Here is a 98,087-nt window from a genome sequence, read left to right as displayed (position 1 = left end):
AAAGGACGTGTTTCCGTGAGGCTCGGCTTGTTCTTGAGGCCTCCAGGACAAGGAATGCTTCGTCAGCAAATCTTTTGGCACGAAGAAAAAAGCGGTAGCTTTTTTTGAGGATAAACATCGCACGACCGAAAGCAGCAGCTTTTGGGAGGATGGGGGTCATGCAGATGTTGCCACAGGACGTGGCGCCTTAGTCTGCGTTCCTTCATGGTCAAGGCGCCTTGCGCTTTTCTGAATAAAATTATTATCCTGACTGGCCGAATGGATGTGCTTAAATTTGAATGAAAGCAGAAAACAGATCATTGTGAATGAGTTATTATTTTGGAAGAAAAGCCGAATGCTCCCTGATCAATATTGTGACTACCTATTAGCACTATACACGGAAGGGAATCAGCCGAAGGACACAAGAAAAGAGAAAAAAGGAAAGACCTTACTTTTTATAAATCTTTTTTTCTTGCTGCTTATTCCAGTTTCTGTGTTTTTAATTCATTTTACTGAATTGTCTATAATTTTGCAAACCGTCATTTTATTCCTTTTTGTTTTTGCTGGGATTTTTGCAGTTTTTTATTTTTCTGCAAAAAGATTATCGTACCATATTCCGATCATTTCAGCTGCTTTTATTTTGCTGAACGGATCAGTTGAATTTGTTTCGGTTAAATACGGAGATATACCGTTGATGCTTTTCTGTACTTTGATTATAAATAGTTTGCTATGGCTTGCTGCCGGATGGAAACTGAGGATACACTATTTTGCGGTTTCCAGTATTTTAGGCTTGATAGTCATTTTTATTTCTATATTCATATAATAAATTATTTTAAAAAGTTTTTAAATGTTGAGAAAACTTATACATCCCTTATATAATAGTTATGAAAGCGGATACAGAAACATTGAGGGGGATATCAATGAACTTTGATTTAACTGCAGAACAGAATATGATCTTGAAAACAATCAGGGAATTTGCTGAAGAAGAAGTTGCACCAGGAGCTCTTGAAAGAGACCGGACAAAAGAGTTTCCCTTAGAGGTCTTTAAAAAAATGGCTGATCTTGGTTTGATGGGACTTCCTTTTCCTGAGGAATACGGGGGAGCTGGAGCAGACACTGTAAGCTTTGCGATTGTTACTGAAGAGCTAAGCAGGGCTTGTGCATCAACAGGTATTACGTATTCAGCCCATATCTCACTTGGGGGTGCACCGCTTCATCTTTTTGGCACAGAGGAACAGAAGCAAAAATATCTTGTGCCAATTTGCACCGGGGAATCATTTGGCGCTTTCGGATTGACTGAACCAAATGCTGGCTCAGATGCTGGCGGCACAAGAACAACTGCTGCAGAGAAGGATGGAGAATTTATTATCAATGGGAATAAGTGCTTCATTACGAATGCCAGCTATGCTAAGCATTTGGCTTTAACGGCGGTTACGGGCGAGAAAGATGGCAAAAAAGAAATTAGTGCCATCATTGTTCCAACGGACTCAGAGGGATTTACTGTCATAGATAATTATGAAAAGATGGGGCTAAATGCTTCGAATACAACTGAACTTGTTCTAGAAGATGTGCGCGTTCCGACTGAGCACTTGCTCGGCAAAAAAAGTGAAGGATTTAAACAATTCCTTATCACCTTGGACGGGGGGCGCATTGGAATTGGTGCAATGGCTTTAGGAATTGCACAAGCTGCCTATGAAAAAGCCCTGCAATATGCTAAAGAGCGCCAGCAATTTGGCCGTTCTCTATCAAACTTCCAGGCGATCCAGTTTAAGCTTGCTGACATGGCAATGAAAATTGAATTAGCAAGAAATATGGTTTATAAAGCAGCATGGCTTAAAGATCAGGGCAGGCCTTTTGCAAAAGAAGCCTCAATGTGTAAGCTGTACGCTTCTGAGGTTTGTATGGAAATAGCCGATCAGGCAGTCCAAATTCACGGAGGATACGGGTATATGAAAGACTATCATGTGGAAAGATACATGAGAGATGGAAAGCTTACTGAGATTGGCGAAGGTACTTCTGAAGTGCAGAGGATGGTTATAGCGCGTCAAATTGGGTGTTAAAATTCGAAATCCAGTGGGAGACCCCACAGGACTTGCAACGCTGAGGAGGCTCCCGGAAGCCCGCGTTCGCTGAGTGCCTGAAGCGGAGATCAACACATACCTTCGACAGGTCCTTAAATAAAATATTAGTCCAATTTATAAAAAACTCCATCCCCAGGATGGAGTTTTTGTCCAATTTATGAACAAGATATGACAAAGTTTACTTTAGGGCTTTTCCTTCAGCCCTTTTTAAAGTAAAATAGAAATTGTTTGTATACTTACTTAAACTGAAATGTGCTTACATAAGGGAGGTTAAGTCATGAATCGCAATCCAATCATTCCATTTGTTTTAATTATGGTTTTTGGTGTAGTCGCAATGTTCCTTGTTTCTTTTAAAGGCCTAGGCGATATGGAAGACCTTGCAAAAGAACAGGAAGGCAGCGGTGCTGAAACTGAAGAAACTGCAGCTGCTACCCCTGAGGAAATTTACCAGAAGAGCTGTATTGGTTGTCACGGAGACCAATATCAAGGTGGAGTTGGACCATCACTTGTTGGTGTAGGTGAAAAATTATCACAAGACGAAATCGCTAATATTGTTGTGAATGGTAAAGGCTCTATGCCTCCAGGGTTAGTGCCGCAAGATAAGGCTGCAGAAATGGCAGAGTGGTTAGCTGGCCTTAAGTAAAACCAATAATGAAAGTCCTTTGCATATGTAAAGGACTTTTTTTATACTATAAGAAAGGCTGTCGTAAATGTACGATAGCTTTTTTATGATAAAAGAATTTAGATCCCTTTGAACTTAGAGAACTGTCTAGCTCCAGGCGCTTACTCCTTCGAGGTCACAAACTTGTTTGCGGCTCCTAGGGATTCGGGGTTATAAGCCAATCCCTTCCAGAAGGAATGAACACCTTCTTGCAGGGCTTGTCTTATGCCTGAGGCCCGCAGGACGAGGAAGGCTTCGTCAGCAAATCCTTTGGCACGAAGAAAAAAGCGGTAGCTTTTTTTGAGAATAAACATCGCACGACCGAAAGCGGCAGCTTTTGGGAAGATGGGGGTCATGCAGACGTTGCCACAGGACGTGGCATTCTTAGTCTTCGTTCCTTCGTGGTCAAGGTGCCCTGTGCATTTCTTAGCTATTCCGCTTCTAAAGCAGGACGCGGGGAGCTAAATGCTTTTTAATACATTGATAAGTGGTGAAAAAATGAATACGGAAAAATTATCAAATCGGCTTGAAGCTGTTACAAAATATATACCAATGGGCACACGCGTAGCTGACATCGGATCGGACCATGCGTATTTGCCATGCTATGCTGTAAAAAAAGGCATTGTCCCATTTGCTATTGCAGGTGAAGTGGTAGAAGGACCTTATCAATCGGCTAAAAAACAAGTGGAAATCGAAGGCCTTGAGAATCAGATATCGGTCCGCAAAGGAAATGGACTAGAAGTAATCAAACTGGGTGAAGTAGACTGCATTACAATAGCGGGTATGGGCGGCACTTTAATTGCAACCATCCTAGAAGAAGGAAAGAACAAGCTTGATACAGTTCAAAGGCTTATCCTGCAGCCAAATTTAAGTGCGGTTTCAATAAGGAACTGGCTTTTAAAACATGGCTGGGAGCTTATAGCAGAAGAAATTCTTGAAGAAGATGGGAAAATTTATGAAATTCTGGCTGCTGAAAAAGGGGAACCTTTAAAGCCTTATAAAAATGCAGATCAAGGTTTGCTAATGGGGCCATTTTTGATGGAGGAAAAATCAATTGTATTTCGGGATAAATGGCTGGGTGAATTGAAAAATTGGGAACGGATCCTAATGCAGCTTGAGAAGGCAGCCCAGACAGAAGAGACAGAAAAAAGAAAGCAGGAATTAAGGCAGAAAATAAAAATGGTAGAGGAGGTCCTGAACCAGTGAAAAAAAGGAATGGGCATGAAATCATCCAATTATTCGAGCAGTTCTCTCCCAAAGGATATGCGATGGAAGGAGACAAAATTGGCCTGCAAATCGGGAACTTAAATACCCCTGTTACTAATGTAATGATTGCCCTGGATGTACTGGAAGAAGTTGTGGATGAGGCAATTGAAAAAAATGTGCAGCTGATTATAGCGCATCATCCGCTTATCTACCGTCCATTGCAAAAAATTTCTACAGATACTCCATCAGGAAGGATCATTGAGAAGCTTATAAAGCATGATATTGCCGTTTATGCAGCGCATACTAATCTGGATGTAGCCAAAGGCGGGGTTAACGATATGCTTGCTGATGCTTTGCAGCTAACTAATCGAGAAGTTTTAGTTCCTACATATGAAACGATTTTGAAAAAGCTGGCTGTGTTTGTGCCTGAAGAAAACGCAGAGTCTTTAAAGCAGGCTCTTGGAAATGCGGGCGCAGGCTCCATCGGTAATTACAGCCATTGTACATTTGCTTCCACAGGGACCGGTCAGTTTAAGCCAAATGAAGAAGCAATTCCGCACATTGGCCAGCAAGGAAAGCTTGAATCAGTCAATGAAGTTCGGATTGAAACTATCTTTCCAGAACATTTGGAAAAAAGAGTACTCTCTGCCATGTTCAAGAACCATCCTTATGAGGAAGTAGCATACGATATATATAAGCTTGATAATAAAGGCGAGGTTTTAGGTCTTGGTAAAATAGGAGAAATCCCAGAGATGACTCTTGAAGAGTTTGCCAAACATGTAAAAACAACGTTAGCAGTAGATGGAGTCCGTGTCGTGGGTAATCTTGCCTCGAAAGTGAAGAAAGTGGCTGTTTTAGGCGGAGATGGAAATAAGTATTTTATGTCCGCTAAAATGAAGGGTGCAGATGTGTATGTAACTGGTGATATGTATTACCATGTTGCACAGGATGCTATGCTGTTGGGTCTTAATATTGTTGATCCAGGCCATAATGTGGAAAAGGTGATGAAAAGAGGAGTTGCAAAAAAAATGGAAATGCTCTGTGCGGAAAAGGGGGTTGATGTATTCGTTTTTCCATCAGAGATTCATACGGACCCTTTTAAATTTTTGTGATCTAGAAGAAAAGAACCGGCTGCCTTTTGGGACCGGTTCTTTATCATTATAACTTAGCAGGCTTTTTTACTTTAGGAAGTATCTTATTCAAAGGTACTTTTTTCTCGCGTGTCCATGTGGATTCATCGCTGTGATCAAATTGTTCAAGAAACGCAATGACTTCCTTTGTAATGGGTGTAGGTGTCGATGCACCTGCAGTGACCGCTGCTGTGGATGCGTCTTTTAGCCAATTGACATCAAGCTCAGTAATATCGGCAATCCTGTATGCCTTCGTCCCTGCTATTTCTTCAGAAACCTGAGCAAGACGGTTAGAGTTATTGCTCTTAGGATCCCCGACAACAATAAGGACATCTGCCTGGCCAGCTTGTTCTGCAACAGCTTCCTGACGTACTTGTGTTGCCATGCAAATCTCTTTATGAAACTCTGCATAAGGGTATTTTTCTTTTATTTGATCCATGACATGGAAAACATCCCACTGGCTCATCGTTGTCTGGTTTGTTACAAGAATTTTGTCGGCCTGGATATCAAGTTCATTAACATCTTCAGCCGTTTGCACCAAGTGTACAGCATGCGGAGCTACACCAACAGCCCCTTCAGGCTCTGGATGGCCTTTTTTGCCTATGTAAATGATCTGAAAACCTTCCTTTTCCTTTTCTCTAATCAAATCATGGGTCCTTGTAACGTCCGGGCATGTCGCATCGATTGTTACTAAGCCTTTTTGTTTGGCTGCTTCTCTGACTTGCGGAGAAATGCCATGGGCAGTAAAAATAACAGTCCCCTTATCAACTTTATCCAAAATTTCTTTCCGGTCTTTTCCATCAAGAGTGATAATGCCTTCTTCTTCAAAGGCATCTGTTACATGTTTATTGTGGACAATCATCCCCAAGATATATATCGGTCTCGGCAACGATGGATCGAGTGCAGCGTTTCTGGCAATCACCATCGCATCTACCACACCATAACAATATCCTCTAGGAGAGATCTTTATAACATTCATCCGCTAATCCTCCCTAAATACAGCTCATTTATCTTAATTTGTATAAGTTCTAGTTTACAAAACACCTGAGGAACTCCCCAGCATGCTTATTCTATTATATAAGAGATAGCTTGATAATACAAAAACCACTTATCATGGAGATAGAATAAAAAAACTCTATAAACGATAAAAAACAAAGAATGCTTTATGCATTCTTTGCAATTAAATATATAACTTTGGATTGGATTCACCGCTTCTTGAACGGTTTGTGACCAGCTGCTCTGGTTCAGCAATAGGTTTTGTTTTTTTATGAGGGGATGGGGATCTTTTAGCTTTGGATTCAGTTTTCGCCTTAACATCCGTGTTTGTTTTTACTTTGTCAGTTGAAGTTTCCTCTTCAGGAGCATCCTTCAAGCCTCTATAAAGCTTCCACATGGCTGGCAGATTTCTTACCAGCGGTCCATACTGCTGCACCAATGGTCCGATTTGCTGGGCTGTATTAAGTACCTTTTGGGTATTATTTAAAAATCCATTAATAGAAGAAGGATTGCTTATTGCCTGGAGAATATTGCCACCAGCAGGTGAACCTCCTGCTGCCCTTGCTCCTGCTGTTCTGGCAGCTCCTATTCCAGCTTGAGCCTGTGCATGTCCTTTACCCAATAGCTTAGAAAGCAATCCGCCTCCTCCATGGCGCCTTCCCGGAGCACCTCTCATCATCGGTCCCATAGGAGGTCTTCCTTGCATTGGATGCATAAAGGAAAGCGGCGGCATTCCTTTATGCATGGGAGGTCTTGGTCCTGGCATCATCATTCATTGCCTCCTTTCAAAAACTTATCACCTGCACGATAAATCGCAGGAGGGAATACACCCATATATTAAAGTATGCGTTTATCCCATTTTGGTTTAGGTATAATGCGGAAGATTCTTATTTAATTGTTAAAAATTATTCAAAAAGCCTATCATAAAAATATATACACCTGTATGAGTGGTTATTTGCTTGAAACTTTATTATAATAACAGGATGTAAGAAAGCTCGGAGCTGGACACAGTCAAAGTTGAATAACCTATTTTACTTTAAGCATGTTAAAGCTCAATGCTGATTTTCGCTCTCTGTCCATAGTTGCAGAAAGCGAGTGCCTTGAGAGGAAATCAGCAGTGCCTGTTTTTAAATAAATGAAAAAGATCCATTCTAAGCACTATTAGCCTTAGCAGGGATCTGAATCACTGAGGAGTTTATATATGAACGAAATGAAATTTGAACGATTTAATTTTAAGCCATTTATAATAGAAGCTGTGAAAGAATTCGGCTTTTACGAGCCAACAGAAATACAGGAAAGAATGATTCCTGCTGTGCTTAAAGGCGAAAGTGCCATTGGGCAGTCTCAGACTGGTACAGGAAAAACGCACTCCTATGTATTGCCGATCCTTCAAAAGATTGAACCTTCCCGCCAGGAGGTACAGGCAATTATTACCGCTCCAACAAGAGAGCTTGCTAACCAGATCTATCATGAAGTTCTTAAAGTGACAGATCACTGTTCAGAAGGTGAAGAAATAACAGCACGCTTGTTTATTGGCGGGACGGACAAGCAGAGGACAATCGAAAAGCTGAAAAAACAGCCTCAAGTGGTTGTTGGAACACCTGGAAGAATTAATGACCTTGTAAAGGAGCAGGCGCTGTTTGTTCATACGGCAGAAATCCTTGTAGTAGATGAAGCTGACCTGATGCTTGATATGGGATTCATCGAGGATGTTGACCAGGTTGCCGCAAGAATGCCTGAAAAACTTCAAATGCTTGTCTTTTCAGCAACGATTCCTGAAAAACTGAAGCCATTTTTAAAGAAGTATATGGAAAATCCAAAGTATGTGCATATTGAGCCAAAGCAGGCAACTGCCGCCAACATTGAACATTGGCTGCTTCCATCGAGGCATCGCAATAAAGTAAATCTGGTATATGAAGCACTGAGTTCTTTTAATCCGTATTTATCCATCGTTTTTACAAATACGAAGAAAAAAGCGGATGAAGTCGCAGATGGATTAATCAGCAAGGGTCTTAAAGTCGGTCGTATTCACGGGGACCTAAACCCGCGTGAACGGAAAAAAATGATGAAGCAAATATTGGATCTTGAGTTCCAGTACATCGTGGCGACTGATCTTGCAGCGAGAGGAATTGACATTAAGGGAATCAGCCATGTGATTAACTATGAGCTTCCGACTGATTTGGATTTTTATATTCACCGTGTAGGACGCACAGCTCGAGCAGGCTTTTCAGGAATTGCACTGACTGTGTATGAGACTTCCGATGAAGATTCCTTAAATAGGCTCGAAAAGATGGGGATTGAATTCCAGCATAAGGATTTGCAAAAAGGGGAATGGGCAAGTCTTGAAAACCGCAATAAGCGGAAGAACCGCCAAAGGCAAACAGATGATATAGATAAGAAAGCTTCATCTTTGGTGAAGAAGCCGAAAAAAGTGAAGCCTGGCTATAAAAAGAAAATGAAGTGGGAAATGGACAAAATTAAAAAGCGTGAAAGAAGAATAAAGCGTAAATAAATACAATAAGGGAGAGGAAGCACCATGCTGAAAATTGGCTCTCATGTTTCCATGAGCGGGAAGAAAATGCTGTTAGCAGCAAGTGAAGAGGCTGTATCATACGGCTCCAATACCTTTATGATTTATACAGGCGCACCGCAAAACACGAGAAGAAAAAAAATAGAGGATTTAAATATTATCGCAGGATTAAAACATATGGAAGAGAATGGAATCATGGATATTGTTGTCCATGCACCATATATTATCAACATTGGCAATACATCAAACCCGTCCACATTTGAATTGGGTGTTAATTTCCTCCGTTCTGAAATAGACCGGACCGAAGCGATAGGCGCTAGACAAATTGTTCTTCATCCAGGTGCCCATGTTGGAGCAGGTACGGAAGAAGGAGTAAAGAAAATTGTTGAAGGTCTTAATGAAGTTTTAAATGGGGAAGAAAAAGTGCAGATAGCACTTGAAACAATGGCAGGAAAAGGTTCAGAATGCGGAAAGTCCTTCGAAGAGCTTGCCATGATCATCGAGGGGGTTGCCTACAATAATCACTTATCTGTATGCTTTGATACTTGCCATACCCATGATGCTGGCTATGATATAGTCAACGATTTTGATGGGGTATTGAATCAATTCGATAAGATAATCGGTCTTGACCGCTTAAAGGTACTTCATATCAATGACAGTAAAAATGAGCGCGGAATGCGAAAAGACCGGCATGAAAACATTGGCTTTGGTCATATTGGCTTTAAAGCATTAAACTACATTGTCCACCACCCACAATTAAAGGATATCCCTAAAATCCTGGAGACTCCTTATGTAGGAGAAGATAAAAACAATAAAAAAGCGCCTTACAAGTATGAAATCAATATGCTTCGAAATCAGGAATTTGATGAAAACCTTTTAGACGCCATTAGGGTAGGGTAAATGAATGGCAAAAAGCTGTGTAGCGACTACACAGCTTTTTCTGTGAGATTAAGTATAAGTAATGCTGCTGAGTTCTATTTTGTAAATTGAAGAAAGAGACGGTTTACTTCTCGTGCTGTTTCTGGCCCGGCAATTTTGGCAATTTCCTTTATTACTTTTGTGCGTTCACGATCATTGAAGATATTGATCTGCTTTCCACGCAAATAGTCAGCAATCTTTAGTGCCTGAGGCTTTGTAATATTGATGTTGAATTGCTCACCGTACTTTAATAATTCATCAGCTGTAATATTGCTTAATTTGTGATTTATGATGTTTTCAAAAATTTTCATCCTCATCACTCCTCCAATGTACTCTATGAGGGATTATGGGAATTCGTGACAATTTGTTTTTCTAAGACAAATCCTATTCTCAGGAGCTTGCTTTCTTTACTTTAGGAGCTGGTTCCTGTATACTGTTCTAGTAAATCGGAATCATTCTTAAATTAAAGGTGAGATGAAATGACACAGCCAATTATTGAAATAAGGCATGTTTCTTATAGATATGAAAAAGAAAATGTACTTGAAGAGATAAATCTAACGATACATGAAGGGGATTTTTTGGGTATAGTTGGACCCAATGGTTCAGGTAAATCCACTTTGCTTAAACTGATGCTTGGATTACTGAAGATCCAAAAGGGGAGCATCAAATTATTTGGGCAGGAATTAACCCGATTCAAAGATTGGCAAAAAATTGGTTTTGTTTCTCAGAAGGCAAATTCATTCAATACAGGATTCCCGGCAACGGTCTTTGAAGTCGTCTCAAGCGGTCTTACAAAAAAGCTCGGGCTTTTTAAATTTATGGGAAAAGCGGACCATGAACAAGTAATGCAGGCAATTGGCTCGGTAGGCATGCAGGAGTTTGCAAAGCGGAATATAGGCGAACTATCTGGAGGACAGCAGCAGCGCATATTTATCGCGCGTGCATTGGTTAGTGACCCAAAGCTTCTTATCCTTGATGAACCGACAGTAGGGGTGGATGCGAAAAATGTCCAATCCTTTTATGAGATGCTGGATGATTTAAACAAGAGGCTCGGTATAACTCTTTTGCTGGTAACTCATGACATTGGAACGATTTCCGATAAAGTTACTCATGTTGCTTGCCTAAATAAGAATTTGCATTTCCATGGAAATACAGCAGAATTTGAAAGCATGAATATTAGTGAAATGTCTGAAATCTATGGCCATGATGTCCACGTCCTGACTCACAACCATGAACATCACCACCACGGAGGAGCAGGCCGATGATTGAAGCAATTTTAAATTACGAGTTTTTGCAGAACGCATTCTTTGCCGGTATCATAATTGGAATCATTGCACCATTGCTGGGTGTTTTTATTGTCGTTAGAAGGCTTTCTTTGATTGCTGATGCATTAAGCCATGTTACACTTGCAGGGATTGCTGCAAGCTTGCTCCTCGAGAAAAAATTCATTGGATTGAACGGCTTAAACCCAATGTATATGGGAATGGCATTTTCTGTAGCAGGCTCTTTATTTATTGAAAAATTAAGGGGCGTTTACAAGCATTATCAGGAGCTTGCGATTCCTATTATTTTATCTGGAGGAATCGGTCTCGGGGTAATATTCATTTCTCTCGCAGACGGATTTAATACGGATTTATTCAGCTATTTATTTGGAAGTGTCAGCGCAGTCAGCCGCATCGATTTATGGACCATATTAATAATAAGCTTATTGGTAATAGCACTAGTGTTTTTATTATATAAAGAATTGTTTCTGCTGTCTTTTGATGAAGAACATGCAAAAGCATCCGGCATTGCTGCAAAAAGTGTTCATTTTATATTTATTGTTATGGTGGCCCTTGTAATTGCTGCCTCAATGAGAATTGTCGGCATTCTTTTGGTTTCTTCCTTAATGACATTGCCAGTTGCTGCCAGTATCCGAATGGCAAAAGGATTTAAACAAACCATTTTCCTTTCCATGCTTTTTGGGGAGATTTCGGTATTGGGCGGTTTGACGATTTCTTATTATATTGATCTTGCCCCGGGTGGAACAATTGTCATGATGGCAGTTTCTATTCTGATCATAACTATATTGCTGAAGAAAATTTCAGGACTCCGTCCAGCCTAAATAGATTCTATTCGTGATTTAATCGAGCAAAAAGAGGTGAATGAAATGAATGTAAATGAAGCCATGCAGCTTTTAAAAGAAAAAGGCTATAAACACACGGATAAAAGGGAAGAGATGCTGCAGCTATTTTCCGATAGTGATAAATACTTAACTGCCAAAGATGTATTAGAAAAAATGAAAGATAATTATCCTGGTTTAAGCTTTGATACCATTTACAGAAATTTATCCTTGTTTGTGGATTTGGATATTTTTGAGATGACAGAGCTTTCAGGTGAAAAGCATTTCCGGTTTTCATGTTCAAATGACCATCACCACCACCATTTTATTTGTTTGGACTGCGGAAAGACGAAAGAAATTGAAGTTTGCCCTATGACAGAGGTTCAAGAGAATCTAAAGGGCTATGATGTCTCAGGCCACAAATTTGAAATATATGGGAAATGTCCTGAGTGTTTTTAATCAATAATTAAAAAGAGCATGGAAGCTAAGAAGCTCCATGCTTTTTCTATTTTAGCCAACTTGTAACCCATTGATTTGCTTCCTGCCAGTTTCTAACCCTGATGACCCCATCGGGAATAGGATCCTGATTATAGGGAGTGTCGAATAATATAACTGGGATTTGGCAAGCCTGATGAATCATGACAGCATTATCATGCTTATCTTCAAAGAAAATATCTACTTTAAATTTTTTAGCAGCTTCAACTTTATCATGAGTGCCAATCAGTTCTATATGATCAAAATCCAAAGCATTTTGCAAAAACCACTCTTCCGTAATTTGCTGAAGATGAGATCCTCGTGCACTTATAAAAAATATTTCATGATTATGTTTCCATTTTGTCAGGATTTCTTTTGCTCCATTTGCCAAGGGGGATTCTCTGTAAATGAGAGGCTCATTTTCCTTAAACCATGTGGCAAATTCCTCCTCAGAGATGTCAACCAGCGGAGTTAAATCATACTCCTTAATATCTCCCAGTGTTAAGTTTAGATTAAATGCACTATTTAAAAATGGAATCATGGATGTTGGACAAGTGACAGTCCCATCAATATCTATTCCAAAACGCTTCTTCATATAGCTGCTCTCCTTTAAATCGATATATCCCTTATCTTAACAAATGTCCTGATGGATGCAAACGAACAATCATTTGCCAGACAGTCAAACATTAACATCTTAAAAAGTACTCCTATCGCAAACACTATAAATGCTCCATTAACAATCTTTGCAAGAACAATGAGATGAAAGCGAGGGATCATGATGGCAGACCAAGAACGCAGCAATGAAGAGTATGATCTCCGGCATAGTGAGCGCATTGGTGAAGCTAACACAGACTATACAGAAGAAACCTCTGCTGAAATCGCAGCGCCCGGTGTCTACGATAGAAGGATAGATAGGGAAGAAGAAAGCGAAACAGTGGCTGCTGGCAGGGGAGTCGGCTATGCAGCACTGGCATTGTCCATTCTGTCACTGTTTGTATTGCCGGTTTTGTTTGGAGCAACAGGAATTGTCCTTGGGTTTATAGCACGCCGAAGAGGATCTGAAAGCCTTGGAGGCTGGGCTATAGGCATTGGGGCTATTTCAATAATTGTTGGCATGTTTGTGTTGCCTTTTTTTTAGAAAAAATAGAAAAGAGCCTGGCATAATTTTGCCAGGCTCTTTTCTATTTTTGAACACTTTCCGTTTTTGCTTTCTCTTCTTCCTGTTTTGCCAAAAATTCTTCAGCAATTTTATCAATTTCAATCTTTAATTCCTCTACCATCGTTTCCTCAGGAACTTTCCTTACAATTTGCCCTTTTCGGAAGAGGAGTCCTTCGCCGCGGGCACCTGCAATGCCAATATCAGCTTCTCGCGCTTCCCCTGGGCCATTTACAGCACAGCCAAGTACTGCAACTTTAATAGGTGCTTTGATTTTTTGGATGTATTCTTCAACTTCATTGGCAATGCTGATTAAATCAATTTCAATGCGTCCGCAGGTCGGGCAGGAAATTAGAGTGGCGGCATTGGATGATAGGCCAAATACTTTAAGAAGCTCTCTTGCTACCTTCACTTCTTCAACCGGATCTGCACTTAAGGAAATGCGCAAAGTATTTCCAATTCCTTTGCTTAAAATAGCACCTAAACCAGCGGCGCTCTTTACAGTGCCGGCAAAAAGTGTGCCTGATTCGGTAATTCCTAAATGCAGTGGATAATCAAAAGCTTTTGAAGCTTTTTCGTAAGCTTCAATTGCTAAATTAACATCAGAGGCTTTCATTGAAACGATGATGTCATGGAAATCTAGGTCCTCCAGGATTTTGATATGGTGAAGGGCACTCTCGACCATTCCATCTGCAGTTGGATATCCGTATTTTTCAAGGATGCGTTTTTCAAGGGAGCCGGCATTTACACCAATCCGAATAGGTATCCCTTTTTCTTTTGCAGCCTTTACAACAGCTTCTACTTTCTCGCGTTTCCCGATGTTGCCTGGATTGATCCTGATTTTGTCTGCACCGCCTTCAATTGCCTTTAGTGCAAGTTTGTAGTCAAAGTGGATATCGACTACAAGCGGTATATTAATTTGGCTTTTTATATCTGCAATGGCGTCAGCAGCCCTTTCGTCAGGACAGGCTACACGAACAATTTGGCAGCCTGCTTCCTCAAGCCGCTTTATCTCCGCTACAGTTGCTTTAACATCATGGGTTTTGGTCGTGGTCATGCTTTGAATAAACAGCTCATTGCTGCCTCCAATGGTTAATGGCCCGACTTTAACAGGCCTTGTTTTAGTACGATGTATAATTTCACTCAATGGAGATTCGCTCCTTTTTATCTATTCATATAACAGCTTGTGAAGGCTTGTAAAGAAGGTTCACTTTATTGTATCAATGAACCGCTGCAGTTGACAAGAATGATGATAAAGATTAGCTGCTCTTACTTATATTTGGGGAATTTATAGGTTTGGCCCGCTTGGATCTGTTCAGGCTTGATTCCGTTATTTAGTTCAGAGAAATTTGTTATAACCTCATCCATGCTTACAGGAATGGGGCCATCAAGATTGATTTCAACAATAGAAAGAACTGTTTCTCCCGGGTTTACCTTTTTTTCAAAATAAGGTACCCCGGCTGTTTCAGCAGGCTGGGTGCTTGCCTCTAAGACCTGTTCCTCCCCAGCCGGCAGTGTGCCATGATTCAAGTCATAGTAAATAACATATACAACAAGGACTGAAAGCAGTACTCCAGCAATTCGCTTCATATTTGGCCAACCTCTCTATAACGAGCATGTTTAACCAATATGTATGCTTGTCCCATTACTGATAGAACCTAAATAACTATCTTATTCTATTTATTATCCGTTTTTTTTTGATCTTTTTGAAGAACTTCCTTAATAGCCAGGAGAAGGATAATCAATGAAACGAACCAGTTGATGAATGCCCCATTTGGTACAGCACTCTGCAATGCGGCCATTATAGCAAAGAATACAGCCGGCAAAGTAATGCTATAGGCAGACATCCTCCATAAATGACGGTACTCAAGCTTTTTCCGCAGTGCATTTTTGAAGAGAAGCCCTACAAGTGCAAGGATGGATATTTCAATAAACCTCATTCCTGCTGAAAAAATAAAAATGACAGTCGCAATTAAGGGAATAATAGCCGGCACTAGGGATTCAGCAGAAGCCATGTACCCGACTAAATCCTCTTTTGTAAGCGTGCCGCTGGTCAACATGGAGTAGGGATAGGATTGTTTCTGTCCTGCAGCAATTATGTATACATCATTTTTCAAAAGAGCAATTGTATTGTCGCTGTTGGATAAGGCGGCAGGCTCTACTGTTCCTGTCGAGTCAATGATAACGGCAAAGCCATGTTTATTAACAGTTACGGGCGCTTTCTGATCTGTTTCAAGCTGTCCATCTTCAATCTTGAAATCCGGCATCTCGGTATCAATTGTTTCATCTATAGCATTTAAGCTATTCACAATAGCTGACCCGGAATAAAACACGGTTGGAATAATGGATAGAAGGGTAAGGAAGAAAACATACAAAATGGTTTTTCCAATCCCTTGCAGCCTGAATAAAGCGATATCTTTAGGAGAATATAAACTCTTATAAAATTGAAGAAAAATATTCATTTGGACACACCCTTATTAAGATTCACCCTATAGTTTAGCCGCATAAAGGGATCACTACAAGCAACTCAGCTTAATTAACAATAGCAAGAGTTTTATTATTTCGTAACATAATTGTAATATTTAAAAGAAATGTTAAGCTAATGTAAATTTAAATAATTTCATCTTTACTTTTTGCTTACTATTCATTAATAATTGTATGGGGTTTGATGAATTATGTCGAATAACACTTATAGGGGTTGAATAATTGTGGAACTAAACGTTCAGCAAATGCTTTTTGAGTTTCTTGGAGGCCTTGGTATTTTCTTATTTGGTATCAAATATATGGGGGATGGCCTGCAAAAGTCAGCCGGCGATAAGCTGAGAGATATTTTGGACAGGTTTACAACCAATCCGCTAATGGGGGTATTAGCTGGGATATTTGTAACTGTTTTGCTTCAAACAAGTACCGGTACTACAGTACTTACTATTGGATTAGTTAGCGCGGGATTTATGAACCTTAGACAAGCAATTGGTGTAATTATGGGGGCAAACATTGGTACCACTGTAACTGCATTTATTATTGGAATAAAAATTTCTGATTATGCATTGCCTATTATTGCTGTTGGTGCAATTTTACTTTTCTTTATAAAATCTAAAAAGATTCACAACCTGGGTCAAATTGTTTTTGGGTTTGGCGCATTATTCTATGGCTTGGAATTAATGGGAGATGGAATGAAGCCTTTAAGAGGGCTAGAAGCATTCCATGACTTAACAGTCAGCATGAGTTCCAATCCGGTTTTAGGAGTGGTTATTGGTACCCTCTTTACCGTTCTAGTTCAAAGTTCAAGTGCTACAATTGGTATTCTTCAGGAGCTTCATGCTCAAGAGCTTGTTAATATTTATGCAGCACTGCCAATCTTATTTGGCGATAATATTGGGACGACAATTACAGCAGTTCTTGCCTCAATCGGTGCTACGGTTGCAGCAAGAAGGGCAGCAGCAACACATGTTTTGTTTAACTTAATTGGTACAACTATATTCTTACTATTGCTCAAACCTTTTACTGCGTTGATTTTACAATTAAAAGGCACGCTAAGTCTTAATCCGGAAATGACAATCGCTTTTGCGCACGGAATTTTTAATATAACTAATACGATTATTCAATTGCCATTCATCGCATTGTTGGCTTTGATTGTGACAAAGTTAATTCCTGGTCAGGATTCAGTTGTAGAATATAAAGCTAAACATTTAGATCCAGTCTTTATAGAGCAATCTCCCTCTATTGCGCTAGGTCAGGCTAAGGAAGAAGTACTTCGGATGGGGAACCTGGCTACCACAGGCTTGGAGGAGACAAAAGAATATCTTAACAAAAAGCAAATGAAGAATTCACAAATGGCCTCTCAATTAGAGGATGCTATTAATAACCTTGACAGAAAGATAACTGATTATCTTGTTCAATTAGCCACAAGCTCATTATCCGAAAATGAGTCAAGTGAACATACAGTCCTTATGGATACTGTAAGGGATATTGAAAGAATCGGCGACCATTTTGAAAATATTATAGAGCTAGCTGAATATCAGCAGGCTAATAAAGTGAAAATTACTGAAAGTGCCATGAATGATTTAAACGAGATGTTTGACCTAACAATTTCAACAGTTAAAGAAGCTCTTTCATCTCTAGATCATAATGATAAAAAGCTTGCACACCTTGTTATTGAAAAAGAAGAAAAAATAGATAAAATGGAAAGAACACTTCGCAAGCAGCATATTTTACGATTGAATGAAGGTCTGTGTTCCGGACAAGCAGGGATTGTATATGTGGACATTGTCAGCAACCTCGAGCGTATCGGTGACCATGCGGTGAATATTGCCGAAGCTGTTTTAGGAGAAGAATAAGTGGTAAAATAAGCAAGGGATATCCCTTGCTTATTTTATTTTTATAAAAAGGATGCTGATTATGGAAACTATATATTGGACTTTAATAATTATTTTATTTGTCCTTGCCTTTGCAGGCCTTGTTTTTCCGATTATCCCCAGTGTATTGTTTTTATTGGGCGGCTTTATTCTATATGGAGCCCTCTTTTCCTTCGAGCCCTTTAATTGGCTGTTTTGGACGATTCAGGGGCTTTTTGTGCTGCTGCTATTTGGAGCTGACTATGCTGCTAATATGATAGGCGTTAAAAAGTATGGAGGTTCAAAAGCGGGTGTATGGGGAAGCACAATCGGCCTCCTATTAGGCCCATTTGTGATCCCTGTACTCGGGATTTTACTCGGGCCATTTCTTGGTGCGATCCTTGCCGAACTTGCGGTCAATAAAAAGAATCTAAATGATGCCATCAAAATAGGGTTTGGTTCAGTGATTGGCTTTATAAGCAGTGTCGCTGCCAAATCAGTTATTCAGGGATTCATGATTATTTATTTCTTGATTTTGGTGCTTTAACAATTCATGGATGGAACGATCATTTAGCAGCTGATCAAGAAAAAACTTGAATAATAAAAATATATAAGGCAATTGTAAATGTGTAGTGCTTTTTGTTTGAAACAAAAACCCAACTTTGGTAATCTTAAGCTAAATACCTTTAGAAACATTCTAATATCAGAATTTTATAAACGATTGGATGTTTCGAGGACTTAACTAATCAGATACATAGGGAGGAATTTTATTATGGCATTCGAATTACCGCAATTACCTTACGCTTATGATGCATTGGAGCCAAACATCGACAAAGAAACGATGAATATCCACCATACAAAGCATCACAATACTTATGTGACAAACCTAAACAACGCTTTGGAAGGAAACGCAGAGCTTCTTTCTAAAACTGTTGAGGAAGTAGTATCAAACCTTGATGCTGTTCCTGAAGCTGTTCGTACTGCTGTTCGCAATAACGGTGGCGGCCATGCCAACCACTCATTATTCTGGCAGGTTATTTCTCCGAATGGAGGAGGAGAGCCTACTGGTGAATTAGCTGATGCAATCAGCAGCAAATTCGGAAGCTATGACAGCTTCAAGGAAGAATTCGCAAAAGCAGCTACAACTCGTTTTGGCTCCGGCTGGGCATGGCTAGTAGTGAACAATGGCCAATTAGAAGTTACAAGCACTCCAAACCAGGATTCCCCATTAATGGAAGGCAAGACTCCTATTCTTGGACTTGATGTTTGGGAGCATGCTTACTACTTGAATTATCAAAACCGCCGTCCTGAATATATCAATTCTTTCTGGAATATTGTTAATTGGGATGAAGTTTCTAAGCGTTACAGCGCTGCAAAATAATAATGCAAATAACACAGCAGGATTTCCATCCTGCTGTGTTTTCTTGTTTTTTTCAATCTCTCAATCTTTGCATAAGCCCATTGACTTTGTAGGAAACTACCCTTACAACCAAAGGGGAGTTTTTTTATGAGCAGATTTAAAAAACTGATCGGAGATGTGGACTTAACAAGGGATTTAACATTGCTTCTTATTATTGGGGGGCTCTACTCCTTAAGTGCTGCCCTTTCAAACACGTTTGTAAATATTTATCTTTGGAAGCAATCTGGTGAGTTCAGCGATCTTGCGCTTTACAATTTGGCTATTGTGGTCATGCAGCCATTAACATTTATTTTAGCTGGCAGATGGGCGAAAAAAATTGACAGAGTCATTGTGTTGAGAATTGGAGTCATCTTTTTGGCATCCTTCTATTTGACTGTTCTATTCATCGGGACGAATGCTTCAAAATACCTATTGCTTCTTGGTGCTTTATTAGGAGTGGGATATGGCTTTTACTGGTTAGCTTTCAATGTACTCACTTTTGAGATAACGGAACCGGAAAATCGGGACTTTTTTAATGGCTTCCTTGGAATACTAACATCCGTTGGCGGAATGATTGGACCAATTGCAGCGGGTTTCATTATTTCAAGGATGGAGAAGTTCACTGGCTATTCCGTTATTTTTGGGATTTCCCTCACGCTTTTTTCAATAGGCGTCTTTTTAAGCTTCTTTCTTAAGAGGCGACCTGCCAATGGGAGATATTGGTTTGGCAGAATTCTTACTGAACGAAAAAACAATCCAAATTGGCGCATGATCACGAATGCCCATTTTTTTCAAGGGCTTAGAGAAGGAACATTTGTTTTTGTAGTGTCTGTGTATGTTTTCATTTCTACAGGCAGCGAATTGGCTCTAGGCACCTATGGACTGGTTAACTCAGGGATATCCTTTATGGGTTATTATCTTGTTTCAAGGCTGTTGAAAAAAGAATTTCGAAAAAGGGCGATATTGATCGGCGGATTATTGTTATATGCCGCGATATTTTTTATTATATTTGAAGTTACTTATCCAAAATTGCTTATGTATGCTGCCACCATCGCGATAGCTTATCCGTTATTGCTGGTTCCATATATCTCTTTAACATATGATGTTATTGGACGAGGCTGGAAGGCCGCGGAGATGAGAATAGAATATATCGTCGTTAGAGAGATTTTTTTAAATTCAGGTCGGATTGTATCCATACTGGGCTTTTTAGGTGCTGTTACCTTTTTCAATGATGAGAAAAGTATCCCCATATTGCTTGTAATCATAGGGGCTGGGCATTCTGTCATTTACTTTTTCGTTCGTAAAATACACTTTCAGTCGACATGAGGGGGGAATGGCCTCTCTTTTTTTAGGGCTGTATTCATTGCTTTGTTTCTTTTCAGCAACAAAGTTTCATTGGATGAGTTGATTGGAGCGGATGGCAATTGACTACAGCAGGAAGAGAGGGAAGCGGGAGACCCCACAGGTTCGCTGTATGCCCGCAGCGGAAAGCAACGGCTTAAATATATAATTAAAAACAACATTCTTTGCGAAAAGAGCCTCTTATAAAGAGTTGAAAGGATATTATTTCCAATATAATCTTCCTGTCTAAAGAAGGTTCTTTATAGAATTAATTGCCGATTTCTTTTAGAATGGTAATAGAGACTTTTTAAAGGAAGTGTGCGAAGCCTTGAATAGAAAGAAAAAAAAGAAGACCCATGTTCCTTTTCGCCTGAATATGCTCTTCTTTGCGGTTTTTTTATTGTTCTCCATGCTGATTCTCCGGCTTGGGATGGTTCAGATTGTTTATGGTGACGATTATAAGCGTGAAATAGAAAGAACGGAAGATGTTACTGTCAACAGCCCGGTGCCAAGGGGGAAAATGTTTGACAGGAACGGAAAAGTAATTGTTGACAATACCCCGCAAAACGCAATTACCTTTACAAATAACGGATATAAACAGGATGAAATGCTTGAGGTAGCAGAGAGATTAGCTCAGCTGATCGAAAAAGATACCGATAAAGTTCAGGAACGCGACAAGAAAGATTATTGGATTATGAAAAACTCTGAAGAAGCAGAAAAGAAGGTTTCTGAAAAAGAAATCGAAGGGCTAAAAAAGAAGTATGAAGGCAAGCAAAAGGAGCTGGATAAGAAAATATACCAGCTTACATTGGACCGGATTACCGAAGAGGAACTAAATGAACTGGATGATAGCGACCTGGAAATATTAGCCATCTATAGAGAGTTCATTAGCGGGTACGCTTTGACGCCGCAAATCGTGAAAAATAAAGAGGTTAGTCGTGAAGAGTTTGCAGTCGTCAGTGAAAATCTTCAGCTTCTTCCAGGAGTAGACACCACTACAGATTGGGAAAGATATTATGCTTTTGGTGATACACTGAAGTCCGTGCTTGGGAAAGTGACAAGCTCTGACGAGGGGATTCCGGCTGAACAGCTTGAGTACTACTTGGCACGGGATTATAGCCGGAATGATCGAGTAGGAAAAAGTTATATTGAGATGCAATATGAAGAAGTGCTTCACGGGCAAAAGGCTAAAGTGAAAAATATTACGGATAAAGCCGGTAATGTACTTGAAACAGTGCCGATTAACGATGGACAAAGAGGCAAAGATCTTGTTTTGAGCATTGATATGGATCTTCAGAAGGAAGTGGAAAAAATCATCGAAGAGGAACTGCGGTCTGCAAAAGCTTCTCCGGGTACAGCTTTGCTCGATCGTGCCTATGTAGTTTTAATGGATCCGCATACCGGTGAAATCATGTCAATGGCCGGTAAAAGGATTGTTAAAGATGAAAAGACAGGAATGTCTGAAATGCAGGATGATGCGCTTGGGAATATTACAACCACTTATAACGTTGGCTCTTCCGTAAAGGGAGCGACCATCCTAACAGGATACAGGGAAGGGGTTATCCAGCCTAATAGCGTCATATATGACCGCCCTCTTCAAATAAAAAATACACCTGTAAAAAAATCATGGAAGAATTTTGGGCCACTAAATGATATTAATGCCTTAAAATATTCTTCCAACGTTTATATGTTCGAAACAGCCATAAGGATCGGGAATGGAGAATATAAATTTGACCGCCCGCTTCCTTTGGATCCAGAAGGCTTTGATACGATCAGGGATTCTTTTGCGCAATTTGGACTTGGCGTCCGCACGGGCATTGATTTGCCAAATGAACAAACGGGTTTTAAAGGAATGAGCACCCTGCCTGGTTTTATGCTTGACCTTGTTATAGGCCAGTATGATACGTATTCCAATATGCAGCTTGCCCAATATGTTTCTGTTATTGCGAATGGCGGCAACAGAATGGAACCTCATATGGTAAAGGAAATCCGTGAACCGCTGATGGAAAACAGCGAGCTGGGGCCAATTGTAGAAGAAATTGAACCAAAGGTGCTAAATAGAATAGAGCTCAAAGATGGCTGGATGGATCGTGTTCAGGAAGGCTTCCGCAGGGTTATGCAGGAAAAGGGCGGAACGGCCTATACCTATTTCGGGGGCAAAGACTATAAACCGGCAGGCAAGACAGGTACTGCAGAAGCTTTTTATGATGGACCTGAACGAAGCAAATTTGGCAAGGAGCCTCCAGAGGTCATAAACCTTAGCCTTGTTGGCTATGCACCATCCAAAGACCCTGAGATTGCCATGGCTGTTATGGTTCCATGGGCATATCAAGGCGGCCGTGATCACGGAGCAAATAAGAAAATTGGTGAGCGTGTTCTTGATGCATACTTTGAGCTCAAGAAGTCCCGTCAGGAAAATGGCAAAGACAGCGAAGATTCTATTCAAAAAGTGGAGAACAAGAACATAGATGGAGTGCTTGAAGGGCAGGAAGAGGCTCGGCAAGAAAATGAATAGCTTGGAAGAACTGTTTCCCGTTATAAAAGGGAAACAGTTTTTTTATTTCTATTTAAGCTGTATTTGAAACCGGATATATTGGAAAGCTAAATTTAACGTTATACCTCTATTTCGACAGATTTACACATGAATCGATCGCATTTACAAAAGCTTTACAATCAGTTAAAACCGCGTTAACAGTAAACCCTTATTCTATTACTCGTAGGACAAAACAACTAAATCTCTAGGGGGAATAAAGAAATGATAAGCTTTAAGTACTTAGCACTATCAGCAATGATCGGGGCAGTGCTGGCATTCACGGCAGCTTGTGGAGCAGGAAACGGAGCGACAAATGGATCTGAAGGCAACACAGACCAAGCTGGTGAAGAAAATAAGCAACTCCAAGGTGAAGTGAAAATTGATGGTTCATCTACAGTATTTCCGATTATGGAAGCAGTTGTTGAAGAGTTCGGAATGGAACAGCCTGGAGTAAAAGTTTCTGTAGCATCCTCTGGTACTGGCGGCGGATTTAAAGCATTTATCGCAGGCAGTACTGACTTAAGTAATGCATCACGTCCAATAAAAGATGAAGAAAAACAAAAATTAGAAGAAGCAGGGATAGATTTTTCAGAATTCAAACTTGCAAATGATGGACTTTCTATTGTTGTAAATAACGAAAATGACTGGGTTGATCACCTGACTGTTGATGAATTAAAGAAAATGTGGGTAGAAGATGGCCAAGTTAAGAAGTGGTCAGATATTCGCGAAGGATGGCCAGATGAAGAAATCAAGTTTTATTCTCCTGGTACAGATTCCGGCACATATGATTATTTCAATGAAGTAATTCTTGAAGATACACCTATTGTTGAAAAAGCTACTTTATCTGAAGACGATAACATCCTTGTGCAAGGCGTAACTGGAGATAAAAATGCAATAGGCTATTTTGGATTTGCTTATTATGTAGAAAATAAAGATGCCTTAAAAATTGTTCCTATTGATGGAGGAAACGGTCCAGTTGAACCGACACATGAAACAGTTGAGAGTGGAGAATATGCACCATTATCCCGCCCGCTTTTCACATATGTTAAAAACGAGTCCTTGAAAAATGAAGAAGTATATGAATTTATAAAGTATACAATTGAAAATGCAGCTGTTCTTGCAGAGGATGTTGGATACGTAAAGTTAAAGGATGAAGAATACGAAAAAGCATTAGAAACACTTGAGGCTCTTAAGTAATTTTATATCATGAGAAGCGCACGGCGCGCTTCTCATCTTGCTATGCGGATGAAAGGGGTTTTAACTTTGGCTATACAAAACTCGCCTAAATCATTTTCTGTACAGGAAATGATTGCGGCAAAAAAGCAAAAGAAAGGACCGAGTTCTTCTATTGAAAAAATAGTACCTTTTCTTTTGCTCCTTACTGCTATTGTTTCAGTATTAACAACATTGGGCATTGTCTTTACATTAATCGTCGAAACATTTACTTTCTTTGGAAGGATTCCACTTCAAGAATTTTTAACTGCTCAAAAATGGTATCCTTTCTCTGAAACTCAGGGGTCGTACGGAATTTTACCACTTGTGTCAGGAACACTGAAAGTGACATTAATTGCAGCAATCGTAGCTGTTCCCATCGGTTTGGCATCTGCCATTTTTTTGAGTGAGTATGCATCCGATAGAACCAGAAGAATAATTAAACCTATTCTTGAGGTTTTAGCGGGTATACCAACAATAGTGTATGGATTCTTTGCCTTAACTTTTGTAACACCAATATTAAGAGAAATCATTCCTACCCTTGAAATATTTAATGCTTTAAGTCCAGGTATTGTCATTGGGATCATGATCACGCCTATGATTGCTTCCTTATCAGAAGATTCTATGTCTTCTGTACCAAACTCGATGCGTGAAGGTGCTCTTGCATTAGGATCAACTAAATTTGAAGTTTCTTTAAAAGTAGTCCTTCCTGCGGCAGTATCCGGAGTAGTGGCATCAATTGTATTAGCCATCTCCAGGGCCATCGGGGAAACAATGATCGTTGCCGTTGCGGGCGGATCTACACCTAACCTAAATTGGGATATAACCAGTTCAATACAGACAATGACAGCATATATTGTTCAGGTTAGCCAAGGTGATGCGGGATATGGAACAACTATTTACTACAGTATCTACGCTGTAGGCTTCACCCTATTTGTGTTTACTCTAATAATGAATCTGCTAGCGCAGTTTATTGCCCGCCGTTTTAGGGAGGAATACTAATGAGATTAATTGATCATGCAAAAGTTGTTAACAATATGAAACCCAGGATTCTTAAGAATATCTTTTTTAAAGGTGTTTTCTTTGCGGCAACTATGTTTGGGTTACTTGTTTTAGGAATTTTATTATATCGGATACTCACTCAAGGAATTGGATATCTGGATTTGCAATTTTTACAAAGCCTGCCTTCTCGTAAACCTGAAATGGCGGGAGTTAAAACAGCATTAATCGGTACAATTTGGCTTATGGTCGTAGTGGCTCCTGTATCCCTGCTACTAGGTGTTGGAACAGCAATTTATTTAGAAGAGTATGCAAGGAAGAATCAATTTACGAATTTCATTCAAATAAATATTTCCAATTTGGCAGGTGTTCCATCTATTGTATTTGGATTGTTGGGATTGACTGTATTTGTACGTGCCCTTGCACTAGGCACGAGTGTATTGGCAGCTGGGTTAACGATGAGCTTGCTGGTACTGCCAATTATCATCGTAGCTTCTCAGGAAGCCATCAGATCAGTACCCAATGACCTTAGACAAGCCTCTTTTGGGATGGGTGCGACAAAATGGCAAACAATTCTTCGGGTTGTTATGCCTGCAGCCATCCCCGGAATATTAACAGGCGGAATCCTTGCATTATCACGTGCAATCGGTGAAACAGCTCCTCTGGTCGTTCTTGGATTACCTTTATTTCTTGCATTCTTGCCAAAATCAGTATTTGATATGTTTACCGTTTTGCCCATGCAAATATATAACTGGACGGGCAGGCCTCAAGAGGAATTTCACGCGTTGGCAGCTGCTGGAATAATTGTTCTGCTCATTTTGCTGATTTTTATGAACTCAATTGCAGTTTTTATTCGAAATAAGTTTCAAAAAAGATACTAGGAGCTAAGGTTTCAATAGGATGAAGGAGGGGTCTTTTTATGACTGCCACAATTGAAAAGCAAAAAGTACTTGAAAAACAAGGGGATAACAAAAGCTCAAAACAGCCAAAAGATATTGTCTATAAAACAAGTGAGCTCAATCTTTGGTATGGAGAAATTCAGGCACTGAAGAACATTGATTTGGATATTTATGAAAAAGAAGTAACTGCTATTATTGGACCTTCAGGCTGCGGTAAGTCAACTTATATTAAAACGTTAAACAGAATGATTGAGTTAGTTCCAGGAGTAAAAACATCTGGTGAAATAGCATACCGCGGCAGAAATATCTTTGACAAGTCTTATGGTGTAGAAGAGTTGCGTACAAAAGTCGGCATGGTTTTCCAAAAACCAAATCCTTTTCCAAAGTCGATTTATGAAAATGTAGCTTATGGACCTAAAATTCATGGGATCCGCGCTAAGAAAATCCTTGATGAAATTGTTGAGAAGAGCTTAAGGGGAGCGGCCATCTGGGATGAAGTAAAGGACCGGTTAAATCAGAATGCATACGGCCTATCTGGCGGTCAGCAGCAGCGCCTTTGCATCGCACGCTGCCTGGCAATTGAACCTGATGTTATTTTAATGGATGAGCCGACGTCAGCCCTGGACCCAATCTCTACATTAAAGGTTGAGGAACTGGTACAGGAACTTAAAGAAGAATTCAGCATTATCATCGTTACTCACAATATGCAGCAGGCAGCCCGCATCTCTGACAAGACGGCGTTCTTTTTAAATGGTGAAGTGGTGGAATTTGCTGAAACAGATAAGATTTTCTCAACCCCTTCAGATAAGCGAACTGAAGATTATATTACTGGGCGTTTTGGCTAATGTTGAGGAACGAAATTTTCAAAGCTTAATTTAAAGGAAGAAGATTTGAAGGGGGACAAAAATCATGGCAGGACGCGAAAGATTTGAATATGATTTGCAGGAGCTTCAAAAGAGGCTCCTTGAAATCGGCAATTTTGCAGAAGAAGCATTGCATAAAGCGATTGAGGCGCTTGAAACGCAAAATATTGAGTTAGCGCTGGAGATTATGGATGACGATTCCAAGGCAGATCTTCTTTATGAGGAGATTAATGACATGGCGATTCTTTTGATTGCCAAACAGCAGCCGGTGGCGATTGACCTCCGCCGCATCATTGTTGCAATTAAAATTGCGACGGATATTGAAAGAATTGCGGATTTTGCCGTTAATGTGGCAAAGTCAACAATCAGGATAGGCTCTGAACCGCTAATTAAGCCCATTGAACATATAAAGAAAATGCATCAAATATCTACAGAAATGCTTCGGATGTCATTAGAAGCATTTAATGATGAAGATATAACAAAAGCGAAAAAAGTGGCGGATATGGATGATCAAGTTGATGATTTATATGGCGAGACAATCAAGGAGCTACTGCAGATCAATTTGCAAAAGCCTGAGTTTTTGCCGCAGATTACTCAGCTTTCATTTGTCTGCCGCTATTTAGAACGGGCTGCCGACCACGTAACTAATATTTCTGAACATATCTTTTATCTGGTTAAAGGACGTCAATATGATTTGAATAATTGAACAAAAAAAGCTAAAAGGAGCATACCTTTTAGCTTTTTGTAATGAGTTTGGCAATATCCTGATAGCTCATTTGGCTGCTTAATTCAAATGTACCCAACTGAATTTTTTTGCTGTAGCCGTATTCCTCCAGGTACCTTCCAAACTCTTCAGCATCATTTACAATATTTTTGTTTTTTAGTTGTTCTGCTATTTCTCCCGGTGTCATGCCGCTCACAATTTCAAGTTGATAGGAGGAAGAAGGTTCTTCCTGCGCTTTTCCGGTTTTCTGTTCTTTCTGTGCGGTCTCAGGTTTAGAGGCATTTTTAATCTTCTCTTGGAGATTTGCATACTCTTCTTGTGTCAAAACCATATATCCTTCCTGAATGACAAGCTGTTTTGCAGCCTCAACCCCCTTTTGCATATTCGGAGAAGCATCATCTCTATCAAAGAAATAGACGGTGCCCATAATCAAAACCGTTATAAGAATCCCAAAAGAAAATGCCCTTGTGTTTCTCTTATTCATAGTCTTGGCCTCTTAAATTCATTTCCGTTTGGATTGCATTAACCTCCTCAGGGGCGAGGGAGGATTGCCTTGCAATTTGGTCTATGGTTAGACCTTGCTGGGTAAGCAGAATAACCTGATTTTTAATGATTTCATGAATATCTTTTTTTTCTATCGCCGGTGAAGAACTTTTAAAAGATAATGGCGGCACCAGGCTATCTTCCCCTATTAGCAGCTCCTCTTCAAGGACCTTGAGTTTTTTCTTAATTTGGTACATTTCCTGAATGTGCTGAATCGACATTTGGTCTATTTCTTCCCGAATCTCTTTATAAGGGTCCTTTAAAAATAGAGAAAAAATGAATAAAGCAAAGGAAAAACCCAATAATACAAGCACAATATATTCCAAAATTGTCACCTCTTCTTCACTAGAACAGAAACATTTTATCATTATTGGCGACAAATTTCGATTGTTCCTCCAAAATCATATAAAAATTAAATTTTTTTGTCGTGAATCATGCTTTGTTTTTGTCGAAAGCCAGCCTTAAATCACACATGAAAAAAATTTCCTATCCTATATGCCTGCCAGTACAGCTATCGCAATAAGCGACAAATTCCGTTCATTGTAGCTCAACTGTTTCAATGCTAACATTAAGTTATAAAAATAGTCATAAAATTTTGATATTGACCATATATATCAAACTTTTGGAAGTTTGCATCGCATTTAAAATTTAATAATAAGAGGTGCCGTTATGATTGATGATATTATTAAGCTGCGCAGAAGAGGGCTTTCATTCCGCAAAATTGCCAGAGAACTTGATACTACGGTCGGCAAAGTGCAATATCAATGGACAAAGCTAATCCAGAATAAAGCGAAGCGGAGCATCGAAGAGCCCTCTCAAAAGATTATACCTGTTCAGAAAACAGATAAAGAAGCAGCTTATGCAGAGGAAGATAAAATCACTTTGACCCCAGTGTCAAATGATAAAGTCATAGCTGGATGGAAGCTATCGGTCTATAAAGAAAATATGGCCGCTCAGTTTTTTGACAGGCCTATTGACTCTTGGAGAAAGGCATTAAGAATCTATGATGTGACTGGTGTTATTTTTAACGGAGAAAATGCACAAAGCGATCACGAGGTGGCTCTATCTGAGCGAGATAAAGAATGGACCTTTAAAGGCCTGAAACCTGGAAGAGTCTATTGTATAGAGCTTGGCATAAAGCTTGAAGAGGATCAATTCTTTCCTTTGCTTCGTTCAAGTGCTTTACATTCATCTGATGCAGCAATTGAAAAGTTTCCTCCTCCAAAAGAGGGGATTCAAAAGGCTGCAGAATGGTCTGAAAATGTGAGTACCTATACTTATTATGAAAATATTGATGAAGGAGAGGACTAATGGATGCATGAGCCAATCACTGCAGAACCGAAAATGAAATTGCAGAATAATAGAATTAAGAAAATTCTTCTTCTAACATGGGAATACCCTCCAAATGTTGTAGGGGGACTGTCAAGGCATGTGCACGGAATTGCAGGCGGATTAAGCCAAATGCTTTATGAAGTTCATGTTTTGACGGCAAATCCCGGCCATCTCCCTGCCTATGAAAGTGACGAGGGAATTCACATCCATCGTGTACGGCCGCTTAAAGAGCATGACCGTAACTTTTTGCACTGGATACTGGGGCTTAATCTTTCCATGGAGCAAAGAGCAAGGGAGTTGGCTTCCAGCCATGTTTTTGAGCTTGTTCATGCCCATGACTGGCTGGTGGGCCCCTGTGGTTTAACTTTAAAGGAGAGCCTTAAGGTTCCGCTGGTTACAACCATTCATGCTACAGAACATGGCAGAAACAATGGGATTTACACAGAACTTCAAAAATTTATACATGAAAAAGAAAATCAGCTCGTTAAGGGTTCAGACCGTGTGATTGTTTGCAGCGAATATATGAAAGAGGAAGTAATGCACCAATTTGGGGTCAGTGATGAAAAACTGGCTGTAATTGCGAATGGGATAAACAAAGAAATACCAATGGAGAATCAAGATCGTGTTCTTGCAGGTCTTCCTGTAAGGAGGAGCGGCAGACTTATATTTTCTATTGGCCGCATGGTAAAAGAAAAAGGCTTTGATACTTTGATTGATTCTGTACCTAAGATCAAAGAGAATTTTCCGGATGTCTATTTTATTATAGCCGGGAAAGGGCCGATGCTTGAGGCATACAGAAAGAGAATTAAAGAGTTGAATTTGGATGATTTTATTTATTTCCCGGGTTTTATCAATGATATGCAGCGTTCTGCTCTTTTTAATAAATGTACATTTGCTGTTTTCCCAAGCTATTACGAGCCTTTTGGCATTGTTGCGCTGGAAGCAATGATATCAGGAAAACCTGCAATTGTCTCTAATACTGGCGGATTGAAAGGGATCGTGAAGCATGGATTTTCTGGGCTGTTCATGATTCCGGGGAATTCAGACAGTTTTGCTGAGCAAGCGTCTTATTTGCTTGGAAACACTGATTTCGGACGTACAATTGGATTAAATGGAAAAAAGGTGGCTGAGAGTTTGTTCAGCTGGAGCCGCATAGCAGAGGAAACCAAGAGAGTATTTGAAGAGACATTGATCAGCCAGAAACTAGAAGACCTGTTTTAAAATTTATTGGTTTAAAGCCATTTCTAATTGGATGCTGACTAGCCATTGTGATAAATGACGGACTTCAAAAAAACTAAAAGAAAAGGTGCAAAGAGATGAACACTTTAAACTGGATTCGGTCTGATATATATGATGAGATGGAGAATGCAGCCAAAGGCAAACTGAGAATGATTCCGGGTTTATGGATAGACGGCAAAACCTACTGGATGAAAAATGGCTTTAAAGAGCTATTTCCGGAGGACAAACTTTCTGTCTATATAAAAGAGGAGAACATTCATTCAAAAATCTCTTTTTTTAAATGTTTTATCACTAACCATGAGGATAAGCCGCGCAAAGTAAAGCTATTAATCCAGCATAAGCATGAATATTCTTCCCGTGAGCACCTCTCCTTTATTTCTCCGGCAGAAAATGTCATTTTTCATATGGCAGATTCAAAAGTATTTTTGGTGAACGGCCAGATGGATGGCAAGAAAATGACAGAATGCTCCATTCAGCCTTATTGGAACTTATACAGTGATCAAATTTGGAAATGCAGAAACAAAGGTATACTAAAATACCACCCGATGGCCAAGGGGAATGCATTAAGCATTTACGCTTTCAGTATTGGGTTTGGAGGTAAAGAAACGGCCGAAGCTGAATCATGGATCATCAGCGGAGATAGCAAAACAGAACTTCTTCAGTATAACCAGTTACTTTTAAAAAAACGTACTAGCATTTCGATTTAAATAATGATATTATAGAAAAGTCGTATGAACGAACTAGTATGAACATAGTTTGGAGGGAAATAACATGCGTGTAAACATTACATTAGCTTGCACAGAATGTGGAGATCGTAACTATATTTCTAAAAAAAATAAACGAAATAATCCAGATCGTCTTGAGCTTAAAAAATATTGCCCAAGAGATAAGCGTTCGACTACACATCGCGAAACAAAATAAGCGGTAGGATGATTCCTACTGCTTTTTTTGTTGTGTTTTTCATGGATATACTTCCCTTAAATGGGTAAATAGTGCGAAATTGTACATAAATTTTTTCCGCTGGAGGCAGGTAAAATGGAAGCAGAAAAGAAAATGATACGAAAAGAAATGCTCGCGAAATTAAAAGAATTGAACAAGCCGGAGTATGAACAGCGATCATATGATATAGCCCGCAGCCTTTATCAAACCCCTTTTTGGCTTCATGCCAAGACGATAGGGATGACTGTGTCAAATCCGCCCGAGCCTGAGACCTGGCAGATTATCAGAAAAGCATGGGAAGAAGGAAAGAGAGTAGTTGTCCCTAAGTGCGTTCCCAGCACAAAGCAAATGGTGTTCAGGGATTTGGAATGCTTCAGTCATCTTGAGTCCGTATACTATGGATTATGGGAGCCAATTGAGGCAAAGACAGCCGAAGTGTCAGGAGAAGAAATTGATCTTTTGATAGTGCCTGGGCTTGCTTACATGAAATGCGGCTATCGCTTAGGATTCGGAGGAGGGTATTATGATCGTTTTCTTAAGAATTACAAAGGCAGGACAGTATCTTTGGCTTTTTCTTTTCAAGTAATCGAAAGCCTTCCGATTGAACAACACGACCGTCCCGTCGACTTCATCATTACAGATGATCAGGTATGGAAAACAAACAATGCTTGAGTACACGTTCATCTTCATTTTTGTTTTGATCACTGCTATGGCGGGTGTTTATCTCAATTTGCTGTCATTTTCAGGCAGCCTGGCTTCATTTGTCATTGGCCTTGCTGTAGGCTATGGCTTTGGGGTTCAAGGACTGCTTGTATTAGGATTCTTTTTTGCCAGTTCCAGTCTCTGGTCCAAATATAAAAGCACACAAAAATTGAAAGTTGCAGACAAGCATGAAAAGGGCTCAAGACGGGATTGGAGGCAGGTAGCGGCTAATGGTGGCTTGGCTTGCTTTGCAAGTTTTTTTTACCTTGCCTATCCATCCGAGATTTGGCTGATGGGATTCCTAATCAGTCTGGCATCTGCCAATTCGGACACATGGGCATCAGAGATTGGTTCGCTGAGCAAAAAGCCTCCCATATCCATTCGCACTTTTAAGCCAATTGAGACAGGAACTTCAGGAGCTATAAGCACATTAGGAACATTTGCTGCTTTTTTGGGTTCATCAGCCATTGCGCTTTTGTCTCTGTTTTTATTTAAAATAACATTTTTTGATGCCTTCTTCATCTTCATTTTTGGATTTGCCGGCAATGCCATCGATTCTGTTTTGGGAGCTTTTTTGCAGGCAAAGTATAAATGCAATGTTTGCGGTGCAGCGGTGGAAAAATTGATTCATTGCGGACAAAAGACAAATTTAGCTAAAGGCAAACATTTCGCGGACAATGACTTTGTCAACTTTTTTTCGGGTTTGGCTTCAGCAGCTTTGGGTATGCTTCTGTATATATTACTGTGATAAGAAATGAAGGATTAACATTTCAATAGCCATCCCATAAGACATAGGGGGTGGAATTAATGAAGAATCGGGTAAACAGGGTCGTTTTAATCGGAACCGGCTTCATAGGCTCAAGCGACGCATTTGCGCTGTTAAATCAGGGCGTTACAGAGGAGAGAAGCTGGCTCTAGTCGATTTAAATAAAGAGAAATCTGAACGAAAGGGTGCAACTTACTATGGAATTGCCATGGGACTTGTCCGGCTCACTAAAGCAATCCTTCAAAATGAGAATTACTGACTGTTTCTGCCTATTTGGATGGGCAATACGGCCATGATGATATCTATATTGGCGTTCCTTCTATCGTAAATAGAACCGGTATACGTGATCTCATTGAGCTTAATTTATGCAGCAATGAACAGGATAAACTTCACCCATTCGGTAAATGTACTGAAAAAGACAATGGGATCTGTCTTTAAAGATTAAAATTGCAAAAAATGTTAAATTTGACATATATCCAATGTGGATAAAAGTGAATCCCTCTTCTCAAAATATAAAGAGGAGGGATTTTAAATGTCTCGATTATTTTCTATATTCATGATTGGACTTGGCGGATACTTTGCTTATCAGAACCGCTACCGGTTACTAAATGTCCTCTTCGGCAATGCCATACTGCGCAGAGTGGTTGTCAGCTCTGTTATGAATTTCCCTGGTATCCGGGACCGGATGATGAGCTCTGTTTTTTCATCGGGTACTTCGGATGGGCGGCAATAGGAGTAAAAAGACCGTAATAGGTCTTTTTATTTTGCTTTTTCATAGAGTCTTTTTCTTTTACAAATGGCAGTTTTTTTGCCTATAGTTAATTAAACATATTACAGAATTTGATGGTTCATTAATAGAGAGTGGGGGAAAAAGTGGGCTTTCAAGAGGATTATACATTTTGGAGTCTGGCACATTATTTTATTGCTGTCCAAGAGTACAGAATAATTCAGCTATCTAAAGAGCAGGATGAACTTTGGCTTGAAAAGCTTGAACACAAAGAAGCGAAGGTTATACGGCTGCTCAGATATAATCTGGATTGGAGCAGCTGGATGCAGCGCGACATTCAAGAAACTGCCCTAAAAGCGGAATCCATTAGAAGGCAGCTGGGCAGAAAGAATCTGCCAGCCTTAAATATATATGTTACCGCCTATCCGCCTGTTGATGACTATGAATTCCGTATTACTGAACCATATCTTCCTGAAAATGGGAAAGCATCTGTGCAAACGATGTTAATTGAATCCAGCAATCCTGGGAGTATAAAACAAATGGAATCAGTCTTTCATGATCCATTTACTTTCCCTGGCGGAGAGTATACGGAAACAGATGCTGATGAACTCAAACAGTCAGCTTTATCAAATGCTGTAAATAAGGCGAAGAAAGAAAAGGCACTATTTCATTTCGGAAAACCATTCTTCACCTATATTTTTGTATTTATTCAACTAGGTATGTTTTTGTTTTTGGAATGGAAGGGAGGCAGTACAGATACTGCTGCGTTAATTAAATATGGTGCTAAGTTCAACCCCCTTATATTAGATGGTGAATGGTGGCGATTTTTTACGCCCATTGTGCTTCATATCGGCCTTCTGCATTTATTAATGAACACACTTGCTCTTTATTATCTGGGTTCTGCAGTGGAAAGAGTATATGGGAATGTCAGGTTTGTATTTATCTATCTTTCAGCAGGCTTTTGCGGTACTTTGGCCAGTTTTATATTTAGCCCAACCTTATCAGCAGGTGCGAGTGGAGCTATTTTTGGCTGTTTCGGTGCACTTTTGTATTTTGGCCTAATTTATCCTAAGCTCTTCTTTCGAACAATGGGATTCAATATCCTTATTGTGCTGGGCATAAACCTGGCTTTTGGGTTTACTGTGCCCGGCATTGATAATGCCGGGCACATCGGCGGGCTGATTGGAGGCTTTCTTGCCACTGGGATTGTTCATTTTCCAAAGAAAAGGAAATCATGGCTTCAGATGCTGTTTTTAGTTTTTACAGCCGGCTTGATTGCCGGATTATTAAAATATGGTTTTAATGAACCTGGAAAGATGATTAATGACCAAACTGCCATGATAATGGCGCAAGAATATATAAAAACAGAGGAGTATGAAAAAGCACGTTTATTGCTTATCGATTTTATTCAAGAGGAGGAAGCCCCTTCTGAACTATATTTTCTGCTTTCCTATGCTGAAGTAAAGGAGGGGCGTCTTCAGGAAGCGAAGGAACATCTCGAGCATGTGATTAAAGATAACGCTGCCTTCCATGAAGCGCACTATAATCTAGCACTTTTATATTTAGATGAAGAAAATGCAGCCAAAGCCAAGCAGCATGCACAAAAGGCTGTCGATTTAAGCCCGGAACAGCAGGAATATCAGCAGCTATTGGAGCAAATATTAGAGAGGGAAACATCAGTCCGGCAATAGTGCACCATTGCCATTTGTTTCCTCTTATCTTTAAACCCAGGAAAAATACGTGCTTAACTGCAATTATTAAGAATCATGCCACTCGGTGGTATGATTTTTTTTTTGCATGTCTATGCTGATGAATAGTATGCAAGGAAAAGAATGGAACAGAAATGCTGAGGTGGGGATTTTGGAGAAGGTAAAACGGGAACCTGTAAAGGTATCGCTGAAAGAAAATATAGCCTACCTAAGGGAAGCTCTTGGTGTAGATAAAAGCTTTGATGTTATTCAGCTTGACGTGGAATATGCAGAGAGGGAAATGGCTCTCTATTTGGTAGACGGTTTTGTAAAAGATGATATACTACACTACTTGATGAAAATGCTGGCTGGCCTGGACAAAGATCAGCTGGAAGGGGACACCCTATCCAGGCTTATAAAAACATATATTCCTTATGTTGAGGTAGAAACAAGTGATGATCTAAATAATGTAGTGGATATGGTACTCGCTGGACCGACTGCCCTGATTGTAGACGGAGTGGATAAAGCTATTCTGATTGATGCACGAACCTATCCTGTTAGAGGCCCTCAGGAACCGGATATTGAGAGGGTTGTCCGCGGTTCAAGGGATGGTTTTGTTGAAACGCTCGTTTTTAATACAGCTTTAACCCGGAGAAGGATAAGGGACAGGACTCTTCGCATGGAATATATGCAAGTAGGCCGGCGTTCCAAAACAGATATTGTTGTCAGCTATATTGAAGACATAGCGGATCCGCATATGGTAGAGAAAATTAAAGAATCCCTTTCCAAGATTGATACGGATGGACTGCCCATGGCTGAAAAATCCATTGAGGAATTTATCTCAGGCCGGCACTGGAACCCCTATCCGATGGTCAGATATACAGAAAGGCCGGATACAGCAGCAACACACCTTTATGAAGGGCATGTGTGCATCATCGTGGATGGGTCGCCTAGTGTAATCATTACCCCAACTACATTTTGGCATCATCTGCAACATGCAGAGGAATACAGGAATAAACCCCTTGTAGGTGCCTATTTGCGGTTTGTCCGGTTTTTGGCAGTTTGGGCTTCAATATTTCTATTGCCATTGTGGTATCTATTTGCGGTTGATCAACAATTGCTGCCAGATGCTTTATCATACGTCGGCCCAAATGAAACCGGCCAGCTTCCATTAGTAGTACAATTTTTAATCATAGAAGTAGGGCTGGACATGCTGAGGATGGCTGCAATCCATACCCCAACCGCTCTTGCCACGGCTCTAGGGCTGGTGGCAGCCTTGATGATTGGCCAGGTTGCAGTTGAAGTTGGTTTATTCATTAATGAAGTGATTTTATATTTGGCAATAGCAGCCATCGGGACATTTTCGACGCCTAGTTACGAAATGAGCCTTGCCAATCGTCTGATAAGAATAGGTTTGCTGATTGCAACAAGTATTTTCCATACATACGGATATGTAATCGGAATCGTGCTGCTCATTATTATGCTGGCAAGGATGAAGTCTTTTGGGGTGCCGTACTTGTGGCCTTTTATTCCTTTTAATCTGAGGGCATTCAGGGATGTATTGATCCGATCCCCTATCCCGCTAAAAAATAGGCGTCCACGCTTCCTGCATCCAAAAGATCCCGATCGTTAGACTATTTTGGAAACCTTCCCTGTGTTCTGGGAGGGTTTCTTTTCATATATTAACAACTGTGATGGGATTATGAGGATGGATGCCCCTCCCTCTTGAGGAGGTGGGGAAGTTAGATTATACTTAAATGTGGCAAAAACTTATGAATAAGGTCGAGGTAAAGAATGAAAACCATTTATGACATACAGCAGTTTTTGAAGAAATTTGGGACGATTATTTACATAGGGGATAGGGTAGCTGATTTGGAGTTGATGGCATCTGAGATAAAAGAGCTTTATGATTCCCAGCTTATTGAGGTGAAAGACTACCAAAGTGCAGCGTTGATCCTGCGAACTGAACTTCAGCGTTTAAGGGAGAAAAAGTAGAGAAAAGGTGATCAATTTGGCAGAGAAGTGGCTAATTGGAGTAGATTTAGGCGGAACAACAACCAAACTTGCATTTATCAATTACTATGGGGAAATACTTTACAAATGGGAGATCCCAACTGATAACACAGAAGAAGGAAAAAATATAACAACTAATATTGCGAAAGCGATAGACAGAAAGCTTGAAGAGCTTGATTTGACGAAGGATAAGATCATAGGTATTGGCATGGGAGCGCCAGGACCAGTTAATTTGGCTACTGGTGTGGTGTATAATACAGTGAATCTGGGGTGGAAAGATAACTACCCATTAAAAGATTTGCTTGAAGTGGAAACCTCTCTTCCAGTGATCATCAATAATGATGCAAACTGTGCTGCTCTTGGCGAAATGTGGAAGGGAGCCGGTAACGGGGCAAAAGATCTTGTGTGCGTTACACTAGGAACAGGTGTCGGCGGCGGCGTTATTGCTAACGGAGATATTGTCCAGGGAACAAGCGGGGCAGCAGGTGAAATTGGACACATTACTTCGTTAGCTTCAGGAGGAGCACCTTGCAATTGCGGCAAGATTGGCTGCCTTGAAACAATCGCATCCGCTACCGGTATTGTACGTCAAGCTTTTGATAGGCTCCAAATGGGTACAACAGGTGACCTGGCTGGGTTATATAACGAGAAGGGCCATATCACAGCAAAGGATGTATTCGATACAGCAAGGGCTGGAGATGAAACTTCACTTTTAGTCATTAGCGAAACCGCATTGCATTTAGGAGTGGCTTTGGCTAATATTGCAAACACGCTAAACCCGGAAAAAATTGTGCTGGGCGGCGGAGTATCTAAAGCTGGAGATATATTATTAAAACCAGTTGTTGAAAACTTTGGCAAATTTGCTTTCTCAAGAGTGAAGGAATCTACTGTAATTGATATTGCTACTTTAGGAAATGATGCTGGAGTGATTGGAGCAGCCTGGTTGGCTAAAAACAAATAACGCTTTGAAAGCACCTGTAAGAGCAGGTGTTTTTTTCATGTGTGTGGATATCTGTTGTTTATGAATTTAAAAAATCAGTCACCAAATGATGTTTAAAACGTTTAATAATGAGGGTAAACACAGATCACCCCCTCTGTATATTGCATTTCGAGTAGCTAATACTAATAAAATTCAGATTATCAAGTATTAAGGTTTTAGAGGTGAAATATATTTTACTTATTATATGAAAAAATGGCTGATTGCTTTGTTTTTCTTCCAAAAGATTAGGGAGGTAGAAATCAATCATGAGGAAAAAGAAATGGCCAAACCTCTCACTGATTATCATTGCGACAGTACTGCTTTGGCTTAAAACATATATTGTCTATAAAACAAGCTTTGAAATCAAGATTGAAAATTGGAAACAGGAATTCATTTTGCTTCTTAATCCGTTAAGCTTTATACTGCTAACCCTTGGATTAGGGTTGTTTATGAAAAAAAATAAGCAAAGACGATATATCTTGATTTCCAGTTTTATTATTTCCGCAGTGTTATTTGCCAATGTGGTTTTTTACAGATTTTTTAATGACTTTTTAACGATTCCAGTGCTTTTCCAGGCGAGCAATATGAGTGATTTGGGAAGCAGTGTAAGCGAACTTTTAAATTGGAATGATTTTCTATATTTTACTGACTTTGCAGTCCTGGTTTTACTGATTTCCTTAAAACCTCGGTTGGCTCCTTATCGGCCTGCATCCAAAATATATCAGAGGGTATACTTTTTAGCTGCAATCGCCATTGGGTTCTTTAATCTTGCCTTAGCGGAAACCGAACGTCCTCAGCTGCTGACAAGAACATTTGACAGAGAAATGCTTGTTAAGAACATTGGAACCTATAATTATCATATCTATGATCTTTTCCTTCAAACTAAGTCATCAGCCCAAAGGGCATTTGCAGATGGAAGTGAACTTGCTGACATAAAAAATTATGTATCAACCAAATATAAAAAGCCGGATGAAAAGATGTTTGGAATTGCGGAAGGAAAAAACGTAATCCTGATATCCATGGAATCTACCCAGAATTTTGTCATCAATGAAATGGTAAATGAACAGGAAATTACCCCATTTTTGAATGATTTTATAAAGGAAAGCTATTATTTTGACAATTTTTATCATCAGACTGCTCAGGGAAAAACGTCAGACTCCGAATTTCTCCTGGATAATTCGCTGTATCCGCTAAGCCGTGGTGCTGTTTTCTTCACCCATTCAGGGAACGAATACCATGCCACACCGGAAATTCTAAAAGATAAAGGGTATTTCGCAGCATCCCTTCATGCAAATAACAAAAGTTTTTGGAATAGGGATCTTATGTATAAAGGTTTTGGATATGATCGTTTTTATTCATTGCCGGATTATCAGGTAAACAATGAAAATTCAGTCGGCTGGGGCTTAAAGGACATCCACTTCTTTGAGCAATCTGTTAAGCATTTAAGAGAAATGCCAAAGCCTTTTTATGCAAAATTCATTACCCTGACTAATCACTTTCCCTTTGAATTAGGGGAAGACGATCAGTTTATTGAGCCATATCATTCTGCAGACAAAACAGTAAATAATTATATTCCCACAGTTCGATATCAGGATGAAGCACTAAAAATTTTTATCGAGCGGTTAAAAGAAGAAGATTTATACGAAGGTTCAATTATCATTCTATACGGAGACCATTATGGAATTTCCGAAAACCATAATGAAGCGATGGGAGAGCTTCTCGGGAAAGACGTAACGCCGTTTGTCAGTGCTCAGCTTCAAAAAGTGCCGTTAATCATTCATATCCCGGGGCACAAAGGGAAAACGATTTCCAATGTTTCCGGTCAAATCGACCTTAAACCAACGATTCTACACCTTTTAGGAGTGGATACAAAAGGATCTATTGAATTTGGCACCGACTTATTTGCCAAAAATAAAATGGATCTAGCAGTATTGCGTGACGGAAGCTTTATAACGAAAAATCATGTTTATACAAAAGGGATCTGTTATGAAAAAGATACAGGACAGTCTGCAGATAAATCTTTATGTGAACCCTATATGGAGAAGGCAAAGAATGAGCTTGAATATTCAGATAAAATTATCTATGGAGATTTGCTGAGGTTCTATGAAGGAGCAGATCCGAAATCTGCAATGGATAATAGCCAATAGCCTGAAAGCCTGCGGTTTTGCAGGCTTTTTCTGCGGAAAAACAGTCATCTTTTCTCAATTATTTCATAAGATTGAAACGATGGAAAGGGGGAGAAAGATGAAAGTCAAAGTCCGGTCCGGAGATTCGTTATGGTATTACAGCCAGCTCTTCATGATACCGATTAGCCTTATAGTTGATTCAAATCCAAGTGTAAATCCCTCATCGCTGCAGATTGGACAGGAGGTTAACATTCCTGGCTTCACCCTGAAAAACTATACAGTAAAAAAGGGAGATACTCTTTGGAAGCTAAGCTCTTCCAGAAACCTGTCCATAGATGCTCTTCTGCTGATTAATCAAACCCTTAATCCAGATCGTCTTACTGTAGGGACAGTTGCAAAGCTTCCAAAGCGGGTCATTTCACCGATTGTGGAAGGCAGGAGAGATTATGACTATCAGGATTTAACAGCTGATCTATCCGCTTTGGCTGATATCTATCCTTTTATAAAGTTAAATCCGATTGGTAACAGTGTTCTTGGGAAGCCGATTCAGGAAGTTCGGCTGGGAAGGGGAAGTAAAAAAGTTCATATAAATGCTTCCTTCCATGCAAACGAGTGGATTACTACACCAATTTTAATGGCTTTATTAAATAGCTTCCTTTTATCCCTGACCAATGAAAGGCCAATTAGAGGCTTGGCAACGATGCCTCAATATAATTCTGTCGATCTTTCCATTGTGCCAATGGTTAACCCGGATGGCGTTGATCTTGTTATAAATGGGCCACCCCCAGAAGCAAGGGAACAGGTTATTGAAATTAATCGGGGCAGCACTGATTTTTCCGGCTGGAAGGCAAACATTAGAGGGGTTGATTTAAATAACCAATTCCCTGCCAAATGGGACTTTGAAAAAGAAAGGTCTGAACAAGATGCTCCTGCGCCTAGAGACTACCTTGGGGAGGCGCCGTTAACAGAAGCGGAAGCAATCGCTATGGCTGACCTTGCAAGAACCAGCCAATTCGATAGAATGCTTGCATTCCATACACAGGGATCTGAGTTCTATTGGGGTTATGAGGGAATGGAGCCCCCAGAATCGCAAGTGATTGCTGCTGAATTCGAACGGGTCAGCGGCTATAGAGCAGTACAGTATATAGACAGTTTTGCCGGCTATAAGGATTGGTTTATACAGGAGTTCAGAAAGCCGGGGTTCACGATCGAATTGGGAAGAGGAATCAACCCATTGCCTTTATCCCAGTATGATGAAATATATGAAGAGGTCCTTGGTATTTTCCTGGCTTCGCTCTATATGTAAAATATATTTACCAGGATGCCAGCTTCTGTATTGTAATTTAATTTCTTAGAGATTAAAATAACTATCATATTATTAGCGCATGAAGTTCAGCCGTTTTCCAGCTGATGCCGGAAAAACGGCTTTTTCCTATTAAAAAATCGTTTATATTTGAAACGTTTTTACGTTATTTACGTACTCATATATAGGTAGAGAAGGAGGTGCGGATTTGAAAAATTTAAAAATTACATATAAATGCAGGTTTCTTTTTTGGTTCCTGTTATTCATCGTAGTGATCACAGCCTGTGAACAAACAGAAAAGACCGAGATTCTTCGGGAATCAAAACAGGAGCAGCCAAGCCCTGATGAGTCCGCACCTCCTGCCGATGACCAGAAAGCCATGCTAGTGCCTATCAAAGATATTAATGGGGAGTTTCAGGGAGCAAATGGATGGCTCAGCAATGAAAAGATTGTTTACACTGTAAATGCGGGCACCGGATCAAGTGTGTATATATATGACCTGTTTTCTGGAAGCCAAAGCCTCTTTTATAAATCATCTGCTCCTATCGTAGCGGTTACAGTCAGCCCAAATGGAAAATATGTGCTGATCCGTTCATCCCCAGGGACATACGAAAGTAATTTGACCGTTGTTAAAGAGAATGGAGAAGCTGTCTTAGATAAAAGTCTTTCTGCATTTGATCTTGCAGTTGAATGGAATCCGTATAAAGAAGAATCCCTTTTTGTTTCCTCCTTTACAGAGGATTGGGATTTTACGTCCTACCATTTGGATATCAAGACAGGCAATCTTGAAGAAATTGAAATAAAGGAGCCATTTGCCAAATGGGCGGATGAAAACAATTTATTATATCTTGCATGGGACAGTGATAATCCGTCTTTATTCGCGCCTATGATAAAGCGGCAGATTAGTGGAGATAATGAAACAGAGATCCTGGAGAATATTTTCCAATTTGATTCTGAAAAAAATAGAGTAATGACTATAACCGTTTCCTCAGATGAACCGGACCAGGCTGTCTATACATTTATGGATAATCGCTTTCAAAAGCAATCGGTTTTGGCTGTGCCGCATTTAACAAGATTCTCTGATTGGCTTGTCCCTTATTATGACTGGGCAGGAGATCAATTCATCACATTTCAGCCTCTTTATAGTGCTGACAGTGATACGTATGCAGGAGACTTTCAGCTTATTTCCTTCAATACGAATGAAGGGGTTAAGGATATCTTGATAGAGGGAATGGAAAATACCCCCATTAGCTGCTCCCCAAATGGAAAAACATGCCTGGCAGGTTTTTATCTGGAGGAAGTCATCATGCTTGATAGCAAAGACAAGGTACCGCTTTTGGAAAATGAACAAATTTAACAAAACTCAAAAAGGAGTCTGAATATGGCAATCGCAGATGTGACAGTGATCCCAATAGGAACAAAAACGCCAAGTGTCAGCAGTCATGTTGCTGATATACAGCGAGTACTAAAGAAATATGAAGAAAGCGGAAAAATCCGTTTTCAATTAACACCCATGAACACGATTATTGAAGGAGAACTTCCTGTTTTATTTGAAGTGATTCAAGCGATGCATGAAGTCCCATTTGAAAATGGGCTAATGAGAGTGGCAACGAACATCCGAATTGATGATAGGCGGGATGTAAAAAGAAAAATGGAAGAAAAAGTTCAAAGCGTTGAAACCTATCTAAATAGCTAAAAAATAAAAGGGCTGCCCGTGAAGGGAGCCCTTTTATTTTTTAATGGACAGCTGGATATCCGCTATTGATTAAAGTCATTACAGAGAACCATCCGAAGACAGCTAGTGTTCCTACAGCAAAAACCAAACCTAGGAAGTTCTTGTTTTTAAGTGCACTAACTGCACCAAATGCTGCTAGAACTGCGACTAATGCAAAGATGATAGGTAGTCCCATTCATATAGCCCCCTTTATTTCGTGATCAGCAGGCAAACGCCAAATCAAAAATCATTTTTTAGGTTATATACCCTGTATGTAATGCACAAGTATACATTCATACTTATTTTATATTTTTTTTTTCTATTTGTCGAGGTCTAAAAATGACACTTGTATGTCATATGCATTTGCTATGCCAATAATCAATTCCTTTAGGTGAAGTTCTGCAAAATACATAGGCTTTACATTGTCTTCCTTTCCTGTAAAAACTAAATGTTCCTGGAACTGATATTTGGCCATTTGAATATTTTCTTTTACTCCGCCAGAGATCACGAAGGCGCAAAGCAGTTCTGAGAACAAATAGAATCCGCTTTTAGATTCTATCCCGAAGTCATCAAAAGTTTCTCCCTTTTCTCCATTTATTATGTAATAAAGCAATGAAAAATCTTCAAATAACGCAGCATCCATTAGAGCGCTTTGGGCAAATTGGGCATCCTCTTTTTTCTCGAATAAAAAAATGTTTTTTTGCAATTCGGACAAGCGGGTTTCATTTTTTATGAATTCAATGAACTCCGGTAATTCTTCAATAATATGGTTTGCTTCTACTCCAAAAACTTTCATTTTTTTTCTCCTTTATCAAAGGTATAATCATTCCATTTAATTTTATATCTATGTTAGTGTAGAATAAAAGGGAACTCATTCATCAAACGGAGGTGGCAGGATGGAATGGAATCAAATTCCGATAGGCCCGTTGCAAACGAACTGTTATGTACTATCGAATGAAAATAAAGCATGCTTAATTTTTGATCCAGGTGAAGAAAGCACGAAGCTAAGCAGTTTTATCAGACAAAAGGGGTTAAAGCCTCTTGCTGTAATTCTAACACATGCCCACTTTGACCATATTGGGGCGGTAGACGATATTAGAGGGGAATTCAGCATCCCTGTATACATACATGAAAAAGAGGCATCCTGGCTTACAGATCCAGCTTTGAACGGATCGCATCTTTTCAGGATCGGCAAGCTGATAAAAGCCAAGCCTGCCGATCATATTATAACAGCGGAACAAGAGTTGAGCATCGGTGAATTTACATTTTCGGTTTTTGAAACACCAGGACACTCTCCAGGGAGCATCTCTCTTTATTTTAGAGAAGCAGAGCTGGCATTTGCAGGTGATGCCTTATTTAATGGCAGCATTGGCCGTACTGACTTGCCGGGCGGGAACCATCAGCAGCTTCTGGATAGCATCCACAGCAAGCTTCTTGCTTTGCCTGAAGAAACGATTGTACTGCCTGGACATGGACCTCCTACGACCATTGGCCAGGAGATGGACTCGAATCCATTTCTAAATGGCTTTTAAGAAGATGTGAGGGATTCCTCAAAAGAATATTTGGCTATTTCATGCTTATTCAAATACCTGAAACACTGCCTGCTACGAAAGTTTGAAACACCTGTTTTTTTGCGGAAATCAAGGGAGGAAAAATAAATTAAAAAATATATAGAAAAGCCCTTCTCGAAAGTGAGAAGGGCTTTTCTAAGGGGATGTTTTATTCATATAATGGGAGGGAATATAGTAAGCTACTGCTTTAACAATATAATACCGAAAACACTATGTCAATAGTGGAAAGAGGATAAAACTTAGACTTTAACAGCAGTATATTTTTTACATATTACCACAGGGAAAAAGGAGTGAGTATGCTGGATTTTTTAATTGATTATATAAAGAATGCTCCCTTAAAAATGATTAGCTATGCAGAGTATATGGAGCAGGCCCTTTACCATCCCGAATATGGATACTATAAGAAAAATAAAACGAAAATCGGCCCTGAAGGAGATTTTATCACTTCAAGCAATATTTCAGATATTTATGGAAGGACCGTGGCAAAATGGTTCTACAAGGAAGCCTTAAACCATCGTCTTCCATATCAGGTCTGTGAAATAGGGGGGGGGAACGGCCGCTTTGCGAAGGCGTTTATTGAAGAGTGGAACTTGATATCAAGCGATAAGCTGCATTATTACATTTTAGAAACAAGCCCTTATCACCGCCAGCTCCAGAGGGAGCAGATTTCATTTTCTGAAAATATTAGGCAAATTGAAAGCTTGAATAAAATATCCCCGTTTAAAGGAATGATTTTCTTAAATGAATTATTTGATGCCCTTCCTGTACATGTGATTGAAAAGACGAGGGAAGGATTGTCTGAGATAATGGTAACTATTAATGAGGGACAGCTGACAGAAATTGCTGTGCCTTTAAAAGATAAGGCTATTAAGTTATATCTTGAAGAGAGCGGCTTAGTGTTAAGCGGCAGGCAAAGAATTGAAATTCCCCTGAATATGGAACCAATGATCAAAGATATAGCTGATACACTGGACCAAGGCATGGTGTTAACAGTGGATTATGGATATACCAATGAAGAGTGGGGAGAGCCAGCCAGAAGAGATGGAAGCCTCAGAGGATACTACAGGCATATGCAATTCAATAATATTCTGGAGCGTCCGGGGGAAATGGACATTACCAGCCATATCCATTTTGACTCATTAATCCGAATAGGTGAGAAACATGGCCTGCAATACGTTTTTAAAATGAGGCAGGATGAGTTCTTGCTTTCTGCAGGTATACTGGAAGATTTAGAAAGCCATAATGACCCTAATCCATTTTCAGAGAAAAGTAAAAGAAACAGGGCAATCAGAAGCCTTATTATGCCTTCCGGAATCAGTTCGGCATTTCATATCGCCCTACAATATAAAAGAATGAATGCAAAATAAAAAAGCGATGAAAATTCATCGCTTTTTTATTTTGTATTTTGTATTGATGCTTATTGTACGTGAGCTATTAGTGGCCGCCCGCGCCTGGTGTCATCATAAAAGTTGACCAGTAAGTGAAGCCTACGAAGAAAACTGTTAAGTACGCTCCAAAAACATAAATATACATACGTTCGGAAAGCTTTAAGTAGCTTAAAAGCAGGAAAAATCCTGTTTGACCGAAGAAAATTAGGGACGTTGTATACATGTCGCCTAGATAAAGCATGACGGCGAAAATTCCCGTCCAGAATCCTAATACTCTGTACATACGATCCATATGTATCCCTCCTTTTACCCTTACAAGTCCATCACTACAATATTATAAAGTAAATGCTTGTGAAAAGTAAATAATGGTTTCTAAATAGTGTTGAAAAGAGCTGGGAAAAGCAAGCCCATGCTATGATTTGCTTACATTTTCCCGGCATTTATGTCCAGATCGCCATTTAATTTCCAACAATTGCCTGGTAGGAGCATGCGTCGCAGCCTGTCAGCATATTTTGTTTTTCCACAAGCTGAATGGAATCAAACAGACTTTCAAACATTCCCTGTAAAAATTCGAAATGCATAGTGCAGACTGATTCTGCATGTTTGGTAGCTATCTCTTTGAATGGACAGTTGTAAATTTGGAAATAAACTTTCGTTTTTTCTTCGTTTGTGTCAAATTCCGGGTGAAAGCCGGACATGTTGGCAGCATGTTTTAAAATATTTAATTTCTGGTCAAAGGTAAGTTCTTCACAGCCGGAAAATCTTTTGAGCTCCTGGTCGATCAACTCACTGCCAAACTTTTTGCCTGTAGCATATAGGGCCTTTCTGCCTTCTTCTCCTAATTCGAGCATGGTTTCCATTGCAATTTTGGCAAGAAGCTGATAATCCCTATAAGGAAAATGCAGCTGGACTACATCATCAGATAAACGATAAAGCCGGCTTGGCCTTCCGCCCTTGCCAGTCTTTTTTGTTTGAGAAACGAGCATATTTACATCTTCCAGCTTAGACAAATGCAGTCTTGCAACGTTGGGATGGATGCTGAAGTTATCTGCGATTTCCTGAACCGTAACATCTTGATGCCTTTTTGTAATGTATTGATAAATATAATAGCGGGTTGGATCGGATAACACATTTGTAATTTTTAATGTCTGTTCCATTTTATTGTCACCCCAAAAGGTATTTTTAATGCTGTCTTGAAAGAAGCTTCCCTATTTTTAAAGATTTGTCAATTCATAAAGGGCATTAACGGAAGCTCTCGCTAATATCAGCTAAAATCCTGATTTGTGTTTGGCTGTTCACTTTCTCCCATTATAATACAGGCGAAGCAGGTTAACACTGTAATCACTATAAGTTTAGAAAATGTTCACATTTAATGTTTTAGCGAATATAGTTTATAACTGTGCAATTATTATACATATAATATATATTACTTGTAATGAATAAATCATTGTGAGTTGAAAGAGATGAGCCAACTGCAGAAAAGAGATGCCGATGCCTTCAATGTATGAGCAGAAAAGAGAAGCGAATGCAGACGAAATAAAAAAGAGGGAGCAAAATCGGCTCCCTCTCAGCAAAATAACTGGGCTAGCAGGATTCGAACCTACGCATGACGGAGTCAAAGTCCGTTGCCTTACCGCTTGGCTATAGCCCATCGAGCAAATATTTGGTTTTCTGCTTGTTACGGTAAATATTTTTAGTAAGCATGATCATTTTTATTCACAAATTCGTCAAATTTTTTTGCAGCAATATGCAGGAAAACCGAAAAAATTGCCGAATTTTATCCTTAACTAAAAAAAGGTGGTGTTAAAATTATTGAGCACAATAGAAAGAATGGCAGAGCGGATCATTAAAGATGCCGTTAGGAGCCATGCCTCAGACATTCATATTACTCCTCGCAAGAAAGACACGCTCATCCAATTAAGGTTTGGCAGCAAACTGATCCCGAGACTTTATCTTCCCAAAGAAGAATGTGACAGGCTCATATCCCATTTTAAGTTTTCGGCATCAATGGATATTGGAGAAAAGAGGCGGCCGCAAAGCGGAGCATATTCTCTTGAAGTCGATGGGCAATTGATAGGACTGCGTTTTTCCACTCTCCCATCCACCCACAATGAAAGCCTTGTAATTCGAATCCTCCCCCAGCAGGAACAAATTCCTTTCTTTCAAATCAGTCTATTTCCAAATATGACCAGAAAAATGCTGGCGCTGCTAAAACACGCTCATGGTCTAATTATATTCACCGGACCGACAGGCAGCGGTAAAACGACAACTTTATATTCCTTATTAAATGAAACCTCCCACATGTTTCATAGAAATGTAATTACACTCGAAGATCCAATCGAAAAAGAAAATGACATGGTGCTTCAAGTTCAAGTAAATGAGAAAGCAGGTGTATCGTATGCTGCTGGTTTAAAGGCAATCTTGCGTCATGACCCAGATATCATTATGGTTGGAGAAATCCGAGATGCAGAAACTGCGAAGATCGCTGTAAGGGCTGCTCTGACAGGCCACCTTGTATTGAGTACTATGCATACAAGAGATGCGAAAGGGGCTGTGTACCGATTGGCAGAGTTTGGGGTTAATATGCTGGAGATTGAGCAGACGCTTGTAGCCGTTACTGCCCAGCGGCTGGTTGAACTGAATTGTCCATACTGCAAGGGGGAATGTTCGCCATATTGTTACGGGTATGGGAGGTGGAAAAGGGCAAGTGTATTTGAACTCCTGGCTGGGCGTGCCCTGAATGCTTCGATAAAAGAAGCGAGGGGAGAGATGTGCGATGTTAAATACCGAACTTTAAAAGAAGTTATCACAAAGGGAATTGCACTTGGCTATATTAAGGAATCGGAATACAGCAGGTGGGTACATGACCATGAATCAATCTAAATGGACAATCCAGGAACAAGGCTGCTTTTTGAAAAAAACCGGAGAATTGCTGTCTAGGGGATATCCTCTTTCGGAAGCACTGGAATCTCTGGTGCACCAGCTCCCCAGCAAGAGAAAACAAGAGATAGCCCGATGCCTTTCCGAGTTGAAAGAGGGCTACCCATTTTATCAAATTCTTTCTAACATGAATTTTAATAAAAGCCTAATAGGATATGTGTTTTTTGCAGAGCAGCATGGAGGTCTGGCTTCCGCCTTCCTTGAAGGGAGTGAAATGATTTTAAAAAGAGGGAGAGATGCAGAAAAGCTGAAAAAGATGATGGCGTACCCTCTCTTCCTGATGATGATTACTTCTTTGCTTTTTCTCTTTGTGGATCATATATTATTGCCCCGTTTTTCTTCATTATTTGTTTCCATGAAACTGCAGCCTAACTTCTTTACAAGAATGGTTTACCTTTTTGGTGACATTCTCCCTATCTTTATCATGGTAATTTTTTTGATTATCATGGTTCTCCTGGTTTACTATATTTTCAGGTTTCGACAGCAGTCACATCTTGACCAGAAGCGGAAAATTGTCGGAATCCCTATAGCTGGCCCTTATTTTCGTTTGTATTATACTCATTTTTTTGCTGTCCAGCTTAGCTACCTATTATCCGGCGGACTCTCTGTTTATGAATCTTTAAGTTTATTTGAACAAAATGATAAACAGCCATTCTACAAAGGAATAGGACAAGTCATTAAGATTCATTTGCGCAAGGGAGATAAGCTGGAAGACATTTTAAGGGATTTTCCATTTTTTGAAAAAGAATTACCGAACATCATCCGGCATGGCCAGAAAAATGGACGGCTTGATCAGGAGTTAATCTTTTTTAGCCGGCATTGCCTTAGCCTGCTTGAGGAAAAAACAGAGAAACTCCTCAAAGTGATTCAGCCGCTTTTGTACTTGTTTATTGGCTTTTTAATAGTTTCTATGTATTTGGCAGTATTGCTGCCCATGTTTCATCTATTGGAGGGATTTTAATGAAAATAAAAAAAATCAAGAATGAAAAAGGGTTTACGCTAATCGAAATGATGATTGTACTGCTGGTTATTTCGGTGCTTTTAATCATAACGATACCTAATGTGACCAAGCATAATTCGAAAATTAACAGCAAGGGCTGTGAGGCTTTTATGCAAATGGTCCAAGCACAGGTGCAGGCTTATGAAATTGATAAAAAAGAGCATCCGACCACTATACAGCAGTTAGTTGAAGAGGAATACCTTAATTCTGATGCCACCTCATGTCCGAATGGGGATGAAATTAAGATTAGAGACGGAAAAGTAGATCTTGCAGCTTCTGCTGTTAATCCAATAACAGAATCGCTAGAATCATGATAAAAAACCAAAAAGGCTTTACCCTTCTTGAATCCCTTTTTGTCCTCAGCATATTCCTCATCATTGCCACTATTACAGCTGTTTTGATCAAACCTCATTTCATCTACTTTGAAAAACAGATGTTCTTTACACAATTAAAAGCTGACCTTTTATTTGCCCAACAGTATGCCATTACCCATCAGACAGAAGTGATTGTCCAATTTGCACCAGACCAGCAAATGTATAGCGCACATACAAAGATAGGTTCCCGTCCGGTTGTTATCCGCGAATACTCGAAAATATTTGAGGTCAAGAAAGGAACAATGCCTTTGTATTTTCAGTACGGGCCAGGGGGTAATACGAATAAATTCGGCAGCTTCTATATCAGTGCTGGGGAGGAGCGGTATCAGATTACTTTTTTAATTGGGCAGGGGAGATTTTATGTGGCGAAGGAATGATGGTTTCTTTATGGCTGAACTGCTGCTTTCATTATCAGCCTGGCTGATTGTAGCGGGGGTCTTTTTTCCCCTTATTTTAGGTGCAATTATGCACTCTTTAGAGATAAAACAGGATTTTGAAAGCACGCAGCTTCTCTATGAAACCCTACAGCAATCTGTGGTCAGCGAACCCATCTCTACGGCTAAAAATGTGGAGATAAATAAATCTGAATATCAGCTGATAATAAAAGAAGGCTCAGGAATGACGGAGGTTTGTGTAAGGTATGAAGATGTTCTTCATAAAGCCAAAGAAAAATGTGATGTTCTTCAATAACAAAGGTTTTACCATGCTTGAGATGCTTTTTGCTTTTTCAATCTTTTTAATCCTAGCATCTTTTTTGCCGCTAAGTTTCCGCTTTCTCTTCCATGATTGGGGTTTGGATGAGAGAACCCAGCGACTTGAGTGGGCTGTGTTTATCAATCAGATGAAAAAAGAAGTCAGGCTTGCTGATGACGCTGAAGTTTTCGAAAGCAGAGTCACATTGAAAGTCGCAGGGCAGAATGTTTCCTATGAAAAATATGGTTCTAATTTACGCAGGCGAGTGGATTTGAAAGGCCATGAAGTTGTTTTGCAGAAGATTGATTCTGTCTCTTTTACTAGAATAAACGGAGGTTTGAAAATGGTTGTGAAAGATATATTTGGGGAGGAATATTCCGCTTCCCTTTATCACTATGCGGATTGGGACATTTCAGATGTGCCGTAACGAAAATGGTTTTGTCTATCCCCTTACTTTTATTATCATTCTTGCTGTTTTATTTTTGCTGACAATTCAACTTGAACAATATCTTTCTGAAAAAAGACTGTTCGGTGAAGCAGAAACAATCTTGAAGCAGGAATATTACTTGTTAAGCTCAGTCAAGAAAACAGAAAACGTCTTAAACAAGCAGAAAGAATATGATATTTCTGGGTCCTATTATTACAAACATGGGCATGTTTCATACAGTACATCGCCTCTGGCGACAACTTTATATCAAATCACTTTTAAAGCGAAGATCGGCTCTAATTCCGTAATCACTGCTTATGCTTACTATGACACCGATTTGAAAAAAGTGATAAAATGGATTGAAAAAAACTGATTGGGGAAATAAAATGAAATCAATTTACTTAATCGGCTTCATGGGTGCAGGAAAGACCACGATAGGCAGGGAACTGGCAGCTTTTTTGAATAAGGAAGTAATTGATACGGATGAGGAAATCGTTAAACAGGAGAATAAGAGCATTAATGACATTTTTGCCGAACAAGGCGAAGAATATTTCAGAAGGCTCGAAACAAAGATGCTGCGAGACCTAAGTGAAAGGGATGCAATTATTACAACAGGGGGCGGGATTGTGGTTAAGTCTGAAAACAGGGAAGCCCTAAAAGAAAATGGGAATGTGTTTTTTCTATATGCAACGCCTGAGGAAATATTTAAGCGGCTGGAAAATGACCGATCCAGGCCATTGTTGGAAGGCGATAAGATGACGCTTATCCATGAGCTTTATAATGATCGAATGCCTTTATACAGAGAGGCAGCGAACGTGATGATCGATACGACAAATAAGGAAAACACAGACATTATTAAAGAAATTATTAAATGTTTAGATTAATTTCGCCTGGACATACTTGTAAAAGAAAGGTCATCATACACATTGAGGACCCAGCGGAAAAAGGCAGGTGTGTCTAGATGAAATCGAATGAATATATAAAATATATTACACAGACAGTAGTTAAATACATTGATCAGCCTAAGGATGAAAGAAAAAGGCACCGGATGGAGAAAAAAGACTTGAAAGGGCCTTTTTTATTCAGGTGGTTTGGCGTCCTTCCTTACATTTTTTACTTTGGGCTGAGAAATAAAAAGCATAAATAGCAAAAAACCGGCAGAGAACACCGGTTTTTTGCCTTCTATTAGACAGCGCTATCAGTGAGATAAAAGAGGCCGCCATTTATAATGGAAATATTTATTTTAGGTTCATACTGCTCTTTAAGGGCAGTTTTTTCCGTTTCATAGCTTTCGCCTTTCTCTTCAGCATCCTCATAAAAATGCTCCAGCAAATTAAGATCTTTTTGCCAGCGCATACGGGCATCATCAGCCCACGTGTGCTCTTCTTGCTCAATCCCCATCTTTAATATATTCGCTACTCTTGATACTCCGCTTTTCGGCATAATAAGCGGAGACAGTGTAAATGAATAATCAGGAATCTTAGGTGTTAAATTCATTCCAAGGAGCTTGTCATGGAAGTCTTCCACCATTTGCCCGTTGATTAATTGCAGGCCAATCGATTTGAAAACATCCCTTTTCCGGTCGCATTGGTATGAAATGCGGACATTCATTCCCAGCCAAGGCCTCAATGGCGTTTGCTGGCCGCGAGGACTAGAGTGATTCTCGTAAAGTCTGATATATCCAGCAAGATTTCGGGCCGACTCGAATATCTGATGCAGGCGAGGGGAGCCGAAATGAATGACTTCTCCTTTAATATGGTCAGGCGCTGCTTGCTGATTGGTAATAAGAGTCAGCTGCATAGGGTTGGGGATGCCGCCTGTCTTCTCAAGATAATGCCAATAAAATGGCCGGTTCATGAGCTCCTTGTCCAGTTCAATTGTAAGCTGGACTGTCATATATCCAGAGCCTTTATCGACAATTTCGCATCCATTTGCGTGAAAATATCTCTCAAGAAACTTATGAATTTCCTGTTGCTGCATTCAGTCCACCCTCTTTCATATCCTCTGCAAATTGAATCATACTTGTTAAATTTTCCATTTTAATTCTCATTTCGCCTTCTGATGAAGATTTTCCGAAAATGTCCACCAGGTGATCGTCAATGCTGCCAAATTCAAGCCTTGTTAAAATATCATCTAAATCCCCAATCACTTTCTCAAAAAGGTGAATTTTTTCATATAGGAGTTTTAAAACATGCTCTTCGACTGTATCTTTCGTGGCGAAATTATAAATCATGACATCCTTTTCCTGGCCGAGACGATGGATACGGCCGATCCTTTGCTCGAGTCGCATTGGGTTCCATGGTAGGTCAAAATTAATGATATGATTGCAAAATTGGAGGTTTATTCCCTCCCCGCCTGCTTCTGTTGCTATGAGAACCTGTGCATTCTTTTGGAAAAGCTCTCTCATCCAATCTTTCTTGCCGCGTTTAAATCCGCCTCTAAAAGGAACAGAGGTGATGCTATGCTGTTTTAAAAACCATTGCAGATACATTTGGGTTGCGCGGTATTCTGTAAAAATAATAACTTTATCATTTATTTTTTGAATTAACTCAAGCGCTTTTTGTGCTTTTGAATTTTGCTGAACGGCTTCTACCTTTGAAACAAGGTATTGGATTTGCTCCTTGAAAGCTTGAGAAGGCTCTTCCTTTCTCTTGAGCATGTTCTGCAGGGTAAAGTAAACAGCTTCCCTGCTGCTGCAGGCTTCCCTCTGCAGAGTCATCACTGAAAACTGGCTGGAACTCACCCAATCGCCTTCTCCACGCAATTCAGTTACAGCTTCATATAACTCCCGCTCAGCCTGTGAAAATTCAATTGGAATTGTATCCACATGTCTTTTGGTCCACTCAATTCCTGTGTCTGCCCTGCGGTTCCGAATCATCACTTTATTGACGAGCTCCTTTAAATGTTCGTCACCATTCAATGAGCGCGAATCTTTTTTATAGCTTTCATAAAAAGCTGTCTCATTGCCAAGATGTCCAGGTTTAAGCAGAGACACCAGATTGAATATCTCACTGATCCGGTTTTGGATAGGGGTTGCCGTCAGCAATAGGCAAAATTTCTTTTTTAAATTTTGCACAAACTCATAGTTTTTTGTTTTATTATTTTTAAGCTTGTGAGCTTCATCAATAATGATTAAGTCGTAATCCAGGCTGTAGATAATGTCGCGATGGGGATTGCGTTTGGCGGTATCAATGGATGAAACGACAACGTCACATTGCTCCCAAACATAACTTTTCCGCTGGGCGACAGCAGGAATGAAAAATTTGCTGTTCAGCTCCATGGCCCATTGAGATACAAGAGAAGCCGGCACTAGAATCAGAACTTTCTTTACCAAGCCTCTGATCATATATTCTTTTAATATTAATCCTGCCTCAATAGTCTTTCCAAGACCAACCTCATCAGCCAGGATAGCTTTTCCGTTCATGCTTTCAACCACCTGTTTGGCTACTTCAAGCTGATGGGGGAGCGGAGTAAGATTAGGCAGGTGTTTTGGAGCCTGCAGACCTTCAAACTCAGGAATGATTGTATGATTTTCCACCTCAAGAGCCAATTTATAAAGCTCCCAATTTCCCCAGGGACCATCATCTTCTATTCTCTTTAAAAATTCATCCTGCCAGGAAGAATCAAAGTCAATATGCACCGTCATAAAAACAGCTCCTTTTATCTATATAAAGATATTGCCCAAACCGGGTTTAGGTGGTAGGATGATAATAGCTTTGAAAGTTTAGAAAGTTAACACATTACATTTAGTTAACCGAAATAATGGAGTCACTATTTTCTGTTTGGTATAAGTATGACCAACTTGGAAAATTTTATAAATGCGAATGATTACAAGGGGAGAGACTACATTTGTAGCGCCGAAGGAGCAAGCAAAACCTGTGAATCTCTCAGGCAAAAGAACTCTTGTTTGACGCAGCTCTGGAGAGTGCTCACTAGTGGAGCCACCCAAGGGGAAAGCCGGTTTCGGTAAACTTTCAGGTGCAAGGACAGAGATCTTCTCAAAAACGAGGAGAACTCTGTCCTTTTTTATGTTCCTAGACCAATTAAAAAGAATATAAGGGGGACGAGTAAATGTCACAGTTAAAACGCACACCTTTATATGAGGTGTACAAAGATTATGGAGCAAAAACCATCGATTTTGGAGGCTGGGACCTTCCTGTACATTTTTCAAGCATCAAAGAAGAACATGAAGCAGTCCGTACGAAAGCTGGCCTTTTTGATGTATCCCATATGGGGGAAATCGAAGTGAAAGGGACAGACAGCCTTGCTTACCTTCAAAAAATGATGACAAATGATGTTTCAAAATTAAAGAGCTCAGGTGCTCAATACACAGCCATGTGTTATGAAAATGGCGGAACTGTTGATGATTTACTTGTCTATAAAATAGAAGATGACCATTACCTGCTGGTTGTAAATGCATCCAATATTGAAAAGGACTTCAACTGGCTTCAAGATCATGTTAAAGGCAATGTAGAATTAAAAAATCTATCTGAAGATATGGCACAGCTTGCCCTTCAGGGTCCGCTTGCAGAAAAGGTGCTTCAAAAACTTGCTAAAAGCATAGACCTGGCGGAAATCGGCTTCTTCAAATTCCAGCAGAATGTTGAGCTGAACGGCAAGAATGCCCTTGTTTCCAGAACAGGCTATACGGGAGAAGATGGCTTTGAAGTATATTGTGATGCCAAGGATGCAGTGGCATTGTGGAAGGGAATTCTTGAAGCCGGCAAAGAAGATGGTGTACTTCCATGCGGTCTTGGCTCCAGGGATACACTTCGATTTGAAGCAAATCTTGCTCTATATGGCCAGGAATTATCCCCTGATATTTCACCGCTTGAAGCAGGAGTCGGGTTTGCTGTCAAAGTGAATAAAGAAGCTGATTTTATTGGCAAAGAAGTGCTGAAGCAGCAAAAGGAAAATGGCGTACCTCGAAAACTGGTAGGCATTGAAATGATTGACCGTGGAATTCCGCGTCATGGCTACCCTGTTTATAAAGGAGAAGAGCTTATCGGGGAAGTGACGACAGGCACCCAATCTCCAACATTAAAGAAAAATATTGGCCTTGCACTGCTTAAAAAAGAACATGCTGAGCTTGGTGCAGAAGTGGAAGTGGAAATCCGCGGCAAACGTTTAAAAGCTAGTATTGCAGCAACACCTTTCTATAAAAAAGAAAAAAATTAAGCGGGGGGAGAAAACGATGAAACATCGCTATTTACCGATGACAGAGTCTGATCAGAAATCAATGCTGGAAACAATCGGGGTTAATTCTGTTGAAGAACTCTTCAGTGATATTCCTGAAAACGTAAGGTTTAAAGGCGAATATAAAATTAAGCCGGCGAAATCTGAAACAGCCCTAATGAAAGAGCTTACTCGAATGGCTCAGAAAAATGCCGATCTGCGTTCAAATACATCTTTCCTTGGAGCAGGAGTATATGATCATTACATGCCTGTCATTGTTGATCATGTATTGTCCCGTTCAGAATTTTATACTGCCTACACCCCATATCAGCCTGAAATCTCACAGGGGGAACTTCAGGCGATCTTTGAATTCCAGACGATGATCTGTGAATTAACGGGAATGGATGTAGCCAATTCCTCCATGTATGATGGCGGAACAGCTCTTGCTGAAGCTGCAATGCTTAGTGCTGGGAGCACACGCCGTAAGAAAGTCCTGGTCTCAAGTGCGGTTCATCCTGAATCCAAGGAAGTTGTTAAAACTTACGCGAAGGGCCAATACATCGAGGTAGTGGAAATATCTCAAAAAGATGGTGTAACAGATCTTGAAGCTTTGAAAGAAATGATTGGCGATGATATAGCAGCTGTAATTGTCCAGTACCCTAACTTTTTCGGAAGGGTGGAACCTTTAAAAGAGCTTGAAGAAATCGTCCATGCTCATAAATCCATGTTTGTTGTCTCAAGCAATCCGCTGTCCCTAGGTGCCTTAACGCCTCCTGGGAAATTTGGTGCAGACATTGTTGTAGGAGATGCACAGCCTTTCGGAATTCCGACAGCTTTTGGCGGTCCGCATTGCGGGTATTTTGCTGTAACATCGAAATTGATGAGAAAAGTGCCTGGCCGCCTAGTTGGCCAAACAGTAGATGATCAGGGCCGCCGCGGTTTTGTTCTGACGCTTCAAGCCCGTGAACAGCATATCCGCCGTGATAAAGCAACATCCAATATTTGTTCCAATCAGGCATTAAATGCTCTTGCAGCCTCAGTTGCCATGACCGCTCTTGGAAAAAAAGGCGTTAAGGAAATGGCCATTTCCAATGTGCAAAAGGCCCATTATGCCAAACAGCAATTTAAGGCAAATGGTTTTGAAATTGCATTTGAAGGCCCTTCTTTCAATGAGTTTGTCATCAAGCTGAATAAGCCGGTGAAAGAAGTTAACCAGAACCTTCTTGAAAAAGACATTATTGGCGGATATGACTTGGGCAGAGATTTTGCTGATCTGGAAAACCATATGCTTGTTGTTGTAACCGAGTTAAGAACAAAAGAAGAAATAGATGCATTTGTTAAAGAAATGGGGGATTACCATGCATAAGGAAGATCAGCCACTCATCTTTGAATTAAGCACGAAAGGCCGTATCGGTTATAGTCTGCCTGAAATGGATGTTCCTGAAACAGATTTAAGCGAGCTTCTTCCTGAAGGCTACTTAAGAGAAAAAGAGCCTGAGCTGCCGGAAGTATCCGAGCTTGATATCATGCGCCACTATACGGCTCTCTCTAAACGTAACCATGGAGTTGATTCCGGATTCTATCCATTAGGATCATGTACGATGAAGTACAACCCTAAGATCAATGAGAATGTTGCCCGCTTTAACGGTTTTGCTCATATCCACCCTCTTCAGGATGAAAGTTCTGTCCAAGGTGCATTGGAATTATTGTATGATTTGCAGGAGCATTTAATTGAAATTACGGGGATGGATGAAGTAACGCTGCAGCCGGCTGCAGGTGCTCACGGAGAGTGGACTGGATTAATGATGATCCGTGCTTACCATGAAGCAAATGGCGATACTAAGCGTACGAAAGTCATTGTTCCTGACTCTGCCCATGGAACAAACCCAGCGTCTGCAACGGTTGCAGGCTTCGAAACAGTAACAGTTAAATCGAATGAAAATGGATTAGTAGATATAGATGATCTTAGAAGAGTGGTTGGCGAAGATACGGCTGCCCTTATGCTCACAAACCCGAATACATTGGGCCTATTTGAAGAAAATATCCTTGAAATGGCTGAGATTGTCCACGGTGCTGGAGGTAAGCTTTACTATGACGGTGCGAATCTGAATGCTGTACTATCAAAAGCGCGACCTGGAGATATGGGATTTGACGTCGTTCACCTTAACCTTCATAAGACCTTTACAGGCCCGCATGGCGGAGGCGGACCGGGATCCGGTCCTGTAGGTGTTAAAGAAGATCTTATTCCATACCTTCCAAAGCCTGTGTTAGTTAAAAAAGGTGATCAGTATGAATTTGATTATGACCGTCCGCAATCAATCGGCCGTGTGAAGCCTTATTACGGAAACTTTGGTATCAATGTGCGTGCATACACATATATCCGCACAATGGGCCCAGATGGACTTAAGGCTGTAACAGAGTATGCCGTATTGAATGCAAACTATATGATGAGAAGGCTTGCACCATTCTTTGACCTTCCATTTGACAGACATTGCAAGCATGAATTCGTCTTGAGCGGAAAGCGCCAGAAGAAGCTGGGTGTCCGTACACTCGATATTGCCAAACGTCTTCTTGACTTTGGCTATCATCCGCCAACCATCTACTTCCCGCTAAATGTAGAAGAGTGTATCATGATCGAACCGACTGAGACAGAATCAAAGGAAACATTGGATGCCTTCGTTGATGCCATGATCCAAATTGCAAAAGAAGCCGAGGAAAACCCTGAAATCGTGCAGGAAGCTCCTCATACAACAGTAATCGGCCGCCTTGACGAAACAATGGCAGCACGCAAGCCTGTGCTTTGCTATCAAAGGCAATAATATGTAAAAGAGTGTCCTAATGGGCACTCTTTTTTGTGTCTTAAACGCTTTATTATGAATTATGGGAAGAAATTAAAAGATTCGGGATTAAAGTAGGGGATTTGGGGAATGAACGCGAAAAACTCGGGAATAGAAAAAATTGGGGAAATAAGCAGAAAAATGAGGGAATAGATGTCTAATATGAAGGAAAAAGGACCTTTGCAGCAGTTTTTTTGATTCTAAATAATCAAGAGACCCTGCCAAGAGTGGAAGGGCCTAAAATATTGCTATTATTTTTTCGCTTTCACTTTGCCGGACCATTTTTTAAATCCGCCCTGCAGGTGTGAAAGGTCTTTATAGCCTCTTCGATGCAAAAACTGGGCAGCCCTCGCACTTCTCATCCCGCTCTGGCAATATATATAGACAGGCTTGTCCGAACGCAGTTCTTTCATGCGCATCTTCATTTGTGAAAGCGGGATATTTCGCGCACCTAGGATGTGGCCGTTTTCAAATTCATTAGGTTCACGGACATCAATTAATTGTGCTTTTCTATAACCTTCACGAAACTGGTTTTCAGTAAGCGTTTTAACAATCCTGCGCTGATAAAGCCAGGTAACGACAGAATAGGTAATAATTGCACCTAAAATGATCAGAATGAAATAAAGTGTTTCCAATATGTCTTTCTCCTTTCACACTTAGCTAAGCCAACTTTATTATATAAGCCATTCGTTATGGGAGTAAAGGGAATCTGTTAAATTTATTTTGGAAATTCAACTTGCTTTGAATTTTGCATGAATTTTGGTAGACTATTAACCGCATGTAAGTGGTTAAAGAATCTGAAAATGAGGGTTACATATGACTAAAGAAGTTTGGCGTTTTATTGATTCAGGAGAGGGATCTCCCTCTTTTAATATGGCTTTGGATGAAGCCCTTCTCGATTGGAACAGTGAGGGCAAAATGCCTCCGGTCATTCGATTTTATGGCTGGAATCCTGCTACCCTTTCAATCGGTTACTTCCAAAAGGTTGAGAAAGAAATAGATATGGAGGCTGTAAAGAAGCATGGCTTGGGATTTGTACGCCGGCCTACAGGAGGCAGGGGTGTTCTGCATGAACATGAACTTACATACAGTGTAATTGTTCCTGAAGCGCACTCTAATATGCCGAAGACGGTAACAGAGGCTTACAGAGTCATTTCAGAAGGAATACTGAAAGGTTTTCATGCCCTTGAAATGGAGGCTTATTTTGCTGTTCCTAAAACAGCTGAGGAAAGGGATTCTCTAAAAAATCCGCGCTCCGCTGTTTGTTTTGATGCCCCGAGCTGGTATGAGCTTGTTGTAGAGGGGCGAAAGGTAGCTGGAAGTGCCCAAACGAGGCAAAAAGGGGTAATCCTGCAGCATGGCTCCATTTTGCTTGATTTGGATGAAGACAAGCTTTTTAGCTTATTTAAGTATCCTAACGAAAGAGTAAAAGAGAGGATGCAGAAAGCGTTTAAAAATAAAGCTGTTGCCATGAATGAACTGACAACTGAAAAAATTACGCTAGCCCAAGCTAAGAAAGCATTCAAAAAAGGTTTTGAAGAAGGCCTGAATATTGAACTGGAACCATATGAGCTGACAGCTGAAGAAATGGATTACGTTGAAAAAATTGCTAAAGAGCGGTATGAAAATGATGATTGGAATTATAAGAGATAAAAGCGGCCCTGTCGCTTTTTTCTTTTATAATGAATATTTTGCCAATTTAAATATACAAAAAGTGCAAGTCTCGAAATTTATGAAAATTTATCGTTATTTGTCTTAAACCTGTCATTCCCTCTTGTTTTCTTTAAAATCTAGTATTTTTTAAGTTTGACAAAAACAAATCCACTTCACTTCAACCACAATATGTAGTGGTGTCGAAAATAATTTAAACACTATATGTTGATTTTGGGGTTTGAGGTATGGTAACTTTAGGGTAATCTTGAAACACAGCTAGAGTTGAACTATCTATAAAAGTGATTACACAACATAAAGAATTATTGCAAGAATTTAAATCGAAGGAGTTGTAACAATGTCTGTTGCGCTAGGACAAAAAATGAAATTGAACATTGATCGTTTAAACAAGGACATCCGTATATTCCCTCAGGTTCACCCTGTAACCCCGGATATGAAAATGACCCACAAAGGTGTTTCACGTTTAGTCATGCTTGACAGATACACTTTCAAAGATACTGAGAAAGTTACTCTGACAAACGGTGATTTCGTTGTCCTCACTATCAAAGAAGATCCGAAATTCCCTGCACGCGGTCTCGGCTTTATCCTGGATATTGACTGGGAAAACAAAACAGCAAAAGTTTTAATTGAAGAAGATTACAGAGGAGTCCTCAATGATCCCGAAGAAGCAAAGACAGGAATCATTACAAAGCCGCTGGATGTTATCGAAAAACCGCTTGAAATCTATTACGAGCAAATTGCCAAGCGTAATGCCCAAGGCCTTGCATCCGTAGAAAAGACAGAAGAAAAGAGAAAAGAATGGTTTGAAAAATTCTATCAGGAATTAAAGAACCTTAACTTTATTCCAGCAGGCCGTGTTTTATACGGAGCAGGTGCAGACACAGATGTAACGTATTTCAATTGCTATGTAATGCCTTTTGTACAGGATTCCCGCGAAGGAATCTCTGAACACCGCAAACAGGTAATGGAAATCATGAGCCGAGGAGGCGGAGTTGGAACAAACGGTTCTACGCTAAGACCTCGCAACACACTGGCGAAAGGGGTCAACGGAAAATCTTCCGGCTCGGTTTCCTGGCTGGATGATATAGCGAAACTGACGCATCTTGTAGAGCAGGGAGGGTCACGCAGGGGTGCCCAGATGATTATGCTATCTGACTGGCATCCTGACATTATCGAGTTCATCATCTCGAAAATGCAAAATCCGAGAATCCTAAAATTCCTTCTTGAAAATACAAACGATGAAACAATTAAAAAATATGCAAAAGAAAAATTAAATTTTACTCCATTCACTGAACAGGAAATCGCCATGTACCAGGGAATTGTGAATTACATGAGCATTCCAGGCTTCGGCGGATTCAGCGAGAAAATCATTAAAGATGCAGAAGAAAAGCTGGCAACTGGCGGAACTTACAATGTCCATAATTCTGAATTTCTGACAGGCGCAAACATTTCAGTTTGCCTGACAAAAGAATTTATGAATGCAGTTGAAAATGATGCAGAGTATGAGCTTCGTTTCCCAGATGTAGAATCTTACGATGCCGAGATGATGAAGGTTTATAATGAAGAATGGCACAATGTCGGCGACGTCAGAGAATGGGAAAAGCTTGGCTATAAAGTTCGCGTTCACCGCAAAATTAAAGCGAAAGAACTTTGGAACCTGATTAATATCTGTGCAACATACTCAGCAGAGCCTGGGATTTTCTTTATCGATAATGCTAATGACATGACAAATGCACAGGCTTATGGACAAAAGGTTGTAGCAACTAACCCATGTGGGGAACAGCCTCTCGCACCATATTCTGTCTGTAACCTTGCAGCAGTAAACCTGGCAGAAATGGCAGACAAGGAAAATAAAACAGTAAACTTTGATAAGCTTAAGCGTACTGTTGAAGTGGGCATTCGCATGCAGGATAATGTAATAGATGCAACACCGTATTTTCTTGAAGAGAACAAAAAGCAGGCATTGGGTGAGCGCCGTGTTGGACTTGGCGTTATGGGACTTCATGACTTGCTGATCTATTGTGAAACTGAGTACGGTTCAGAAGAAGGAAATGAACTGATTGATAAGGTGTTTGAAACGATTGCAACGACAGCATACAGAGCCTCTGTTGAGCTTGCGAAGGAAAAAGGAAGCTTCCCTTTCTTTACAGGAGAGAATGCAGAAGAGACAAATCGATTGCGAAGAGCTTTTACAGAAACAGGCTTTATGCAGAAAATGCCTGAAGATATTCGTGAATCCATTTTAGAAAACGGGATCCGAAATTCCCATCTATTAACAGTTGCTCCAACTGGATCCACAGGTACCATGGTTGGAGTCTCTACTGGCCTTGAGCCTTACTTCTCATTCTCTTACTACAGAAGCGGCCGCTTAGGCAAGTTTATTGAAGTGAAAGCTGATATCGTTCAAGAGTATTTGGACCGCAATCCGGATGCTGATCCAAATAATCTGCCTGAATGGTTTGTGGCAGCGATGGATTTGGCCCCTGAAGCACATGCAGATGTACAATGTGTGATTCAGCGCTGGATTGACAGCTCGATAAGCAAGACGGTAAATGCACCGAAGGGCTATAGTGTTGAACAGGTAGAAAAAGTATATGAACGACTTTACCGCGGAGGTGCCAAGGGCGGAACTGTCTATGTTGACGGATCACGCGATTCACAAGTATTGACACTGAAAGCGGAAGAAAATAGCTTTGACGATGCCGAAACGGTTAAGAAAGAGAAAACAAAGCAGCATGTGGTACTGGTTGATACCATCAGTGATCTGCGTTCAACAGATGTAACGATCGGTTCAGAAGTTGGCAATACATGCCCGGTATGCCGTAAAGGAAAAGTCAAAGAAATCGGCGGATGCAATACATGCACAAACTGTAATGCACAGCTAAAATGCGGCTTATAAATTAGGCTTTCGATCCTTTTTCTAATGCGCCGGCTTTTTAATTAGGAGATCGAGTGCATCGATTAAAGCATAGAATTTATTAATGACAAATTGTTTAAACAAGAAGATGGAAGAAATTGTTCCATCTTCTTTTTTTTGCTGTTGTGGGATTTGGCTCATACTACTGTCATAAGGCATAGGCAATTGTTCAAAAGCATAAGGCTAAGCAATCGACTAACTATAAAGCGAGGTTACACAATTGAAGCCTTTTATCCCACAGCTAGTATATATAGAACCACAAGCACTGGAATATCCTTTAGGAAGAGAGCTAAAAGAAAAGTTTGAAAAAATGAATATTGAAATCAGGGAAACCACTTCGCATAATCAGGTAAGAAATATTCCTGGCGATAATGAGGTGCAGAAATATCGCAATGCAAAATCGACATTAGTTGTAGGAATTCGGCGAACACTTAAGTTTGACACTTCCAAACCTTCAGCAGAATACGCCATACCGCTTGCAACTGGCTGTATGGGCCATTGCCATTATTGCTATTTGCAAACAACACTTGGCAGCAAACCATATATTCGCACCTACGTGAACCTTGAAGAAATCTTTGAGCAGGCTTCAAAATATATGGAAGAGCGAAGGCCTGAGCTAACGCGTTTTGAGGCTGCATGTACATCTGATATAGTCGGAATAGATCATTTAACGCATTCTTTGAAGAAAACCATTGAATTTATCGGACAAACTGAATATGGGCAGCTTCGTTTTGTAACCAAGTATCATCATGTCGACCATCTGCTCGACGCTAAACATAATGGGAAAACCCGTTTTCGTTTTAGTGTCAATTCCCGCTATGTTATTAAAAACTTTGAACCCGGGACTTCTTCCTTTGATGATCGGCTTAAAGCCGCCCGGAAAGTGGCGAAAGCCGGTTACCCGCTTGGATTTATTGTTGCGCCGATTTATATGCATGAGGGATGGCGTGAGGGCTATCATGAACTTTTCCAAAGGTTAAGCAAATCGCTTGAAGGAATTAACCTCGAAGGACTGACCTTTGAATTAATTCAGCATAGATTTACAAAGCCGGCCAAGAAGGTAATTGAAAAACGCTATCCTAAGTCAAAGCTTGAAATGGATGAAGAGAAGCGCAAATACAAATGGGGAAGATATGGAATCGGTAAATATGTGTATCTGACTGAAGAAGCAAAAGACTTGGAGACCACAATAAGAGAATATATTAACTCCCATTTTCCTGAATCTGAAGTGCAATATTTCACCTGAACAATAAATTTTGCTTGTCAGCCGTACTATTTTAAAAAGCTCCTGATTAAAGATGTATAAGTAAGAGTTCCTCTAAGCGTGTACATCGATAGGAGTGGCTTACATGTATATAGACGGTGTTTTTTCAGGTGGAGGCATCAAGGGGTTTGCGCTAATTGGAGCTTATGAAGCAGTCCAAAACCGGGGATTCCAATTCAAGCGGGTAGCTGGTACGAGTGCTGGATCCATCGTTGCTGCATTAATTGCCGCCAGATATACAAGTGAAGAAATATATCAGCTGGTAAATGAATTGGATGTAAAAAAGTTTCTTGATGAAAGAAAAACATTTATACCATTCTCAGTCACAAAATGGCTGCTGCTCTATTGGCGTTTGGGCCTATATAAAGGGTTGGAGCTGGAAAACTGGATGGCTGAAAAGCTTGCTTCAAGAGGGATAAATACATTTGCAGACCTGCCTCCCCAATCATTACGGGTAATAGCATCTGACCTGACAAACGGGAGGCTGGTTGTTTTGCCTGATGACCTTGGACATTATGGGATTGATCCTTGCTCATTCCCAGTGTCCAGGGCAATACGGATGAGCTGCAGCCTGCCCTACTTTTTTGAACCTGTAAAACTCCAGACACACAGCCATTCAAGTGTAATTGTGGATGGTGGAGTTTTAAGCAATTTCCCAATGTGGCTTTTTGATAAGGAAAATGTGATAAAGACGAGGCCGGTCCTGGGAGTGAAACTGAGTCATAATCTTAGTGAGCGGCCGCCAAACAAGATTTCCAATGCCATACAAATGTATGAAGCGCTTTTTGCCACAATGAAGGATGCACATGATGCACGATATATTTCAAGAAAACATGCGCAAAATATCATTTTCATTCCAACAGATGGAGTATTGACTGCAGAATTTAATCTGACGGATCAAAAAAAAATGGATCTTCTTGAGCATGGGAGGCAATGTGCGGAACAATTTTTTGGGAAATGGAGTTACTAATGGAAAAAGCGCAGGGCGCCTTGCCAAAAGGAACGCATAATAAGAACGCTATATCCTCCCAAAAGCTGCCGCTTTCAGTTGTGTGATTAAGCTGTCGAAGCGTTCTTAGTGGAGGTAGACAGTTATCTAAGTTCAAAATTCACCTTACCTATTTTTTGAGGAAAAAAATCGAGCTCTCCTTTAAAGGGATGCTCGATTTTTCTTTTTACCTTTTTTTCCTTCTATGACAGTCAGATGTGGTGAAGTCTTTTTCTTCGATTTTTTAATCGAAGTAAGTGAGCTGATGGAAGCCTTTTTTCCGTTGGCTGAACCTGCTTCTTTATGGTTAAAGCGTTTTTTTGATTTTTTGGCTGCCCGTATGAAAGCCCGCTGGTCTCGCTTAGAGGGATTAGCTCTATTGAATCGCTGGAATAAAAAGTATATTGCAGCCCCTATGATGACAATGACAGCTATTCTCTGCAAAAAACCGGCAGGATCTGAGATCAGGCTGACGGTGACTCCAAGGGCAGCAAGAATAACAAGCCCGGAGACAATATAGAATGAAATCCGATTTTTCAAGAAAGCCACCTCCCTAAAAGCATGATGAGCAAATTTATAAGCTTTTAAACTATATATACCAAAGTTTCGATAATTTTCTTTTTTAAAATTAGTCTTCAGTTTTTTTCTTTTCCTATTTGTTTACATTTTAAACGAAACTGTGACAACTTTAAGGTGTTTAACAGGCAGTTTTCTTTAATATTAAAGCGGAATAATGGGCTTGCACTCTTCTGCTGCTGTTATATTCCTTACTTAAATTTATGCCTTAATTACCAGTCCCGGTACATCATTTTAGAGAAAATGGTCCGATCTTCTTGAAAGTTTAAATTTATTTTCACATACTAATTTTATTCGCCCTAAAACCCCCTAAAACCTCCATCAGATAGGAAATATGTTAAAAAATATCTCCAAACTCCCCAGGGGGAATGCCAATTTGCATAAAATTTTCTTTATGATGCAAAGGAATAATATCGTGTGGACATAATAGAAATGGAGGTGGCACAAATGGCAGAAGAAAAAGAGCATTTGGAACAAAATCAGAGAGAAAAACCAATGTCATTTATGGCTATGGTGGTGATTACCGGTTTGATTGGCGGCATCCTGTGGAGTGGGCTCGCCTATTTGGCCTATGTGTTCAATTTTACGGAAGTGCACCCGAATGTCATTCTTGAACCTTGGACAATAGGAGCCTGGAAAGAGGGTTGGCTAGGAACCGTAATTTCTATTCTCTTAATTGGAGGCTTATCAATAATTGCTGCCCTTATTTATTATGCAGCATTAAAAAAATTTCAAAGCATGTTTGTGGGAGCGGGTTATGGCATTGCCCTTTTCTTGATTGTATTTTTTATCCTTAATCCCATCTTTCCAGGGATAAGCCCTTTCTGGGAGCTTGAGCGGAATACGATGATCACCTCTATTTGTTTCTATATTTTATATGGGGTGTTTGTCGGGTATTCCATATCCTATGAAGCCCATGAAATTCGCGGGAAGAGTGAAGATGAAAAGAAGGCCCGTACCGACCCGGAATTCCATTAGTTTTATGAGTATGCAGCGTCATGGAGGAAATTTGATGCTGCTTCACGATATTAGAAGAGCGAAGAATTGTCAAAGAGCATAAATGAAGCAGCCTCACATTACAAAGCAGAGTGGCATTAAAGATTCTCCAAAAAATGAGGTTACTAGTAAGGTGTGCCAAACCGTCTCTAGGTATGTTAAGAAGCCTAGCCGGGGATAGGCATTGGCCTTCCCGCCGTTATCTAGTCTTTGCCCAGCTATTAAAAAGAAGTGAATACATCTCAACTGTATAGAGTTAGCACTTATGTTAGAATGTTCTTAGTGGACGTTCTTTTTCCCGGAATACGGAATGAATCGAAAGATAATTCGGTAAAAGAAGCCCATTAGCAATAAAGAAAGAGGGGTTGATTATGGGGAAAATACTCCTGTTAAATGGGCCAAATTTAAACTTGCTTGGGAAGCGGGAACCAGGTGTTTATGGGACTAAAACACTTAAGCATTTGGAAGCTGAAATAATTGAATTGGGCAGTGCTCATAATACAGAAGTGTGCTGCTGCCAATCAAACCATGAAGGCGAATTAATAGACAGGCTTCATCTAGCCAATGAAGATGATACGAAAGGCATTATTTTTAATCCCGGAGCATTCACACATTATAGCTATGCTATAAGGGATGCTATAGCAGGAATCCAGGTTCCTGTGATCGAAGTACATATATCGAATGTTCATGCCCGAGAAGAATTCCGGCATACCTCTGTCATTGCGCCTGTTGCCCATGGACAGATTGTTGGACTTGGACTAAAAGGGTATGAGCTGGCTTTCTTTGCTTTAATCGATCTTATCACAGTCTAACGGGCAGTAAGACTCGGAATCGAAGGAGGAAAAGCGGGAGTCCAAATAGCCCGTAAAGGCCAGATTGCTTCAACTAATAATCAGTGGGGGATGTAGGCACAAACTGATTGAAGTTTCACTTTATTAAGGGGAGAGGGTACTATGGAAAAAATTCAAAAGCTTCGCGCAAGCTTTGAACAATCAGGTATAGATGGAATGCTGATCACAAGCAGTTTTAACCGCCGTTATATGACTGGATTTACTGGTTCAGCAGGTGTAGTGTTACTAAGTGCAGAAAAAGCCTTATTTATAACAGACTTCCGCTACACTGAGCAAGCTGCTAAGCAATGCCAAGGTTATGAGATTGTCAAGCATACTGGAGCGATCCCTGAGGAAGTGGCAAAACAGGTAAAACAGCTTGGGATTAAAAAGCTCGGTTTTGAAGAAGATCATTTAACATTCTCTGCTAATAAAGCCTATGAAAAAGCGGTTGAAGCAGACTTAGTGCCTGTTTCCGGCACAATTGAAAAGTTACGCTTGATTAAGACTGAATCAGAGATTAAGATAATAAAGGTGGCAGCTGACATAGCGGATGCTGCATTCAAACATATTCTGGATATCATTCGTCCAGGGATTACTGAACTGGATGTATCGAATGAATTAGAATTCTTTATGAGAAAAGCGGGTGCAGTTTCATCATCGTTTGATATTATCGTGGCATCTGGACACCGTTCTGCCCTTCCGCATGGAGTGGCTAGCGATAAGATTATCGATAAGGGCGATTTTGTTACTCTGGACTTTGGCGCTTATTACCAGGGATATGTTTCAGATATCACCCGTACAGTAGCTGTTGGGGAACCGAAAGACAAGCTGAAAGACATTTATAATATCGTGCTTGAGGCTCAGGAGCGGGGAATGGAAGGCATAAAACCTGGAATAAGCGGCAAAGAGGCAGATGCCCTAACACGAGATTACATAACCGAGAAAGGCTATGGCGAATATTTTGGCCACTCTACTGGTCATGGAATCGGGCTTGAAGTGCATGAAGGCCCTGGATTGTCACTTAAGTCTGATGTTATTCTTGAACCTGGCATGGTTGTAACAGTAGAGCCTGGCATTTACATACCTGGCCTTGGCGGAGTCCGTATTGAGGATGATACAGTAATTACAAAGGATCACAATGAAACGCTTACTCATTCTACAAAAGAATTAATTATTCTTTAATTGAACACTTATAGGAGGACATACCATGATTTCAGTAAATGATTTTCGTACGGGATTAACGATTGAAGTTGATAACGGCATTTGGCGTGTAATGGATTTCCAGCACGTTAAACCAGGAAAGGGTGCGGCATTTGTCCGCTCCAAGCTTCGTAATCTTCGTACTGGTGCGATCCAGGAAAAAACTTTCCGTGCTGGTGAAAAAGTTGCCAAGGCTCAAATTGATAACCGTAAAATGCAATATCTCTATGCAAATGGAGAACAGCACGTATTTATGGATAACGAATCTTACGAGCAGATTGAACTGCCTGCATCTACAATCGAGTATGAATTAAAGTTTTTAAAAGAAAATATGGAAGTTGCTATTATGCTTTACCAAGGTGACTCACTTGGAATTGAACTTCCTAACTCAGTCGAGCTGACTGTAACAGAAACTGAGCCTGGAATCAAAGGAGATACAGCTTCAGGCGGAACGAAGCCAGCTACTCTGGAAACTGGCCTAACTGTTCAGGTTCCTTTCTTCATTAATGAAGGGGATAAGCTGATCATCAATACTACAGACGCTTCTTATGTATCACGCGCATAATAAACGAAAAAATCCCGAGCAAACCTCGGGATTTTTTTATCCTTTAAATTTCCTTCCCTCAGCACCAGGTGAAATATCGGTGTCATTCCGGTTATTATAATCTGGATCTGACGTCGGAGGTTTTTTATTATCCTGCGTTCCATCCAAATAAGTCCTATCTCCCATTTTCTGGTTTTTTAGGAATTCCCCTAAATTTTCATTCAATATGAGCACCTCTCCTTCTGCACATTATTATTATTAATATCTTTCTGCTCAATTTTAGTATCCGCTAACTCAAGAGAATTATTAGCCATAGTACATGAATTCCGCAGTAATGCGGCTCTCAATCATAATTGTGCCTGGCTGGATAGGTGTGCTTTCCGCACTTTTAACAAAAGCGGAAGACTGAAATGCTACAGATTTAGCCAAGCTGTCTTCAGTGATAGAAAGCGGCGGCTTGATTACCTGGACATTTAAAGAAGCAGCGATTGTTTCTGCCTTTTTATACGCATCTGCAACAGCAAGTGTTAAGGCTTGCTGATACAGTAGGGATCCATTTTCAATCTCAAAATTAATTCCTCTCACGATATTAGCACCGCTGCGGGCAGCTGTATCTGCAGTAAGGCCGGTATTTTCAATTTGGTCTACGGTTATGTTCAGAATATGTTCCACTTTATAACCGCGAAAAATTTGACTGCCATCCACGAAATCATATTGAGGAAAAATAGAATAGTCAGCTGTTTGAATGTGCTTATCGGCTATGCCGATGCCATTTAAAGCGTTTTTTATACTGGCGATGGCTTTTGAATTATTTTCCTGTGCTTTCTGCAGGACTTGATCCTCTGTTGAAACGCCAAGTGTGATTTTGGCCCGATTGGGCTGCCCAGCGATCTTGCCTTCGCCAGAAACGCTCATGAGATTTTGCTTAGACCTTGTATAGCCTCCATTATTATGGACTGAGTGGCGAACGAATGGCTGCTGATAATACATGGAATGCTCTCCCCGCTTTCATAAATAGGCTTCTATAGAATGTACTGCGGGGGGAGGCAGAAAATACACATAAAACAGCAAAATTTATTTCCACTGGTAGTTCATCAATGAGGCAATTTTCTTTGGAATATCGGTGTTGTCCATGACTCCTGAGAAAGCTTCGCTTCCTTTGCCGTAAGCAAATAAAGGAACCATGTTGCCTGTATGCCCGCCGGTAGAGCTTAAAGCTCTTACTCTGGGTGTAATGATTCCCCCATAGTGCTTTTCTGCAATCAGACTTCCAATTTCCCAGGAAGCGAAGTGTTCCGGATACACTTTGCTGTCTGCGTTGAGCATATGGCTATTGAATTCCTCGGCTTCCTTATCAGTCAGGTCGATATGGGCGTATTTCTTAAGAACATATCTAATGCTTTCGGTCCTGTAGGATCTCATATTCTGGTGCTTTACGAATTGGCCGACCATATACTGGGGAGTGGCCTTAATTTCCTTCAGATTCTTGATATCCAGCGGTTCTGAGGCTGATAACCCCATGGTTTCATGGTCTGCGGCCACAATGACAAGTGTTTTTCCATCCTTTTTTGCCCATTCAACGGCATACTTGACAGCCTCATCAAATTCAATTGTTTCTTTCCATATGCTCGTAATATCGCCAGCATGGGATGCGTGGTCAATCCTTGCCCCTTCGGCCATCAGGAAAAAGCCTTTCTTTTCTTTTGAGAGCACGCTGATTGCTTTTTTAGTCATTTCTTTTAAGCTGGGTTCTTTGCTTCCTGTTAGTGGTCGGTCCAATTTAAAGTTCATATAGCCGTCATTGAACAAGCCAAGGAGCTTTGAGCCCTTTGCATGAAGCAGCTCTTCACGATTGCTTGCATAGGTATAGCCTTTATGGATGGCATCCTTAATTAAATCTCTCCCGTTTTGTTTTTTAGGTGTAAAGTAGGCTCTGCCTCCGCCCATCAGCACATCTACCTGATTGCTCAGCTGCTGGCGTGCAATTTCCTCCTGGCCGGTCCATCTATTGGAAACACTTGCAGTAAATGCTGCAGGTGTTGCGTCCGTAATTGTATTTGTTGAAATAACTCCAGCTTTTTTTCCATTATTTTTAAATAAATCTAGTATGCTGTCGGCTTCTTTTCCATCTGGAGTTACGCCAATACTTCCATTGTTCGTCTTTTTGCCAATGGCAAGGGCAGTCCCGCCTGCAGCAGAGTCTGTTACCAGATTATTGGCTGATTCGGTATGCACGAATGCCGTGTGCGGAAGGGATTCGAGGAATAGATGCCCATTTTTTCCATATTGCAGCTTTCTCGCTATTTCAATTTGTCCGACTCCCATACCATCACCGATCATCAAAATAACATTCTTGGGCCCCTCCTCGGAGGCAGGATGGGCACTGCCATCAGCATGAAATACCGAAAACATCATGCAGGAAATAAAAAGTATTATGCAAATCAATTTCACTTTCATTGCTTACACCAGCCTTTACTAAAGTTTCTTAGGCTTATTTTTTGAAGAAGCGTCCTTTTTACTCAGGCTGTTTCCTAAAGTTTGTTGCTTTTTAATAACTCAGTTTAATTTGCTGAGTTGATTTTTGCTGTAGGCACTTGATCCTCGATTATGCTGCCTCATTTCCTTCGTTCGGTGCCAAGTTGAGGAAGCGTATTCAATATCCTGCCTGAGGTGAGGGAGCGGGAGAACCCGCAGGCGAACCGAGGAGCTCTGTTCCTCCCTCCGTAAAGCAAGTGACCCTTGCTTAAATCAACGGACTGGATTTAAGCCAAAACAACAATCAATAAGAAAGAGTCTTACTCAAGTTTGTCCAAATTAAAATGCCTAAGCCGGTAAATCAAAGTCATATTGTTTTGATGCAGGCATACATTTTAAATAATGAGATGCTAGTCCGAAAAGAACTTTAATATGGAGGAGAGAATATGGAAACCATTACTGCCTTTTTGCCGAAAAAAATTTCTGAAAAGCTTAAGCAAATACCTCCACATATTCTGAAGGATCTGGAGGAAATCAGAGTCCGGATAAACAGGCCTCTTGAATTGACAATGAAAGGCAGCCCTCGTTTCCTGCCTTACATTGTTGATTCTGAGGATGCGATGCACTTGCTGAATAAAATAAGCCATTTTTCTATCTATACTCTCGAAGAGGAATTAAAAAGGGGCTATATCACCATTGAGGGTGGCCACCGGGTTGGACTGGCGGGAAAAGTGATTTTAGAAGAAGGAAAAGTGAAGGCAATCAGGGATATTTCATCTTTTAATATTAGGATTGCCAAAGAGAAAATCGGAATTGCTGAAAGGCTGATTCCACACATATATAACGGTGGCTGGCTGCATACCATGATTATTGGCCCACCTCAGACAGGGAAAACCACTTTACTGAGGGACATAGGAAGAATTATCTCTACAGGGGATGGCAAAGGTTCTTTTCAGGCAAATAAGGTCGGAATCATTGATGAGCGATCTGAGATTGCAGGCTGCGTAAACGGGATTCCGCAAATGACTTTCGGACACAGGGTCGATGTCTTGGATGCGTGTCCAAAAGCTGAAGGCATGATGATGATGATTCGTTCCATGAGCCCGGAGGTATTGGTTGTGGATGAAATTGGAAGGCGTGAGGATGCGGAAGCCATAATGGAGGCTGTGAATGCTGGAATCAAGTTGATTATGACCACACATGGAAACAGCTTGGAAGAAATAAAAAAGCGTCCTACCCTAAAAGCCATTTTAGAGATGGATATATTCCAGCGATTTATTGAACTAAGCAGGAGAGATGGACCGGGCAGTATTACTTGCATCAGGGATGTCGCCGGCAAGGAACTCACGGAAGAGGTGAGAGTGATTTAAATGATGAAGCTAATTGGAGCTGTTTTTATTATTATTGCCACCACCTGGACCGGGTTTGAGGCATCAAGGCATTTAACAGAACGGCCAAGGCAGCTTCGCCAGCTGAAATCGGCCCTTCAGTCTCTTGAGGCAGAAATTATGTACGGTCATACACCACTGCACGAAGCAGCGAGAAGGCTTTCAGCCCAGCTTCCAAAACCGCTTTCATGGTTTTTTGAATCTTTCGCTAAAAGATTGACGAATTCGGAGACAACCGTCAAAGAGGCCTGGGAACAGAGCTTAAGGGAAATTTGGAAAATGACCGCTTTAAAACAGGGGGAATTTGAAATTATGAAGCAATTTGGAGAAACACTTGGGCGGCATGATCGGCTCTCTCAGCAAAAACAAATCATGCTTACTCTTTCCCACCTGGAACGAGAAGAAGCGGATGCACATGACAAACAAGTGAAATATGAAAAAATGGTCAAAAGCCTTGGCTTTTTATCGGGATTGCTGCTTATCATTTTATTGATGTAGGTTTTGCTTTAAGTTGCAATTGATAATGACTAATCAGGGAGGCGGCTATTTGCTGCCGGACATTGGACAGAGCTTAGGAGGAGAAAAGATGGGGTTAGAGGTTGATATCATATTCAAAATTGCGGGTGTCGGAATCGTGGTAGCCTTTTTGCATACTATTTTGGATCAGGTGGGCAAGAAGGAATATGCACAATGGGTTACGCTTTTTGGCTTTATATATATTTTATTTATGGTTGCATCCATTGTAGATAATTTATTCCAGAAAATAAAATCAGTGTTCTTATTTCAGGGATAAAAGGGGGGCTCAGCCATTGAAATTCTTCAAATAGTCGGTTTCTCTCTGGTTGCTACGTTCCTGGCCCTTATTGTTAAAGAACAAAAACCCAACTTTGCCTTTTTGCTGATTGTTTTTGTAGGCTGCGCCATTTTCCTTTTCTTAGTAGACCAAATATACGCCATTATCCACATGATTGAGAAGATTGCCATCAATGCAAAGGTCAACCTTGTTTATGTGGAAACGATTTTAAAAATAATTGGTATAGCTTATATTGCAGAATTTGCTGCCCAGATTACGAAGGACGCAGGACAGGGCGCTATAGCGGCAAAGATCGAGATGGGCGGCAAAATTCTGATTCTGGCGATGGCCATCCCGATTCTGACTGTATTAATTGAAACCATCATTCAAATGATTCCAAGCTAGCTTAAGCAGGCCTGCTATTTATTTGGATAAGAAGTTATGCAGGACAAGCCTTCCTTTCCATGGCAGACCGCTTGTTAGGTCTTATAAAAGAGGTGTAAAGATGAAGCAATGGATGCAGAAAATCTTATTATCCAGCCTATTCCTATTTTTTTTACTAGCACCGGCAGTACAAGCCTCACCCAAGACCGCAGATGCAAATGAAGTGTTATCTCCACATGATTTAGTAGAATCGCAGGTTGAATCCCTGGATTTAGATGAATTAACAAACTTTTGGGAGGAGATTACAACCGAGTATGGAGGATTTTTGCCGGAAAGCCAAAAAGGGAGCCTCTATGAATTTATTAAAGGAGAAAAGAAATTCTCTTTAAAAGAATGGGCCTCAGGAGCTTTAAAGTTTGTTTTTCATGAATTCATTGTAAATGGGAAATTGCTTGGCACATTAATTCTGCTTACCGTATTCAGCATGTTCTTGCAGTCGCTGCAGAATTCATTTGAAAAAAGTTCAGTCAGCAAAGCTGCATATTCCATTGTATTTATGGTTTTAATCATCATAGCTTTGAATAGTTTTCATGTAGCGATTGAATACACGCAAGAAACGATCTCAACAATGGTGTCCTTCATAATGGCCCTGATTCCGCTGCTGCTTGCATTAATTGCTTCATCGGGAGGAGTCGTGTCAGCTGCTTTTTTTCATCCGGTGATCTTATTTTTAATGAATGTCAGCGGATTGTTTATACAATATGTTATTCTCCCTCTACTATTCCTATCCGCTTTATTAAGCATTGTCAGTACGTTATCTGAACATTATAAGGTGACTCAGCTCGCTAATTTGCTCCGCAACTGGAGTATTGGGCTCATGGGCATGTTCCTGACAGTATTTTTAGGTGTTATTTCCGTTCAGGGGGCTTCCGCAGCGATTACGGATGGGATTACCATACGTACTGCAAAATTTATTACGGGGAATTTCATACCGGTAATAGGCAGGATGTTTACGGATGCTACAGATACAGTTATAAGCGCCTCGGTTCTCTTAAAAAATACAGTTGGTATAACTGGAGTTGCCATCCTTCTGATCATTGCTGCTTTTCCTGCAATCAAAATATTAATGATTGCGTTTATATATAAGTTTGCGGCCGCCATTTTACAGCCGCTGGGAGGAGGTCCGATAATTTCCTGTTTGGATATTATCAGCAAAAGCATCATATATGTTTTTGCAGCTTTAGCCATTGTATCTTTGATGTTTTTCCTTAGTATTACGGTAATCATTGCAGCAGGAAATTTGACCATGATGGTCAGGTAGGGAGTGTATGAAGTGAATTTTATAACGGAATGGATAACAAACATTATACTATTCGTCTTGCTAGCTGCTGTCATCGATATGCTCCTTCCCAGCTCCAAGCTTCAAAAGTACACAAAAATGGTGACAGGGCTTCTGCTGATCGCAATTATTCTAACACCGATTCTAAAGATCCTTTCCAGCGATTTTGAAGAAGCAATCGCTTCGGTGCCGGTTTTTGAGGCATCTGGCGAAAAAAATATGGAAAATTTAATAGAAATGAAGAAAAAAGAAATACAAGCCTCAAGTGATGCATATATTTTAGAACAAATGGCTGTCCAAATGAAACAGGACGCAGAAGAGGAGTTGATGGAACAGTACGGTCTCGAAATTGCTAACATTGATATTTTAGTAGATGAAAGCAGTGATCAAGCCTTCCCGGAAAACCTGCACAAGGTCATGATCCAATTAAAAGCAAAGGATGCAGAAGCTGAAGCTTTAGAAGTGGTTAAAACAGTGGAAATTAGTACCGGGAAACCTCTTCCATCCAGCAGGGCTGAAAATGAAGATGCACAAAGAATTGCTTCTCTTCTCGCACAAAAATGGAATGTAGATGCAAAATCAGTCGAAGTACTGGTAGAAGGGGGGAAAATGAATAGGGATGAATAATGAAAAAGGTCCTTTCAGATGGATAAAGAAACTGCTCTCCAAAGAAGGTCAGCCAGATAAGAAAGCCGGTAAATACCAATATTTGCTTCTCGTTATTCTCTTTGGCGCAGCGATTATGCTGGTCAGCAATACGCTGTTCGGCGAGAATGCCACGCCAGAAGAAATGTCTGTTTTCAAGAACGGAGAAGAGACTAAGCAGGAGGAAGAAGTGCCGGTATTTGGACAAAAACAATCCGGGGGAAATGATGAAATTGCCAATTATGAAAAAGCATATGAAGCACAAATAAAAGAGGCTCTTGATGCAATTGTCGGCGTTGAGGATGCTACAGTTGTTGTCAATGTAGATGCAACCGAGAAGAAAGTGCTGGAGAAAAACAAGACGACCCAGAGCCAAACAACCGATGAAACGGATCGGGAGGGCGGAAAGAGAAAGGTTGAGGATCTGACACAGGAGGAACAGCTGGTGATTGTCCGAAATGGAGAGAAAGAGGTTCCGATTGTATTAGAAACCAAGAAGCCTGAAATCCGGGGTGTGCTGGTTGTGGCAAAAGGGGCTGAAAATATACAAGTAAAGAAATGGATAATTGAGGCAGTTACAAGAGCGCTTGATGTACCAAGCCACAGAGTTTCTGTAATGCCTAAAAAAACTAAGGGGGAATAATAGATGCTTTTAAAGAAACAAACGGTATGGCTTTTAACAATGCTTAGTTTGGTGGTTGTCTTATCCGTGTATTATGTTACATCACCGGAACAAAAAGGGAATGATCTTGCTGCTATGGAAGAGAAGGCAAATGAACAAATGGAAGCGGTAGAGAGTGAAGATGGCAATGCCATTATTACAAACACAGCCAGCGATGAAATGTTTGAAACGCTTCGTCTGCAGCTTGATGACGAGCGCAGCCGCATGAAGGAAGATCTTACGACAGTCTTGGGACAAACAGACCTGCCTGCTGAAGAAAGAATGAAAGCAAAGGATCAGATTGATGAATTAAATGAGATTGCGCGAAAAGAAGCAATGCTTGAAACGTTAATCCGAGCAATGGATTATGAGGATGTTCTTGTTCGCGCTAATGGAAAAAAGGTCCAGATTACTGTAAAGGCTAAAGATCATTCTCCAGCTGCAGCAAACAATATCATTCAGGAAGTAAGAAATGAAATTGGCCAGCTAGAAGCAGTTGCTGTTGAATTCCAAGTTGCAAAGTAAAAATGAAGGGTGCCCGTAAAACAAGCGGGCACCCTTTCTATCCTATTTCAGAAGTATGTTTAGGGGCTTTAATCCTTTTTTTTTTGCATCATTATTTTTGGTATATTGCAAGCTTTTCATCTTGCACAGGTTTCCGGTAATGAGAAAATTCCTGCCGGGATGGTACATCCTTTTCTATAGATCAAAGGTTTTAATATTCAGTTATATCGATCTGGTCCAAAAGTCCTCTTAATGTTAAAACAGCTCTATTAATCGATAAATTTATTCAAAACATTTCACAAAAATTTCGAAAAATATTAAAATGGTTTTAAAGACTGAATGGAGAAAAAGTTATATAGTACTTAATACAATGTTGAATTTTTATAAGGTCTTATCGTATGATATTAGTATCTAGTCGTAATTAAATCATGCGGAACATTCCCGTTCGTTCTTTCTCTATTCTCCTTAATAGCAGGATTCAAATGGGGAAAGAGGGAATGGAAAGCAGTGAGAAAACAAGGGGTGCCATAATGTTGAAAGTACAGGAAATACGAGAATTGATCAAACTTGTTAATGATTCAAATATTGATGAATTCGTTTATGAGCATGAAGGTTCAAAAGTTAAAATGAAGAAAAAAGGCAGTGAACAAGTAGTTGTGCAGCAAGCTCAGCCATCTGCTGCGCCAGCACCTGCTCCACAGCCGGTACAGACAGCTGCAGTAAAAGTGGAAGAACCTATAGCTGCAGCGCCTGTTCAGGAGCCTGCAAAACAGGAGCAAGCTACAGATACAGACCTGCATAAAATTGTTTCTCCAATGGTTGGGACTTTCTATAAGTCTTCCTCTCCGGATGCTGATCCATATGTACAAGCCGGTACAAAGGTTACAAAAGACTCGATTGTCTGCATAGTTGAAGCAATGAAACTATTCAACGAAATTGAAGCTGAAGTGAATGGCGAAATTGTTGAAGTGCTAGTTAGGGACGGCCAATTAGTAGAGTATGGCCAGCCACTATTTTTAGTAAAGCCTGAATAAGGAGCGGTTACAGAATGATAAAAAAACTCTTGATTGCCAACAGAGGAGAGATTGCTGTTCGCATTATCCGCGCAGCCCGCGAAATGGGAATAGAATCTGTAGCCGTTTTTTCAGAGGCAGACAGGGAGGCCCTGCATGTCCAGCTTGCGGATGAAGCTTATTGCATTGGCCCGACTGCCTCTAAAGACAGCTACTTGAATTTTACTAATATTATTAGCGTTGCAAAGCTAACAGGCTGCGATGCAATTCATCCAGGTTACGGTTTTCTTGCCGAAAATGCAGACTTTGCCGAGCTGTGCAGAGAATGCAATATCATTTTTGTCGGCCCTACACCAGAAGCTATCAATAAAATGGGGACAAAAGATATTGCCAGGGAAACGATGAAAGAAGCAGGAGTTCCGATCGTTCCTGGCTCCAATGGAATTATTAAGGATGCTGAACAGGCCATCCAGCTTGCTGAAGAAATTGAATATCCCGTGATTATTAAAGCAACTGCAGGCGGAGGCGGCAAGGGAATTCGTGTTGCACGGACTGAGCAGGAACTGATTAAAGGAATCACCATTACTCAGCAGGAGGCCTTAACTGCATTCGGGAATCCAGGCGTATATATAGAAAAATATATTCAAGACTTCCGCCATGTAGAGATTCAGATCCTTGCTGATAATTACGGAAATACCATCCATCTTGGAGAAAGGGATTGCTCCATACAGAGGAGGCTGCAAAAGCTACTCGAAGAGACGCCTTCGCCTGCCCTTGATGGAGAAACGCGTGAAGAAATGGGCAATGCAGCTGTTAAAGCAGCCAAAGCGGTTGATTATTCAGGTGCTGGCACAATAGAATTTATCTACGATTACCAAAATCGTAAGTTTTACTTTATGGAAATGAATACCCGCATTCAGGTTGAACATCCAGTTACAGAAATGGTTACGGGTGTGGACTTAATTAAAGAGCAAATTAAAGTGGCTTCTGGTGAAAAGCTTAATATCAGCCAGGAGGATGTCATCTTTAACGGGTGGTCGATTGAATGCCGTATCAATGCGGAAAATCCGGAGAAGAATTTCATGCCTTCCGCAGGCAAAATCAATATGTATCTGCCTCCAGGAGGGTTAGGAGTCAGAGTTGATTCTGCGGCCTACCCAGGCTATGTGATTCCGCCTTATTATGATTCCATGATTGCAAAAGTGATTACTTACGGCAATACTAGAGAAGAAGCCATTTCGCGAATGAAGAGGGCTCTTAGTGAATTTGTTGTTGAGGGTGTACATACGACCATCCCGTTTCACCTCAAACTACTAAGCCATGAAAAATTTGTTGAGGGGCAGTTTAATACGAAATTCCTGGAATTGCATGATGTAATGAATTCTTAAGATGATGGAGGTGCCATAATGAGTGAGAATAACATTCTTGAAATGAGCCATGAAAACTCAGGACTCGGCAAGGTTGAAATTGCTCCGGAAGTAATTGAAGTTATTGCGGGGATTGCTGCTTCTGAAGTAGAAGGGGTTGCGCAAATGCGCGGCAATTTTGCTACAGGTGTAGTTGAAAGGCTTGGTAAAAAGAACCATGGCAAAGGTGTCAAAGTTGAGTTGATAGAGGATGGAATTAAGGTTGATGTATATTGCCTGATGAAGTTTGGTGTATCCATTCCAAGTGTTGCCCAAAAAATTCAGGACAATATCCGGCAGGCGCTGCTGAACATGACTGCCCTGGATGCACAGGAAGTTAACATTCATGTAGTAGGAATCATGTTTGAAAATCAAAAACATGAGATTGAATACGATCAGGAAGTGTAAAAAAAGCACTGAGCCAAAGACAATTTTCAGAGTCTTTGGCTTTTCTTCTCTATATTCTCTTCATTCTATTTGGCTGTTATAAAGAAATTTTTTAAAGGAAAAATAATTAAAGGTCATATAATGCCATTTACAAAGGAATTCGTTTCTTTGCTATATAAATAATGATTTGCTTTTTGACACCTTGCCGGCAGGGTTCTTGAGCGGAGGTCAGAAGCCGAGTGTGAAGGATCACTTTTTTAACCCATACAGCAAGGTAATTGCTATTGTTTAGTGCGAAGATTCCATACTTGTGCTATTATCTTGTTATGTTATTTTTGGACGTGTATATGCTCAAAAATTAGAATAGCCCTTAGTGCCTGCCTAGCGGTCTTATCCTAGTCAGAGGCCAAAGGGAGCAAGAATCGTTTTATCAGTCAATTATTAACTTGAACTTTCACACACAACGTTAGCTTAAAGGAGTTAAAGAAAACGATGAAGAGAAGAACAGCCAGAGAAAAAGCATTGCAGGCTTTATTCCAGATCGATGTTAGCCAGGTTGAACCTGAGTCCGCCATTGAACATGTGCTTGAAGGAGAAAAAGCCGATGAATTTTTAAACAAACTGGTAACAGGTGTTTTGCAGAATAAGGAAATGATTGATGCGGAAATAAGAAAATATCTTGAAAAATGGACATTGGAAAGGCTTGCCACAGTAGACCGCAACCTTTTGCGAATATCCGCATTTGAGCTTATCTACCATCGGGAGGATGTCCCGGCCAATGTTGTCATGGATGAAGCAATAGAAATCGCAAAGCTATACGGTGATGAACAGTCAAGCAAGTTTATTAATGGGGTACTTTCCAAAATAAAAGAACAGCATTAAAATGATAAGTTCGGACTTGCACGGGATTGCCGGAGCCTGCTCCACATGCTGGCGGTGTTCCTTATCAACAGGCGCTTCCGCTGTCCTGATAGGGGGATAAAAATGTCTGCACAAATCATAGATGGCAAAGATATAGCAAGAAGGAAACAGGACCACATCGGAAAAGAAGTGCAAAAGCTGAAAGGTGAAGGGATGACACCGGGCCTTGCAGTTATTTTAGCAGGAGATAATACAGCTTCGAAAACGTATGTTTCAAACAAGCAGAAAACCTGCAGGAAGCTTGGGATGTATTCCTTGCTGGTTGAACTTCCTGAAAGCGTCAGTGAGGCTGAGTTAATCAGCCGGATAGGCCAGTTAAATGAGGATCCGGCAATACACGGAATCCTCGTTCAGCTGCCGCTCCCAGCACATATCAATGAGAAGGTAATCATTGAAACCATTTCGCCTGAAAAAGATGTAGATGGGTTCCATCCTATCAATGTCGGCAGAGTGATGACAGGTCAGGATGCATTTATTCCCTGCACGCCATTTGGGATAATGGAAATGCTTGATTCTATTGAGGCGGATGTCTCCGGCAAGCATGTGGTTGTTGTGGGCAGGAGCAATATCGTGGGAAAACCTTCTGGGCAGCTTTTTCTAAATAAAAATGCAACGGTAACATATTGCCACTCTAAAACAGCTGATTTAATAGAACATACGAAAAGAGCAGATATTCTGGTGGCAGCTGTCGGAAAGGCCGGATTAATAACAGAGAGCCATGTGAAAGACGGTGCAATTGTAATAGACGTGGGCATGAACCGAAATCAGGAAGGCAAGCTTTGCGGCGATGTTGACTTCCAGGCAGTTAAAGAAAAGGCGGGATATATAACGCCAGTGCCAGGCGGGGTTGGTCCGATGACCATTACAATGCTTATGGAAAACACATTAAAAGCTGCAAAGTCAGTAAGCAAGAAAGGCTAAACGCATATCAAAAATCCAATACAGATGCAAAATCTGTCCATTTCCATTATGCTATATTTAGGAATTTGTTTTGCATGCCATGCATGCAGGCCGAAAGAATAAATATCATTGGAAGGGCAGTTTTTTGCTGTATATGCGGTTAAATGCTCTTGCTTTAGATGCTCAAGAAATGCGTCTTTTGCATAAAAGGAGATTGTTATGAAGGAACATCAGTACCTAACAGTCAACGCGTTAACAAAGTACATAAAAAGAAAATTTGATGCTGATCCCCATCTGCAGAATATTACGGTGAAGGGAGAAATTTCAAACTTCAAGCAGCATTCCAGCGGCCATATGTATTTTACATTGAAGGATGAGAAAGCCCGCATCCTTGCTGTGATGTTTGCAGGTAATGCAAAATCAATGAAATTCAGGCCTGAAAATGGCATGAAAGTCTTGGTCCGGGGTGAAGTTTCGGTTTACGAGCCAAGCGGACAATATCAAATTTATATTAAAGAAATGCAGCCGGATGGGATTGGGGAGCTTTATCTGGCATATGAACAGCTGAAAGAAAAGCTAGAAAAAGAAGGATTATTTTCACGAAGCGATAAAAGGCCTATACCACGCTATCCTAAAACCGTTGCGGTAATCACATCCCCAACAGGTGCTGCTGTAAGAGATGTATTGACCACGATAAAAAGGCGTTATCCGATTGTGAATATTCTTATCTATCCAGCATTAGTCCAAGGCAGCCAGGCTGCTGCTTCCATCGTAAGTTCGATTAAAATGGCTAATAGTATGATGGAAGCCGATGTCTTGATCATTGGCCGTGGAGGCGGCTCCATCGAAGAGCTTTGGGCTTTCAATGAAGAGCAGGTGGCCAGGGCAATCTTTCATTCAGAGATTCCAATCATTTCTGCTGTCGGGCATGAAACGGATTTTACCATCGCAGATTTTGTGGCTGACCTTAGAGCGCCAACCCCGACAGGCGCTGCCGAATTGGCAGTCCCGCATATAGACGATTTAACGGAGAGGCTTTTCAATAGGCAATCGAGGCTGATCAGAGCTATGAAGGAACAAGTTGTTTTTCAATATCAAAGGCTGCTAAGGCTCAAAAAGTCATATGCGTTCAGATATCCTCAAAAATTATACGAACAAAAATTGGAGCAGCTGGATAAAATGACGGAACAGCTTGTGAGGGGATCCAAACGGCTTCATGATTTAAAGTCTGAGCATGCTGAGACCTTGCAAATACGTTTAGCCCGGAGCCATCCCAGACAGCTGATCGATCAGTCAAAGGATAAGCATGACAGGCTAAAAAGACGGCTTGACAAATCAATAGGCAATATTGTTACGGACAAAGAAAAAGATTTTGCGAGGGTTCTTTCTACATTGGAAGCGCTCAGCCCGCTTAAAATAATGGACCGAGGCTATAGTCTTGCGTATACCGAGAAAAAAACACTGATAAAAACCGTAGCTCAAATTCACATAGATGATCATATAAAGGTGAAGGTTTCAGATGGAACAATTAATTGCCGTGTAACGGAAATTGAGGAGTGAATGGAATGGCGGAGGATAGAAAACTTTCATTTGAAGAAGCGATGGAAGAGTTGGAGGTAATAGTAGAAAAGCTAGAGGAAGGCGATGTGCCTCTTGAAGAAGCGATAAATATTTATAAAAGGGGCATGGAGCTTTCAAAGCTATGCCATGATAAATTGAAAAATGTTGAATCACAACTAACCGAAATACTGACCGAGGATGGGAGCAAAGAAAATTTCTCCATCCCTGAGGAGGAATAATATTGCTGCACCAATCCCTGGATTCTTTTTCTGAACACTACAAACAAATGCTTGAAAACCAGCTAAAGGATAACATCAGCAAATTGAATTCCCCTGATGAGATAAAACAATCAATGCTGTACTCTCTCGAGGCGGGAGGCAAGCGGATAAGACCATTGCTTTTATTTGCAGCTATGGCAGCCTTTGGTGAGAATCCTGCAAAAGGTTTATGGACGGCAGCGGCCATTGAAATGGTCCATACCTACTCCCTTATCCATGATGATCTTCCCAGCATGGATGATGATGATTTAAGACGGGGAAAGCCAACGAACCACAAAGTATTTGGAGAAGCACTTGCTATTCTTGCTGGCGATGCACTGCTTACATATAGCTTCCAGTCCATCACTGAAACTCCGCAAGAATATGCTTCAGCCGATGTTAAGCTTGCCTTAATAATGGAGCTGTCTAAAGCATCCGGTGCCGAAGGAATGGTTGGCGGACAGGCTGCAGACATTAAAGGGGAAGGGAAGCATCTTTCTTTGGAAGAACTTGAGTATATTCACCTTCATAAAACAGGAAGGCTTCTAGAGTGCAGCGTGATATCAGGTGCAATTTTAGCCAAAGCCAGCGAGGACACAATCAAGGCTTTATCAGATTTTGCCTATCATCTTGGGCTGGCTTTTCAAATCAGGGATGACATTCTTGATCTTGAAGGCACAGAGGAGGAGATAGGCAAGCCTATTGGCAGTGATGAATCCAAAAACAAAAGCACCTATCCTTCCCTTCTCACAATGGAGGGAGCTAAGAAAGCGCTCAGTAACCATATAAGAGCTGCCAAGGAAAAACTAATTGAGACAGGGTTAAATACAGGGCTTCTTGAATCGATTACTGATTTGATTGCACAGAGAAGTCATTAGAAGCTCACTGTGCCAGGACCGTTTGTTGCACAACAGCAATTATGCTATAATAGAGATATATGGATGGTGCAGTATTCTAGTCGGCCTACCATTCCTGAAGGTGGGGCTAAAAATCCACTAAAGGGCACATCGATGAAGTTCCTTGTTTTGGCTTGAGGCGCCCAGCCTTGGGTCGATTCAGGGAGTAAGGTGTAAGGGCGATCTGCAAAGGCATGTGGGCGTTGACCCTTTCACCGCGGAGGCCCCGAAGGCCGTGCTGCAGCGAAAGCGTAAGCGCTGAAATCTCGGGTTATGAACCTGCAATGTGATTCCATGGGAGATCACTAGCAGCGTAGCCTGCCTTGAGTGAGGATAGAGGGGATTACAGTTATAAGGGCATACATCAGTTGGCCATTGATATATGCTTTTTCGCCTGTATGAAATCTTCTTTGCAAAAGAGGCTAGGGAAATGGTTAAAGGCTGCCGAGGAAATCTCCTAGACTGTTCCAATGACATATAAAGGGGATTATAGTGCGGACTAAGTGGCAATCCAGTCTAGCTGATGGCGACACAGCTAAGGCGGATTTAAAGGGAAACCGCCGGTATGGCGACATCCGGTATTCGCTTGGGAAAACCTACTGGACCTAAGCCGCAATCTTAACCCTTTGTATGGCCATCCTATTTACCAGAAATTTTTGAGGGGTTTGCCCCTCATACATAAATTGTCCTATATGGGCAGCTTGCCATAGCGGTTAAAGCTTAATAATCACAAAGAAAGAGGCGAAGCTCTTGCTGAAGCTGAACAGGCGAACTTGATTTCGCGAAAAACCGGCGAGCCCCGCCTCTTATTCATTCTTAATTCAAAAGGAAGTATTTACAGAAATGAAAGAGTTGCTGCGGAATTCGATTAAATGGAGCTTCAGTATTGCCGTTATCACTTTTGTGCTAGCGGCTCTTTTTTCAATTATCTCCAACTCCATATTGAATGGTGTTTCATGGGGAACCGGTCTAATTGTTGTATCCATTATTGTTTTAATTGGCATTTTTTTTGATATGATAGGAATTGCCGCCACAGCGGCTGATGAAGTGCCTTTTCATTCCATGGCTTCCAATAAGGTATATGGAGCCAGGTATTCGATTCGCATCGTTAGAAATGCAGATCGGTTTGCCAGTTTTTGCAATGATGTAATCGGCGATATTTCAGGGATTATTAGCGGTGCGGCTGCAGCCATAGTAATTGTACAGCTGACAGTCTCATTTCAAATGGATCACAGCAGCGTATTCGAATATGCTTCTTCCGTTATTATAACAAGCATTATAGCTGCAATGACTGTTGGAGGAAAAGCATTTGGAAAATCTCTTGCTATAAGGTACTCTAAAGATATTATCTTCCAGGTAGGGAAAGTTCTGCAATTTCTTGAGGATAAATTCCATATTGTTATAATAAAAGACAAGAAAAGAACGAAATTAAAAAAACGGACGAATAAGAAACGAAAGTGAGTGGTCCGCAGAATGGATCTGTTAACAATTAAAGACCCTTCCTTTTTGAAGGGGCTTTCTAATAAAGAACTTGAAAATCTAAGCCAGGAAATTCGCAAATTCCTCATTGAAAAGCTTTCGGGTACTGGCGGCCATATCGGCCCTAACCTGGGAGTCGTGGAATTGACAGTAGCACTTCATAAATGCTTCGATAGCCCCAAAGATAAAATCATTTGGGATGTCGGCCATCAATCCTATGTACATAAAATATTGACTGGCCGTGCGTCCCAATTTGATACATTAAGGCAATACAAAGGTCTTTGCGGGTTCCCGAAGATGATTGAAAGCGAACATGATGTTTGGGAAACGGGACATAGTTCAACTTCTTTATCTGCCGCAATGGGAATGGCCATCGCCAGAGACCTGAAAAAAGAAGATAGCTATGTTATCCCGGTCATAGGGGATGGGGCGCTAACTGGCGGTATGGCTTTAGAAGCACTGAACCATATTGGCCATGAAAAGAAGAACATGATTGTCATTTTGAATGATAATGAAATGTCGATCGCCCCAAATGTGGGCGCGCTGCATAATGTGCTTGGGAGACTACGGACAGCCGGCAAATATAATCGGGTAAAGGATGAACTGGAGTATTTCCTGAAAAAGGTTCCTGCAGTTGGCGGAAAGTTAGCTTCCACTGCTGAGAGGCTAAAGGATAGCCTGAAATATCTATTTGTGTCAGGGATGTTTTTTGAAGAAATGGGCTTTACCTATTTAGGACCTGTAGATGGCCATAACTATGAAGATCTATTTGAAAACTTGGCTTATGCAAAGAAGACAGAGGGACCGGTCCTTCTGCATGTCATTACCAAAAAAGGAAAGGGCTATCAGCCTGCAGAAAGCGATAAGATTGGAACCTGGCACGGTACAGGTCCATATAAAATGGAAACCGGCGATTTTGTCAAACCGGCAATTGCACCGCCAGCATGGAGCAAGCTTGTCAGCGAGACGGTAAGAAGGCTAGCCAGAGAAGATGAACGAATCGTGGCTATTACACCAGCAATGCCTGTTGGATCGAAGCTGGAAGGATTTGCTGGAGAGTTCCCTGACAGAATGTTTGATGTGGGGATTGCCGAGCAGCATGCAGCAACTGTGGCAGCAGGATTGGCGACGCAAGATATGAAGCCTTTCCTGGCTATATATTCAACTTTCCTTCAGCGTGCTTATGATCAGGTCGTGCATGATATTGCTAGGCAGAATTTGAATGTGTTTATCGGGATAGACCGTGCAGGGCTTGTTGGTGCAGATGGGGAAACCCATCAGGGCGTTTTTGATATAGCCTTTTTAAGACATTTGCCAAATATGGTTTTAATGATGCCAAAGGATGAAAATGAGGGCCAGCACATGGTTAAAACGGCAATCGACTACAATGATGGCCCTATAGCCATGCGTTTTCCGCGCGGCAATGGAATAGGAGTGCCGATGGATGATAAGCTAAAAGCCATTCCGATTGGCACTTGGGAGGTTCTGAGGGAAGGAAATGACGCAGCCATCCTTACCTTTGGGACGACAATTCAGATGGCTATGAAAGCAGCAGAGCAGCTTGAAAAACAAGGCTGCTCGGTAAAAGTAGTGAATGCACGTTTTATTAAGCCTCTCGATGAGAAGATGCTGCAGGAATTGTTCGCTGAAAACATGCCGGTTCTGACTATAGAAGAAGCTGTACTCCAGGGCGGATTTGGTAGTGCAATTTTGGAATACGCTCATGAACAGGGGTTTCATCATGCAAAAATCGACAGAATGGGCATACCTGATAAATTTATTGAACATGGCAGTGTAAAAGAGCTGTTAGAGGAAATCGGCATGACTGTAGGGGATATTGTTGAAAAAATGAGCAAACTAGCAAGAAAAAAACAAAAAAGGGCTTAAAGAATGAAAACAAAAAAAGAACGATTAGATGTTTTATTAGTTGAAAGAGGTCTTGCGGAAACAAGGGAAAAGGCTAAAAGGGCTGTAATGGCAGGTCTTGTATTCAGCAATGAGAGCAGGCTTGATAAACCCGGGGAGAAGGTCAGCATAGATATCCCCTTAATCCTAAAGGGGAAAGTAATGCCATATGTCAGCCGAGGGGGACTAAAGCTAGAAAAAGCTCTCAAGGTTTTTGACTTAAATGTGGAAGGCAAACTTTTGCTTGATATCGGTTCTTCAACTGGAGGCTTTACTGATTGTGCCCTGCAAAATGGAGCTAAAATGTCTTATGCACTTGATGTAGGATATAATCAGCTTGCCTGGAAGCTAAGGCAGGATGAACGGGTTATCGTCATGGAAAGGACAAACTTCCGCTATGTAACGCCTTCCGACCTTCAAGCTGGAATGCCTGATTTTGCTTCCATCGATGTTTCCTTTATATCGCTAAAACTGATTTTACCTGTCCTCAAAACGCTTCTGGTATCCGGCAGTGATGTTGTGGCGCTTGTAAAACCCCAGTTTGAAGCTGGCCGTGAACAGGTTGGAAAAAAGGGCATCGTAAGGGATTCCAAGGTCCATGAAGCGGTGCTTGATAAAATTATTGAATTTTCACTGACTCTCGGTTTTGACGTGAATAATGTATCTTACTCACCAATAACTGGCGGTGACGGCAATATTGAGTTTTTATTGCATTTGAACTGGTCTGGGATCAAACAAGAGGGCGAGAACCGATTAAGAGTCCAAACAAATGAAGTTGTAAAATCAGCACATGCCGAGTTAAAAACTAAGCAAGCAAGCGAAGAGGAATAGGCATAAGCCTGTTCCTTTTTATATGGTGTTTTCTAAAGGTTGTTGCTTTAAACAGCCTTGTTTAAATCGCAAGAAAGGATTTTGTCGAGTTTTAACGAATTGTTTATATTTATTGCGGGGAAAAATTGTACTTTATAGGGAAAATCGGCTAACATAAGGGGAGATTATACTTTATTTATTAGTGAAATTTTATGTTTAAAGAAGACTGTTTTCGTAAGGTTTGTTGCTTTTCAATTACTTAGTTTCATTTGCTGAGTTGATTGTAGCGGAGGGGATACCCCACAGGCGAAGCCGAGGAGGCTCTTATCCTCCCCGCGGAAAGCAAATGCCCGGTGCTGTAATCAATGGTCAAAATTCTTGAGTAAAAACAACAATATATACGGAAAGAGCCTTAGAGAAAGCCGATCAGCGGGTTAATTGTAGAGGTGATAAAAGTGAATAAAGGCCAAAGACACATTAAAATACGAGAAATTATAACAAATAACGATATTGAAACACAGGATGACCTGGTCGATGAGCTGAAAAATGCAGGATTCAATGTTACTCAGGCGACAGTTTCAAGGGATATTAAAGAACTTCATCTTGTAAAAGTGCCATTGATGGATGGAAGATATAAATATAGCCTTCCGGCAGACCAGCGCTTCAATCCTTTGCAAAAGCTAAAAAGGAACTTAATGGATGCTTTTGTCCGTGTGGATACTGCTGGGCATTTGCTGGTAATGAAGACGCTTCCCGGGAATGCAATGGCTATTGGGGCTCTTATTGATAACCTGGATTGGGAAGAAATATTAGGAACGATTTGTGGTGACGATACATGCTTAATCATTTGCAAAACACCGGAGGGTACGGAGGCAATTTCAAACCGTTTTCTTGAAATGCTCTAATTTTTGGGGTGATATGATTGTTGAATGAAATATCTATAAGGAACTTTGCTATTATTGAAGCCCTTTCTGTTTCATTTGAAAAGGGCTTAACTGTTTTAACTGGCGAAACGGGAGCTGGAAAGTCCATAATTATTGATGCGATCCATTTGCTTGTAGGCGGCAGAGGATCTGCTGAGTTTGTTCGTCATGGTGAAGATAAGGCGGAGATTGAAGGGCTATTCCAATTGGATGATCCCAAGCACCCCTGTTATAAAAAGACAGTGGAATTTGGGATAGATATCGAAGACGGCATGGTTGTTCTGCGCAGGGATATATCCAAATCTGGAAAAAGCGTCTGCAGGGTTAATGGTAAACTTGTTACAATCTCCACTCTAAGGGAAATCGGAAGTACACTGATTGATATTCATGGTCAGCATGAGCATCAGGAACTAATGGATGAAACCCAGCATCTTTCGCTTCTGGATCAATTTGGCGGAAATAAAATTGCAAGTGCATTAGGTGAATATCAAGAAATATACCGGTCCTATGAAACCACACTAAAAAAACTTAAAAGTTTAAGTGAGAACGAGCAGCAGATGGCACATCGTCTGGATTTAATACAATTTCAGCTGGACGAAATCCAGTCAGCACAGCTAAAGGCAAATGAAGACGAAAAGCTGTATGAAGAAAGAAGAAAACTTTCCAATTTCGAACGGATTTACGAATCTTTGCAATCAGGATACAATGCTCTGCAGGGCGAGCAAAAGGGATTGGACTGGATTGGAATGGTCAAGGCGCATGTGCAGGATGCAGCTGAACTTGAGCCGGCATATAAAGAAATAGCTGAGAATGTTTCAAATTGCTTTTATTTGCTTGAGGACTCTGCTAGTTCACTCCGAAATGAAATGGATTTTATGGAATTTAACCCACAGAGGCTTAATGAAATAGAAGATAGGCTTACTGAAATTAATGGATTAAAACGAAAGTATGGGAAGACTGTAGAAGAAGTTATGGAGTATGCAGCTAAAATAGAAGAGGAAATTGAGACGCTGCAAAATAAAGAGACGCATATTGATACCCTCCAGAAAGAAGTGGCTGCGTTGAAAAAAGATCTTCTGGTTGAAGCTGAAGAACTCAGCCAGCTGCGAAAAAAGTCCGCTCTGAAATTAACGAAATTAATTCACAAAGAGCTTAAGGAATTATATATGGAAAAAACCGTTTTCGAAGTTAAATTTTCATCTGAACCTGAAAGCTTTTTAAAGAATGGAATCGACAAAGCGGAATTTTATCTATCGACCAATCCGGGAGAGCCCATTAAGCCATTATCTAAGATTGCATCTGGTGGCGAACTTTCCAGAATCATGCTTGCTTTAAAAAGCATTTTTTCAAAGCATCAGGGAGTCACAAGCATTATATTTGATGAGGTGGATACAGGAGTCAGCGGAAGGGTTGCCCAAGCGATTGCAGAGAAAATTCATCATGTCTCTATAAATTCACAAGTTTTATGCATCTCGCACCTTCCGCAGGTAGCCGCTATGGCTGATACACATTTATTTATTTCCAAAAAAACAAAAGATGGGCGTACTAAAACGACTGTTAAACCATTATCAGAAGATGAAAAAGTCAAGGAAATTGGGCGCATGATTTCAGGGGTTGAAATTACGGACTTAACTAAGGAGCATGCAAAGGAATTGCTCCAGCTGGCCAGCCAGTTAAAATAATTACCAGACGCTCAAATTCCTCTGGCCCACTGCTTAAAAATCAGCCTAAGCAGGAAGGATGCCAATACCATGAAAAGCTATCCAAAGAAGGATAGCTTTTTTTATCTTTAAGCCTGTTATAAATGCCTTCAATGCAGGCAAAATTATAGATGTAGCCATTAGACGTGGATGGACTAGAAGCGAGGAGAGTGAAAAATTTGACATATGATGTTTTACGTAAAATAATTGGTGGAATTCTCCTTGTTTCATTAATTTCATTAGGTTTTTCAAAACCAATTCAAGAATATTTGCAAGTTCCTGGAAATATAACTCTTTTCGAAGGACAGCAGCTGGACTTTGCGAAAGCAGAAGCTGTATCAGCTGGTTTTACCATAGATAACTCAAGTATTTCACTTAAAGAAGATAACCATACCGTATCCCTGCATGCGCGTGAAAATGGAAAAAATGAAATGTTTTTAGAGCTGGCGGGTTTTCCAATTAAAAAGGTTGATGTCAATGTTTTGAAGGATTTTAGGGTAATTCCTGGAGGCCAGAGCATAGGAGTAAAGCTTAATACAGTGGGTGTTTTAGTAGTAGGGCACCATCAAGTGAACACAGCTGAAGGCAAAGCTTCGCCAGGTGAAACTGCGGGCATAAAAATTGGAGATATTATTACAGAAATCAACGGCAAGAAAATTGAAAAAATGTCCGATGTAGCTCCATTTGTTCAAGAGGCAGGAAAGACGGGAAAGGCGTTGCAAATCGTTATCAGCCGTGAAAGCGGCAAAGTAAAGACCGAGCTGATTCCATTAAGAGAAAACGGGGAAGACACCTATAAGCTTGGCCTTTATATTCGCGATTCGGCAGCTGGCATCGGCACGATGACTTTTTATCATCCAGAATCAAAGAAATATGGTGCATTAGGCCATGTGATATCTGATATGGATACAAAGAAGCCGATTGTGGTTGAAGATGGACAAATTGTCAGATCGACTGTTACTTCCATTGAAAAAGGAAGCAACGGCAATCCAGGGGAAAAACTGGCTCGTTTCTCTTCTGATAAAGAAGTAATCGGCAATATTGTCAGAAACAGTCCTTTCGGAATATTTGGCGAATTAAACCGGAATATGAAAAACGGCATTTTTGACAAACCAATGCCTATCGCATTATCTCATCAAGTAAAAGAAGGTCCAGCGCAAATTTTGACTGTGGTTGATAATGATGAAGTTTCACTGTTCGATATCGAAATTGTAAGCACCATTCCGCAAAAATTCCCTGCTACAAAAGGCATGGTTATAAAAGTCACTGACCAAAAGCTGCTTGATAAAACTGGTGGAATTGTCCAGGGCATGAGCGGAAGCCCTATCATTCAAGATGGCAAAATGATTGGAGCGGTAACGCATGTTTTTGTAAACGATCCAACGTCCGGTTACGGAGTCCATATTGAATGGATGTTAAATGAAGCTGGAATTGATATATATGAAAAGGCAGAAGAAAAAGCATCTTGAATATCTTATGGATAAAAGAAAAGGCGGGATTATTCCCGTCTTTTTTATATTATAAGAATTTATATCTCGTTGAACTTAGAGAACTGTCTAGCTCCAGGCGCATCGGCTCTCGTGTCTAAGACAACCCGTCCAAAAGCTTAAAAAAAAACCTTTTAGTTGGCTCGTCTTATGCTTGAAGCCGATAGGGGGTGCCTTGCACTTTTCTTATGATATCAAAGATTTTGCTTATAAAATGCCAGTTGATTTCCACCGCGAAAAGCGAGCAGCCCTATGCTTACCACATGTTAAAAGTTTGCAAAATCAGTCATACTTTATGATAAAATGGGTATACAAAAAAAGATTTTTCGACAAAAACTAATGGAAATTAAAGTAAATGCCGAAAGTAGTCGAAAAGAGAAGAAAACAAAAGAAAAAATAAGGTTTTGCCGGTTTTTTTAGAAATTTTCAAAAAACTAGAGGAATTTTTGTTGCATTGTCGAATTTGTCATTTAGAATAGAAATAGAAACCAAAAGATGATGTTCAAATTTTTTGAACATCTTTTAAAGAGACCACAAATGGACCGAGGAGGAAAGTAAGTGAAGAAAATAAAAGTTTGTATTGTGGATGACAACAGGGAGCTAGTCGGCCTTTTAGAAGAATATATATCTTCCCAGGAGGATATGGAAGTAGCGGGGGTAGCACATAATGGCCAGGAATGTTTAGAAGTTTTAGAACAGACACAGCCTGACGTACTTGTTTTAGATATCATTATGCCGCACCTGGATGGCCTTGCGGTGCTTGAAAAGATGAGAAATCTAAACTTGATTTCTCTCCCTAATGTTATTATGCTTACTGCCTTTGGCCAGGAAGATGTAACCACAAAGGCAGTAGACCTGGGTGCTTCTTACTTTATCTTAAAGCCGTTTGATATGGAAAATCTGGCAAGCCATATCCGCCAGGTCAGCGGGAAGTCCAGTGCCGTTCTGCGCAAACCAGCTCCTTCTTATCGTCCACAGGCAGAGGCGAAGCCTAAAAATTTGGATGCGAGCATTACAAGCATTATTCATGAAATTGGTGTGCCTGCGCATATTAAAGGCTATTTATATCTTCGCGAAGCAATCTCTATGGTATATAACGATATAGAACTTCTCGGGTCCATCACAAAAGTACTATACCCTGATATTGCGAAGAAATTTAATACAACAGCAAGCCGTGTGGAACGTGCAATCCGCCATGCAATTGAAGTGGCATGGAGCCGCGGAAATATTGATTCTATTTCATCGCTATTCGGATACACAGTCAGCATGACTAAAGCAAAGCCTACCAATTCGGAGTTCATCGCGATGGTTGCCGACAAGCTTCGTTTGGAGCATAAGGCTTCCTGAAAGGGTAAGGACTAAATCGCTTCCTGATAAAGGGCAAAGGACGCCTTTCCGTGAGGCTCGTCTTGTGCTAGTCGGGGGTGGTCAAGGCGCATTGCGCTTTTCTTGTGGAAAGGTTTAATAAGCTCATTGATAACCTTTCGTAGATTGAAGAATAGTCAACAGCAAGATAATAAAAAGGTTCAGTACGAAGTCCTTCATACTGAACCCTTTTTGTGTTTATTTTATTTTTCCTCCACCTGATTGAAGTTTCACTTTATTTTAAACCGAGCTTGAACATTATTTCTTTTTCGATCGCGGTAAAGGATAAATCCTGCTACAAATCCAAGTCCAACCAGCAGAAAGAGCAATCCGGCAATGAATTGCAGCCAAAGATAAGGAAAAGGGCTCTGCAGGATTCCGAACGCCATATCTCTCATTAATTTTATTCCATAAACAGCCAAAATGCCTGGGAGCAATAAAACCAGCAGTGCGAATAGTCTGATCATATATAAAAATCCCCTTCATTAAACGAAGTCATCTATCGAAATAATAAATCATTAAGGAAATTTGTCAAGTCAAACAACTATGCTAAAATAATCAGTGTGAAGAATATTGCATTCTTATTTGGGCTGGAGTGCAGGGATTTTTGATGAAAGCGGGTAAGATTATGCAAACTGTTATGATTGTTGGAGCAGGCAAAGGCGGTACATCAATCTTTAAAATAATAAAAGAGACTGCTGTTCTGGATGTTAAAGCGATGGTGGATATAGATCCTGCTGCCCCTGGACTTGAGCTTGCCAAAGAGAATGGCATTCTGGTTGGTTCGAATTGGCGTGATTTCATGAATCAAAATATCGATATTATCATCGAAGTGACTGGCAATAAACAGGTTTTTGTGGAAATTCGAGAAGCAAGGAGCAAAGACACAGTATTAATACCAGGCAGTGTTGCTTATTTAATCGCAAAGCTTCTAAAAGAAAAAGAAGAGCTTATTTCAAATTTCAGAAATGAAAAAAACAAGCTTGATTTGATTTTTAATTCGACAGATGATGGCATGATAGTCATTAACAATCAAGCCGAAATTACTGTATTTAACAAAAGTGCAGAAATAATGACAGGGATTAAAAGAAAAGATGCTTTAGGCAATAAAATTATCGATGTGATCGGGGAAAGTCTGCTCCCGCGAGTATTGGTAACAAGAAAGGTAGAGTCCAATCAGGAAATGATATTGGGGAATGGCTTAAAGATTATAACAACCAGAATCCCCATGCTTGGAGAAAATAATGAGTTAATGGGTGCCTTTTCAGTCTTTAAGGATATCACGGAAGTGGTATCACTTGCCGAGGAGATAACCGATTTGAAGGAAATTCAGACTATGCTGCAGGCGATTATCCATTCCAGTGAAGAAGCCATTTCTGTTGTGGATGAGAATGGTAAAGGGCTACTGATTAATCCTGCATATACAAGGCTTACAGGTCTTGAAGAAGAGGAAGTGATAGGCCGTCCGGCAACTGCTGATATCTCAGAAGGTGAAAGTGTACATATGAAAGTTCTGCAAACAAGAAGAGCGATGAGGGGAGTATCCATGAGGGTCGGTCCTAAAAAAAAGGATGTTTTCGTTAATGTCGCTCCAGTAATTGTTAACGGGAAACTAAAAGGAAGTGTTGGTGTTATCCATGATGTTTCGGAAATTCAAAACCTGAACCGTGAATTGAGCCGTGCCAGGCAAATCATCAGGACATTAGAGGCGAAATATTCCTTTGAGGATATCATTGGCACATCCGAAGAAATGACAATCGCCATTGAACAGGCGAAGCTCGGAGCTAAAACACCTGCAACTGTCCTCTTGCGCGGCGAATCAGGTACAGGCAAAGAATTGTTTGCTCATGCCATACATAATGCAAGCGACAGAAAATATAACAAATTT

103 protein-coding genes, 1 tRNA gene, 1 pseudogene and 1 riboswitch (1 of these 106 cut by a window edge) are annotated in these 98,087 nt (G+C 40.5%); of the genes and pseudogenes, 83 read left to right on the top strand and 22 right to left on the bottom strand.

Features of this window, described 5'->3' with window-relative positions; all coding sequences use genetic code 11:
- The first annotated feature begins 274 nt into the window (after positions 1–274).
- The 5 genes from NCCP133_RS01850 (at position 275) to NCCP133_RS01830 (ending at position 5,039) form a co-directional block, all read left to right on the top strand.
- Entirely contained in the window at positions 275–802 is a 528-nt protein-coding gene (locus NCCP133_RS01850; protein ID WP_264803261.1) for a hypothetical protein, read from the top strand.
- Positions 803–899: 97 nt separating this feature from the next.
- Positions 900–2,039 (top strand): acyl-CoA dehydrogenase family protein, encoded by a 1,140-nt coding sequence (locus NCCP133_RS01845; RefSeq protein WP_264803260.1) that lies wholly within the window; start codon positions 900–902, stop codon positions 2,037–2,039.
- Positions 2,040–2,337: 298 nt separating this feature from the next.
- Positions 2,338–2,703 (top strand): cytochrome c550, encoded by a 366-nt coding sequence (gene cccA, locus NCCP133_RS01840; RefSeq protein ID WP_264803259.1) that lies wholly within the window; start codon positions 2,338–2,340, stop codon positions 2,701–2,703.
- Positions 2,704–3,219: 516 nt separating this feature from the next.
- Positions 3,220–3,927 (top strand): tRNA (adenine(22)-N(1))-methyltransferase, encoded by a 708-nt coding sequence (locus tag NCCP133_RS01835; protein WP_264803258.1) that lies wholly within the window; start codon positions 3,220–3,222, stop codon positions 3,925–3,927.
- The gene (locus NCCP133_RS01830) at positions 3,924–5,039 is read left to right on the top strand and encodes a Nif3-like dinuclear metal center hexameric protein (RefSeq protein ID WP_264803257.1); all 1,116 of its coding nucleotides are present in this window, start codon (positions 3,924–3,926) and stop codon (positions 5,037–5,039) included. Before NCCP133_RS01835 ends, NCCP133_RS01830 begins: the two co-directional genes overlap by 4 nt.
- Positions 5,040–5,085: 46 nt before the next feature.
- Here NCCP133_RS01830 and NCCP133_RS01825 read toward each other — a convergent pair whose 3' ends face one another.
- Entirely contained in the window at positions 5,086–6,036 is a 951-nt protein-coding gene (locus tag NCCP133_RS01825) for a 4-hydroxy-3-methylbut-2-enyl diphosphate reductase (RefSeq protein WP_264803256.1), read from the bottom strand.
- Positions 6,037–6,237: 201 nt separating this feature from the next.
- On the bottom strand, positions 6,238–6,825 hold the full coding sequence (locus NCCP133_RS01820; protein ID WP_264803255.1) for a YqfQ family protein: 588 nt from the start codon (positions 6,823–6,825) through the stop codon (positions 6,238–6,240).
- 429 nt (positions 6,826–7,254) lie between these two features.
- Here NCCP133_RS01820 and NCCP133_RS01815 point away from each other — a divergent pair, with 429 nt between their 5' ends.
- Together NCCP133_RS01815 and NCCP133_RS01810 are read left to right on the top strand one after the other, a co-directional pair.
- The gene (locus NCCP133_RS01815; RefSeq protein ID WP_264803254.1) at positions 7,255–8,565 is read left to right on the top strand and encodes a DEAD/DEAH box helicase; all 1,311 of its coding nucleotides are present in this window, start codon (positions 7,255–7,257) and stop codon (positions 8,563–8,565) included.
- A 24-nt stretch (positions 8,566–8,589) separates the two neighbouring features.
- Positions 8,590–9,483, top strand: a complete 894-nt coding sequence (locus tag NCCP133_RS01810; RefSeq protein ID WP_264803253.1) for a deoxyribonuclease IV — start codon at positions 8,590–8,592, stop codon at positions 9,481–9,483.
- A 74-nt stretch (positions 9,484–9,557) separates the two neighbouring features.
- Here the strand turns inward: NCCP133_RS01810 and NCCP133_RS01805 are convergent, their stop codons facing one another.
- Positions 9,558–9,812 (bottom strand): DUF2624 domain-containing protein, encoded by a 255-nt coding sequence (locus NCCP133_RS01805; RefSeq protein ID WP_264803252.1) that lies wholly within the window; start codon positions 9,810–9,812, stop codon positions 9,558–9,560.
- 168 nt (positions 9,813–9,980) lie between these two features.
- On the opposite strand from NCCP133_RS01805, the gene NCCP133_RS01800 reads away from it, so the two are divergent.
- The 3 genes from NCCP133_RS01800 to NCCP133_RS01790 are packed head-to-tail and all read left to right on the top strand — an operon-like array spanning position 9,981 to position 12,061.
- Complete coding sequence (locus tag NCCP133_RS01800; RefSeq protein ID WP_264803251.1) at positions 9,981–10,766, top strand: metal ABC transporter ATP-binding protein; 786 nt, start codon at positions 9,981–9,983, stop codon at positions 10,764–10,766.
- Positions 10,763–11,605, top strand: a complete 843-nt coding sequence (locus NCCP133_RS01795; protein ID WP_264803250.1) for a metal ABC transporter permease — start codon at positions 10,763–10,765, stop codon at positions 11,603–11,605. Before NCCP133_RS01800 ends, NCCP133_RS01795 begins: the two co-directional genes overlap by 4 nt.
- Positions 11,606–11,650: 45 nt before the next feature.
- Positions 11,651–12,061 carry a Fur family transcriptional regulator gene (locus NCCP133_RS01790; RefSeq protein ID WP_264803249.1) on the top strand — a complete coding sequence of 137 codons (411 nt, stop codon included), beginning with the start codon at positions 11,651–11,653 and terminating at the stop codon, positions 12,059–12,061.
- Positions 12,062–12,107: 46 nt separating this feature from the next.
- On the opposite strand, the gene NCCP133_RS01785 is transcribed toward NCCP133_RS01790, so the two are convergent.
- A complete protein-coding gene (locus NCCP133_RS01785; protein WP_264803248.1) occupies positions 12,108–12,671 on the bottom strand; it encodes a 5' nucleotidase, NT5C type in 564 nt (187 codons plus the stop codon).
- Between the two features lie 183 nt (positions 12,672–12,854).
- Here NCCP133_RS01785 and NCCP133_RS01780 point away from each other — a divergent pair, with 183 nt between their 5' ends.
- Entirely contained in the window at positions 12,855–13,214 is a 360-nt protein-coding gene (locus NCCP133_RS01780) for a DUF4190 domain-containing protein (RefSeq protein ID WP_264803247.1), read from the top strand.
- A gap of 43 nt (positions 13,215–13,257) precedes the next feature.
- Here the strand turns inward: NCCP133_RS01780 and ispG are convergent, their stop codons facing one another.
- The 3 genes from ispG to NCCP133_RS01765 form a co-directional block, all read right to left on the bottom strand.
- On the bottom strand, positions 13,258–14,370 hold the full coding sequence (gene ispG, locus NCCP133_RS01775; RefSeq protein WP_331490978.1) for a flavodoxin-dependent (E)-4-hydroxy-3-methylbut-2-enyl-diphosphate synthase: 1,113 nt from the start codon (positions 14,368–14,370) through the stop codon (positions 13,258–13,260).
- A 131-nt stretch (positions 14,371–14,501) separates the two neighbouring features.
- Positions 14,502–14,822 carry a hypothetical protein gene (locus NCCP133_RS01770; RefSeq protein WP_264803245.1) on the bottom strand — a complete coding sequence of 107 codons (321 nt, stop codon included), beginning with the start codon at positions 14,820–14,822 and terminating at the stop codon, positions 14,502–14,504.
- An 86-nt stretch (positions 14,823–14,908) separates the two neighbouring features.
- On the bottom strand, positions 14,909–15,694 hold the full coding sequence (locus NCCP133_RS01765) for a DUF1189 domain-containing protein (protein ID WP_264803244.1): 786 nt from the start codon (positions 15,692–15,694) through the stop codon (positions 14,909–14,911).
- A gap of 267 nt (positions 15,695–15,961) precedes the next feature.
- On the opposite strand from NCCP133_RS01765, the gene NCCP133_RS01760 reads away from it, so the two are divergent.
- The 10 genes from NCCP133_RS01760 (at position 15,962) to phoU (ending at position 27,518) form a co-directional block, all read left to right on the top strand.
- Positions 15,962–17,569 (top strand): Na/Pi cotransporter family protein, encoded by a 1,608-nt coding sequence (locus tag NCCP133_RS01760; RefSeq protein ID WP_442874235.1) that lies wholly within the window; start codon positions 15,962–15,964, stop codon positions 17,567–17,569.
- Positions 17,570–17,630: 61 nt separating this feature from the next.
- On the top strand, positions 17,631–18,113 hold the full coding sequence (locus tag NCCP133_RS01755; protein ID WP_264803242.1) for a DUF456 domain-containing protein: 483 nt from the start codon (positions 17,631–17,633) through the stop codon (positions 18,111–18,113).
- Positions 18,114–18,338: 225 nt separating this feature from the next.
- Positions 18,339–18,947, top strand: coding sequence for a superoxide dismutase (locus NCCP133_RS01750; RefSeq protein WP_264803241.1), 609 nt, complete (start codon positions 18,339–18,341; stop codon positions 18,945–18,947).
- Positions 18,948–19,073: 126 nt separating this feature from the next.
- Positions 19,074–20,291, top strand: coding sequence for an MFS transporter (locus NCCP133_RS01745; RefSeq protein WP_264803240.1), 1,218 nt, complete (start codon positions 19,074–19,076; stop codon positions 20,289–20,291).
- Positions 20,292–20,634: 343 nt separating this feature from the next.
- The gene (locus NCCP133_RS01740; RefSeq protein ID WP_264803239.1) at positions 20,635–22,821 is read left to right on the top strand and encodes a peptidoglycan D,D-transpeptidase FtsI family protein; all 2,187 of its coding nucleotides are present in this window, start codon (positions 20,635–20,637) and stop codon (positions 22,819–22,821) included.
- 240 nt (positions 22,822–23,061) lie between these two features.
- A complete protein-coding gene (locus tag NCCP133_RS01735; RefSeq protein WP_264803238.1) occupies positions 23,062–24,036 on the top strand; it encodes a PstS family phosphate ABC transporter substrate-binding protein in 975 nt (324 codons plus the stop codon).
- A 42-nt stretch (positions 24,037–24,078) separates the two neighbouring features.
- Complete coding sequence (gene pstC / locus NCCP133_RS01730) at positions 24,079–25,053, top strand: phosphate ABC transporter permease subunit PstC (protein ID WP_264803642.1); 975 nt, start codon at positions 24,079–24,081, stop codon at positions 25,051–25,053.
- A complete protein-coding gene (pstA, locus tag NCCP133_RS01725; RefSeq protein ID WP_264803237.1) occupies positions 25,053–25,931 on the top strand; it encodes a phosphate ABC transporter permease PstA in 879 nt (292 codons plus the stop codon). Before pstC ends, pstA begins: the two co-directional genes overlap by 1 nt.
- 38 nt (positions 25,932–25,969) lie before the next feature.
- Positions 25,970–26,794, top strand: coding sequence for a phosphate ABC transporter ATP-binding protein PstB (gene pstB / locus NCCP133_RS01720; protein ID WP_264803236.1), 825 nt, complete (start codon positions 25,970–25,972; stop codon positions 26,792–26,794).
- Between the two features lie 64 nt (positions 26,795–26,858).
- Complete coding sequence (gene phoU, locus NCCP133_RS01715; RefSeq protein ID WP_264803235.1) at positions 26,859–27,518, top strand: phosphate signaling complex protein PhoU; 660 nt, start codon at positions 26,859–26,861, stop codon at positions 27,516–27,518.
- 28 nt (positions 27,519–27,546) lie between these two features.
- Here phoU and NCCP133_RS01710 read toward each other — a convergent pair whose 3' ends face one another.
- Together NCCP133_RS01710 and NCCP133_RS01705 are read right to left on the bottom strand one after the other, a co-directional pair.
- Positions 27,547–28,020: a hypothetical protein gene (locus tag NCCP133_RS01710; RefSeq protein ID WP_264803234.1), complete on the bottom strand. Its 474-nt coding sequence runs from the start codon at positions 28,018–28,020 to the stop codon at positions 27,547–27,549.
- Positions 28,013–28,414, bottom strand: coding sequence for a hypothetical protein (locus NCCP133_RS01705; RefSeq protein WP_309298026.1), 402 nt, complete (start codon positions 28,412–28,414; stop codon positions 28,013–28,015). Before NCCP133_RS01705 ends, NCCP133_RS01710 begins: the two co-directional genes overlap by 8 nt.
- A gap of 334 nt (positions 28,415–28,748) precedes the next feature.
- Between NCCP133_RS01705 and NCCP133_RS01700 the strand changes: the two genes are divergently transcribed.
- The 16 genes and pseudogenes from NCCP133_RS01700 (at position 28,749) to NCCP133_RS01625 (ending at position 43,589) form a co-directional block, all read left to right on the top strand.
- Complete coding sequence (locus NCCP133_RS01700; RefSeq protein WP_264803232.1) at positions 28,749–29,390, top strand: DUF4912 domain-containing protein; 642 nt, start codon at positions 28,749–28,751, stop codon at positions 29,388–29,390.
- Positions 29,391–29,393: 3 nt separating this feature from the next.
- Entirely contained in the window at positions 29,394–30,632 is a 1,239-nt protein-coding gene (locus NCCP133_RS01695) for a glycosyltransferase family 4 protein (RefSeq protein ID WP_264803231.1), read from the top strand.
- Positions 30,633–30,727: 95 nt separating this feature from the next.
- Positions 30,728–31,357 (top strand): hypothetical protein, encoded by a 630-nt coding sequence (locus NCCP133_RS01690; RefSeq protein WP_264803230.1) that lies wholly within the window; start codon positions 30,728–30,730, stop codon positions 31,355–31,357.
- A 64-nt stretch (positions 31,358–31,421) separates the two neighbouring features.
- Positions 31,422–31,571: a 50S ribosomal protein L33 gene (gene rpmG, locus NCCP133_RS01685; RefSeq protein ID WP_009332954.1), complete on the top strand. Its 150-nt coding sequence runs from the start codon at positions 31,422–31,424 to the stop codon at positions 31,569–31,571.
- A gap of 114 nt (positions 31,572–31,685) precedes the next feature.
- Entirely contained in the window at positions 31,686–32,261 is a 576-nt protein-coding gene (locus tag NCCP133_RS01680; RefSeq protein ID WP_264803229.1) for a 5-formyltetrahydrofolate cyclo-ligase, read from the top strand.
- On the top strand, positions 32,254–33,039 hold the full coding sequence (locus NCCP133_RS01675; RefSeq protein WP_264803228.1) for a DUF92 domain-containing protein: 786 nt from the start codon (positions 32,254–32,256) through the stop codon (positions 33,037–33,039). The genes NCCP133_RS01680 and NCCP133_RS01675 overlap by 8 nt, the downstream gene beginning before the upstream one ends.
- A gap of 193 nt (positions 33,040–33,232) precedes the next feature.
- Positions 33,233–33,502 (top strand): annotated as a pseudogene (locus NCCP133_RS01670) (L-lactate dehydrogenase); the annotation flags it as partial.
- 87 nt (positions 33,503–33,589) lie between these two features.
- Positions 33,590–33,790, top strand: coding sequence for a hypothetical protein (locus NCCP133_RS01665; RefSeq protein ID WP_264803227.1), 201 nt, complete (start codon positions 33,590–33,592; stop codon positions 33,788–33,790).
- A 140-nt stretch (positions 33,791–33,930) separates the two neighbouring features.
- On the top strand, positions 33,931–35,475 hold the full coding sequence (locus NCCP133_RS01660; protein ID WP_264803226.1) for a rhomboid family intramembrane serine protease: 1,545 nt from the start codon (positions 33,931–33,933) through the stop codon (positions 35,473–35,475).
- Between the two features lie 169 nt (positions 35,476–35,644).
- Entirely contained in the window at positions 35,645–37,105 is a 1,461-nt protein-coding gene (locus NCCP133_RS01655; protein ID WP_264803225.1) for a spore germination protein, read from the top strand.
- 161 nt (positions 37,106–37,266) lie between these two features.
- A complete protein-coding gene (locus NCCP133_RS01650; protein WP_264803224.1) occupies positions 37,267–37,467 on the top strand; it encodes a YqgQ family protein in 201 nt (66 codons plus the stop codon).
- Positions 37,468–37,483: 16 nt separating this feature from the next.
- Complete coding sequence (locus NCCP133_RS01645; protein ID WP_264803223.1) at positions 37,484–38,446, top strand: ROK family glucokinase; 963 nt, start codon at positions 37,484–37,486, stop codon at positions 38,444–38,446.
- A 284-nt stretch (positions 38,447–38,730) separates the two neighbouring features.
- A complete protein-coding gene (locus NCCP133_RS01640) occupies positions 38,731–40,611 on the top strand; it encodes an LTA synthase family protein (RefSeq protein ID WP_264803222.1) in 1,881 nt (626 codons plus the stop codon).
- Between the two features lie 97 nt (positions 40,612–40,708).
- Complete coding sequence (locus tag NCCP133_RS01635) at positions 40,709–41,896, top strand: M14 family metallopeptidase (RefSeq protein ID WP_264803221.1); 1,188 nt, start codon at positions 40,709–40,711, stop codon at positions 41,894–41,896.
- 205 nt (positions 41,897–42,101) lie between these two features.
- Entirely contained in the window at positions 42,102–43,250 is a 1,149-nt protein-coding gene (locus NCCP133_RS01630) for a hypothetical protein (protein ID WP_264803220.1), read from the top strand.
- A 24-nt stretch (positions 43,251–43,274) separates the two neighbouring features.
- A complete protein-coding gene (locus NCCP133_RS01625; RefSeq protein WP_264803219.1) occupies positions 43,275–43,589 on the top strand; it encodes an MTH1187 family thiamine-binding protein in 315 nt (104 codons plus the stop codon).
- A 40-nt stretch (positions 43,590–43,629) separates the two neighbouring features.
- Here the strand turns inward: NCCP133_RS01625 and NCCP133_RS01620 are convergent, their stop codons facing one another.
- Positions 43,630–43,803, bottom strand: coding sequence for a DUF2759 domain-containing protein (locus tag NCCP133_RS01620; RefSeq protein ID WP_264803218.1), 174 nt, complete (start codon positions 43,801–43,803; stop codon positions 43,630–43,632).
- Between the two features lie 123 nt (positions 43,804–43,926).
- Entirely contained in the window at positions 43,927–44,403 is a 477-nt protein-coding gene (locus tag NCCP133_RS01615) for a hypothetical protein (protein WP_264803217.1), read from the bottom strand.
- A gap of 100 nt (positions 44,404–44,503) precedes the next feature.
- On the opposite strand from NCCP133_RS01615, the gene NCCP133_RS01610 reads away from it, so the two are divergent.
- A complete protein-coding gene (locus tag NCCP133_RS01610; RefSeq protein ID WP_264803216.1) occupies positions 44,504–45,139 on the top strand; it encodes an MBL fold metallo-hydrolase in 636 nt (211 codons plus the stop codon).
- A gap of 335 nt (positions 45,140–45,474) precedes the next feature.
- Positions 45,475–46,545, top strand: coding sequence for a class I SAM-dependent methyltransferase (locus tag NCCP133_RS01605; protein WP_264803215.1), 1,071 nt, complete (start codon positions 45,475–45,477; stop codon positions 46,543–46,545).
- Between the two features lie 67 nt (positions 46,546–46,612).
- Here NCCP133_RS01605 and NCCP133_RS01600 read toward each other — a convergent pair whose 3' ends face one another.
- The 3 genes from NCCP133_RS01600 to NCCP133_RS01590 form a co-directional block, all read right to left on the bottom strand.
- Positions 46,613–46,858 carry a DUF2626 domain-containing protein gene (locus NCCP133_RS01600; protein ID WP_264803214.1) on the bottom strand — a complete coding sequence of 82 codons (246 nt, stop codon included), beginning with the start codon at positions 46,856–46,858 and terminating at the stop codon, positions 46,613–46,615.
- Positions 46,859–47,024: 166 nt separating this feature from the next.
- Positions 47,025–47,723, bottom strand: coding sequence for a helix-turn-helix transcriptional regulator (locus NCCP133_RS01595; RefSeq protein ID WP_264803213.1), 699 nt, complete (start codon positions 47,721–47,723; stop codon positions 47,025–47,027).
- Between the two features lie 422 nt (positions 47,724–48,145).
- Positions 48,146–48,217: transfer RNA gene (locus NCCP133_RS01590), tRNA-Gln, on the bottom strand.
- A 161-nt stretch (positions 48,218–48,378) separates the two neighbouring features.
- Here NCCP133_RS01590 and comGA point away from each other — a divergent pair.
- From comGA to NCCP133_RS01545, 9 genes are all read left to right on the top strand, one after another.
- On the top strand, positions 48,379–49,449 hold the full coding sequence (gene comGA / locus NCCP133_RS01585) for a competence type IV pilus ATPase ComGA (protein ID WP_264803212.1): 1,071 nt from the start codon (positions 48,379–48,381) through the stop codon (positions 49,447–49,449).
- Positions 49,430–50,467 carry a competence type IV pilus assembly protein ComGB gene (gene comGB, locus NCCP133_RS01580; protein ID WP_309298025.1) on the top strand — a complete coding sequence of 346 codons (1,038 nt, stop codon included), beginning with the start codon at positions 49,430–49,432 and terminating at the stop codon, positions 50,465–50,467. Before comGA ends, comGB begins: the two co-directional genes overlap by 20 nt.
- Positions 50,467–50,820, top strand: a complete 354-nt coding sequence (gene comGC / locus NCCP133_RS01575) for a competence type IV pilus major pilin ComGC (protein ID WP_264803211.1) — start codon at positions 50,467–50,469, stop codon at positions 50,818–50,820. Before comGB ends, comGC begins: the two co-directional genes overlap by 1 nt.
- Positions 50,817–51,257 (top strand): competence type IV pilus minor pilin ComGD, encoded by a 441-nt coding sequence (gene comGD / locus NCCP133_RS01570; RefSeq protein WP_264803210.1) that lies wholly within the window; start codon positions 50,817–50,819, stop codon positions 51,255–51,257. Before comGC ends, comGD begins: the two co-directional genes overlap by 4 nt.
- Positions 51,241–51,570 (top strand): phosphatase, encoded by a 330-nt coding sequence (locus NCCP133_RS01565; protein WP_264803209.1) that lies wholly within the window; start codon positions 51,241–51,243, stop codon positions 51,568–51,570. Before comGD ends, NCCP133_RS01565 begins: the two co-directional genes overlap by 17 nt.
- On the top strand, positions 51,521–52,000 hold the full coding sequence (gene comGF / locus NCCP133_RS01560) for a competence type IV pilus minor pilin ComGF (protein WP_264803208.1): 480 nt from the start codon (positions 51,521–51,523) through the stop codon (positions 51,998–52,000). Before NCCP133_RS01565 ends, comGF begins: the two co-directional genes overlap by 50 nt.
- A complete protein-coding gene (gene comGG / locus NCCP133_RS01555) occupies positions 51,990–52,373 on the top strand; it encodes a competence type IV pilus minor pilin ComGG (protein ID WP_264803207.1) in 384 nt (127 codons plus the stop codon). The genes comGF and comGG overlap by 11 nt, the downstream gene beginning before the upstream one ends.
- Positions 52,374–52,386: 13 nt before the next feature.
- Positions 52,387–52,884, top strand: a complete 498-nt coding sequence (locus NCCP133_RS01550) for a shikimate kinase (protein ID WP_264803206.1) — start codon at positions 52,387–52,389, stop codon at positions 52,882–52,884.
- A gap of 77 nt (positions 52,885–52,961) precedes the next feature.
- Complete coding sequence (locus NCCP133_RS01545) at positions 52,962–53,147, top strand: YqzE family protein (protein WP_264803205.1); 186 nt, start codon at positions 52,962–52,964, stop codon at positions 53,145–53,147.
- 38 nt (positions 53,148–53,185) lie between these two features.
- On the opposite strand, the gene NCCP133_RS01540 is transcribed toward NCCP133_RS01545, so the two are convergent.
- Both NCCP133_RS01540 and NCCP133_RS01535 read right to left on the bottom strand, forming a co-directional pair.
- Complete coding sequence (locus NCCP133_RS01540) at positions 53,186–53,980, bottom strand: YqhG family protein (RefSeq protein ID WP_264803204.1); 795 nt, start codon at positions 53,978–53,980, stop codon at positions 53,186–53,188.
- Positions 53,958–55,646, bottom strand: a complete 1,689-nt coding sequence (locus NCCP133_RS01535) for a DEAD/DEAH box helicase (RefSeq protein WP_264803203.1) — start codon at positions 55,644–55,646, stop codon at positions 53,958–53,960. Before NCCP133_RS01535 ends, NCCP133_RS01540 begins: the two co-directional genes overlap by 23 nt.
- 178 nt (positions 55,647–55,824) lie before the next feature.
- A riboswitch (glycine riboswitch) is annotated at positions 55,825–55,913 on the top strand.
- A gap of 158 nt (positions 55,914–56,071) precedes the next feature.
- Between NCCP133_RS01535 and gcvT the strand changes: the two genes are divergently transcribed.
- From gcvT to gcvPB, 3 genes are read left to right on the top strand one after another with little or no spacing between them, the layout of a single operon-like run.
- On the top strand, positions 56,072–57,178 hold the full coding sequence (gene gcvT, locus NCCP133_RS01530) for a glycine cleavage system aminomethyltransferase GcvT (protein WP_264803202.1): 1,107 nt from the start codon (positions 56,072–56,074) through the stop codon (positions 57,176–57,178).
- A 16-nt stretch (positions 57,179–57,194) separates the two neighbouring features.
- A complete protein-coding gene (gene gcvPA / locus NCCP133_RS01525) occupies positions 57,195–58,541 on the top strand; it encodes an aminomethyl-transferring glycine dehydrogenase subunit GcvPA (protein ID WP_264803201.1) in 1,347 nt (448 codons plus the stop codon).
- Positions 58,534–59,994 carry an aminomethyl-transferring glycine dehydrogenase subunit GcvPB gene (gene gcvPB / locus NCCP133_RS01520; RefSeq protein ID WP_264803200.1) on the top strand — a complete coding sequence of 487 codons (1,461 nt, stop codon included), beginning with the start codon at positions 58,534–58,536 and terminating at the stop codon, positions 59,992–59,994. Before gcvPA ends, gcvPB begins: the two co-directional genes overlap by 8 nt.
- A gap of 269 nt (positions 59,995–60,263) precedes the next feature.
- On the opposite strand, the gene NCCP133_RS01515 is transcribed toward gcvPB, so the two are convergent.
- Positions 60,264–60,647 (bottom strand): rhodanese-like domain-containing protein, encoded by a 384-nt coding sequence (locus tag NCCP133_RS01515; protein ID WP_264803199.1) that lies wholly within the window; start codon positions 60,645–60,647, stop codon positions 60,264–60,266.
- 181 nt (positions 60,648–60,828) lie between these two features.
- Here NCCP133_RS01515 and NCCP133_RS01510 point away from each other — a divergent pair, with 181 nt between their 5' ends.
- The 4 genes from NCCP133_RS01510 to NCCP133_RS01495 all read left to right on the top strand — a co-directional run bounded on the left by NCCP133_RS01510 (position 60,829) and on the right by NCCP133_RS01495 (position 66,834).
- Positions 60,829–61,665 (top strand): lipoate--protein ligase family protein, encoded by an 837-nt coding sequence (locus NCCP133_RS01510; RefSeq protein ID WP_264803198.1) that lies wholly within the window; start codon positions 60,829–60,831, stop codon positions 61,663–61,665.
- A 355-nt stretch (positions 61,666–62,020) separates the two neighbouring features.
- Positions 62,021–64,582, top strand: coding sequence for a vitamin B12-dependent ribonucleotide reductase (locus NCCP133_RS01505; RefSeq protein WP_264803197.1), 2,562 nt, complete (start codon positions 62,021–62,023; stop codon positions 64,580–64,582).
- A gap of 238 nt (positions 64,583–64,820) precedes the next feature.
- A complete protein-coding gene (gene splB / locus NCCP133_RS01500; protein WP_264803196.1) occupies positions 64,821–65,846 on the top strand; it encodes a spore photoproduct lyase in 1,026 nt (341 codons plus the stop codon).
- Between the two features lie 103 nt (positions 65,847–65,949).
- Positions 65,950–66,834 carry a patatin-like phospholipase family protein gene (locus tag NCCP133_RS01495; RefSeq protein WP_264803195.1) on the top strand — a complete coding sequence of 295 codons (885 nt, stop codon included), beginning with the start codon at positions 65,950–65,952 and terminating at the stop codon, positions 66,832–66,834.
- Positions 66,835–67,014: 180 nt separating this feature from the next.
- On the opposite strand, the gene NCCP133_RS01490 is transcribed toward NCCP133_RS01495, so the two are convergent.
- Positions 67,015–67,401, bottom strand: coding sequence for an SA1362 family protein (locus NCCP133_RS01490; protein WP_309298024.1), 387 nt, complete (start codon positions 67,399–67,401; stop codon positions 67,015–67,017).
- Between the two features lie 474 nt (positions 67,402–67,875).
- Between NCCP133_RS01490 and NCCP133_RS01485 the strand changes: the two genes are divergently transcribed.
- The 4 genes from NCCP133_RS01485 (at position 67,876) to efp (ending at position 71,022) form a co-directional block, all read left to right on the top strand.
- Positions 67,876–68,406, top strand: coding sequence for a YqhR family membrane protein (locus NCCP133_RS01485; protein WP_264803193.1), 531 nt, complete (start codon positions 67,876–67,878; stop codon positions 68,404–68,406).
- A 389-nt stretch (positions 68,407–68,795) separates the two neighbouring features.
- Positions 68,796–69,236, top strand: coding sequence for a type II 3-dehydroquinate dehydratase (aroQ, locus tag NCCP133_RS01480; protein ID WP_264803192.1), 441 nt, complete (start codon positions 68,796–68,798; stop codon positions 69,234–69,236).
- A gap of 141 nt (positions 69,237–69,377) precedes the next feature.
- Positions 69,378–70,439 (top strand): M24 family metallopeptidase, encoded by a 1,062-nt coding sequence (locus tag NCCP133_RS01475; RefSeq protein WP_264803191.1) that lies wholly within the window; start codon positions 69,378–69,380, stop codon positions 70,437–70,439.
- Positions 70,440–70,464: 25 nt separating this feature from the next.
- Positions 70,465–71,022, top strand: a complete 558-nt coding sequence (gene efp / locus NCCP133_RS01470; RefSeq protein ID WP_264803190.1) for an elongation factor P — start codon at positions 70,465–70,467, stop codon at positions 71,020–71,022.
- 36 nt (positions 71,023–71,058) lie between these two features.
- Here efp and NCCP133_RS01465 read toward each other — a convergent pair whose 3' ends face one another.
- The 3 genes from NCCP133_RS01465 to NCCP133_RS01455 form a co-directional block, all read right to left on the bottom strand.
- On the bottom strand, positions 71,059–71,226 hold the full coding sequence (locus NCCP133_RS01465; protein ID WP_264803655.1) for a hypothetical protein: 168 nt from the start codon (positions 71,224–71,226) through the stop codon (positions 71,059–71,061).
- A gap of 81 nt (positions 71,227–71,307) precedes the next feature.
- A complete protein-coding gene (locus tag NCCP133_RS01460; protein ID WP_264803189.1) occupies positions 71,308–71,991 on the bottom strand; it encodes an SIMPL domain-containing protein in 684 nt (227 codons plus the stop codon).
- A gap of 84 nt (positions 71,992–72,075) precedes the next feature.
- On the bottom strand, positions 72,076–73,458 hold the full coding sequence (locus tag NCCP133_RS01455) for an alkaline phosphatase (RefSeq protein ID WP_264803188.1): 1,383 nt from the start codon (positions 73,456–73,458) through the stop codon (positions 72,076–72,078).
- Positions 73,459–73,922: 464 nt separating this feature from the next.
- Between NCCP133_RS01455 and spoIIIAA the strand changes: the two genes are divergently transcribed.
- The 23 genes from spoIIIAA (at position 73,923) to spo0A (ending at position 96,181) form a co-directional block, all read left to right on the top strand.
- Positions 73,923–74,846 (top strand): stage III sporulation protein AA, encoded by a 924-nt coding sequence (spoIIIAA, locus tag NCCP133_RS01450; protein ID WP_264803187.1) that lies wholly within the window; start codon positions 73,923–73,925, stop codon positions 74,844–74,846.
- On the top strand, positions 74,847–75,362 hold the full coding sequence (gene spoIIIAB / locus NCCP133_RS01445; protein WP_264803186.1) for a stage III sporulation protein SpoIIIAB: 516 nt from the start codon (positions 74,847–74,849) through the stop codon (positions 75,360–75,362).
- An 88-nt stretch (positions 75,363–75,450) separates the two neighbouring features.
- A complete protein-coding gene (gene spoIIIAC, locus NCCP133_RS01440; RefSeq protein ID WP_009332905.1) occupies positions 75,451–75,657 on the top strand; it encodes a stage III sporulation protein AC in 207 nt (68 codons plus the stop codon).
- A 15-nt stretch (positions 75,658–75,672) separates the two neighbouring features.
- Positions 75,673–76,062 (top strand): stage III sporulation protein AD, encoded by a 390-nt coding sequence (spoIIIAD, locus tag NCCP133_RS01435; RefSeq protein ID WP_264803640.1) that lies wholly within the window; start codon positions 75,673–75,675, stop codon positions 76,060–76,062.
- Between the two features lie 100 nt (positions 76,063–76,162).
- Entirely contained in the window at positions 76,163–77,362 is a 1,200-nt protein-coding gene (gene spoIIIAE / locus NCCP133_RS01430) for a stage III sporulation protein AE (RefSeq protein ID WP_264803185.1), read from the top strand.
- Positions 77,363–77,374: 12 nt separating this feature from the next.
- A complete protein-coding gene (gene spoIIIAF, locus NCCP133_RS01425; RefSeq protein WP_264803184.1) occupies positions 77,375–78,007 on the top strand; it encodes a stage III sporulation protein AF in 633 nt (210 codons plus the stop codon).
- Entirely contained in the window at positions 78,000–78,668 is a 669-nt protein-coding gene (spoIIIAG, locus tag NCCP133_RS01420) for a stage III sporulation protein AG (RefSeq protein ID WP_264803183.1), read from the top strand. Before spoIIIAF ends, spoIIIAG begins: the two co-directional genes overlap by 8 nt.
- 3 nt (positions 78,669–78,671) lie before the next feature.
- Positions 78,672–79,211, top strand: a complete 540-nt coding sequence (locus NCCP133_RS01415) for a SpoIIIAH-like family protein (protein ID WP_264803182.1) — start codon at positions 78,672–78,674, stop codon at positions 79,209–79,211.
- A gap of 509 nt (positions 79,212–79,720) precedes the next feature.
- Positions 79,721–80,224, top strand: a complete 504-nt coding sequence (gene accB, locus NCCP133_RS01410) for an acetyl-CoA carboxylase biotin carboxyl carrier protein (RefSeq protein WP_264803181.1) — start codon at positions 79,721–79,723, stop codon at positions 80,222–80,224.
- Positions 80,225–80,238: 14 nt separating this feature from the next.
- Positions 80,239–81,591, top strand: a complete 1,353-nt coding sequence (gene accC, locus NCCP133_RS01405; RefSeq protein WP_264803180.1) for an acetyl-CoA carboxylase biotin carboxylase subunit — start codon at positions 80,239–80,241, stop codon at positions 81,589–81,591.
- An 18-nt stretch (positions 81,592–81,609) separates the two neighbouring features.
- Entirely contained in the window at positions 81,610–82,017 is a 408-nt protein-coding gene (locus NCCP133_RS01400; RefSeq protein WP_264803179.1) for an Asp23/Gls24 family envelope stress response protein, read from the top strand.
- Positions 82,018–82,488: 471 nt separating this feature from the next.
- The gene (gene nusB / locus NCCP133_RS01395; protein WP_264803178.1) at positions 82,489–82,878 is read left to right on the top strand and encodes a transcription antitermination factor NusB; all 390 of its coding nucleotides are present in this window, start codon (positions 82,489–82,491) and stop codon (positions 82,876–82,878) included.
- 102 nt (positions 82,879–82,980) lie between these two features.
- A complete protein-coding gene (gene folD, locus NCCP133_RS01390) occupies positions 82,981–83,838 on the top strand; it encodes a bifunctional methylenetetrahydrofolate dehydrogenase/methenyltetrahydrofolate cyclohydrolase FolD (RefSeq protein WP_264803177.1) in 858 nt (285 codons plus the stop codon).
- A 198-nt stretch (positions 83,839–84,036) separates the two neighbouring features.
- Positions 84,037–85,377 (top strand): exodeoxyribonuclease VII large subunit, encoded by a 1,341-nt coding sequence (xseA, locus tag NCCP133_RS01385; protein ID WP_264803176.1) that lies wholly within the window; start codon positions 84,037–84,039, stop codon positions 85,375–85,377.
- Positions 85,378–85,382: 5 nt separating this feature from the next.
- Positions 85,383–85,616: an exodeoxyribonuclease VII small subunit gene (locus NCCP133_RS01380; RefSeq protein WP_264803175.1), complete on the top strand. Its 234-nt coding sequence runs from the start codon at positions 85,383–85,385 to the stop codon at positions 85,614–85,616.
- A 5-nt stretch (positions 85,617–85,621) separates the two neighbouring features.
- The gene (locus tag NCCP133_RS01375; RefSeq protein WP_264803639.1) at positions 85,622–86,512 is read left to right on the top strand and encodes a polyprenyl synthetase family protein; all 891 of its coding nucleotides are present in this window, start codon (positions 85,622–85,624) and stop codon (positions 86,510–86,512) included.
- 861 nt (positions 86,513–87,373) lie between these two features.
- On the top strand, positions 87,374–87,991 hold the full coding sequence (locus NCCP133_RS01370) for a hypothetical protein (RefSeq protein WP_264803174.1): 618 nt from the start codon (positions 87,374–87,376) through the stop codon (positions 87,989–87,991).
- Positions 87,992–88,003: 12 nt separating this feature from the next.
- Positions 88,004–89,896 carry a 1-deoxy-D-xylulose-5-phosphate synthase gene (gene dxs, locus NCCP133_RS01365; RefSeq protein ID WP_264803173.1) on the top strand — a complete coding sequence of 631 codons (1,893 nt, stop codon included), beginning with the start codon at positions 88,004–88,006 and terminating at the stop codon, positions 89,894–89,896.
- Positions 89,897–89,899: 3 nt separating this feature from the next.
- Entirely contained in the window at positions 89,900–90,745 is an 846-nt protein-coding gene (locus NCCP133_RS01360; RefSeq protein ID WP_264803172.1) for a TlyA family RNA methyltransferase, read from the top strand.
- Between the two features lie 434 nt (positions 90,746–91,179).
- Positions 91,180–91,629 carry a transcriptional regulator AhrC/ArgR gene (ahrC, locus tag NCCP133_RS01355; protein WP_264803171.1) on the top strand — a complete coding sequence of 150 codons (450 nt, stop codon included), beginning with the start codon at positions 91,180–91,182 and terminating at the stop codon, positions 91,627–91,629.
- A gap of 17 nt (positions 91,630–91,646) precedes the next feature.
- Positions 91,647–93,329: a DNA repair protein RecN gene (recN, locus tag NCCP133_RS01350; RefSeq protein WP_264803170.1), complete on the top strand. Its 1,683-nt coding sequence runs from the start codon at positions 91,647–91,649 to the stop codon at positions 93,327–93,329.
- Between the two features lie 197 nt (positions 93,330–93,526).
- Entirely contained in the window at positions 93,527–94,816 is a 1,290-nt protein-coding gene (gene spoIVB, locus NCCP133_RS01345) for a SpoIVB peptidase (RefSeq protein WP_264803169.1), read from the top strand.
- 576 nt (positions 94,817–95,392) lie between these two features.
- Positions 95,393–96,181, top strand: a complete 789-nt coding sequence (gene spo0A, locus NCCP133_RS01340; RefSeq protein ID WP_264803168.1) for a sporulation transcription factor Spo0A — start codon at positions 95,393–95,395, stop codon at positions 96,179–96,181.
- Between the two features lie 248 nt (positions 96,182–96,429).
- Here the strand turns inward: spo0A and NCCP133_RS01335 are convergent, their stop codons facing one another.
- Positions 96,430–96,666: a DUF2627 domain-containing protein gene (locus tag NCCP133_RS01335; RefSeq protein WP_264803167.1), complete on the bottom strand. Its 237-nt coding sequence runs from the start codon at positions 96,664–96,666 to the stop codon at positions 96,430–96,432.
- 161 nt (positions 96,667–96,827) lie between these two features.
- On the opposite strand from NCCP133_RS01335, the gene NCCP133_RS01330 reads away from it, so the two are divergent.
- Positions 96,828–98,087: the 5' portion of a sigma 54-interacting transcriptional regulator gene (locus NCCP133_RS01330; RefSeq protein ID WP_264803638.1), read on the top strand. Its footprint extends 807 nt past the window's final position; the window shows 1,260 of its 2,067 coding nt (coding positions 1–1,260); the start codon lies at positions 96,828–96,830; the stop codon falls past the right edge of the window.

Source organism: Cytobacillus sp. NCCP-133, from assembly GCF_026011715.1.
GTDB lineage: Bacteria > Bacillota > Bacilli > Bacillales > Cytobacillaceae > Cytobacillus.
The sequence above is the reverse complement of the archived record's forward strand: the minus strand, read 5'-3'. Positions and strand labels throughout refer to the sequence as shown.

Coding starts and splice junctions, on each gene's coding strand:
- comGC (WP_264803211.1), top strand. CDS start 50,467: ATGAAAATAAAAAAAATCAAGAATGAAAAAGGGTTTACGCTAATCGAA.
- NCCP133_RS01550 (WP_264803206.1), top strand. CDS start 52,387: ATGAAATCAATTTACTTAATCGGCTTCATGGGTGCAGGAAAGACCACG.
- NCCP133_RS01695 (WP_264803231.1), top strand. CDS start 29,394: ATGCATGAGCCAATCACTGCAGAACCGAAAATGAAATTGCAGAATAAT.
- spoIIIAB (WP_264803186.1), top strand. CDS start 74,847: ATGATGAAGCTAATTGGAGCTGTTTTTATTATTATTGCCACCACCTGG.
- NCCP133_RS01605 (WP_264803215.1), top strand. CDS start 45,475: ATGCTGGATTTTTTAATTGATTATATAAAGAATGCTCCCTTAAAAATG.
- comGF (WP_264803208.1), top strand. CDS start 51,521: ATGAAGATGTTCTTCATAAAGCCAAAGAAAAATGTGATGTTCTTCAAT.
- NCCP133_RS01545 (WP_264803205.1), top strand. CDS start 52,962: ATGAAATCGAATGAATATATAAAATATATTACACAGACAGTAGTTAAA.
- pstC (WP_264803642.1), top strand. CDS start 24,079: ATGCGGATGAAAGGGGTTTTAACTTTGGCTATACAAAACTCGCCTAAA.
- NCCP133_RS01535 (WP_264803203.1), bottom strand. CDS start 55,646: ATGACGGTGCATATTGACTTTGATTCTTCCTGGCAGGATGAATTTTTA.
- efp (WP_264803190.1), top strand. CDS start 70,465: ATGATTTCAGTAAATGATTTTCGTACGGGATTAACGATTGAAGTTGAT.
- NCCP133_RS01565 (WP_264803209.1), top strand. CDS start 51,241: ATGTGGCGAAGGAATGATGGTTTCTTTATGGCTGAACTGCTGCTTTCA.
- NCCP133_RS01640 (WP_264803222.1), top strand. CDS start 38,731: ATGAGGAAAAAGAAATGGCCAAACCTCTCACTGATTATCATTGCGACA.
- NCCP133_RS01460 (WP_264803189.1), bottom strand. CDS start 71,991: ATGTATTATCAGCAGCCATTCGTTCGCCACTCAGTCCATAATAATGGA.
- NCCP133_RS01675 (WP_264803228.1), top strand. CDS start 32,254: ATGCTTGAGTACACGTTCATCTTCATTTTTGTTTTGATCACTGCTATG.
- NCCP133_RS01400 (WP_264803179.1), top strand. CDS start 81,610: ATGAGTGAGAATAACATTCTTGAAATGAGCCATGAAAACTCAGGACTC.
- NCCP133_RS01680 (WP_264803229.1), top strand. CDS start 31,686: ATGGAAGCAGAAAAGAAAATGATACGAAAAGAAATGCTCGCGAAATTA.
- cccA (WP_264803259.1), top strand. CDS start 2,338: ATGAATCGCAATCCAATCATTCCATTTGTTTTAATTATGGTTTTTGGT.
- NCCP133_RS01765 (WP_264803244.1), bottom strand. CDS start 15,694: ATGAATATTTTTCTTCAATTTTATAAGAGTTTATATTCTCCTAAAGAT.
- NCCP133_RS01335 (WP_264803167.1), bottom strand. CDS start 96,666: ATGATCAGACTATTCGCACTGCTGGTTTTATTGCTCCCAGGCATTTTG.
- NCCP133_RS01665 (WP_264803227.1), top strand. CDS start 33,590: ATGTCTCGATTATTTTCTATATTCATGATTGGACTTGGCGGATACTTT.
- NCCP133_RS01825 (WP_264803256.1), bottom strand. CDS start 6,036: ATGAATGTTATAAAGATCTCTCCTAGAGGATATTGTTATGGTGTGGTA.
- NCCP133_RS01690 (WP_264803230.1), top strand. CDS start 30,728: ATGAACACTTTAAACTGGATTCGGTCTGATATATATGATGAGATGGAG.
- folD (WP_264803177.1), top strand. CDS start 82,981: ATGTCTGCACAAATCATAGATGGCAAAGATATAGCAAGAAGGAAACAG.
- NCCP133_RS01820 (WP_264803255.1), bottom strand. CDS start 6,825: ATGATGATGCCAGGACCAAGACCTCCCATGCATAAAGGAATGCCGCCG.
- accB (WP_264803181.1), top strand. CDS start 79,721: ATGTTGAAAGTACAGGAAATACGAGAATTGATCAAACTTGTTAATGAT.
- NCCP133_RS01510 (WP_264803198.1), top strand. CDS start 60,829: ATGACTAAAGAAGTTTGGCGTTTTATTGATTCAGGAGAGGGATCTCCC.
- dxs (WP_264803173.1), top strand. CDS start 88,004: ATGGATCTGTTAACAATTAAAGACCCTTCCTTTTTGAAGGGGCTTTCT.
- rpmG (WP_009332954.1), top strand. CDS start 31,422: ATGCGTGTAAACATTACATTAGCTTGCACAGAATGTGGAGATCGTAAC.
- gcvT (WP_264803202.1), top strand. CDS start 56,072: ATGTCACAGTTAAAACGCACACCTTTATATGAGGTGTACAAAGATTAT.
- comGD (WP_264803210.1), top strand. CDS start 50,817: ATGATAAAAAACCAAAAAGGCTTTACCCTTCTTGAATCCCTTTTTGTC.
- NCCP133_RS01755 (WP_264803242.1), top strand. CDS start 17,631: ATGGAAACTATATATTGGACTTTAATAATTATTTTATTTGTCCTTGCC.
- aroQ (WP_264803192.1), top strand. CDS start 68,796: ATGGGGAAAATACTCCTGTTAAATGGGCCAAATTTAAACTTGCTTGGG.
- spoIIIAC (WP_009332905.1), top strand. CDS start 75,451: ATGGGGTTAGAGGTTGATATCATATTCAAAATTGCGGGTGTCGGAATC.
- NCCP133_RS01735 (WP_264803238.1), top strand. CDS start 23,062: ATGATAAGCTTTAAGTACTTAGCACTATCAGCAATGATCGGGGCAGTG.
- NCCP133_RS01700 (WP_264803232.1), top strand. CDS start 28,749: ATGATTGATGATATTATTAAGCTGCGCAGAAGAGGGCTTTCATTCCGC.
- NCCP133_RS01485 (WP_264803193.1), top strand. CDS start 67,876: ATGGCAGAAGAAAAAGAGCATTTGGAACAAAATCAGAGAGAAAAACCA.
- NCCP133_RS01815 (WP_264803254.1), top strand. CDS start 7,255: ATGAACGAAATGAAATTTGAACGATTTAATTTTAAGCCATTTATAATA.
- NCCP133_RS01600 (WP_264803214.1), bottom strand. CDS start 46,858: ATGGATCGTATGTACAGAGTATTAGGATTCTGGACGGGAATTTTCGCC.
- NCCP133_RS01800 (WP_264803251.1), top strand. CDS start 9,981: ATGACACAGCCAATTATTGAAATAAGGCATGTTTCTTATAGATATGAA.
- comGB (WP_309298025.1), top strand. CDS start 49,430: ATGACCATGAATCAATCTAAATGGACAATCCAGGAACAAGGCTGCTTT.
- NCCP133_RS01790 (WP_264803249.1), top strand. CDS start 11,651: ATGAATGTAAATGAAGCCATGCAGCTTTTAAAAGAAAAAGGCTATAAA.
- pstA (WP_264803237.1), top strand. CDS start 25,053: ATGAGATTAATTGATCATGCAAAAGTTGTTAACAATATGAAACCCAGG.
- NCCP133_RS01805 (WP_264803252.1), bottom strand. CDS start 9,812: ATGAAAATTTTTGAAAACATCATAAATCACAAATTAAGCAATATTACA.
- NCCP133_RS01615 (WP_264803217.1), bottom strand. CDS start 44,403: ATGAAAGTTTTTGGAGTAGAAGCAAACCATATTATTGAAGAATTACCG.
- NCCP133_RS01495 (WP_264803195.1), top strand. CDS start 65,950: ATGTATATAGACGGTGTTTTTTCAGGTGGAGGCATCAAGGGGTTTGCG.
- NCCP133_RS01770 (WP_264803245.1), bottom strand. CDS start 14,822: ATGAAGCGAATTGCTGGAGTACTGCTTTCAGTCCTTGTTGTATATGTT.
- gcvPA (WP_264803201.1), top strand. CDS start 57,195: ATGAAACATCGCTATTTACCGATGACAGAGTCTGATCAGAAATCAATG.
- phoU (WP_264803235.1), top strand. CDS start 26,859: ATGGCAGGACGCGAAAGATTTGAATATGATTTGCAGGAGCTTCAAAAG.
- nusB (WP_264803178.1), top strand. CDS start 82,489: ATGAAGAGAAGAACAGCCAGAGAAAAAGCATTGCAGGCTTTATTCCAG.
- NCCP133_RS01455 (WP_264803188.1), bottom strand. CDS start 73,458: ATGAAAGTGAAATTGATTTGCATAATACTTTTTATTTCCTGCATGATG.
- NCCP133_RS01650 (WP_264803224.1), top strand. CDS start 37,267: ATGAAAACCATTTATGACATACAGCAGTTTTTGAAGAAATTTGGGACG.
- xseA (WP_264803176.1), top strand. CDS start 84,037: ATGAAGGAACATCAGTACCTAACAGTCAACGCGTTAACAAAGTACATA.
- NCCP133_RS01835 (WP_264803258.1), top strand. CDS start 3,220: ATGAATACGGAAAAATTATCAAATCGGCTTGAAGCTGTTACAAAATAT.
- accC (WP_264803180.1), top strand. CDS start 80,239: ATGATAAAAAAACTCTTGATTGCCAACAGAGGAGAGATTGCTGTTCGC.
- NCCP133_RS01360 (WP_264803172.1), top strand. CDS start 89,900: ATGAAAACAAAAAAAGAACGATTAGATGTTTTATTAGTTGAAAGAGGT.
- spoIIIAE (WP_264803185.1), top strand. CDS start 76,163: ATGAAGCAATGGATGCAGAAAATCTTATTATCCAGCCTATTCCTATTT.
- NCCP133_RS01620 (WP_264803218.1), bottom strand. CDS start 43,803: ATGGGACTACCTATCATCTTTGCATTAGTCGCAGTTCTAGCAGCATTT.
- NCCP133_RS01370 (WP_264803174.1), top strand. CDS start 87,374: ATGAAAGAGTTGCTGCGGAATTCGATTAAATGGAGCTTCAGTATTGCC.
- NCCP133_RS01625 (WP_264803219.1), top strand. CDS start 43,275: ATGGCAATCGCAGATGTGACAGTGATCCCAATAGGAACAAAAACGCCA.
- comGG (WP_264803207.1), top strand. CDS start 51,990: ATGTGCCGTAACGAAAATGGTTTTGTCTATCCCCTTACTTTTATTATC.
- NCCP133_RS01540 (WP_264803204.1), bottom strand. CDS start 53,980: ATGCAGCAACAGGAAATTCATAAGTTTCTTGAGAGATATTTTCACGCA.
- NCCP133_RS01780 (WP_264803247.1), top strand. CDS start 12,855: ATGGCAGACCAAGAACGCAGCAATGAAGAGTATGATCTCCGGCATAGT.
- NCCP133_RS01505 (WP_264803197.1), top strand. CDS start 62,021: ATGTCTGTTGCGCTAGGACAAAAAATGAAATTGAACATTGATCGTTTA.
- NCCP133_RS01595 (WP_264803213.1), bottom strand. CDS start 47,723: ATGGAACAGACATTAAAAATTACAAATGTGTTATCCGATCCAACCCGC.
- gcvPB (WP_264803200.1), top strand. CDS start 58,534: ATGCATAAGGAAGATCAGCCACTCATCTTTGAATTAAGCACGAAAGGC.
- NCCP133_RS01845 (WP_264803260.1), top strand. CDS start 900: ATGAACTTTGATTTAACTGCAGAACAGAATATGATCTTGAAAACAATC.
- NCCP133_RS01745 (WP_264803240.1), top strand. CDS start 19,074: ATGAGCAGATTTAAAAAACTGATCGGAGATGTGGACTTAACAAGGGAT.
- NCCP133_RS01415 (WP_264803182.1), top strand. CDS start 78,672: ATGCTTTTAAAGAAACAAACGGTATGGCTTTTAACAATGCTTAGTTTG.
- NCCP133_RS01610 (WP_264803216.1), top strand. CDS start 44,504: ATGGAATGGAATCAAATTCCGATAGGCCCGTTGCAAACGAACTGTTAT.
- NCCP133_RS01475 (WP_264803191.1), top strand. CDS start 69,378: ATGGAAAAAATTCAAAAGCTTCGCGCAAGCTTTGAACAATCAGGTATA.
- pstB (WP_264803236.1), top strand. CDS start 25,970: ATGACTGCCACAATTGAAAAGCAAAAAGTACTTGAAAAACAAGGGGAT.
- NCCP133_RS01710 (WP_264803234.1), bottom strand. CDS start 28,020: ATGAATAAGAGAAACACAAGGGCATTTTCTTTTGGGATTCTTATAACG.
- NCCP133_RS01785 (WP_264803248.1), bottom strand. CDS start 12,671: ATGAAGAAGCGTTTTGGAATAGATATTGATGGGACTGTCACTTGTCCA.
- NCCP133_RS01750 (WP_264803241.1), top strand. CDS start 18,339: ATGGCATTCGAATTACCGCAATTACCTTACGCTTATGATGCATTGGAG.
- spoIIIAA (WP_264803187.1), top strand. CDS start 73,923: ATGGAAACCATTACTGCCTTTTTGCCGAAAAAAATTTCTGAAAAGCTT.
- NCCP133_RS01795 (WP_264803250.1), top strand. CDS start 10,763: ATGATTGAAGCAATTTTAAATTACGAGTTTTTGCAGAACGCATTCTTT.
- NCCP133_RS01810 (WP_264803253.1), top strand. CDS start 8,590: ATGCTGAAAATTGGCTCTCATGTTTCCATGAGCGGGAAGAAAATGCTG.
- NCCP133_RS01760 (WP_442874235.1), top strand. CDS start 15,962: ATGCTTTTTGAGTTTCTTGGAGGCCTTGGTATTTTCTTATTTGGTATC.
- NCCP133_RS01635 (WP_264803221.1), top strand. CDS start 40,709: ATGAAAGTCAAAGTCCGGTCCGGAGATTCGTTATGGTATTACAGCCAG.
- spoIIIAG (WP_264803183.1), top strand. CDS start 78,000: ATGAATAATGAAAAAGGTCCTTTCAGATGGATAAAGAAACTGCTCTCC.
- NCCP133_RS01380 (WP_264803175.1), top strand. CDS start 85,383: ATGGCGGAGGATAGAAAACTTTCATTTGAAGAAGCGATGGAAGAGTTG.